Origin of the sequence: Bradyrhizobium sp. CCGB01 (genome assembly GCF_024199795.1) — a bacterium.
Lineage (GTDB): Bacteria > Pseudomonadota > Alphaproteobacteria > Rhizobiales > Xanthobacteraceae > Bradyrhizobium.
This window is the reverse complement of sequence record NZ_JANADK010000001.1, coordinates 5,450,183-5,562,773: the sequence shown is the minus strand read 5'-3', so window position 1 is coordinate 5,562,773 and position 112,591 is coordinate 5,450,183. Positions and strand designations below refer to the sequence as shown.

The window sequence follows — 112,591 nt, the reverse complement described above, 5'->3', positions numbered from 1 at the left end:
AGTCTGCAATTCGCGGGAGTTCGGCCGGCCTCACGCCGCCCGCTCCATCCGCCGCGCGCGATAGGCCTGCGGTGACATCAGGGTGAGCTTGCGGAAGGCCTTGCGGAAGCTGCTCTCGTCCTCGTAGCCGGCCGTGCGTGCGATGGTCTTGATCGGCTGCGTCGTCGTCTCCAGCAGCGTGCGCGCGTGCTCGACGCGGCGGCGCATGATGAAGGCTTGCGGCGGCTCGCGCGTGAGCTCCTGGAACTTCCGGTTCAGCGTGCGCTCGCTGAGGCCGAGCGCACCGGCGAGGCGCTTGACCGTCATCGGGCTCTTGCCGGTGCGGCGAACCAGCAGGTCGGCCCTGGTCAGCAGCGGGTCCTGCGAGAGCAGATAGCCGACGGGCATGAAGATCGATTGGCTGCGCTGCGCCGTGTCGATCACGACGTAGTCGGCGCAGAGTTTTGCGGTCTCCTTGCCCTCGACCGTCTCGATCAACTTGAGGAGGAGGTCGACCCACGACATCGGTCCGGCCGCGCAGACGATGCGGTCCGCCACGGTGATGACGGCGTCGGCGGCGAGGTCGATGCTGGGGTGACGCTGGCGCAGCTCGCTTTGCAGCCACCAGGTGATGGTGGCGCGGCGGTTGTCGAGCAGGCCGGCACCGGCGAGCAGGAACACGCCGCTGCAAAACGCGCCGATCAGCCGGCCGCCTGCGTGCTGTTGCCGGAGCCAGGCGCCGGCGCGAGCATATTGCGGTCGCAGCCGTTCCGCCGTGACGTGATCGACGAGGTTGCCGGGGACGATGATCGCGTCGAAGCGAGCGCGTTTGCCGATCGCACCGTCGACCGCGACCATCTGGCCGCCGCCGGCGCGCACCGCCTTGCCGTCCAGCGACAGCGTCTGCCAGGCGAAGCGCGTTTTCGCGCCGCTCTGCTGCATGACATGATTGGCGAGCGAGAGGATGTCGGCGATCCCCGCGATCGCCGAATGCATGCAACCTTCCAGCGCCAGAATTGCGAGCTTCATGAGACCTCCGGGCAGGGGCGGCCATCCTAGCCGATCGGCGCGCGGGCGCTATGGCGGAAATTGCCCGATCTCTGTCTTATCCGCCACTGCCGTCTCCGGCAGGTCCGGTTCAATCTCCGAACCGTCGTCACCCGACATGATTGGAGAGAGACATGCCTTACGTCACCATTTCCACCGTCCGCGGCATCCTGGATGCCACACAGAAGAAAGCGCTGCTCGAGCGCGTCACCGACCTCCTGGTCGAGGTCGAAGGGCAGGGCAATCCGGACTTCCGCCGCAACGTCTGGGTCAGGATCGAGGAGCAGGAGCCCTCGCACTGGTCGCTCGGCGGCATGCAGCCGACGAGCGAGATCATCGCGAGCACGTTCGGCGCGATCGGCGCGGATGGGGTGCGGGCCCCGCGGCCGTAGCAGCACAGGGGGCGCGGGCGGATCGGCCCAAGCAATGGTCCCAAGGGCATGGTCCGCCACCGCCACGTGCTCGACCGATCTGCGGGGCGATTTCCATTGCGTCGCACAATCGCGACGATGGCCTGCCCGCGCCCACATTGAGGTTCGACAGACGCGCACCATATGCACTGCAAGGGAGCCCTGCCGTGCAGACCATGAAGGCGGCCCTCGTTGCGGCGATTGGCGTCGTGGCTTTGATCTGCTGCCTCCTTCCCAGTTCAGCGGAGGAGAGCGGTCGTATTGCACTGGTTGTTTCGATCGACGGGGCCATTGGCCCTGCGTCGGCCAGCTACGTGAAGGAGGCCCTGGCCAAGGCAAGCGAACGGCGCGCCGAGGTCGTGCTTCTGAGAATGAACACCCCCGGCGGCCTCAATTCCAGCATGCGTGAGATCATCGCGGATGTGCTGGCCTCGCCCATCCCCGTCGTCGGTTACGTCGCGCCCTCCGGCGCCCACGCGGCGAGCGCGGGGACCTATATCCTTTATGCGACCCACATTGCTGCGATGGCGCCAGGCACCAATATCGGTGCCGCGACGCCGGTGCAGATTGGCGGGCCGCTGCCGGGCCTGCCGAGCGGCACACCCGACAAGGATAGCAAAGACAAGAAGGATGAGCCGAAGGACGCGATGACGGCGAAGGTGACGAACGATGCCGTCGCCTTCATCCGCAGCCTCGCCGAGCTGCGCAACCGCAATGCGGACTGGGCGGAGAAGGCGGTCCGTGAAGCTGCCACGCTGTCCGCCAACGGCGCGCTGGAGGCGCATGCCATCGATCTCGTCGCGCGCGACCAGGCTGAATTGCTGAGGCGGCTCGATGGCCGCGAGGTGGAAGTTGCAGGCGGCAGGACCCAGCGCCTCGCGACGAAGGATGCGGTCGTTGAAGCCGCCGACCCCGGAGCGATATCCCGCTTCCTGGCGGTGATCACCGATCCGAACGTGGCGTTCATTCTCCTGATGGTCGGCATCTACGGCCTGATCTTCGAGTTCATGTCGCCCGGTGCCGTCGCCCCGGGAGTCGTCGGCGCGATCTGCCTGCTGATCGGCCTTTATGCCCTCAATCTGCTGCCGATCAACTACGCCGGCCTTGCCCTGATGTTGATCGGTATCGTGCTTCTCACCGTCGAAGCCTTCAATCCGACCGTGGTGATCGGTCTCGGAGGGATCATCGCTTTCGTGCTGGGAGCGCTGATGCTGTTCAGGGTCGAGGCGCCCGGCTACCATTTGTCGTGGTGGGTGATCGGCATCACTGCGGCGGTGTTCATCGGCTTCGCGCTCGTCGTGCTTGGTTCGCTTCGGCGCGCCGCCAAGGCTCCTGAACGGGTTGGCGCGCAGGCCATGCGGGGCTTGCCCGCCGAGGTTCTCGACTGGAACGGGAGCGAAGGTCATGTCTTCGCCCATGGTGAGCGCTGGCAGGCGCGCGGCGCCGAAACGTTCAAGCCCGGAGAGACGGTCGAAATCGCCAACGTCGTCGACCTGACGCTGCTGATCCGGCGCGCACCAACAGGCGATGGAGGTACATCATGATGCTGGAATATCTGACCTATGCGGCGCTTGCGCTGCTTGTCGTCATGTTTCTGTCCCAGGCCATTCGAATCCTGCGCGAATACGAGCGTGGCGTCATCTTCACGCTCGGCCGCTTTACCGGCGTGAAGGGCCCGGGCCTCATCCTCCTCGTTCCGGTCGTGCAGCAACTCGTCAAGGTCGATCTACGGGTGATGGTGCAGGTCGTGCCGCCGCAGGACGTGATTTCGCGGGACAACGTGTCCGTCAAGGTCAACGCCGTTCTGTACTTCCGCATCGTCGACCCCGAACGGGCCATCATCAAGGTCGGCGACTACATGGCGGCCACCAGCCAGCTCGCCCAGACCACGTTGCGCTCGGTGCTCGGCAAGCACGAGCTCGACGAGATGCTGGCCGAACGCGACAGGTTGAACGCCGACATCCAGGAGATCCTCGACAAGCAGACCGACGTCTGGGGCATCAAGGTCACCGGCATAGAGATCAAGGACGTCGATATCAACGAAACCATGGTGCGCGCGATTGCCAAACAGGCCGAGGCCGAGCGCTTGCGGCGCGCCAAGGTGATCAATGCGATGGGCGAGCAGCAGGCCGCCGAAAAGCTCGTCGAAGCCGGCCGGATTCTCGCGCAGGAGCCTCAGGCGATGCAGCTGCGTTATTTCGCGGCTCTGCACGACATCGCCGGCGAGCGGTCGTCGACCGTCGTCTTTCCGCTACCGACGGGCTTGCTCGACCATTTCATGCCGCGGCGTGACAACCCCTAGCCATAAGCAGCGGGCCGACCCATCTTCGGCCTTAATGGGCGTATCGAATGTCGATCCCTACTTGAACGGGAGGACAATTCGATGATGACGCCTACCGCCAGTGCAGCCGGTCGCCGCCAAAGCTGGATTTCAATGCTCTCCATTCCCCTCTTCGTCCTCACAATTTTGACGTGCGGGGGCGCAGCCGCGCAGGCCGCGGAGCCGGGCAAGGACGCGGCGGCCGGCGGCCTGCCGCGCATTCTCGTGCTTGCGACGGGAGGCACTATCGCAGGCCAGGCCGATCCGCGCGCAACGGGGGCGTACAAGTCCGGCCAGATCACGGGCGAGCAGCTGATGCAGTCGGTGCCGGGCCTCGACAAGCTCGCCAAGATCAACGCCGAGCAGATTTCGTCGATCGGGTCGCAGGACATGAACGACAAGGTCTGGTTCGCACTGGCCCGCCGCATCCAGGATGCCTTCGACAAGAACGAGGCCGATGGAATCATCATCACCCATGGCACCGATACGCTCGAGGAGACCGCGTTCTTTCTCGACAATGTGGTCCGCGGCGACAAGCCGGTGGTGATCGTCGGTTCGATGCGTCCGGCCACGGCGGTCAGCGCCGACGGTCCCGGCAATCTCTACGAAGCGGTACAGGTGGCCGCCGATCCGCGCTCGCGCGGGCGGGGCGTCATGGCCGTGCTGAACGACAAGATTCAAGGCGCCCGCTCGGTCACCAAGACCAACACCACGAGCATCGAGACCTTCAGTTCCGCCAATGACGGGCCGGTGGGCTATGTCGACACCGCCGGCGGCATCCGCTTCATGGCGCAGGCTCCCGGCTTCAAGCGCGCGACCTATCGGCTTCCGGCCGGCGAGCAATTGCCGCGCGTCGCGATCGTCTACTCGCACGCCAACATGGACGCCGTTCCGATCGAGGACGCCATTTCCCACGGCGCAAAAGGCATCGTGCTGGCCGGCGTCGGCGACGGCAACACGTCGAAGTCGGCCCTCGATGCGCTCGAAGCGGCGGCCAAGAAGGGCATCATCGTCGTCCGCTCCTCGCGGGTTCGATCCGGCTTCGTGACCCGGAACGTCGAGGTCGACGACGACAAGAACGGCTTCGTCGTGTCCGAGGACCTCAATCCGCAGAAGGCGCGCGTCCTCACGCAATTGCTGATCGCGGGCGGCGTGACGGCGCCGGCCGAGCTGCAGAAGGCTTTTACGGCGACGTGGTGATCGGGCAGCCGGCAGGATGGGGAGAGCGCAGCCGGGTAGGATGGGTAGAGCGAAGCGAAACCCATCATGGTCGCCAAGTGTGAGATGATGGGTTTCGCAAGGGCTCTACCCATCCTACGACTCCCCAAATGAAAAGGCGCTCCCTTCGGAGCGCCTTTTGCCTGTTGCAGTGAGTTCGGGCCGCTTAACCCGAATAGTACATTTCGAACTCGACCGGGTGCGGGGTCATCTCGAAGCGGGCGACTTCGGTCATCTTCAGCTCGATGTAAGCGTCGATGAAGTCGTCGTCGAACACGCCGCCGTTCTTGAGGAAGCCGCGGTCCTTGTCGAGGTTTTCGAGCGCCTCGCGAAGCGAGCCGCACACCGTCGGGATCTGCTTCAGCTCTTCCTTCGGCAGGTCGTAGAGGTCCTTGTCCATCGCCGGACCCGGATCGATCTTGTTCTTGATGCCGTCGAGGCCGGCCATCAGCATCGCGGCGAAGCCGAGATAGGGATTGGCGAGCGGATCGGGGAAGCGCACCTCGACGCGCTTGGCCTTCGGCGAAGCGGTGTAGGGGATGCGGCACGAGGCCGAGCGGTTGCGCGCGGAGTAGGCGAGCAGCACGGGGGCCTCATAGCCCGGGACCAGACGCTTGTAGGAGTTGGTCGACGGGTTGGTGAAGGCGTTGATCGCCTTGGCGTGCTTGATGATGCCGCCGATGTAGTGGAGGCAGGTCTCCGACAGGTCGGCGTACTTGTTGCCGGCGAACACCGGCTTGCCGTCCTTCCAGATCGACTGGTGCACGTGCATGCCCGAGCCGTTGTCGCCATAGACCGGCTTCGGCATGAAGGTGGCGGTCTTGCCGTAGATGTGCGCGACCTGGTGGATGCAGTATTTGTAGATCTGCATGTGGTCGGCCATCAGCGTCAGCGTGTCGAACTTCATGCCGAGCTCGTGCTGGGCGGAAGCGACTTCGTGGTGATGCTTCTCGACCTTGACGCCCATCTTGGCCATGGCGCCGAGCATTTCCGAGCGCATGTCCTGCACGGAATCCTGCGGCGGCACCGGGAAGTAGCCGCCCTTGGTGCGGACGCGGTGGCCGAGATTGCCGCCTTCATATTCGGTGTCGGAGTTGGTCGGCAGCTCCGAGGAGTCGAGACGGAAGCCGGTGCTGTAGGGGTTGGCGGAGAAGCGCACGTCGTCGAACACGAAGAACTCGGCTTCGGGGCCGACGAACACGCTGTCGCCCACGCCCATCGACTTCACCATGGCTTCGGCCTTCTTGGCGATGCCGCGGGGGTCGCGGTTGTAGGGCTCGCCGGTGGTCGGCTCGAGCACGTCGCAGGTGATGACCATGGTGGTCTCGGCGAAGAACGGGTCGATCGTCGCGGTCACCGGATCCGGCATCAGGCACATGTCGGACTCGTTGATCGCCTTCCAGCCGGCAATCGAGGAGCCGTCGAACATCGTCCCTTCGGCGAAAATGTCGTCATCGATCATGCTGACGTCGAACGTGACGTGCTGCCACTTGCCGCGCGGATCGGTGAAGCGCAGGTCGACGTATTTGACGTCGTTGTCCTTGATCGATTTCAGGACGTCTTTGGCGGTCTTCATGCATACCCCTTTTGGCTCTGCGGGTCGGTTTCCAGGTGAGCAAGATTGTTCTCGCTTTTGGCGAGTTCGCGCGCGACCGCACAAACGAAATCAGGCCGCCGAAGCAGCCTTTTTCTTGTCAGAGTGTCGCAAAATGCGGGATAGCACCCGGCTCAGATAGCGTCCAGCCCGGATTCGCCGGTCCGGATGCGGATCGCCTCTTCGATGTTGGAGACGAAAATCTTGCCGTCGCCGATGCGCCCGGTCTGCGCGGCGCGGCGGATCGCGTCGATGGCGCGCTCGACGAGATCGTCGCCGATCACGATCTCGATCTTCACCTTGGGCAGGAAGTCGACGATGTATTCTGCGCCGCGGTAAAGCTCGGCGTGCCCCTTCTGCCGGCCAAAGCCCTTGGCTTCGGTGACGGTGATGCCTTGGAGGCCGACTTCCTGAAGCGCTTCCTTCACCTCGTCGAGCTTGAATGGCTTGATGATGGCTTCGATTTTCTTCACTGCGCGCCTCCCGGCCTTTCGATCAAATAGCAACGTCGTTGTCAGGATGCGCTTTCTTAACGCACGATCTTGTCTTCGCTATGCCGGGATCCCTGACCAGTCCCGGCAACAACGGCCGGCCACACCCTGATAGATTGCCAGTGAGCACGAGCCGAAGCGGCTTCCTCGAAAGCAGGGTCTATGCCAAGTTGCAAATGCCCTGATTATTGGAGCGTTATCAGCCTTTTAACGAGCATCTCTGATAGGTGGAGCCGACCGGCTCAAAATACCGCAGACTACGAAATAGGCAAACAGTTCAATATCTGTGCAGATCGACGTTCCGTTGGCCGGATCGGCACGGAAGATGCCTGTTGAAAAGGCGTTAGGACCAGGGAAGTGGCATGGAAGTACTGACCACCGCCGAAATGCAGCGCGCTGACCAGCTCAGTATTGCGGCAGGCACGCCTGGCTTCAAGCTGATGCTCAGCGCGGGCCAGGCGGTCGCCGAGGCCGCCAATGCGCTGGTGGAGGAGGGGCCGATCCTGATCGTCGCCGGCCCCGGCAACAATGGCGGCGACGGTTTTGTCGCGGCTGCCGAGCTCGCCGCCCAGGGCCGCGACGTCTCGGTGATCCTGATGTGCGAGCGCGACCAGCTCCAGGGCGACGCGGCTTCCGCCGCGCGCGGCTGGAAGCATCCGGTGCTGCCGTTCAATCCGCAGGCGATCGGAAGACCCGCGCTGATCATCGATGCGCTGTTCGGCGCGGGCCTCAGCCGTCCCGTCGACGGCGAGGCGCGGGCGATGATCGAGGCGATCAACGCCAACGGCGCCGTGGTGCTCGCGGTCGATCTGCCGAGCGGCATCAACGGCACCAGCGCAGCCGTGATGGGCGTCGCGGTCAACGCCACCGAGACCGTCACCTTCTTCCGCAAGAAGCCGGCGCATCTGCTTCTGCCGGGGCGGATGCATTGTGGCCGGGTGCGCGTCGCCGACATCGGCATCGAGCCGCAGGTGCTGGACGAGATCACGCCGCAGATCTTCGAGAACGATCCGGATGTCTGGGCCGCCGCCTTTCCGGTGCCGCGGATCGACGGCCACAAATACGCGCGCGGCCATGTGCTGGCGGTCTCCGGCGATATCGCCGCGACCGGCGCGGCGCGGCTCGCCGCGCGCGGGGCGCTGCGCGCCGGCGCGGGCCTCGTGACGCTGGCGACCCCGCGCGATGCGCTCGCGATCAACGCGAGCGCGCTCACCGCCGTGATGGTTCGCGTCTGCGACAGCGCGATCGAGTTCGGCGAGCTGCTGTCCGACAAGCGCTACAACACCTGCATGATCGGCCCCGGCGCGGGCGTCGGCGATCGCACCTGCGATCTCGTCCACACCGCGCTGACGGCGCAGCGGCATCTGGTGCTGGACGCGGATGCGCTGACCAGCTTTGCCGCGAACCCGGAGCGCCTGTTTGAATCGATCAAGTCGTCTGGGGACAATGCGGTCGTGCTGACGCCGCACGAGGGCGAGTTTCCGCGCCTGTTCTCCGACCTCAGCAACAAGAATCCGGGCCGCTCGAAACTGGAGCGCGTGCGCGCCGCGGCCGAACGCGCCGGTGCTGTCGTGCTCTTGAAGGGGCCCGATACCACGATCGCCGCGCCCGACGGCCGCGCCACCATCGCCACCAACGCGCCGCCCTGGCTCGCCACCGCCGGTGCCGGCGACGTGCTCGCCGGCATCATCGCAGGGCTGCTGGCGCAGGGCGTGCCGGCCTTCGAAGCCGCCAGCATCGGTGTCTGGATGCATGGCGAGGCGGGAAGCGAGGCGGGCCCGGGATTGATCGCGGAGGACCTGACCGAGACGCTGCCGGCGGTGTACCGGCGGATCTACAATGCGCTCGGGGTGGAGTACTGAGCTCGACGTCGAAGTGAGTAGGATGGGTAGAGCGTAGCGAAACCCATCATCTCAAATCTCGGTAACGGTGGGTTTCGCTGCGCTCTACCCATCCTACGAAGACTCACTCCACCGCGTACCAGCGCACCAGCCGCGGCGCGGCCCAATCGGTCACGACGGATTCGATCAGCCAGCGGCCGGGTGAGGTCGCGGCGAACGCGATGCGCTGGGTCTGGCCGGGCTCGATCGCGAGCGTGTCGAGCCAGTAGGGCTTCCAGCCATCGTCGAGCTTGTCGAGCAGGCGGAAATGGTGGCCGTGGAGATGGAAGACGCTCGTCGCCGGGCCGGGGTTCTTGAGGGCCAGCACGACGGTGCGGCCGGTCCTGGCGCGGAAGGCGGGGTTGGAGGAGACGGAGAAACTTGCGGGCCGCGTCCAACCGGCCTCGGGTGCGCCGAGCGCGACATCGAACCGCAGGGCGCCTTTCAGGTCGAGCTTCTCGGGAAGGTCGTTCAAGGGCAGGGGCTGAGGGGGCGGCAACGGCGCGCGCGCGAGCTTGCCGGAGATCGTGAGCTTCCCGACCTGACGCGCTTCCTTGCCGTCATGGATCAGGAAAGGGGCCGATGCGGCCGCATCCACAAAGACATCGGCGCGGGCGCCGGGGGCGAGAATCAGGGCGCCGTTGCGCGCCGGGAACGGCTCGGCCGGCTGTCCGTCGAGGGCCACCACCTGGACCTCATGGTTCTCCAATTTGATTGCAAGAACAGACCGTTGCGAGCCGTTGATGAAGCGCAGCCGGAGCCGTTCGCCGGCGGCAGCTGAGAGTTCGAATGTCTTGCCGTTGATTGTATAGAGCGGCGCCGTGTCCTTCGGATCGCGGCCTGGCGGGAGCGCGGTCCCATCCGGCCGCAGGCGCCATTCCTCGATCAGCAGGACCTCGTCGCGATCGACTGCGGCCCGGTTGGCCTCGATGGCGATGACGGGAAGCGGGCGCGCAGGCTGCCTCAGGCCATCCTCGAAGAGACGGAAGTCAGCCAGCAGGGTCCCTGCATTTGCCATTGAAATAATTGAAGTTTCAGTCGCCCCGGGCGCGGTCGGCGCGCGCGCCCGGAGCGGATCGGACGCGGCCGGGCCGTTGAGGCCGTACCAGACTGGCGCAAGCGGCACAGGCAAGTCGTTCCGAAACACCACCTCGCAGCGGTCCCCACGCTTCAGACGGACGTCCCCAATGTGGCTTACGGCGGCCAGCTCCCAGATCGGTGCAGGCGGCTGGTCCGGCCTGAGAGCGAGCGTTGCTGGCCTTGCCTGAAGGGCGAGCTGGGCGGTTACGGCCGGGGCTGCGCCGCCGGCGATCAACCCGGCGGCAGAGGCGCCAAGCCCGACGCCAAGGCCTGCGCCTAGCCCGGCTAAAACCTCACGCCGATTGGGGTCAAAGCTCCGCGTTTTCATGGCTCGATGCGGACCACGCCGCGCTGGATAAGTCCAGCCATCGTGCCTACTTGAAGTGTGCCTCCAACCGGCCATTTTTTTGCTGCGAACAGTCAGGCACATGCTATAAGCCCGGCCGCCCGCGGCATCGCGGCCGGTCTTGATGCAAATTCACGCGGGCGTGGCGGAACTGGTAGACGCGCCGGATTTAGGTTCCGGTGACGAAAGTTGTGGGGGTTCGAGTCCCTCCGCCCGCACCAAGCGCTTTCAGCGTTTGCACGGATTACTTTGGGGCTTCGCTCCGCGCGGATGTTTTTCCGTCCGGAGCCGGGCTCGATGAACCGCCGGCGTTGAGGCGTTTGCCTCGCGCCGGATCGATTAATGACAGCGTCCCGACGCGCAATGTGCCGGGACCGAACGAGAAGAAGATTGGACGCCATGCAGGTCACAGAAACCCTCTCGGAAGGTTTGAAGCACGAGTTCAAGATCAGCGTTCCCGCGTCTGATCTCGACTCCAAGGCCGGCGCCAAGCTCGTCGACCTCAAGGACAAGGTCCGCATCAACGGCTTTCGCCCCGGCAAGGTGCCGGTCGCTCATCTGAAGAAGGTCTACGGCCGCTCGGTGATGGCCGAGACCATCGACCAGACCATTCGCGACACCAACACGCAGCTGTTCACCGAGCGCGGCTTCAAGCTCGCGACCGAGCCGAAGATCACGATGCCGAGCGAGCAGGCCGAGGTCGAGGAGCTGCTCAACGGCAAGACCGATCTGACCTACACGGTCGCGATCGAGGTGGTGCCCGCGATCGCGCTCGCCGACTTCAAGAGCTTCCAGGTCGAGAAGCCCGTCGCCGACGTGTCCGACACCGACGTCGACGAGGCCATCAAGCGCATCGCCGACACCAACCGCGGCTACGCCGCGAAGGCCGAGGGCGCCAAGGCCGAATCCGGCGACCGCGTCACCATCAACTTCAAGGGCACCATCAACGGCGAAGTCTTCGAAGGCGGCACCGGCGAAGGGATCCAGGTCGTGATCGGCTCCAACACCTTCATCCCCGGCTTCGAGGAGCAGCTCACCGGCATCGGCGCGGGCGAGACGCGCACGCTGAAGGTGGCGTTCCCCAAGAACTACATGAACGACAAGCTCGCCGGCCAGCCGGCCGAGTTCGAGACCACCGCGACCTCGATCGAGGCGCCGCAGGACGTCGCGATCGACGACGAGTTCGCCAAGACGCTCGGCCTCGAATCGCTGGACAAGCTGAAGGAAGCCGCGCGCGAGCGTCTGGCTGCCGAGTTCGCCGGCGCGACACGCCAGCGCGTCAAGCGCGCACTGCTCGACCGCCTCGACGAGGCGCATCGTTTCGAAGCGCCGCCGTCGCTCGTCGACGAGGAGTTCAATCTGATGTGGAACTCGGTCAAGGCCGAGATGGACTCCGCCGGCAAGACCTTTGCCGACGAGGACACCACTGAAGATGCCGCCAAGGAAGAGTACCGCAAGATCGCCGACCGCCGCGTGCGGCTCGGCCTCGTGCTCTCCGAGATCGGCGAGAAGAACAAGATCACCGTGACCGACGACGAGGTCGGCCGCGCCGTGATCGAGCGCGCGCGCTCGATGCCCGGCCGCGAGAAGGAAGTGTGGGACTATTATCGCAACAACGCCAACGCGCTGGCTCAGCTTCGTGCACCGATCTATGAGGACAAGGTCGTCGACTTCATCCTCGAGCTCGCCAACGTGACCGAGAAGAAGGTCTCGCGCGAGGATCTCTACAAGGACGACGAGGCGGACAAGACCGCCGCCTGAGAGCTTTGAGAAAGCCTTCTATTAAGGATGATCAGCGAAGGGGCCCGGCTAGCCATGTGGTTGGCTGGGCCTCTTTGCGAGAATCAGCTTCAAGTGCCCCGTGGATTAAGCCTTAATTCGCTCCGCACTTGTCTGGCGCGATTTGGGCTATATCTGTCGGTACGCCCTGTACCCAAGTCGTCTACCGAGCGTTCTACCTCTACCAACTTCCTGCATCACGGGCGTCCATCGGCCTTCCGGCAAATCCAGCCAAACTGGCAGCCAGGACTGGCGATGTCCGCCTCCTAAAACCTTAGGTGACTCATGCGCGATCCGGTTGAAACCTACATGAACCTCGTGCCCATGGTGGTCGAGCAGACCAACCGTGGCGAGCGCGCCTACGACATTTTCTCGCGCCTGTTGAAAGAGCGCATCATCTTCGTGACCGGCCCGGTCGAAGACGGCATGTCGACGCTGATCGTCGCGCAGCTGTTGTTCCTTGAGGCGGAAAATCCGAAGAAGGAAATCTCGATGTACATCAACTCGCCGGGCGGCGTGGTGACGTCGGGCCTCGCGATCTACGACACCATGCAGTTCATCCGTCCGCCGGTCTCGACGCTGTGCACGGGGCAGGCCGCCTCGATGGGCTCGCTGCTGCTTTGCGCCGGCGAGAAGGACATGCGCTTCTCGCTGCCGAACGCGCGCATCATGGTGCATCAGCCCTCCGGCGGATTCCAGGGCCAGGCCACCGACATCATGCTGCACGCCCAGGAAATCCTGAACCTGAAGAAGCGGCTCAACGAGATCTACGTGAAGCACACCGGCCAGACCTACAAGACGATCGAGGACGCGCTGGAACGCGACAAGTTCCTGACCGCGAACGACGCCAAGGAGTTCGGCCTGGTCGACAAGGTCATCGACAAGCGCGCCGAAGAGGCGGCAGCGGCGAAGACCCCGTAGCATTACCGGGATCGCAACAGCGATCCCCGGCATTGCAGGGGATCGTCAGGGCAGCGTTCACGTTAAGGACGCGTTCGTGCGGCGCAAAAAACTGTTTTGCGCCCTGCGACAGGCAGAAAGTTCCGCTTTCGTGCCTGTTTTTCGTGGCAATCCAGCCACGCAATCGCGATTTCGATCACTTCTCCCGTGCCAAGACGTGAAATCACGGTATTGTCACGGGTAGCTGGCGCCGCCTCGATTAGCGAATTCTTGATAGTCGGGTGACAGCATGGTTGGCTACGCATGATCGGCTATGATCGCGGAGAATCGAGTGACCGTGATTCGCACGGGGATGTAGCGCGTAGGGTCTTTTTTGGTACGGAATTTGCTCTATTTGAACTGCATACCGGCCCTCGTGTCGGAATGGAGCGATCGAGCGGAGCGGGATCGAACCGCGGACGGAGACATGAATGAGTAAGGTCGGCACGAGCGACTCCAAGAACACGCTGTATTGCTCGTTCTGCGGCAAGAGCCAGCACGAAGTCCGCAAACTGATCGCGGGTCCCACGGTCTTCATTTGCGACGAGTGCGTTGAGCTCTGCATGGACATCATCCGCGAGGAGAACAAATCCTCGCTCGTGAAGTCGCGCGACGGCATTCCGACGCCGAAGGAAATCTGCAAGGTCCTGGACGATTACGTCATCGGCCAGAGCCATGCGAAGAAGGTCCTGTCGGTCGCGGTGCACAACCACTACAAGCGCCTCAACCACCAGACCAAGCACAACGACGTCGAGCTCGCGAAGTCGAACATCCTGCTGATCGGTCCGACCGGTTCGGGCAAGACGCTGCTCGCGCAGACGCTCGCCCGCATCCTGGACGTTCCGTTCACGATGGCCGATGCGACGACGCTGACCGAAGCCGGCTATGTCGGCGAGGACGTCGAGAACATCATCCTGAAGCTGCTCCAGGCCGCCGACTACAATGTCGAGCGCGCCCAGCGCGGCATCGTCTACATCGACGAAATCGACAAGATCAGCCGCAAGTCCGACAATCCCTCGATCACGCGCGACGTGTCGGGTGAGGGCGTGCAGCAGGCGCTGCTGAAGATCATGGAAGGCACGGTGGCTTCGGTCCCGCCGCAGGGCGGCCGCAAGCATCCGCAGCAGGAATTCCTGCAGGTGGATACCACCAACATCCTGTTCATCTGCGGCGGTGCGTTCGCCGGCCTCGAGAAGATCATCTCGGCGCGCGGCCGGTCGACCTCGATCGGCTTCGCCGCCCAGGTGCTCGCGCCGGAGGATCGCCGTACCGGCGAGATCTTCCGTCATGTCGAGCCTGAGGACCTGCTGAAGTACGGTCTCATCCCCGAATTCGTCGGCCGTCTGCCGGTCGTGGCGACGCTCGAGGATCTGGACGAGACCTCGCTGAAGAAGATCCTCACCGAGCCGAAGAACGCGCTGGTGAAACAGTACCAGCGGCTGTTCGAGATGGAGAACATCGAGCTGACCTTCGCCGACGAGGCGCTTGGCGCGGTTGCCCGCAAGGCGATCGAGCGCAAGACCGGCGCGCGTGGTCTGCGTTCGATCCTCGAGGCGATCCTGCTCGAGACCATGTTCGATCTGCCGGGTCTCGAAGGTGTGGAAGAAGTCGTGATTTCACGCGAAGTCGTGGAAGGTACGGCGCGTCCGCTCTACATCTACGCCGATCGGTCCGATCGCGCCGTCGAGAACGCCAGCGCCTGATTTGCGGCGCTGGAACGCTCCAATCGTCCCATTAGTTTGGGCTGCGGAAAGTACCTCCGCAGCCGGTGTTGCGTCGCTTATACGCGTGCGTAAGCGCCTGATGGCGCGCGTCTTTCAATGACTTGACACCCCCCGGGTCGATAGCCACCTAATGTCGGCGGCGAGCGAGAATTCTGTTCAAGATTCGCCTCAGTTCCGATCCACAAGCCGGTCAAGGTCTATAATGGCCGACCGGTCTGCGGATCACCTCGGCACCTTGTGGCGGTTGCGCATGAGCATGGCGGGCTGCGTGCAGGGGGGCAAAGCAAAAGGAAAAGGCCATGACTAATCCAAAACCCCGGCCAACCATCGTTCATGGCGAAACGCACGCCTATCCCGTGCTGCCGCTGCGCGACATCGTCGTCTTCCCGCACATGATCGTTCCGCTCTTCGTCGGCCGCGAGAAGTCGATCCGCGCGCTCGAAGAGGTGATGAAGAACGACGCGCTGATCATGCTCGCGACGCAGAAGAACGCGTCCGACGATGATCCGGCGCCCGATGCCATTTACGAGACCGGTACGCTTGCCAGCGTGCTCCAGCTCTTGAAGCTTCCCGACGGCACCGTGAAGGTGCTGGTCGAAGGGCTCGAGCGGGCGCGTGTGCAGAAATACACCGATCGCAGCGAGTACTATGAAGCAACCGCGGTTGCGCTCGCCGACACCGATGCGAAATCGGTCGAGGCCGAAGCGCTGTCGCGCTCGGTCGTGTCCGACTTCGAGAGCTATGTGAAGCTCAACAAGAAGATCTCGGCCGAGGTCGTCGGCGTCGTGCAGGCGATCACCGATTTCGCCAAGCTCGCCGACACCGTTGCCTCGCATCTCGCCGTCAAGATCGCGGATCGCCAGGGTATCCTAGAGACGCTGTCCGTCACCACGCGCCTCGAGAAGGTGCTGGGCCTGATGGAGAGCGAGATCTCGGTGCTCCAGGTCGAGAAGCGCATCCGCTCGCGCGTCAAGCGCCAGATGGAGAAGACCCAGCGCGAGTACTATCTCAACGAGCAGATGAAGGCGATCCAGAAGGAGCTCGGCGACGACGACGGTCGCGACGAGCTCGCCGATCTCGAAGAGAAGATCTCCAAGACCAAGCTCTCCAAGGAAGCGCGCGAGAAGGCGCAGCATGAATTGAAGAAGCTGCGCCAGATGTCGCCGATGTCCGCGGAAGCGACCGTCGTGCGCAACTATCTGGATTGGCTGCTGTCGATCCCGTGGAACAAGAAGTCCAAGGTGAAGAAGGATCTGGAATCGGCGCAGGCCATCCTGGACTCCGATCACTACGGCCTCGAGAAGGTCAAGGAACGTATCGTCGAGTATCTCGCGGTGCAGTCGCGCGCCAACAAGCTGACGGGCCCGATCCTGTGTCTCGTCGGGCCTCCCGGCGTCGGCAAGACCTCGCTCGGCAAGTCGATCGCGAAGGCGACGGGGCGCGAGTTCGTGCGCGTCTCGCTCGGCGGCGTGCGCGACGAGGCCGAGATCCGCGGTCACCGCCGCACCTATATCGGCTCGATGCCCGGCAAGATCATCCAGTCGATGCGGAAGGCGAAGTCGTCCAATCCGCTGTTCCTGCTGGACGAGATCGACAAGATGGGCGCCGATTTCCGCGGCGATCCGTCCTCGGCTCTGCTCGAGGTCCTCGACCCCGAGCAGAACGGGACCTTCAACGACCACTATCTCGAGGTCGACTACGATCTGTCCAACGTGATGTTCATCACGACCGCGAATACGCTCAATATTCCGGGCCCGTTGATGGACCGCATGGAGATCATCCGGATCGCGGGCTACACCGAGAACGAGAAGGTCGAGATCGCGCGCAAGCATCTGATTCCGACCGCGGTGTCCAAGCACGGCCTGGACTCCAAGGAGTTCTCGATCGACGACGACGCGTTGCTGCTTCTGATCCGCCGCTACACCCGCGAAGCGGGCGTGCGTAATCTGGAGCGTGAGCTTTCGACACTCGCCCGCAAGGCGGTGAAGGAGCTGATGATCTCCAAAAAGAAGTCGGTCAAGGTCACCGAGAAGACTCTGGAAGAGCTTCTGGGCGTGCCGAAATACCGCTTCGGCGAGATCGAGAGCGAGCCGCAGGTCGGCATCGTCACCGGCCTTGCCTGGACCGATGTCGGCGGCGAGCTCCTGACCATCGAAGGCGTCATGATGCCCGGCAAGGGCAAGATGACGGTCACGGGCAATTTGCGCGACGTGATGAAGGAATCGATCTCGGCGGCGGCGTCCTACGTCCGCTCGCGTGCGATCGTCTACGGCATCGAGCCGCCGCTGTTCGACCGGCGCGACATCCACGTGCACGTGCCGGAAGGCGCGACGCCGAAGGACGGTCCGTCGGCCGGCGTGGCGATGGCCACCGCGATCATCTCGGTGATGACCGGCATCCCGGTCCGCCATGATGTCGCGATGACCGGCGAGATCACGCTGCGTGGCCGCGTGCTGCCGATCGGCGGCCTGAAGGAGAAGCTGCTGGCTGCTGCCCGCGGCGGCATCAAGACGGTGCTGATCCCCGAGGACAACGCCAAGGATCTCACGGAGATTTCCGATGCGATCAAGGGCGGCATGGAGATCATCCCGGTGTCGCGTCTGGACGACGTCGTCGCCAAGGCGCTGGTGAAGAAGCCGGTGCCGATCGTCTGGGAAGAGGACACCAAAGTGACGGTGAAGCCGGACGGGGACGAAGCCGCCGGCGGCCTGACCGCTCACTAAGGTTCAGCGAAACATGATAAAACGGCGCCTTCGGGCGCCGTTTTTGTTTGGGGCGGGGACGAGGGCGATGCAGATCGACGGGCAATGCCATTGCGGGAAGATCACGTTTGAAGCCGAGATCGACCCGGAGGCGGTCTCGGTCTGCCATTGCCGCGACTGCCAGGCACTGACGGGGTCGCCGTTCCGGGTGACCGCGCTGTGTTCCGGCGCCGACGTCAAGCTGACCGGCGGCACTCCCAAGGTCTACGGCAAGCGCGGCGACAACGGCCAGATGCGCTTCCAGCACTTTTGCGCCGACTGCGGCTCCCCGCTGTTCACGAACGGCGAGGGCGACCAGGCCGGCGATTGGGGAATCCGCTGGGGCAGCATCCGCCAGCGCGACAAATTACGGCCCGTCAGGCAGATCTGGTGCCAATCGGCGGCGGTCTGGATCGACGCCGTGCCGCTGCTGCCGGGGAGGCCGGGGGATTGAATTCGGTTTTGTTGGCTGGCCTGCCAAGCCGTAGCCTGCGAAGCAGGCTGGTGGGCGGTCACGGATTCGAACCGCGGACCCTCTCGGTGTAAACGAGATGCTCTAACCAGCTGAGCTAACCGCCCCAAGGCGCCTCTTTAGCCCTCCCGCGGGTGTTCGAGCAAGGCCCGAACGCTCGCAAACAGGGCTCGAGCAAGACCGCCCCTGTGATGATTGTCACAGGCGTCCGCCCGCGAGCCGCCAATGTCCACCCCCGCTGGCGGCTGTCCTGGCTCGTTGCGCTCGGCATCCGACGCCCAAGAGTCACCCTCCAAGGGTCCAAAATTGCCCTTTTTCGGTCATCTTTTTGATCGCCATCCGAACCACCGTTGGGGCTCCCTGTGGCAGCGTGGAGTATCGCCGTGATGAGTGATCTTCGCATCAAGCTGGAAAGGTACGAGTCGAAAGCCGCCCACTGCATGAAAGCGGCTCAAGAGGCTCCTGACGAGGCCGGTCGGGCTTTCTACGAGGAGCTTGCCAACTATTACGATGAGCTGGCAGCCGACTTTCGCCGCGTCCTTGCCAAGCGAACTGGAGTTTCGCTCGCGGCCGAATGATCCGGCGTAGAGCAGGTCGTTGAAACCTCTGCGTCCGTCAACCTCTGACGCCGTGTCGTGCGGCGTGAACGCAAGAACGTCTCGCTGACGGGTGGACCGAACGGGCCGCCGCAGTTGACGGCGTCCTTGCTTTTCGGCATCGGGGTCTTTCGACCAAGCTGCCGGAGGGGATCCATGGAACAGCCCAGCGGACACGCCGAGAATGCCGACCAGATCGCCTATTGGAACGGCCCGAGCGGGCAGCGCTGGGCCGATCGCCATGCGGCGCAGGAGAATTTGCTCGGGCCGATCGCCGATGTCCTGATCGGCCGCGCCAGGCCGAAGCCGGGCGAGCGCGTTATCGATGTCGGCTGCGGCTCCGGTGCGACGACCTTTGCATTCGCGAAGGCGGTGGCGCCGGATGGCTTTGCGCTCGGCCTCGATGTCTCCGACCCGATGCTGTCGCAGGCGCGCGCGTTTGCGCCAAAAGGTCTGCCGCTCGATTTCGTGCTGGCGGATGCAACTGTGCATCCGTTCGAGCCGGCGAGCTTTGACCTGCTGGCGTCGCGCTTCGGCGTGATGTTCTTCGCCGACCCGATCGCGTCCTTCTCCAATCTCCGCCGCGCCTTGAAGCCGACCGGGCGGCTCGCCTTCGCCTGCTGGCGTGAGCCGAAGGAGAATCCGTGGATGATGGCGCCGCTGATGGCGGTCTACAAACACGTGCCAAAAATGCCGCCGGTCGGGCCGGAAGAGCCGGGCCCGTTCGCGTTTGCTTCGGAGGAGCGCGTGATGCGCATCCTCAAGGGGGCCGGCTTCGTGGACGTGGCGATGGAGCCGCACAATCTCGCGATGGATGTTGCGATTGGCGGCGGGCTCGATGCCGCCGTCGACGGCGCGCTCCAGATCGGCCCCGCCAGCCGCGCGCTGCAAGGTCATCCGCCGGAAACGTACGCCGCCGCAAAGGCCTCGATCCGCGAGATGCTCACACCGTTCCTGAAGGGACAGAGCGTGGCGCTTCAGGGCGCGATCTGGATCGTGACGGCGAAGGCGGCGTGAGCCGCCGCTCCATCCGCTGTCATTGCGAGGAGCGAAGCGACGAAGCAATCCAGACTGCCTCCACTGAGGGATTCTGGATTGCTTCGCTGCGCTCGCAATGACAGTGGGGAGGCGACAGCCCCCTCACACCACATCGTCCGGCGCCAGCGCGCAGCCATTGTCGGGATGCGTCTCGACCTGAAGCGTTGTGTGGCCGATGCGGAAGGAGATCTTCAGCAGCTCCGCCGTCTCCATCAGGAATGCGTCGGCGGTGCCCGCGGGCATCACGAGGTGGCAGGTCAGCGCCGTCTCGGTGGTCGAGATCGGCCAGACGTGGAGATCGTGGATCCCTGATACGCCGGGACGCGCCAGCAAAAATGCCTTGATCGCGGCGAGGTCGGTGCCCTTGGGCGCGGCCGCCATCGACATGTCGACGGAGCCGCGCAGCAGGCTGGTCGTGCTCCAGAGGATGGTGGCGCAGATGATGAGGCTGGTGACGGGGTCGAGCCAGAGCCAGCCGGTCCAGATGATCAGGGCCGCCGAGACCACGACACCGAGCGAGACCGCGGCATCGGCCGCCATGTGCAGGTAGGCGCCCTCGATGTTGATGTCGTCCTTGCGTCCGCTTGCGAACAGCATGGCGGTGAAACCGTTGATGAGGATGCCGATGCCGGCGACCACCATCACGGTCACGCCCGCGACCGGCTCCGGCTCGCGCAGGCGCAGGATCGCTTCCCATCCGATCGCGCCGGTCGCGACCAGCAGGAACACTGCGTTCGCCAGCGCCGCCAGGATGGTGGAGGCGCGAAAGCCATAGGTGAAGCGGCCGCTCGGCGCGCGCCGCGCCGCGATCGAGGCGCCCCAAGCCACGACGAGGCCGAGCACGTCGGACAGATTATGGCCGGCATCCGCGAGCAGGGCGGTGGAGTTGCCGATATAGCCGTAGACCGCCTCGGCCACGACCAGCGCGGTGTTGAGCGAAATGCCGATCGCGAACGCCTTGCCGAAACTGGCGGGCGCATGGACATGTGCGTGGCCATGACCATGAGCGTGGCTGTGACCATGATCATGCGCGTGGTCGCCATGATCATGGTGGTGATGACCGTGATGGTCGTGGCTGCCCAACTCTAGCGCTCCCCGGACGCCGCCAAATCAGGCGCCATTGTAGGCGTTTCGCTTGCCGCGTCACGACGGAACAGCGCATAGAGCGCCGGCAGCACCAGCAGCGTCAGCACGGTCGAGGAGATGATGCCGCCGATCACCACGGTCGCCAGCGGCCGCTGCACCTCGGCGCCGGCGCCGGTGGCGAGCGCCATCGGCACGAAGCCGAGGGACGCCACCAGCGCGGTCATCAGCACCGGCCGCAGCCGGGTCAGCGCGCCCTCGCGCACCGCGTCGGCAACGGGGAGCCCCTCGCTGCGCAGCCGCTCGATGAAGGCGATGATGACGAGCCCGTTGAGCACGGCCACGCCCGACAGCGCGATAAAGCCGACACCGGCGCTGATGGATAATGGAATACCGCGCAGGAGCAGTGCCGCGACACCGCCGGTCAATGCCAGCGGCACGCCGGAGAACACCAGCGCCGCATCCGCTGCCGATCCCATGCCCATGAACAGCAGCAGGAACACCAGCAGCAACGCCACCGGCACCACGATCGTCAGCCGCTTGGTCGCGGAGACCAGCTGCTCGAACTGGCCGCCCCAGCCGATCCAGTAACCCGGCGGCAGCTTGACCTTCTCGGCGACGGCCGCCTCGGCCTCGGTGACGAAGGAGCCGAGGTCGCGCGCTCGGACGTTGGCGGTGACGACGATGCGCCGCTTGCCGTTCTCGCGGCTGATCTGGTTCGGGCCGGGCGTCGCATCGACGGTTGCGACCGACGACAGCGGCACGTAGCGCATCTGGGCGAGGGGCGAGGCGGCCAGCGCCGTTCGAATGGCGGCGCCGGATGCTGCTTCCTCGCTCGGCGGCAGCGGGATCGGGATGGCCCGGATCGCCTCGAGATTGCCGCGCAGATGTTCCGGCAGGCGCACGACGATATCGAACCGGCGGTCGCCCTCGAACAGCTTGCCGGCCGACTTGCCGCCGACCGCGATCTCGACGATGCCCTGCACCTCACTGATGCTGAGGCCGTAGCGGGCGAGCGCCTGGCGATCGAGGCGGACGGTGAGGATCGGCAGGCCCGAGACCTGCTCGATCTTGACGTCGCTGGCGCCGCGGATGCCCCTGATCGCGGCCTCGACCTGCTTTGCGGCGCCCTGGAGGATGTCGAGGTCGTCGCCGAACACCTTGATGCCGACGTCGCTGCGCACGCCGGAGATCAGCTCGTTGACACGGAACTGGATCGGCTGGGAGATTTCATAGGCGCTGCCGGGAATGTCGTCGGCGGCCTTGTCGATGGCCTCGATCACCTCCGATTTCGGCTTGTCGGGGTCGGGCCATTCGGCCCGCGGCTTCAGCATGATATAGCCGTCGGTCTGCGCCGGCGACATCGGGTCGGTCGCGATCTCGGCGGTGCCGATGCGGGTGAAGAATTCCTTCACCTCTGGGATCTGCTTGATGCGGTGTTCCAGCGCCTTTTGCAGATCCAGCGACTGCGTGAGGCTGGTGCCGGGAATCCGGATCGAGGCCAGCGCGACGTCGCCTTCGTCCAGGCTCGGAATGAACTCGCCCCCCATGCGCGCGGCGGCAATGCCGCTCGCGACCACGATGATGGCGGCCATGATGGTGACCGCGACGCGGTTGTCGATCGCAAGGCGGAGCAGGGGAAGATAGATGCGCTTTGCCAACCGCATGAACAGGTTTTCGTGCTCGGACACCTTGCCGGTGACAAAGATGGCGACCGCCGCCGGCACGAAGGTGATGGAGAACAGCACCGCGGCGCCCAGCGCCATCAGCACGGTCAATGCCATCGGCGTGAACATCTTGCCCTCGACGCCGGTCAGCGTCAGCACGGGCAAATAGACCACCGCGATGATCAGCGTTCCGAACAGGCTCGGCTTGATGACCTCGCGCGACCCGCGCAGGATCGCGCGTAGCCGTTCGGGTGTGGAGAGCAGGCCGCCTTTCTGGCGCTGGGCCTCGGCCAGCATGCGCAGGCAGTTCTCGACGATGATCACGGCGCCGTCGACGATGATGCCGAAGTCGATCGCGCCCAGGCTCATCAGGTTCGCGCTGACCCTGGTCTCGACCATGCCGGTGATCGTCATGGCCATGGACAGGGGGATGACGCAGGCCACCACCAGCGCGGCGCGGATGTTTCCGAGGATCAGGAACAATACGGCGACGACCAGCGCCGCGCCTTCCAGGAGGTTGTTCTGGACCGTGCGGATGGTCGCTTCGACCAGATGGGTGCGGTCGTAGACGGTTCGCGTCACGACGCCCTCGGGCAGCGATTTGGCGATGTCCTCGAGACGGGCTGCAACGCGGCGCGCCACCGTGCGGCTGTTCTCGCCGATCAGCAGCATCGCGGTGCCGAGCACGGTTTCCTCGCCGTCGCGGGTCGCCGCTCCCGTGCGCAGGTCGCGGCCTTCGGTGACGGTGGCGACATCCCTGATCCTGACGGGATTGCCGCCGCGCGAGCCGATGACGATGTCCTGGATTTCGCTGGTGCTGCCGACCTGCCCCGGGGAGCGGACCAGATATTGCTCGCCGTTGCGTTCGATATAGCCGGCGCCGACATTGGCGTTGTTGGCGGCGAGAGCCGTCATGACGTCGCGAAAGCCGAGCCGGTAGGCCATCAGCTTGCCGGGGTCCGGCAGCACGTGGAACTGCCGCTCGAAGCCGCCGATGGTGTTGATCTCAACCACGCCGGGCACGTTGCGAAGCTGCGGCTTGATGATCCAGTCCTGCACGGTGCGCAAATCGGTCAGCGAATAGTCGTGGCCGCCTTGCGTCTTGGCGCCGGCTTTCGCCTCGACGGTGTACATGAAGATTTCGCCGAGCCCGGTCGAGACCGGCCCCATCGCGACCTCGACGCCCGCCGGGAGCTGGTCCTTCACCTGCTGGATGCGCTCGCCAACGAGCTGGCGGGCAAAATAGATGTCGGTGCCGTCCTTGAACACGACCGTCACCTGGCTGAGGCCGTAGCGCGACAGCGAGCGGGTGTAGTCGAGCTTCGGCAGGCCGCCCATCGCGGTCTCGACGGGGAAGGTGATGCGCTGCTCGGTTTCGAGCGGCGAGTAGCCGGGCGCGCGGGTGTTGATCTGGACCTGGACGTTGGTGATATCAGGGACGGCGTCGATCGGCAGGCGCTGGAAATTCCAGCCTCCGAACGCGACGGCGCCGAGCGCGAGCAGGAGAACCAGCCAGCGCTGCTGCAGCGAGACGGCGATGATGCGCTCAATCATGCTCGGCCTCGCCCTTGCCCATCTCCGCCTTCACGACGAAGCTGTTCTCCGCGACGTAATGCTCGCCGGCCGAAAGGCCCGCCTTGATCTCGACATGGCGGGGATCGGAATCCCCTGTTTCCACCGGGCGCGCCTCGATCTTGTCGCCGTCCTCGCGGACGAACACGATGGTCCGGTTCTCCAGTGTCTGGATCGCGCTGCGGCGCACGGCGACCGCGACGTTGCGCGCGGCGAGGATCAGGCGCGCCGTGACGAACAGTCCGGGACGCAGACGCCCGTCCGGATTTGACAGCACCACGCGCGCCAGCGCTGTCTGGGTCTCGCTGCTGCCGATCGGCGCCATGTAGGAGATCGTGCCCTTGATCTCGCCGCGGCCGTCGTCGGGATCGATCAGCACCTCGTCGTTGAGGCGAACGCGCCGCAGATCCTGCCGGTAGATGGAGAGGTCGACCCAGATGGTGGAGAGGTCGGCGACGACGAAAGCCGGCTTCTGCTCGGAGGCGTATTCGCCCAGCGAGATCTGCCGCTCGATGATGGTGCCGGCGATCGGCGCCTTGAGCTCGTAGACGGTGAGGCTCTGGTTGCTCTCGATCGCGGCGAGCAGATCGTCCTTGCCGACCTTGTCGCCGATGCGCTTCTGGATCGATTTGGCGAGCCCCGGAAAGCGCGGCGTCACCTGCACGACAGCTTCCTGGTTGGCGCGCAGGATGCCGTTGAAGGACAGCGTATCGGTCAGCGTCGCGCTTCCGGCCTCCGCCAGCACCACGCCGGCAGCCGCCAGCTTGACGTCGGAGATGCGGATGCGGTCGGCGCCGTGCTCGTCCTGCTCGACATGGTCGTTCGGCTTCTTCTGCTCGGAATGCTCGGCATGGTCGGCGGGCGCGACCCTGGCCGGCGCGAGCAGGGAATAGCCGTAAGCCCCGAGCGCGGCGGCAACGATCGCGATGAGAATGGTGGAGGATGTCTTCATCGGGCGCTCTCCCGGGCCAGCGCAAAGGGATTGCCGACGAGGCCTTCGATGGTCGCGACGCCGACATGGAAGTTTTGCAGCGCTTCCTGCTCGCGGAGCCGCGCCTGGGTGACGCTTGCCTGGGCGTCGAGCACTTCGAGCAAAGTGAAGCGGCCCTGGCCGTAGCCCTGCGCGATCGCTTCCGACGCTTCCGTGGCTTTCGGGATCGCGGTCTCGCGCAGCACCGCGAGCTCGCGCAGCGAGCCCTGGAGCGAGTCGTAGGCGCGGCCGGCGACCACGATCAGCGTGTTGCGGTTGGCCTCGCGCTCGGCCCTGGTCTTGGCGAGGCTTTCCTGCGCCGAGAGGACGTTGCCCTGGTTCTGGTCGAACACGGGGATCGGCACCGAGACGGTGAGGCGCACCGCGTCGTCATTGGTTTCGTTGAAATGGCGCCAGCCGGCGGCGATCCGCACGTCGGGGTAGGGCCTCAGCCGTGCGATCAGCAGCTCGGCATTGCGCTGGGCGTAGACGGCGGTCCAGCGCACCAGCTGCGGATTGGCATCGATGGCGGCAACGACCGACTGGAACGTGGGCGTCCGTCCCGTCGTGTCGAGCCGGCCGGAGACCTCTCCGAATTTGGCCGTGGGATCCCCCATCAGCACCGCAAGCTCGCGGCGAGCGCTCGCCAGCGTCGCCTTGAAGCGTTCGCGGTCGGCCTTCACCAGCGCCGAGGCGACCTCGGCACGGCCGGTTTCGGCCGGCGAGGAGGCGCCGGCCTCGACGCGGCGGCGCAGGAGAGGCGTCAGCCGGTCGATCGCGGCGATCTGCTCGTCGAGGATCTGGATGCGCCGCTGCGCGCCGAGCACGCTGAGGAAGGCGATCGCGGTCTCCGACAGCACTTCCAGCCTGACGGCCTTGCGCTGAATCGCGGCCACCTCGATGCCGGCGGCGCCTGCGGCGATCCGCGCATCGCGCTTGCCGAACAGCTCGAAGGCCTGGCTGATCTGGAGCGTGGTCTCGGCCGATCTGGTGCCGCGGTAGATGCCCGATCCGAACGAATTGTCCTGCTCATAGGACAGTTCCGGATTGAGCAGCGCGCCCGCCTGGATGCGCTGGCCCGTGGCAATGCCGACGTCGCGCTCCGCTGCGGTGAGCCGCGGGCTCGCGGCCAGCGCGCGCGACAGCGCGCTCCGCATCGTCAAAGTCTGGGCGTGAGACGGCGCAACCGCCAATCCGGCAATGAGACACGCTGCCGCGCACGCCAGGCGCGCGGCCATTCCCCTGCGAAACATGAAACCGACCTGTGAAGGATGAACCTAATGGGCGCGGGGCGCCCGACCAATCCGTTCAGGCAACAGGTTTGGGAGGCGGGGACGTCGTGTCGGGTGCGATGCCGACCAGCGTCGGCTGCCGCTGCCGGACCGGTGCGGCAATGACGCCGACCGCGGCTGCGGAGTGCTGTGGCTGCGCGATCGCGACCGAGAAGCAGCCATGACAGTGATGGCCGGCGAGGGCCTTATGATCGCCATGGCCAGCCGAGCCGTCGTCGACAATCGCGGCGATCTCCGAACCGCCGGAGGGGCTGGTGACATCGATGTCGCACAAACCGTGTGCGGCGCCCGCGAACAGGTAGGTCACTGCAACGAGCACAGCCAGCAGTCCGCGCCAATGGCGCAGGCGGCGAAGCAGGGCAGGCTGGCAGCTCAGGAACACGAATTCGCTCTCGTTGTCGGTCGCGCTGGCCTAGCACGGCGACGGGAACAGTGTCGACCCGCTACAATGTTACGTGTGGGGAACTTGATGTCGCGGGCAAGTCGGCCCCCGCGATTGTCCTGGACGCGCAATCGCCCTATCTTTGGTGGCATGGCCGACGCATGCTGCTCACCTCCGCCGCTCAATCTCGATCGCCATCGTGACAACAAGGCGTATCGCCGAGTGCTATGGGCTGTGCTCGCCATCAACGCCGTCATGTTCCTCGCTGAAATTGGCGCGGGCCTCGCGGCCGGATCAGCGTCGCTCCAGGCGGACGCGCTCGATTTCCTCGGCGATGCCGCGAATTATGCCATCAGCCTCCTCGTGGTCGGGATGGCATTACGCTATCGCGCCTCTGCGGCGCTCGCAAAGGGGCTGACGATGGGCGCCTTCGGCCTATGGGTCGTCGGCACGGTGGTCTGGCACGCTGCGCACGGCACACTGCCGAGCGCATTCACGATGGGGGCGGTCGGTGTGGCAGCCCTTGCCGCCAACGCGGCCTCGTTCGGATTGTTGTGGGCCCATCGCAAGGGCGACGCCAACATGCGCTCCGCCTGGATCTGCACCCGCAACGACGTGCTCGGCAACATTGCCGTTCTGCTGGCCGCCCTCGGCGTGTTCGGCACCGGCACGGGATGGCCCGACGTGATCGTGGCTGCCATCATGGCCGGGCTCGCGCTCCAAGGCGCCTCCGTGGTGGTGCAACAATCGACGATCGAACTGAAGGCCCGTCCTGCCTGACGCGAGAGCGCGGGCTTGCCATGCCTCCTCATGCCGCGGTCTCCGCAATGCGCTTGGGCTCCGCGATCCGCTCGTCCCGTACCGGCGACGTTCGTTCGTTGTCGTGACCCGAGGCCAGCCCAATCCCCTTCACGATCCCGAAGATCGCGGGGATCACGATCAGCGTCAGCAGGGTCGAGGAGATCATGCCGCCGATCATGGGCACCGCGATACGCTGCATGATCTCCGAGCCCGTGCCGGTGCTCCATAGGATCGGCAACAGGCCTGCCATGATCGCGATCACTGTCATCATCTTCGGGCGGACGCGCTCGACGGCGCCTTCCATGATGGCCGCATAGAGGTCCTCGCGTGTCAGCGGGCGGCCCGCCAGCTCGCAGCGCGCTCTGGTCTCCGCCAGCGCGTGATTGAGATAGATCAGCATCACCACGCCGGTCTCGGCCGCGACGCCCGCGAGCGCGATGAAGCCGACGGCGACCGCGACCGACAGGTTGAAGCCGAGCCACCACATCAGCCAGAGGCCGCCGACCAAAGCGAAGGGAAGCGAGAGCATGACGATCATGGTCTCGGTGACCGAGCGGAAGTTGAGGTAGAGCAGCAGGAAGATGATCAGCAGCGTCACCGGCACCACGATCTTGAGCCGCGCGGTGGCGCGTTCGAGATATTCGTACTGCCCGCTCCAGACCACGTAATAGCCTGATGGAAACTGGACGCTCGCCTGCACCGCGCGCTGCGCTTCTGAAACGTAGCCGCCGAGATCGCGGTCGCGGATGTCGACATAGATGTAGGTCGCGAGCTGCCCGTTCTCGGTCCGGATCGAGGTCGGCCCGCGCGCCGGCGTCACGCTTGCGACCTCGCCGAGGGGAACGGCGCCGCCCGACGGCATCGGCACCAGGATGTCGCTGCTGATCGCCTTCGGATTGTCACGCAGGTCGCGCGGATAGCGCATGTTGACGGTGAAGCGCTGGCGTCCTTCCACCGTCGTCGTCACGGTCTGGCCGCCGAGCGCGGTCGCGATCGTGTCCTGCACGTCCTGCACCATGATGCCATAGCGCGCCAGAGCCTCGCGGTTCGGCGTGATCTCAAGGTAGTAGCCGCCGAGGCCGCGCTCGGCGTAGGCCGACGAGGTGCCGGGGACCGCCTTGAGCACCTGCTCGACCTGCCTTGCCAGCTTGTCGATGCCGGCAAGGTCCGTGCCGATGACCTTGACGCCGACAGGTGTGCGGATGCCGGTCGAGAGCATGTCGATGCGGGCCTTGATCGGCATGGTCCAGGCGTTGGAGACGCCGGGAAACTGCAGCGCCTTGTCCATCTCGGCGATCAGGCTGTCGACGGTCACGCCCGCGCGCCACTCGGCCTTGGGCTTCAAGTTGATGATGGTCTCGAACATCTCCGATGGCGCCGGATCGGTCGCAGTCGCCGCACGGCCGGCCTTGCCATAGACCGAAGCAACCTCAGGGAACGAACGGATGATGCGGTCCTGAGTCTGCATCAGCTCGGCGGCCTTGGTCACGGAAATGCCGGGCAGCGTCGTCGGCATGTAGAGCAGGGTGCCTTCGTTGAGGTTTGGCATGAACTCGGTGCCGAGCTGCCGCGCCGGCCAGATCGAGACGGCGAGCACGCCAAGCGCGAGCAGGATCACCGGGACCTTGGCGCGCAGCACGCCCGAGATCACCGGGCGATAGATCCAGATCAGGAAGCGGTTGATCGGATTCTTGTGCTCCGGGATGATCTTGCCGCGCACGAAGATCACCATCAGCGCGGGCACCAGCGTGACCGACAACAGCGCCGCCGCCGCCATCGCAAAGGTCTTGGTGAAGGCGAGCGGGCTGAACAGCCGTCCCTCCTGCGATTCCAGCGTGAAGATCGGCATGAACGACACGGTGATGATGAGGAGGCCAAAGAACAGGGCAGGGCCGACCTCGGCGGCGGCTTCGATCAGGATCTCCACCCGCGAACGGCCGGGCTGGGCACGTTCGAGATGCTTGTGCGCGTTCTCGATCATGACGATCGCGGCGTCGATCATGGCGCCGATCGCGATCGCGATGCCGCCGAGACTCATGATGTTGGAGCCGATCCCGAGCAGCTTCATGGCGCCGAAGGCCATCAGCACGCCGACGGGAAGCATCAGGATCGCGACCAGCGCGCTGCGGACATGCAGCAGGAACACGATACAGACGAGCGCGACGACGATGCTCTCCTCGACCAGCGTGTGCTTTAGCGTGTCGATCGCCGCGTAGATCAGGTTCGAGCGGTCGTAGACCGGGACGATCTCGACCGATTTCGGCAGGCTGGTCGCGATCTCCCTGAACCGCTTCTTGACGTTCTCGATCACGTCGAGCGCGTTCATGCCGAAGCGCTGGAGCACGATGCCGCTCGCCACCTCGCCCTCGCCGTTGAGCTCGGCGATGCCGCGCCGCTCGTCGGGGCCGAGCTCGACGCGGGCGACGTCGCGCAGCTTGACCGGCGTGCCGCTGTCGGTCTTCAGCACGATGTTGCCGATATCGTCGATGCTCTTGAGATAGCCCTTGCCGCGGATCACATATTCGAACTCGGAGAGCTCGACGGTGCGGCCGCCGACATCGGCATTGCTGGCGCGGATCGCCTCGCGCATCTTCTGCATGGTGATGCCGAGGTCGCGCATGCGCTGCGGATCGAGGATGACGTTGTACTGCTTGACGAAGCCGCCGACGCCGGCGACCTCAGCGACGCCTTCCGCCTTGGCCAGCGCGAATTTCAGATTCCAGTCCTGGATCGTCCGGGTCTCCGCGAGGTTCAGCGCCTTCGACATCACGGCATATTGGTAGACCCAGCCGACGCCGGTAGCGTCGGGGCCGATCGTCGGCGTGACGCCGGCGGGCAGCCGCGATGCCGCGCCGTTGAGGAATTCCAGCACCCGTGAGCGGGCCCAGTAGATGTCGGTGCCGTCCTCGAAGATGACGTAGACGAAGGAGACGCCGAAAAAGGAGAAGCCGCGCACCACCTTCGATTTCGGCACCGTCAGCATCGCGGTGGTGAGGGGATAGGTGACCTGATCCTCGATCACCTGCGGCGCCTGTCCGGGATATTCGGTGTAGACGATGACCTGGGTGTCGGAGAGATCGGGGATGGCGTCCAGCGGCAGATGGAGCAGAGCATAGAAGCCTGCGGCGGCCGCAAAGCCGGTGCCGAACAGCACCAGCAGCAGGTTGCGTGCCGACCATGCGATGAGGCGTGCGATCATGGCCTGGCTCCCATCGCCTTGTCGCCGTCGGTAGCGTTGCCGGCTTCGGCAAAGCCCTTGAGCGCCGCTTTCAGATTGCTCTCGGCGTCGATCAGGAAGTTGGCCGACGTGACGACCGTGTCGCCCTCGGCGAGGCCGTCGCGGATCTCGACATAGCCGTCGCCGTGTCGCCCGAGCTTGACCTCGCGCGGCTCGAAGCGGCCCTGGCCCCTGTCGACCAGCACGGCCTGCCGGCTGCCGGTGTCGAGCACCGCGCTCTCGGCGACGCTGAGCACCGGCGACGGCGTGCCGGTGTCGATCCCGGCATCGACATACATATCGGGAAGCAGCGCGAGATCGGCATTTTCCAGCTCGACCCGCATCCGCGCCGTGCGTGTCTCCTTGTTCACCTGCGGATAGATCACGCTGATCCGGCCCTTGAAATCCCGGCCGGGATAGCTGCGGGCTCGCACCGTCACGGGCTGGCCGACAGCGACAGTGCCGAGATCGCGCTCGGCGACATCGACGGTTGCCCACACTTGCGAGATGTCGGCGATGCGGAACAGCACGTCGCCGGGCTGCGCGCGCATGCCTTCGATCGCGTTGCGCTGGAGCACGATGCCGTCGCGCGGCGACGACCATTGGATGGTGGTCGGCGCCGAGTGGCTCTTTTCCATCTCGGAGATGACCGTTTCGGGGACGTCGAGATTGACGAGGCGCTGCCGGGAGCCGCGGCCATAGGGCTCGATGCCTGCCGTCGTCCTCGACGTGATCGTCGCGAGATATTCGGCCGCCGCGGACGAGACCGCGGAGCTGTAGATCTCCATCAGGGGCTGCCCTTTGGTCACGCGGCTGCCGGTGGTGACGTCGGCGACCTTCTGCACAAAGCTCTCGGCGCGCATCGCAACCACCGAAACGCGGCGTTCGTCGAGCTGTATCGTGCCGGGCGCGCGCACCAGCGTCCTGATCCGGCGCAGCTCGACCGGCTCGGATTTGACGCCGCTGCGCTGGATCTTGCCGGGCGACAGCTTTATCGAACCGTCGTCGCTGTCCTCGCCCTCGTAGACGGCGATGTAATCCATCCCCATCGAGTCCTTCTTCGGCACCGGCGAGGTGTCAGGCAGGCCCATCGGGTTGCGGTAATACTTGACCTTGCGATCACCCTTCGTGTCGGCCGTCATCGGTTCGGGTGACGGGTCGGGGTCGTCGAAGCTGACATCCTCGCTCGCCCGCACGGGGCGATAGTCGCGACCGTCGGAAGTTTTCTTCGGCATCAGCGAGTAGAGGGGCTTGCCATCGGGATCCCTGAAATAGATCGCCGAGCCTGCATCCGCCGCAGGTGCGGCGGATGCGAGGAAGCTCGAGGCTGACTGCGGTCGGAGGTCGTGGCCAGCGAACAGCGCGGCTCCTGCCGCTGAAAGGATCGCAGCGGCAGTGCCGATGGGGGCGAGGCGGGTCATTTGTCGGCCGTGACGACGAGCTTGTTCTCGACCGTGCCGGTCTCGCCCTGCACCTTGGCGCCGAGCGAGAGCTGCCAGCGCCCGGCCATGCTGAAATTGGCCTTGAAGCGGTAGGTCCCGGGCTCGGTGCCCGGCATCGGCGTGACCTTGGTGACCATCTCCTGCATGCCGTCAGGGGCCATGTCGAGCCGGCTGGCAAAGATCACCGCGTTGGGTATCGCCTTGCCGCTGGTCTTGTCGACCAGCCGTACGGTCACGATGCGATCGGCGCCGGCCTTGACGGTCGGCTGAACGAGCTGGAACTCGTAGTTTCTGATCTCGGCATGGGCGGCACCCGTGAGCGCAGCACCGATCAACGCGGCCATGGCGGCGCGCGTGAGGTTGGTAGTCGTCATGATTTTTAGTTCCTCGATAAGGTCTGATGGAATCGCCCGCGTCGCGCCCGGCAAGCCGGGGTGCAGCGAGGCGGCAGGCAATGGCGCGCACGCCGATGCGGCGCGCACGATCATCAGGCGCGTCAGCGCCAATCAGACCTGGCTTCGAGGGGGATGGTCGGGAGGCTTGGCCGCGAGCCCGTCGCGCAGGCGGTCATTGTTCGGCGCGAGCGCGCTTCGCTGCGGCTGCCGCTCGATCACCGAGTTCGCCCCGGACGGAGCAGGGAGCGACAGGCTCAGCATGCACAGCGCGATGAACGGACAGGAATCGCAGGTCTTGCTCTTGGTCTGGTCCGGACAGCAGGGCATGTCTTCGGACATCGCCTGCATGTCGTCTGACATGGCCGGCACGACGCTGCCGGCACTCGCTACCGGCATGGCAGACGCCGCCGTGGCCAGCGGCGCGAGCAGGAGCCCGGCCGCAACCAGCAGCATCACCACAGCGTTGGCGAACCGTCTCAGCAGCATACGCCATTGTCGCACGGCATCGCGGAACCCGCAAACCGGTCCGCTTCACGATTTAGCCATGCAGGCGAGTGGGGCGGAAGACGAACTCCCGAACTTGGAGGGTCTCGTCGGCCTCCACGGTAATGGCGGCATGGAAGCTCGCTTCCATCGCCTGCTCCAGCCATTTGATGGCTTCGTCGATCCACTCGTCGTGGTGCTCGGGATCGGCGATGGCCTTCTCCCGGAATGCATCCGCCTGATGCAGGCACGCGGTTCTGCGATCCACACGGCGCTCCCGATCTGGAGGTTCTGCCCGATTGCATCTTTGATGATCGCGGCGCCCGTGTCGTTAACATACGACAGGAAAGGGGCAGCCAGAGCTGCCGCCGATCAGGGCTGCCACAGATGAGGAAAGGCCCCAGCCGGGGCTGACCGGCTGAGGCCTTTTGTGCTCACGTCTTCATCCTTGGGACTTGAATGTACAAGTCGCGTCCCCCGGGTTCGTTCCGCCCGACCGGCGAAATTAGGAACGTTCCTCGTCTCTCCTCATTAGCAGGAACATCTGAGGAGGACGGACTATGAACGGACTGATCTATCTCGTCGGCCTGATCGTGGTGATCATGGCGATCTTGTCATTGTTCGGCCTGCGTTGAGAGAGCTGATATGGCCATCGAAGCTCTCGTGCAGGACGAAGTCATCGAAAATCGTCTACCGGTCGCCGCAGACCGCTGGCGCATCCATTGGAGTTCTATCGTTGCAGGCGCATTCGCGGCCGCCGCGTTGTCCTTTATCCTGGTGAGCTTTGGCGTCGCTGTCGGGCTCGGCATCAGCTCGACGTCGCCCACATGGCGCGATGCATCAGCCGCGCTGGCGCTTCTTTCGGGGTTGTATTTGATCCTTCAAGCAGTCGCCAGTTTCGGCTTTGGCGGCTATGTCGCCGGCCGTACCACGCGTCAGGCGAACGCAGTTTCGGCCATCGATGACGATGGCGAGCGATGGGATGGGCTCCATGGCCTGATGTCATGGGCGCTTGCCGTGCTGATCGGTGGCGTTTTCCTCGCGTTTCTCGGCACGGCTGCCATTGACCGCTCTCCCGCACGGACTTCGACAGGCAACGCGACCGCAGCCGAGCCGCTTTTGAGCTACGAACTGGACAAGCTGTTCCGCGCGCCAAGGCGGCCTCCCGCCGATCTCCGGGAAACCCGCGCGGAGGCCGGACGCATCCTCATGACGTCGTCGAGCCATGGCGGCGTCAGCAGCGACGATCGAACTTATCTCGTACAGCAGGTTACGGCGTTGACGGGATTGACTGGCCCAGACTCCGAGCGCCGGGTCGATGCTGCGATTGCGGACTCCCGGACGGCGATCAACCGCGCGCGACGTAGCTCGATCATCCTCGCATTCTCGGTTGCAGCCGCAACTCTGATCGGGGCCGTGGTAGCCTGGGCGGCTGCTGTTGCCGGCGGACGGCATCGCGATGGCGAGCCGCTGCCGAACTGGATCGTGAGCTCGAACCGCTTCCATCGCACGCCACGCGCGATGCCGGTGCCGTAAGCTTATCGGGGTGTGGGCGCGACCTGCACCCCAGCACGCCGGCTGGCGAAGTCGGCGATGAGAGCGGTGATATCAGCCGGGCGCTCCAGGCTGGGAAGATGGGCCACGCCAAGCATTTCATAGCCCTCTGCGCCCGGGACCGCCATGACGATATGGCGACAGCGTTCCTGTACGTAGGGGAAATCGAGGTCGCCCCAGATGACGAGGGTTGGCACCGCGACCTCACCGAGCCGATGGAAGAAGGGGCGAATATCAACGTCCGATCCGAATGGCGGGGACCGGAGCGCGATGCCGTTCATGTCAAGCAGCAGATCGCGCGCAGGCCCGGCGACGCGGCCTTCGGGAGCCAGCGGTCCGTCGAGCCAGAGGCGCGCCTTCATTGCGTTCCACCGATCGAGATCGCCAGATGCCTCGATCGCCTTCGATTGCATCATCAGCGTCTCGATGTCGGGGGTGTAGACCGGATCGGGCGCACCCGCGGCATTGGGGGCAATCAGAACGAGAGCGCCAACACGCGAGGGATGCCGCACGGCGGCATCAAGCGCGATCCGGCCGCCGACGGAGCAGCCAACGAGGATAGCAGGCTTGCCGCCTGCGGTCGTCTCCAGCACCGCCACGAGATCTGCGAGGGCAGAAAAGTCTTCAGCCTCGGCGCGCGTTTCGCCAAATCCGCGCCGGTCATAAGCGACCACCTTGTGGGTGGCACTCATCCCATCGAATTGGGCGCGCCACATGCGACGGTCGCACACGTTGGCATGAAGAAAGACGACAGCGGTGCCGTCGCCAGCGATTTCGGCCGCAAGCCCGGCGCGACCAGATGCAATGTGCCGCATGATCGCGCTACGCCTTCTCCTCCCAGATCATGGCGAGGTGGACGATGGTCTGCACCGCCTTTTCCATGTCCTGCCGGCTGACCCATTCGAGCCGTGAATGAAAAGCGTGCTCGCCGGCGAAGATGTTGGGGCAGGGCAGGCCCATGAAGGACAGGCGCGAGCCGTCGGTGCCGCCGCGGATCGCGGTGCGCATCGGGCGCAGGCCGGCACGGCGGATCGCCTCGATGGCGTATTCGAGGATATGCGGGTGACCGTCGATCACCTGCTTCATGTTGCGGTACTGCTCCCTGACCTCGAAATTGTAGGTCGAGCGCGGATAGTCCTTCATCACGTCCTTGACGATGTTCTCGAGCAGCAGCTCTTTCTCCTTCAGCCCTTCCTCGGTGAAGTCGCGCACGATGAAGGAAAGCGTCGCCTGCTCCAGCGCGCCGTCGATGCCGATCGGATGCAGGAAGCCCTGCTTGCCCGAGGTCGTCTCGGGCGAGCAGCCTTCCTTCGGCAGGCGCTCGACGATGGCGGCCGCGATCTTGATCGCGTGCTCCATCTTGCCCCTGGCATAGCCGGGATGGGCGCTGACGCCGTTGATGGTGATGGTGGCACCGTCAGCCGAGAAGGTCTCGTCCTCGACGCTGCCGGCGCTCTCGCCGTCCATGGTGTAAGCGAAATCGGCCCCGAGCTTCCTAAGATCGACATTGTCGACGCCGCGGCCGATCTCCTCGTCCGGCGTGAACAGGATCTTGATGGTGCCGTGCTTCACATCGGGGTTGTTGATGAAGAAATACGCGGCATCCATGATCTCGGCGACGCCGGCCTTGTTGTCGGCCCCGAGCAGCGTGGTGCCGTCGGTGGTGATGATGTCGTTGCCGATCTGGTTCTTCAGCGCGGGATGCTCGGTGAAGCGGATCACCTGGCTGGTGTCGCGGGGCAGCGTGATATCGCCGCCGCGATAGTTCTTCACTACCTGCGGCTTGACGTCCTTGCCGGTCACGTCGGGCGAGGTGTCCATGTGCGAGCAGAAGCAGATCACCGGCACCTTCTTGTCGGTATTGGCCGGGATCGTTCCGTAGACGTAGCCGTAATCGTCGAGATGCGCATCCGCGACGCCCATGGCCTTCAGCTCGGCGGCGAGCACGCGGCCGAGATCCTTCTGCTTCTCGGTCGAGGGCGAGCTGGGGGATTCCGGATCGGACTGGGTGTCGATGGTGACGTAGCGCAGGAAGCGCTCGGTCACGGTATGCGTGAAGGTGAGGGAGGACATTTCTGGTCAAACCACCGGGTCTTTTGAGGAAGCAAGGCTTGTCAGGAAGCAAGGCTTGTCAGGAAGCAAGGCTTGGGGAAGCTGGCGGTATACCAGAAAAGCGGGCCGCGTTGCGGCCGGACGACGCTGAATCGGGCTTAACGAAAGGTAAGCCGCTAGATCGCCTCTTTCAGCTCCTTGACCGGGCGGAACGCGACCTTCTTGCTGGCCTTGATGTGGATCGCCTCACCGGTCGCGGGATTGCGGCCGGTGCGGGCGGCCCGCTTGCGGACCTGGAGGATGCCCAGCCCCACGATGCGGACGCGGTCGCCCTTCTTGAGGTGCCTGGTGATCAAATCGACCATATCGGTCAGGACGGCCTCGGCGTGCTTCTTCGAAAGGTCCTGGCTCTCCGCAATGTCGGCGGCGAGGTGCTTGAGCGTGATGGTGGCGGGGGCGGCGGCCTTCTTTGTTGGATCCTTCTTAGCCATATCTGGCCTCCTCGATTGTTCAATCGCAGGGAACCCCCGGAAAAGGTGGGAGAATGTAGGGATTCTCTAGGTTCGGGAAGGCGTAGACGATTCGGGCGTGGCCTGACTACGCTGCGGCTTGGGTCCGGCGACCGCTGGAGATCGCCCGCGCAGATGGGAAGGGCGTCGAGAAGTTCGGGCTAAGACTATGAAGGGATTGCCATTAAATGGCGCGAGAGACGGGGCTCGAACCCGCGACCTCCGGCGTGACAGGCCGGCGCTCTAACCAACTGAGCTACTCCCGCGTGGTTCGCTCGAAGCGCGCGGAACGAGGGGGGACTTAAAGGCGGGGCTTGGTGAAGTCAAGGACGTTGCGCTAGGCCAAGGCGCCTCAGCTAAGTATAGCGCTGGAAAACGAAAAGGCCGCCCTGAGGCGGCCCCTGGTCTGCCCGGAACATCGCCGGTCAGCGAATCTCCGACGTCCCCGCGCTGGTGACCACGACCGGCTTGCCGGCCTTGATCACGTGGGTCGATTGGGCGGTCTGGCTGTAATCGGCATTGGTGCGGGCTGCGATCCCGAAGCCGGCGACCAGGATACCAGCGACCAGCGCCACCACCACGATCTTCAGGTGGGTCGCACGATCAGCAGAGTGAATTGAGTGGTTCATCTGAGCCTCCCGACGGGCTTTGCCGTCGTCTATGGCTCATCTTCTAGGGACCATCTGTTTCCGGATGGTTTCGCGGGTTCCGCAAAATGGTTTCATTTCTACGCTTGGCTGGTTTCGCGGGGCTTGCCCCGCGACGAGGGGCTCAGGCAGCCCGGCCGATATCGTTCCGGATCGTGCGGGCAGCCAGGACGAACAGGAGCGCGCCGAGCGTGGTCGTGATCGCCGCCGAGAGCAGGGAATAGCGCACGGCGTCCGCGCCATAGGTGCCCTTCAGGGCGTCGTTGACCATGCCCACGGCAAGCGGGCCGACGCCCTGGCCGAAGCAGGTGGCGGTGAGCGCGATGAGCGCGGAGGCCAGCGCCCGCATACTGGGCTTGGCCACCGTCTGCGCGATCGCGAAGATCGGCCCGAGATGAAAGCCGACCAGGAACGAGGTCAGCGCCAGCATGGCGACCATCATCGCGAAATCCTGCGTCAGCATGCACAGCGCGAACACCGGGCCGGCGAGCCCCGAGGTGATCGCGGGCGCCCACAGCTTCCAGCGGTCGTCGCGGCGGCTCACTTGCGCCACCACGAAGCCGCCGAGCAGGGTGCCCGCCATGCCGGCGAGCCCCTTGAAGGTGCCGGCATAGGTGCCGATCTCGGCGCTCGACAGATGGTGCACGCGGGCCAGGAACGGCGGGATCCAGGCTGCTGTGGCGTAGTTCGTGTAGGTGGTGAGGCAAAAGCCGATCAGGACGATGATGAAGCTCCGCTGCGAGGCCAGGAAGCCCAGCGTCGGCCCCAGCGGCTCGGGCACAAAGCTCTCCTGCATCGCGCCGCGCTTCGGCTCGGAGATCGTCAGCCACAGGATGATGGCGAGCAGGATGCCGGGTAGGCCGGCGACATAGAACGCCATCCGCCAGCCATAGTGCTGGTTGACGTAGCCGCCGACGAAATAGCCGAGGAAGACGCCGAGATAGGTGCCGATGGCGTAGATGCCGAGCGCGCGCGGGCGCTCGTTCTTGGCAAAGAGGTCGGCGACGATGGATTGCGAGGCCGGCGAGCCCGCGGATTCGCCGATGCCGACGCCGATTCTGGCAAGTGCCAATGAGGTTACACTCGAGGCCGCTCCGCACAGCGCCGTCATCGCGCTCCAGAACGCGAAGGCGACCGCGACGATGTTGCGCCGGTTGAGCCGGTCGGCGACCCGCGCGATGGGAATGCCGAGCAGGGAATAGAACAACGCGAAGCCGAAGCCTGCGAGCAGGCCCATCATGGTGTCGCTGAGCTGAAACTCCTTCTTGATCGGCTCGATCAGGACGTTGAAGATCGTGCGGTCGAGGAAGTTCAGCGCATAGATGATGGTGAGCAGGCCCAGGACGTAATAGCGCCGCGCCGGGGGCTTTGCCGCGGCGGTCGTCTGCACCGACATCTGTGACGTCACATCGACCATCGCATCCCCCCAATTTGTCTTTGTTATCTTTGTCGGTCCAGCTTTTTTGAAGCTGGCTACGTCACGCGTCGCGGATGTAATTCCCCGCTTCGAATTCGACCGGTGCGGCATTCGGGTCGAACGAGACGCCGATCGGATCGCGCTCTGCTTCCATCGCTTCAAGCTGCTCGCCCAGCATGCGGCGGATCATCAGGATGCCGCGGTCGCTCTGGCCGAAATGCTCTTCGGAGTGGATGGTCTGCGGACCCTGGCCGACCTGGGCCTCGTAATCGCCCGGGAATTGCTGGTGCTCTTGCTCCGTCATGTCCCACCAGAATTTGCCGTTGAATTTCGAACGCATGCGGCCGATGTCGCCGGACGCCTTGACGCGGCCGGCGACGTAGATGCGGAAGGACGTGTCGTCGATCGGCAGCGTCCAGCCGATCGACTCGACGCGCGCGAATTGGGCCACGCGCGGGTTCGGCACGACGCGCAAGGTGGGGAGGGCGGCCTCGGTGACGCGATAGAACACCTTGCCGTCGTCCTGCTTGCGGATCGAGCGCACGGCGATGCCGCGCGGTGTCTTGTCGAACTTCACCTCCGGCATCGAGGCCATCATGTTGGTGAATTGCGGACCCGAGAACGAGCCGTGCAGCACCGGCACGTGATAGGGATCGACCACGTTCTCGAAATGCTGGAGCCAGTTGCAGGGGATGACCGCAGGCCCGCCGCCGCCGATCGAGGAATCGTCGGCCTCGACGAACTCGCCGTCGTCCATGTTTTCGAGGCACTCGTAAGCCGGCAGCACCGGGCGTTTCTCGGCCGGGCCCATATAGGCGAAAATCAGCCCGTAGCGCTCTTCGACCGGGTACCAGGGCTGGCGCACCTTGTCCTTGAACTGTCCGCCATCGGGCTCGCAGGGCTGCTCCAGGCAATGGCCTTCGGTGTCGAACTTCCAGCCATGATAGCAGCAGCGGATGCCGTCTTCCTCGACCTTGCCGTAATAGAGCGTGGTGCCGCGATGGCAGCAGCGGGCGTGCAAGAGGCCGACGCGGCCGTGCTTGTCGCGGAACAGGATCAAATCCTCGCCGAGCGCGCGCAGCTTTTTCGGCGTGTCGGTGGCGTCGCTGACAAGGCCGACCGGGTGCCAGTAGCGGCGCAGCAGCTCACCCATCGGTGTGCCGCGCGTAACCGAGGTGAGCTCGGTGCGCGTGTGCGCCGGCTTCATTGCATAGCCGGTGCCGAGATCGCGATCCCGCTGGGTCATGGTCATACGCTTCCTCCCGCGCCGCCGGGCCTTGGTGACCCGGTCATCTTCGCGTGTTGGCACAGTCAAAGGCAGATCGATGACAATGTCAACGATATTTCAAAATGCCTCTTAATCGCATTCGGAAGTGGTTGGGGAGGTTGCGCTACCAAGACTTGGCACGCCCTGGCTTTCTTGGCAGAGGTGGATCATGAGCCAGACATCGAGCAGGGACGGGCACGCGTCGCCCGATGCGGACGAAAGTCACTCGCCGGCGCCGATCACCGTGATGCTGTCGTCGCGGCTGATGGTGCTTGCCAACCTGCTTAAGCGCGGCGCGATCCTGCGCTACAAGCGCCTCGCCGGACTGTCCTCGGTCGAGTTCGGTCTCGTCGCCTCGCTCGGCCGCCGTCCGCCGATGAGCGTGGCGCGGCTCGCCGAAGCCGTCGGCCAGGACAAGGGCCAGATCAGCCGCGCGCTCGCGGAACTCGTCTCGCGCAAGCTGATCGCGAAATCGGCGAACCCGAGGGACAGCCGCGAGGTGCTGGTCTCACTGACCGCGGCGGGGCTCGCCGCGCATGATGCGATCGTCGAAGGCGCGCAGGAGCGCAATCGGCAATTGCTGGAACAGTTGAGCAAGGACGAGTTCGAGACGCTGCTGGCGCAGATCGACCGTCTCACGGCGACGGCCGAAAAGATGCTCGAGGCCGAGAAAGTTCCGCGCTGATCTCTTGGAAATCTCCGGAAATACTGGATCGATTCTAAGAGTCTTTCTAAGAACCTTTCAATTAGGGAATTCGCGCGCGCTCACCTAAGCGTTGCAAGCGCTTGCCGTTGGGGGAACGACGGCATGACGCTGCAAAACAGACATCTTGGGGTGCGCGGTGAACAGTCTTCGTATGCTGCGGTCAGCCGTCCTGGCGACCGCGTCCGCTTTCGTATTGGTGCCGCAGGCATCGCTTGCGCAATCGTCGACGCAAAGCGGCGCGCAAAATCTGCCGGCGGTGACCGTGAACGCGCCGGAAGCACGCCGCCGTGCGCCCACCGCCGCCGTGCGCACTGCGCCGCGGCGGTCTGTGCAGACCGCCAATCGAAACAGACCGCAGCCGCAGCGCAATGTCGGCTTCGTCGAGACGCCGCTCGGTCCGGTGAACGGATATGTCGCGGGCCGCAGTTCGTCCGGCACCAAGACCAACACGCCGATCATGGAGACGCCGCAATCGGTGTCGGTGATCGGCGCCGAACAGATCCGCGACCAGAAGGCGATGAAGCTCGACGAAACCCTGCGCTATACCGCAGGCGTGCGTGCCGGCACCTTCGGCGCCGACACGCGAAACGACTGGTGGCTGATCCGCGGCTTCAAGTCCGACGACATCGGTCTGTTCCTCGACGGCATGCAGCTGTTCTACACGGCCTATGCGAGCTGGCGGATTCCGCCGTTCAACATGGAGCGGGTCGAGGTGCTGCGCGGTCCGTCGGCGGTGCTCTATGGCGGATCGAGCCCGAGCGGCATCGTCAACGTCATCAGCAAGATGCCGCCGACCGAGCCGATCCGCTACATCGAGACCGGCGTCAACAATTTCGGCAACGCCTATGTCGGCTTCGATGTCGGTGGTCCCGTCGCAACGCAGCCCCAAGACGGCAAGCTGTTCTACCGTGTCGTCGGCGAGATCAGGAACGGCGGCACGCAGGTCGACTTCACGCCGGACAACAATTACTTCATCGCGCCGTCCTTCACCTGGAAGCCGGATGCCGACACCTCCTTCACGGTGCTCGCCTCGGCGTCGAAGACCGACACCCGCGGCATCAACTTCCTGCCGTACCAGGGCACGGTGACCAACGCGCCGTTCGGCAAGATCCCGACCAGCTTCTTCGTCGGCGATCCCAGTGTCGACAAGTTCACGCGCGAGCAGGAGATGCTCGGCTACCTGTTCGAACGCAATCTCACCGACGATCTGACGTTCCGGCAAAATGCCCGCTTCGCCCATATCGATCTGACTTACCGGGGCTACATCGGCAACGGCTGGGACAACATCAATACGGCCACGTTGGGCCGCTACAATTGGTATGCGAAGGACACCGCCAACCAGGCCAATCTCGACAACCAGCTCGAGTACCGCTTCAACACCGGTCCCGTCAGGCATACGATGCTGTTCGGCGTCGACCTGAAGGGCTACCAGATCGACGACTATCAGGCCTTCAACTTCGGCACCGTTCCGCCGATCAACGTCTTCAATCCCGTTTACGGCATCAATGTCCCGCTCACGGGCCCCCCGTTCCGCAACTTCCTGATCACGCAGAAGCAGGCTGGCACCTATCTCCAGGACCAGATGAAGCTCGGTAATTTCACGCTGGTGCTGAGCGGGCGCAATGATTGGGTCGAGACGACGCAGGCCGCTCGCGACACGGGCGCGACGATCGCCAGCAATAACGACAGCCAGTTCAGCGGCCGCGCAGGCCTGATCTACAATTTCGACAACGGCATCGCGCCCTACATCTCCTACGCGACGAGCTACAATCCGATCATCGGTCTCAACGCGCAGAACCAGCTGTTCGTGCCGGAGACCGGCAAGCAGGCCGAGATCGGCGTGAAGGTCGCACCCAGGGGATTCGACGGCTATTTCACCGCCTCGGTGTTCGACCTGAAGCGCCAGAACGTGCCGACCACCGATCCGGTCATCACCACGCTGCAGAACCAGACCGGCGAGGTGACCTCGCGCGGCATCGAGCTCGAAGCGGTGGCCAATGCCACGAAGGAGCTGAAGTTCATCGGCGCCTTCACGGCCTACCATCTCTTCACCAGCAGGGACCTCAATCCGGCACTGGTCGGCAAGACGCCGACCAACACGCCCGAGATGCTGGTCTCTGGCTGGGCGGACTACACCTTCAAGGACGGTCCGCTTGCGGGATTTGGTTTCGGCGGCGGCGTGCGCTATGTCGGCTCCTCCTGGGCCGACCCCGCCAACACCCTAGAGGTTCCCGCGGTGGTGCTCGGCGACCTCGCGGTCCACTACGAATGGCAGAACTGGCGCACGGCCATCAACGTGATCAATTTGACCGACAAGATCTACGTCGCGAGCTGCGCGGGGACCACGTCCTGCTTCTACGGCGACCGCCGGCGCGTCACCGCCAGCGTCTCCTACAAGTGGTAAGCGCAGGCGAGGGGAGGGCTTCGTGAAGGCGCGTACGGTCAGGCTCTGGTCCGTGGTCCACACCTGGACCAGCCTGGTCTCGACCGTCTTCCTGCTCCTGCTATGCCTGACCGGCCTGCCGCTGATCTTCCATCACGAGATCGATGAGCTCCTGGGCTATGCCCCCCAGCCCGAAGCTCATGCGGGCGCGGCGCGTGCGACGACCCAGGCGGTCGCCGACGCCGCGCTCGCCGCCGATCCCGGCCGCGTGCTGCAATATATCTCCTGGGACAAGGACGAGCCCGGGATCGTCACCGCGTTCACCAACAGCGCCGTCGACGGGCTGCCTGACAACACGACCGTGCGTGCCTTCGATGCGGTGTCGACCAAGCTGCTCGGACCGGTCGGCATCGGGCCGATGCTGATCATGCTCAAGCTGCATACCGACATGTTTGCCGGCCAGCCCGGGAAATTGTTCCTGGGCGGAATGGGCCTGTTGTTCGCAATCGCCATCATCTCCGGCGTGGTGCTGTATTGGCCGTTCACCCGCCGTCTGCGCTTTGCCACCATTCGCGATCGCGCCTCTCGGCGCGTGCGCTGGCTCGACTGGCACAATCTGATCGGTGTCGTGACGGTGGCCTGGGCGCTGGTGGTTGGGCTGACCGGCGTCGTCAACACCTGGGCCGAGCTGATGCTCAACCAGTGGAAGGCGACCGAGCTCGCCAGCATGGTCGCGCCCTATGCCGGCAAGCCGCCGCCCGCGCATCTGGCTTCGCTCGACGACGTCGTCGCGCGTGCCAGGCAGACGGCTCCCGGCATGGAGGTCGCCTTCATCGCGTTCCCGGGCACGCCCTTCACCTCCTCGCACCACTTTGCCGCCTTCATGCGCGGCGACACGGCGCTGACGGCGCGGCTCCTCAAGCCGGTCCTGCTCGACGGCGAAACAGGGGAGGTCGCCGACAGCCGGGCGCTGCCGGTCTATCTGCAGGCGCTCCTGATCTCGCAGCCGCTGCATTTCGGCGATTATGGCGGGATCCCGCTCAAGGTGATCTGGGCCGTGCTCGACATTCTCACGATCGTTGTGATCGGCAGCGGCCTCTATCTCTGGCTGGCGCGGCGGCGCAAGCGTGCGCCGGCCAGAGCCAACGCATTCGCCAGACGGACCCCGGTCCCGTCGTGATGCATGGCTCCTCTGACCGTTCGCGCCTGTGGATACGTGTCTTTGCGGCACCCATCCTGCTCGCGGCCGCGACCATCACCGGCCTGCTGGCCGCGCTGCTCTGGGGAACGATTGGCCAGTATGTCGCCTGGGTGACGGTCGGCGCCCCGGTGCTGGTCATTGTCTGGGTTTGGGTGCGCTGCCGGACCCAAAAAACCGGGCAATTTTCGCGGACGATGCGCGGCAAATAGCGGCCTCGGCCCCTGCGCCGCAATCTGCGAACGGCTGCCCTGCAAAACTGTGGCCGCCCTTGTCGGATTCTGCGATCTGCTCCATACCAGCCGCGGGGTGATTCCGGGATTTTCACCGCTGTGGGGACGGCAAAGGGCCTAAAAAGAGCGTGTCTTGCGCCCATTGGTGCACTGCGCTAAGGCTCAGAACAATTCCAAACTGGACGAATCCGTGGCTGTCCCGAGGCTGCGGGAAAAAGGGCTCGTCAATGAGCGGCATTCTGCAGAACTATCTTCCACTCGTCGTCTTTATAGGGGTAGCGGGCCTCATCGGCCTCGTGCTGCTGATCGCGCCCTTCATCGTGGCGTTCCAGCAGCCGGACCCGGAAAAACTGTCGGCGTATGAGTGCGGCTTCAACGCCTTCGACGACGCCCGCATGAAGTTCGACGTCCGCTTCTATCTGGTCGCCATCCTCTTCATCATCTTCGACCTCGAGGTGGCGTTCCTGTTTCCCTGGGCGGTGGCGTTCGGCAAGCTTGGCGCGACCGGCTTCTGGTCCATGGTGGTGTTCCTCGCCGTGCTGACGGTCGGGTTCGCCTATGAATGGAAGAAAGGGGCACTGGAATGGGATTGAACCCTGCAACGTCCACCGGTCCGGTTGTTGCGCCGGCCGCCAAGGGCATCCTCGATCCGTCGACCGGCCGTCCGGTCGGCGCCAATGATCCGTTCTTTCTCGAGGTCAACTCCGAGCTGTCCGACAAGGGCTTCTTCGTGGCCGCGACGGACGACCTCATCACCTGGGCCCGCACCGGCTCGCTGATGTGGATGACCTTCGGCCTCGCCTGCTGCGCGGTCGAGATGATGCAGGTGTCGATGCCGCGCTACGACGTCGAGCGCTTCGGCTTCGCCCCGCGTGCCTCGCCGCGCCAGTCGGACGTGATGATCGTCGCGGGCACGCTGACCAACAAGATGGCGCCGGCGCTGCGCAAGGTCTACGACCAGATGCCCGAGCCGCGCTACGTCATCTCGATGGGTTCCTGCGCCAATGGCGGCGGCTACTATCACTATTCCTACTCGGTCGTGCGCGGCTGCGACCGCATCGTGCCGATCGACATCTACGTGCCGGGCTGCCCGCCCACGGCGGAAGCGCTGCTGTACGGCGTGCTGCTGCTGCAGAAGAAGATCCGCCGCACCGGCACCATCGAACGCTAAGGTTTTACGTCATGGACGACGCCAAGCTCGACGCCCTGGGGCAGACGATCGTTAGCGCGCTTCCGGGCGCCGCCACCGGTCACACGGTTGCCTTCAACCAGCTCACGGTCGACGTCGAGGTCAGCAAGATCGTCGAGGTGGTCAAGTACCTCCGCGACGATCCGAAGTGCCGCTTCATCAACTTCACGGACATCACGGCCGCGGACTATCCGTCGCGAGAGAAGCGCTTCGACGTGATCTATCACTTCCTGTCACCGACCCTGAACACGCGGATCCGGCTCAAGGCCCAGGCCGACGAGACCACACAGGTTCCGTCGCTGATCGACGTGTTCCCGGGCGCGGACTGGTTCGAGCGCGAGGCCTACGATCTCTACGGCGTGTTCTTCGTCGGCCACCCCGACATGCGCCGCATCCTCACCGATTACGGTTTCGAGGGGCATCCGCTGCGCAAGGATTTCCCGACCACCGGTTTCGTCGAGGTCCGCTACGACGACCAGGAGAAGCGGGTGGTGTACGAGCCGGTCCGGCTCAACCAGGAATTCCGCAAGTTCGATTTCCTCTCGCCATGGGAAGGGGCGGACTATCCGCTTCCCGGTGACGAGAAGGCGGGACCGAAGGCCTGATCATGAACGAGCAACCTGAACAGCTTCGCAATTTCACCATCAACTTTGGACCGCAGCATCCTGCGGCCCACGGCGTTTTGCGCCTCGTGCTCGAATTGGACGGCGAAGTCGTCGCGCGCGTCGATCCCCATATCGGCCTGCTTCACCGCGGCACCGAAAAACTGATCGAGCAGAAGACCTATCTTCAGGCGATCCCTTATTTCGACCGCCTCGACTACGTCGCGCCGATGAACCAGGAGCATGCCTTCTGTCTCGCGGCCGAAAAGCTGCTGGGCATCGAGGTGCCGCGCCGCGGCCAGCTCATCCGCATCCTCTATTGCGAGATCGGCCGCATTCTCTCTCACCTTCTGAACGTCACCACGCAGGCGATGGACGTCGGCGCGCTGACCCCGCCGCTGTGGGGTTTCGAAGAGCGCGAGAAGCTGATGGTGTTCTACGAGCGCGCCTCGGGCAGCCGCATGCACGCAGCCTTCTTCCGCGTCGGCGGCGTGCATCAGGACCTGCCGCAGAAGCTGGTCGACGACATCGAGGCCTGGTGCGATCCGTTCCTGAAGGTCGTGGACGACCTCGACCGCCTGCTCACGGCCAACCGCATCTTCAAGCAGCGCAACGTCGACATCGGCGTGGTGCCGCTGAAGGAAGCCTGGGAGTGGGGCTTTTCGGGCGTGATGGTGCGCGGCTCGGGCGCAGCCTGGGATCTGCGCAAGTCGCAGCCCTATGAGTGCTACGCCGAGATGGATTTCGACATTCCGATCGGCAAGAACGGCGACTGCTACGATCGCTACCTGATCCGCATGGAAGAGATGCGCCAGTCCGTGCGCATCATGAAGCAGTGCATCCAGAAGCTGAACGCGCCTGACGGCAAGGGTCCCGTCGTCGTCGAGGACAACAAGGTCGCGCCGCCGCGCCGTGGCGAGATGAAGCGCTCGATGGAAGCGCTGATCCACCACTTCAAGCTCTACACCGAAGGCGTCCACGTGCCGGCCGGCGAAGTCTACGCCGCGGTCGAGGCGCCGAAGGGCGAGTTCGGCGTCTATCTGATCTCCGACGGCACCAACAAGCCGTACAAGTGCAAGATCCGCGCGCCGGGCTTTGCGCATCTTCAGGCCATGGACCACATCTGCCGCGGCCATCTGCTCGCAGACGTCTCGGCGATCCTCGGTTCGCTCGACATCGTGTTCGGAGAGGTCGATCGGTGAGAGCCATGGCACCCATCGCGATACTCGCCGGGGCGGGTTGTTGGGCCGGAAGCGCGCAGGCGCAGCTTCCGGCTGCCTTCTCGTCAGAGTGCCCGCAACGAACAACCGTCGCGAGTTGGTGTCCGGATCAGTTGTCCAAAGAAGGTTGGAAACTGAAATATGAAAGCGTAAGTCCGCGCGAGCTGATGGATGCGTATTGGCGTTACGAAGTGTGGATTCGTGACCGAGCCGCAGTCCTTTGCCAACTGAGCGGAGGTCTTGGTGGCATCAAGGCGAACTCTTGTCGGGAATTGAGCGAGGTCGATCGGTGATGGCGCAGGCGCCAATCCAGTTTGACCGTGCCTCGGGGGCCCTTGAAGGGGCCAACCTGTGGGAGCGGACGGCTGCCTTGGCGCTGGTGACGGGATCGAAGATCTCCTCGCACTTCTCGCACATGGGCTACATCGCCTGCGCCAATCTGCTGGCGAAGACGCTGCCCAAGCGCAATATCGCGATCAAGCTCAACCCCGACGCTGTGTTCGAGTTTCCTTACGGCGACGGCTACTGGAGCAAGCTGCTCAACCGCTCCTACAATTACGAGGACGAGCTGGAGCTGCTGTTTGCCGACTCCATCGACGTCGACTACACGCTGCTCGATTGCGGCGCCAATTACGGCTACTGGTCGGTGCTGGTGTCGAGCAAGCCGTTCGGTTCGCACAAGGCGATCGCGATCGAGCCGTCGGGACAGAACTACCCGAAGCTCGCCAACAATGCGCGCGTCAACGGCAACCGCTTCGAGGCCATGAAATGCGCGATCGGCGCCAGCCGCGGCACCGCGCGGCTGTCCGGCACCAAGCACGAGGCCTTCAGCATCGCCGGCGATGCGTCGGCGGGCGGCGAGGAGGTGCCGGTGATTGCGCTCGACAACCTCATCGACGACGGCAAGGTCGCTGCCAGCGGCAAGTACCTGATCAAGCTCGACGTCGAGGGCGTCGAGATCGAGGCGATCAAGGGCGGCGCCCGGCTGCTCCAGGCCGACAGCGTCATCATGTGCGAGGAGCACGGCAGCGACCGCAGCCACGCCGTGTCGCGCTACATCCTCGAACAGACCCCGCTGAAGCTGATCGTGTTCGATCCGCGCAGCAACCGGATGGAGACCGTGACCGAGCTGTCGATCCTCGACCGCATCAAGGTCTCGACCCACGTCGGCTACAACGTTTTCGGCACCGCAAGCGCGTTCTGGCAGGACAGGATCGAAGCCCTGAATGCGAAAACCGCGCGCCGTATGCAGTGAGAGATAAGAGATGTCCGTTCGCCGATTAGCACCGAAGGAAGTCCAGCCCGCGAGCTTTGCGTTCACGGAGGAGAACCTCGCGTTCGCCAAGCAGCAGATCGCGAAATATCCGGCCGGCCGGCAAGCCTCCGCCGTCATCGCCATCCTCTGGCGCGTCCAGGAACAGCACGACGGCTGGGTGTCGGAAGCCGCGATCCGCGTCGTCGCCGACATGCTGGACATGCCCTATATCCGCGTGCTCGAGGTCGCGACCTTCTACACGATGTTCCAGCTCGCACCCGTCGGCAAGAAAGCCCACGTCCAGGTCTGCGGCACCACGCCGTGCCGCCTGCGCGGCGCCGAGGATCTGATCCACGTCTGCGAGCACCGCATCCATCACGAGCCCTTCCATCTCTCCAAGGACGGCAATTTCAGCTGGGAAGAGGTGGAGTGCCTCGGTGCCTGCGTGAACGCGCCGATGGTGCTGATCGGCAAGGACACCTATGAGGATCTGACCAAGGAAAGCTTCGGCAAGGTGCTCGACGGCTTTGCTTCGGGCAATCCGCCCAAGCCCGGTCCGCAGAACGGCCGCCAGTTCTCGGCGCCGACGGGTGGGCCGACCACGCTGAAGGAGATCACCTGATGCGTGATCTCCCCGCAATTGGAGGGAACGAGGCCGTGAAGAAATGGGGCTTCGTCGCCATGCACGCCGCGGTCGCGGCCGCCTTCATGTTCCTGCTGCAGCGTTTCATGATGAACGCGTCGCTGGAGACCAGTCTGCTCTGGGCGCTGACCTTCGCCGTCTGCGCCGCCGGACTTGCCTACAAGCAGTCCATTCGTTGATCGGAAAGCACTGATATGCTCGAGGACAAGGACCGCATCTTCAAGAACCTGTACGGCCTCCACGATTGGGGGCTTGAGGGCGCGCGGCGCCGCGGCGCCTGGGATGGTACGAAGAACATCATCGACAAGGGCCGCGACTGGATCATCAACGAGATGAAGGCGTCGGGCCTGCGCGGCCGCGGCGGCGCCGGCTTCCCGACCGGCCTGAAGTGGTCCTTCATGCCGAAGGAATCGACCGACGGCCGGCCGAGCTATCTCGTGGTCAACGCCGACGAGTCCGAGCCCGGCACCTGCAAGGACCGCGAGATCATGCGGCATGATCCGCATCTGCTGATCGAGGGCTGCCTGATCGCGAGCTGCGCGATGAACGCGCATGCCTGCTACATCTATGTCCGCGGCGAGTTCATCCGCGAGCGCGAGCACCTCCAGGCCGCGATCGACCAGGCCTATGAGGCCAAGCTGGTCGGCAAGGACAACGTCAACGGCTGGCCGTTCGACATCTACGTCGCGCACGGCGCCGGCGCCTACATCTGCGGCGAGGAAACCGCGCTGCTCGAAAGCCTCGAAGGCAAGAAGGGCCAGCCGCGGCTGAAGCCGCCGTTCCCGGCCAATGTCGGCCTGTTCGGCTGCCCGACCACCGTCAATAACGTCGAGTCCATCGCGGTTGCGCCGGACATCCTGCGCCGGGGCGCGGCGTGGTTCGCCGGCATCGGCCGTCCGAACAATGTCGGCACCAAGCTGTTCTGCATCTCCGGCCATGTCGAGCGGCCCTGCAACGTCGAAGAAGCCATGGGCATTCCGTTCCGTGAGCTGATCGACAAGCATTGCGGCGGCATCCGCGGCGGCTGGGACAATCTCAAGGCCGTGGTTCCCGGCGGCTCGTCGGTGCGCATGGTGCCGGCCGAGCAGATCATCGACACGCCGATGGATTTCGACAGCCTGAGCAAGCTGCGCTCGGGCCTCGGCACCGCGGCCGTGATCGTGATGGACAAGTCGACCGATCTGATCCGCTCCATCGCGCGCATCTCCTATTTCTACAAGCATGAGAGCTGCGGCCAGTGCACGCCGTGCCGCGAGGGCACCGGCTGGATGTGGCGCGTCCTGACCCGCATGGCCGATGGCCGCGCCCACAAGCGCGAAATCGACATGCTGCTCGAAGTCACCAAGCAGGTCGAAGGCCACACCATCTGCGCGCTCGGCGACGCAGCCGCGTGGCCGATCCAGGGCCTGATCGCGCATTTCCGTCACGAGATCGAAGCGCGCATCGACCAGTATTCGCACAAGGCCGACATCGACGATATCGGCGTCCGCGATCCCGTGAACATGGTCGCGGCGGAGTAGGAAGAATGACCAAGCTCATCATCGACGGCAAAGAGATCGATGTCCCCGCCGAATACACGCTGCTTCAGGCGTGCGAGGCGGCCGGCGCCGAGATTCCGCGCTTCTGCTATCACGAGCGGCTGTCGATCGCCGGCAATTGCCGGATGTGCCTCGTTGAAGTGAAGGGCGGCCCGAAGCCGGTCGCGAGCTGCGCCTGGGGCGTGCGTGACTGCCGTCCGGGCCCCAAGGGCGAGCCGCCGGAAATCTCGACGCGTTCGCCGATGGTGAAGAAGGCACGCGAAGGCGTGATGGAGTTCCTTCTCATCAACCATCCGCTGGATTGCCCGATCTGCGACCAGGGCGGCGAGTGCGACCTCCAGGACCAGGCGATGGGCTACGGTGTCGACACCAGCCGCTTCGCCGAGAACAAGCGCGCGGTCGAGGACAAATATCTCGGCGCGCTGGTCAAGACCTCGATGAACCGCTGCATCCAGTGCACGCGCTGCGTCCGCTTCTCGGCGGAAGTCGCCGGCGCGCCCGAGATGGGCGCCACCGGCCGCGGCGAGGACATGGAGATCACGACCTATCTCGAGCACGCGTTGACGTCCGAATTGCAGGGCAATCTCGTCGACATCTGCCCGGTCGGCGCGCTGACCTCGAAGCCCTACGCCTTCGCCGCGCGCCCGTGGGAGCTCGGCAAGACCCAGTCGATCGACGTCATGGACGGCCTCGGCTCGGCGATCCGCGTCGACACCCGCGGCCGTGAGGTGATGCGCGTGCTGCCGCGCATCAACGAGGCCGTGAACGAGGAGTGGATCTCCGACAAGACCCGCCACATCGTCGACGGCCTGCGCACCCAGCGCCTCGACCGGCCCTATATCCGCGAGGCCGGCAAGCTGCGTGCCGCGAGCTGGCCCGAGGCCTTCGCCGCGATCGCCGCCAAGGCGGGTCGGACCGACGGCAAGCGCATCGGCGCGATCGCCGGCGACCTTGCCGGTGTCGAGGAGATGTTCGCGCTGAAGGATCTCCTGGCCAAGTACGGCTCGGGCAATCTGGCGGTGCAGGGCGGCGACGCCTTCGATCCCGCGCTCGGCCGCGGCTCCTACATCTTCAATCCGACGCTGGTGGGTGTCGAGCAGGCTGATGCGTTGCTCATCATTGGTGCCAATCCGCGCAAGGAAGCGGCCGTGTTCAACGCCCGCATCCGCAAGCGCTGGCGCGCCGGCGGCTTCAAGGTCGGCGTGATTGGCGCCAAGGCCGATCTGACCTACGACTACGACCATCTCGGCGCAGGCACCGACACGCTCGGCGAGCTCGCGGCCGGCAAGCACTCCTTCATGGACGTGCTGAAGAACGCCAAGAACCCGATCATCCTGGTCGGCGCGGGCGCGGCCTCGCGTCACGATGGCGCCGCCATCCTCGCCGCCGCCGCCAAGCTCGCGCTCGATGTCGGCGCTGTGAAGGACGGCTGGAACGGCTTTGGCGTGCTGCACGAGACCGCCTCGCGCGTCGGTGCGCTCGATATCGGCTTCTCCGCAACGAGCGGGGGCCTGAACGCCGCGCAGATGACGACGTTCGGCACGCTGGACCTGCTGTTCCTGCTCGGCGCCGACGAGATCAAGCCGTCGGACGGCACCTTCGTCGTCTATATCGGCACCCATGGTGACCGCGGTGCGCATCGTGCCGACGTGATCCTGCCGGCGGCAGCCTACACCGAGAAGTCCGCGATCTACGTCAACACCGAAGGCCGCGTGCAGATGACCGGCCGTGCCGCGTTCCCGCCGGGCGAAGCCCGCGAGGACTGGGCGATCGTCCGCGCGCTCTCGGAAGCGCTCGGCAAGAAGCTCGGCTATGACTCGCTTGCTGCGCTGCGCCAGGCGATCTTCAAGGCCGTGCCGCATCTGATCCGGCTCGACCAGATCGAGGCCGGCTCCGCCGACCAGATCAGGAAGCTGGCGGGGAAGGGCGGCTCGCCCGAGAAGGCGCCGTTCAGGGCACTCGTCGAGGACTTCTATTTGACCAACCCAATCGCGCGTGCGTCCGCCGTGATGGCGGAATGCTCGCGGCTTGCCTCCGGGCAGATGCTGACCGCAGCGGAGTGAGCCGATGGAATTCTTCGAAAGCGCATTCTGGACCGGGTTCCTTTGGCCGCTGATCATCATGGTCGCGCAGAGCGTCCTGGTGCTCGTCGTCCTGCTGGTCGCGATCGCCTACATCCTGCTCGCCGACCGCAAGATCTGGGCGGCGGTGCAGATCCGCCGCGGCCCGAACGTGGTCGGCCCGTGGGGGCTGCTGCAGTCCTTCGCCGACCTGCTCAAGTTCGTGCTGAAGGAGCCGATCATCCCGGCCGGCGCCAACAAGGGTGTGTTTCTCCTTGCCCCCTTGGTCTCGTGCGTGCTCGCGCTCGCGGCTTGGGCGGTGATCCCGACCAATCTCGGCTGGGTGATCTCCGACATCAATGTCGGCATCCTCTTCATCTTCGCGATCTCGTCGCTATCGATCTACGGCATCATCATGGCCGGCTGGTCGTCGAACTCGAAGTACCCGTTCCTGGCGGCGCTGCGCTCGGCGGCGCAGATGGTGTCGTATGAAGTCTCGATCGGCTTCGTCATCATCACGGTGCTGCTCTGCGCCGGCACGCTGAACCTGTCGGCGGTGGTCGAGGCCCAGCACGCGCGCGGCCTTGCCAGCCTGATCGGGCTGCCGCAGCTCACCATCCTGAACTGGTATGTGTGGCCGCTGTTCCCGATGTTCGTGATCTTCTACGTCTCGGCGCTGGCGGAAACCAACCGTCCGCCGTTCGACCTCGTCGAAGCGGAATCCGAGCTCGTCGCCGGCTTCATGGTCGAGTACGGCTCGACGCCGTACCTGCTGTTCATGCTCGGCGAGTACGTCGCGATCGTCACGATGTGCGCGATGGCCACGATCCTGTTCCTCGGAGGCTGGCTGCCGCCGGTGGACCTGCCGCCCTTCAACTGGGTGCCGGGGATCATCTGGTTCTCGCTCAAAGTGTTCTTCATGTTCTTCCTGTTCGCGATGGCAAAGGCGATCGTGCCGCGCTACCGCTACGACCAATTGATGCGCCTCGGCTGGAAGGTGTTCCTGCCGCTGTCGCTGGCGATGGTGATCGTGGTGGCCGGCGTGCTGCATTTCGCCGGCATCGCGCCGAAGTGAGGCCGTCATGGGTATCAATGTCAACGCCACTGCACGTTCGCTCCTGCTGTCGGAATTCGTCTCGGCGTTCTTCCTCGCCATGCGCTATTTCTTCCAGCCGAAGCCCACGCTGAACTATCCCTTCGAGAAGGGCCCGATCTCGCCGCGCTTCCGCGGCGAGCATGCGCTGCGCCGCTATCCGAACGGCGAAGAGCGCTGCATCGCCTGCAAGCTGTGCGAAGCGATTTGCCCGGCGCAGGCCATCACCATCGAGGCCGGCCCGCGCCGCAACGACGGCACCCGCCGCACCGTGCGCTACGACATCGACATGGTGAAGTGCATCTATTGCGGCCTCTGCCAGGAGGCCTGCCCGGTCGACGCCATCGTCGAAGGTCCGAACTTCGAGTTCGCGACCGAGACCCGCGAGGAACTGTTCTATGACAAGGCCAAGCTGCTCGCCAATGGCGACCGCTGGGAACGCGAGATCGCGAAAGCGATCGAGCTCGACGCGCCGTACCGGTGAGATGAGAGCATGATCCTTCCCGCGCTGTTCTTCTATCTCTTCGCCGGCATCTGCGTCGCCTCGGCGGTGATGGTGATTGTCTCGCGCAATCCCGTGCACTCCGTGCTGTACCTGATCCTGGCCTTCGTCAACGCCTCCGGCCTGTTCGTGCTGATGGGCGCCGAATTCCTGGCGATGATCCTGATCGTCGTCTATGTCGGCGCCGTCGCGGTGCTGTTCCTGTTCGTGATCATGATGCTCGACGTCGACTTCGTCGAGCTGCGCGAGGGCTTCATTCAGTATCTGCCGGTTGGTCTCGTGATTGGCGGCATCTTCCTGTTCGAGCTGCTGCTGACCGTCGGCGCCTGGATCATCAACCCGACCGTGAGCAAGACGATCACGGCGCCGATCCCGACCAACGTCTCGAACACCGAGGCGCTCGGGCTCGTGCTCTATACGAAGTACATCCACTACTTCCAGCTCTCGGGCATGGTGCTGCTGGTCGCCATGATCGGCGCCATCGTGCTGACGCTGCGCCACAAGGCGAGCGTGAAGCGGCAGGACATCAACGTTCAGAACGCACGCACGCCTGAGATGGCGATGGCGATGCGCAAGGTGGCGCCGGGGCAGGGGCTCTCGGATGCCGACGCGGCGGAGTGGGTGAAATGACGATCGGGCTCGGACATTATCTGGCGGTCGGCGCGATCCTGTTCACGCTCGGGATCCTCGGCATCTTCCTGAACCGCAAGAACATCATCGTCATCCTGATGTCGATCGAGCTGATCCTGCTCTCGGTCAATATCAACCTCGTGGCGTTCTCGACCTTCCTCGGCGACATCGTCGGCCAGGTCTTCGCGTTGCTGGTGCTGACGGTTGCGGCTGCGGAAGCCGCGATCGGTCTCGCCATCCTGGTGGTCTATTTCCGCAACCGCGGCTCGATCGCGGTTGAGGACGTCAATCTGATGAAGGGCTGAGCTCGGTCATGGTTCAGGCAATTGTCTTTCTGCCTCTGCTGGGCGCCATTCTGGCCGGCCTGATCGCGCTCGTCGGCGCACATGGCCGCAACCCCTCGGGCGACGAGGTCGAGCATCACGGCGATCACGGCCACGGCGACGCTCACGCGTCGGCGGCCCATGACGACCATGGCCACGACGATCACGCGCATGACGATCACGGCCACGGTCCGGTCGAGCCGGCAGCGGCCGGCTCGCGCGGCGCCGAGCTGATCACGACCGGGTTGCTGTTCGTGGCAGCGGCGCTGTCCTGGATGACGCTGGTCGATGTCGGCTTCATGCATCACGACGCTCGCATCCAGCTGCTGCCCTTTATCTTCTCCGGCGACCTCCAGGTCTGGTGGACGCTGCGGGTCGACACGCTCACCGCCGTCATGCTCGTGGTGGTCACGACCGTGTCCTCGCTCGTGCACCTCTATTCCATCGGCTATATGGACGAGGATCCGTACCGGCCGCGCTTCTTCGGCTATCTCTCGCTGTTCACCTTCGCCATGCTGATGCTGGTGACCGCGGACAACCTCGTCCAGCTGTTCTTCGGCTGGGAAGGCGTGGGTCTGGCGAGCTATCTGCTGATCGGCTTCTGGTACCAGAAGCCGTCGGCGAATGCGGCGGCGATCAAGGCCTTCGTGGTCAACCGCGTCGGCGATTTCGGCTTCGCGCTCGGCATCTTCGCGATCTTCATGCTGGCCGGCTCGACCGACTTCGAGACCATCTTCCATGCCGCGCCCGGCCTCACCGGCAAGACCATCAACTTCCTCGGCTGGCACGCTGACGCGCTGACCCTGACCTGCCTCCTGCTGTTCATGGGCGCGATGGGCAAGTCGGCGCAGTTCCTGCTGCACACCTGGTTGCCGGACGCGATGGAAGGCCCGACGCCGGTCTCCGCGCTGATCCACGCCGCGACCATGGTCACCGCCGGCGTCTTCATGGTGGCGCGCCTGTCGCCGCTGTTCGAACTCGCGCCGAACGCGCAGGCCGTCGTGATGTTCTTCGGCGCCACCACCGCGTTCTTCGCCGCGACCATCGGCCTCGTCCAGAACGACATCAAGCGCATCGTCGCCTACTCGACCTGTTCGCAACTCGGCTACATGTTCGTGGCGATGGGAGCAGGGGCCTATTCGGTCGGCATGTTCCACCTGTTCACGCATGCCTTCTTCAAGGCGCTGCTGTTCTTGGGCTCCGGCTCGGTGATCTACGCGATGCACCACGAGCAGGACATCCGCAACATGGGCGGCCTCTGGAAGAAGATCCCCTACACCTATGCGGTGATGGTGGTCGGCACGCTCGCGCTCACCGGATTCCCGCTTACCGCCGGCTACTTCTCCAAGGACGCGATCATCGAGTCCGCCTATGCCTCGCACAATCCGTTCGCGATGTACGGCTTCCTGATGACGGTCGTCGCCGCCGGCCTGACCTCGTTCTACTCCTGGCGCCTGATCTTCAAGACCTTCCACGGTGAGCCGCACGACGAGCACCATTACGAAGCCGCGCATGAGGCTCCGCTCTGGATCCTGATCCCGATCGGCGTGCTCGCGGTTGGCTCCTTCGTCGCGGGTCTGCCGTTCAAGGAGCTGTTCGCCGGTCACGGCGTCGAGGAGTTCTTCCGCGAGTCCGTGAAGATGAACCCGCACATCATCGAGGAGATGCACCACATCCCCGAGACCATCGCCTTCCTGCCGACGGTGATGATGGTGCTGGGCTTCCTCGTCTCGTACCTGTTCTACATCCGCCGGCCCTACATCCCCGTTCGGCTCGCCGCAGAGCATCCGATGCTGTACCAGTTCCTGCTCAACAAATGGTACTTCGACGAGCTCTACGACCTCATCTTCGTCCGTCCGGCGAAGTGGATCGGCTATCAGCTCTGGAAGAAGGGCGACGGCTTCATCATCGACGGCTTCGGCCCCGACGGTGTCTCGGCCCGCGTGCTGGACGTCACCCGCAACGTCGTGAAGATCCAGACCGGCTATCTCTATCACTACGCATTCGCCATGCTGATCGGCGCCGCCGGCCTGATCACCTGGTTCATGTTCGGCTTTGGAGGCCAGTAAATGACAACCTGGCCCATCCTATCGGTCACGACCTTCCTGCCGCTGGTCGGCGCGCTGATCGTCTATCTCAGCCGCGGCGATGACGAGGCGGCCCGGCGCAACGCGCGCTGGATCGCGCTGTGGACCACGCTGATCACCTTCGCGGTGTCGGTAATCCTGGTGATGCGCTTCGACCCGTCGAGCGCAGACTTCCAGTTCGTCGAGAAGGCGAACTGGCTCGCCACCGGCATCACCTACCACATGGGCGTCGACGGCATCTCGCTGCCGCTGGTGATCCTGACCACCGCGATCATGCCGTTCTGCATCATCGCGAGCTGGAAGGCGATCACGAGCCGCGTCCGCGAATACATGATGGCGTTCCTGATCCTGGAAACGCTGATGGTCGGCACCTTCTCGGCGCTCGATCTCGTGCTGTTCTACCTGTTCTTCGAAGGCGGCCTGATCCCGATGTTCCTGATCATCGGCGTCTGGGGCGGTCCGCGCCGGGTCTACGCGTCGTTCAAGTTCTTTCTCTACACGCTGCTCGGCTCGGTGCTGATGCTGCTCGCCATCATGGCGCTGTACTGGAACGGCGGCACCACCGACATCCCGATCCTCATGCACACCGCCGTGCCGCGGTCGTTGCAGACCTGGGCGTGGCTCGCCTTCTTCGCCTCGTTCGCGGTGAAGATGCCGATGTGGCCGGTGCACACCTGGCTGCCCGACGCGCACGTCGAGGCGCCGACCGCGGGCTCGGTGGTTCTCGCCGCGATCCTCCTGAAGATGGGTGGCTACGGCTTCCTGCGCTTCTCGCTGCCGATGTTCCCGCTGGCCTCGCACGACTTCGCGCCGCTGGTCTTCACGCTCTCCGCCATCGCGATCATCTACACCTCGCTGGTCGCCCTGATGCAGGAGGACATGAAGAAGCTGATTGCGTACTCGTCAGTGGCGCATATGGGCTTCGTCACCATGGGCATCTTCGCCGGCACCATGCAGGGCGTCGCCGGCGGCGTGTTCCAGATGATCTCGCACGGCATCGTCTCCGGCGCGCTGTTCCTCTGCGTCGGCATCGTCTACGACCGCATGCACACCCGCGAGATCGCGGCCTATGGCGGCCTCGTCAACCGGATGCCGCTCTACGCGCTGACCTTCATGGTCTTCACCATGGCCAATGTCGGTCTGCCGGGAACGAGCGGCTTCGTCGGCGAGTTCATGACGCTGCTCGGCACCTTCAAGGTCTCGATCCCGACCGCGTTCTTCGCCACCTTCGGCGTGATCCTTTCGGCGGGCTATGCGCTGTGGCTCTACCGCAAGGTCGTGTTCGGGGCGCTGGTCAAGCCGTCGCTGATGAGCATGAAGGATCTCACCTTGCGCGAGTGCGTGACGCTGTTCCCGCTGATCGCGCTGACGATCCTGTTCGGCGTCTATCCGAAGCCGGTGCTCGACATGTCGGCCGCCTCGGTCCAGCAACTCGTCAACAACTACAACACCGCTGTGACGGCCGTGAAGGCCGCCGCACTGCTCCAGTGATCGGGCAGGTCAGGATATCGCCATGAGCTTTGAGACTGCAGGTTATCAACTGGCGCCGGTGCTGCCCGAGATCGTGCTCGCGGTCGGCGCGATGGCGCTTCTGATGCTGGGAGCCTATCGCGGGCAGGAGACGACCAAGGCGGTGACCTCGCTGGCGGTCCTGCTCCTGGTCGTGGTCGGCGTGCTCGAATACATGGTGCCTGCGGGTAAGCAGGTGACCTTCGGCGGCAGCTTCATCGTCGACGATTTCGCCCGCTTCATGAAGATCCTGGCCCTGATCGGCTCGGCGGTGACGCTGGTGCTGTCGACCGAGTTCCTCTCCGATCCGTCGCGCCGGATCTTCGAATACGCGATCCTGGTGCTGCTCTCGACGCTCGGCATGATGGTGCTGATCTCGGCCGGCGACCTGATCTCGCTCTATCTCGGCCTCGAGCTGATGTCGCTCGCGCTCTACGTCGTGGCGGCCTCGAACCGCGACAACGCCAAGTCGACCGAAGCCGGCCTGAAGTACTTCGTGCTCGGCGCGCTGTCGTCGGGCATGCTGCTGTACGGCTCCTCGCTGGTCTACGGCTTCACCGGCACGGTGAGCTTCGCCGGCATTGCGGCAGCCGCGACGGTGTCGAACGTCGGTCTGGTGTTCGGCCTGGTCTTCCTGCTCGCCGGCCTCTGCTTCAAGGTCTCGGCCGTGCCGTTCCACATGTGGACGCCTGACGTCTACGAGGGCGCGCCCACCCCGGTGACGGCCTTCTTCGCCTCGGCGCCGAAGGTGGCCGCGCTCGCCGTCTTCACCCGCGTCACGCTGACCGCATTCCCGGGCATCGTCTCGCAGTGGCAGCAGATCCTGGTGTTCGTGGCGATCGCCTCGATGGCGCTGGGCTCCTTCGCCGCGATCGGCCAGAGCAACATCAAGCGCCTGATGGCGTATTCCTCGATCGGCCACATGGGCTTTGCGCTGGTCGGCCTTGCCTCCGGCACGGTCGAGGGCGCGCAGGGCGTCCTGATGTACATCGTGATCTATGTCGCGATGACGCTTGGCTCGTTCTCGGTCATCCTCGCCATGAAGCGCAACGGCCAGCCGGTCGAGCAGATCAGGGATTTCGCGGGTCTCTCGCGGACCAACCCGCTGCTCGCCTTCATGTTCGCGATGCTGCTGTTCTCGCTCGCGGGCATCCCGCCGCTCGCCGGCTTCTTCGCCAAATGGTACGTCTTCGTCGCCGCCATCAAGGCGAACCTGTTCACGCTCGCCGTGGTCGGCGTGCTCTCCAGCGTCGTGGGCGCCTACTACTACCTCGCCATCGTCAAGACGATGTATTTCGACGAGCCGGCCGGCCAGGTCGATCCGATGCGCGTCGAGGTGAAGACGGTGCTGGCGGTTGCGGGCCTGTTCACCATCCTGTTCGCGCTGTTCGCAGGTCCCGTGGTGAGCGTCGCCTCCGCGGCGGCCAAGTCGCTGTTCTAGGATGGGATTCGCGCTCGGTCCTCGCGCACAGTCGGCGGGCTACAAGCTCGCCGCCTTCGAACGGACCGGCTCGACCAATACCGAGGCGATCGAGCACGCGAGGCGCGGCGAACGCGGCCCGATGTGGTTCGTCACGATAGAGCAGACCGCCGGCCGCGGCCGGCGTCAGCGCGCCTGGATCGCGCCAAAGGGCAATCTCGCAGCCAGCGTTCTCGAGATCCTGGACATAGCGCCTGCGGTCGCCGCCACAATCGGTTTTGCGGCGGGGCTGGCCGAGGAGGCCGCCCTGGAGAAGGTCAGCCTGGAGGCCGCGCTGCGCCTCGGCGAGGGCCGGCCCCGCTATGCCCTGAAATGGCCGAACGACGTGCTCGCCGGCGGCAAGAAGCTGGTCGGCATCGGCCTCGAGGCCGAAGCCATCGGCGACCGCCTGGCCGTGGTCGTCGGCATGGGCACCAACGTCGTAGCGGCGCCCGAGGGCACGCCGACGCCCGCGGTGTCGCTGGCCGCCCTCGGCGTCCAGATCAGCGCGGAGGAGCTGTTCTCGGCGCTGTCAGACGCCTGGGTGGAATTCCGCGGCATCTGGGACAATGGCCGCGGCTTTGCCGAGATCCGCAAGCTGTGGCTGGAGCGCGCCGCCGGCCTCGGCGAGCGGGTCGCGATCAACACGGGAACGATGACGCTGGAAGGCATTTTCGACACTATCGACGACACCGGCTGCCTGATCGTCCGCACCGCGGAGGGCCGGCGCGTGCCGGTTGCGGCCGGCGAGGTGTTCTTTGGTCCTGTCGCCTCCGTGGGAGCTGCGTGATGGCGAAGCCTGACGAACTGGTCTTTGCGCCGCTCGGCGGCGTCGGCGAGATCGGCATGAACCTGTCGATCTACGGCCTCGGCAACCGCCAGCAGCGCGCCTGGCTCGCGGTCGATCTCGGCGTCTCCTTCGGCGACGAGGAGCATCTGCCGGGCATCGACCTGATCATGCCCGACATCAGCTTCCTGGAGAAGGAACGCAAGAACCTGATGGGCCTGGTGCTCACCCACGCCCATGAGGACCATTTCGGCGCCATCATCGACCTCTGGCCGACGCTGAAATGCCCGATCTATGCCACGCAGTTCAGCGCGGCGCTGTTCGAGGCCAAATGCGCCGCCGAGCGCAATGCGCCGAAGATCCCGGTGACGGTGGTGCCGTCAGGCGGGCGCGTCGATATCGGCCCGTTCAACGTCGAGTTCATTCCCGTCGCGCATTCGATTCCGGAAGCGCACGCGCTGGCGATCCACACCGCGGCCGGCATCGTGCTGCACACCGGCGACTGGAAGATCGACCCGACCCCGACGCTGGGGCAGCCGACCGACGAGAAGCGGCTGCGCGAACTCGGCGAGGAGGGCGTGCTCGCCCTGATCGGCGATTCCACCAACGCCGTGCGTGACGGCCGCTCGCCGTCCGAGGCCGAGGTCGCGCGGACCATCATCGATCTGGTGAAGGCCGCCAAGGGCCGCGTCGCGGTGACGACCTTCGCTTCCAACGTCGCCCGCATCAAGGCCGTCGCCGACGCCGCGAAAGCCGCCGACCGCGAGGTCGTCGTGGTCGGCCGCGCCATGGAGCGCGTCGTGCAGGTCGCACGCGAGACCGGTTATCTCGACTTTGTGCAGAATTTCCGCTCGCCCGAGGTCTACGGCCATCTTCCGCAGGACAAGGTGCTGGCGCTGTGCACCGGCAGCCAGGGCGAGCCGCGCGCGGCGCTGGCGCGCATCGCCAATGACGACCATCCCGAGATCACGCTCAACCGCGGCGACAGCGTGATCTTCTCCTCGCGCACCATTCCGGGCAATGAGAAGGCCGTCGGCTCGATCATCAACAATCTGGTACTTCAGGGCGTCGAAATCATCACCGACCGCGACCATCTGGTCCACGTCTCCGGTCATCCCCGCCGCGACGAGCTGCGCGACCTGATCTCCTGGGTGAAGCCGCAGCTCCTGATCCCCGTTCATGGCGAGGCCCTGCACCTCAACGAGCACGCCAAGCTCGCCCGCGCCGCCGGCGTGCCGCGCGTCCTGGTCGTTCGCAATGGCGACCTGATCAAGCTCGGCCCGGGCGATCCCGGCATCATCGGCGAAGTGCCCTCCGGCCGTCTCTACAAGGACGGCACGATTTTGGAGGACTCCAAATCCCGCGCCGTGGTCGAGCGCCGCCGCATGGCCTACTCAGGCTGCGCCTTCGTCGCGGTTGCGATGACGGAGCAGGGCGAGCTTGCCGACGATCCCGAGGTCGATCTGGTCGGCATCCCCGAGAAGAACAGGGCCGGCGAGCCCTTCGACGACCTCGTCTTCGACGCCGTGGTCTCCACCATCGAGGGCCTGCCGAAAGCGCGCCGCCGCGATCCGGATGCACTGGGCGAGTCGGTGCGACGCGCTGTCCGTGCCGTGATCAACGAACATTGGGGTAAAAAGCCCCCCTGTCTGGTACATGTGCTGACAGTGTAAGGGGAGAGAAACATGCTGGGCCGGCTCAACCACGTCGCGATCGCGACCAAGGACGCCGTCAAGGCCGCAAAGATCTACGGTGCGGCGTTTGGGGCTGAAATTTCTGATGCCGTGGCGCTGCCCGAGCATGGCGTCACCACCGTGTTCGCGACGCTGCCCAACACCAAGATCGAGTTCATCGAGCCGCTCGGCGAGGCCTCGCCGATCGCAAAGTTCCTCGAGCGCAATGCCGACGGCGGCATCCACCATGTCTGCTACGAGGTCGTCGACATCATCGCCTCGCGCGACACGCTGGTGAAGGAGGGCGCCCGGGTGCTCGGCGACGGCGTGCCGAAGATCGGCGCCCACGGCAAGCCGGTACTGTTCCTGCATCCGAAGGATTTTTCCGGCGCGCTGGTCGAAATCGAGCAGGCGTAAGGCCCGGCCATGGCGATCCAGATATCGACCGCGATCGCGATCTACTTCGTCATCTGGTGGATCGCGCTGTTCCTGACGCTGCCGTTCGGCGTGCGCAGCCAGCATGAGGACGGCGTGGGCGCGCCCGGCACTGATCCCGGCGCGCCGATCCTGACGCGGATGGGACGCAAGCTGATCTGGACCACGATCATCTCGGCGATCATCTACGGCCTCGGCCTCGCCGCCTACCACGCCGGCTATCTCTCGATCGAGCGCCTGTCGAAGATGATGGGAATGCCTTTTTAGGTCGATCTTCGTGGGGCCCATCCTTCGAGACGCCCGCCTTCGGCGGGCTCCTCAGGATGAGGACAGAGCGCGCGGCAGCAGTTTTAACGGGCACCGTTGTCCGTTAGCCTCATCCTGAGGAGACCGCGAAGCGGTCGTCTCGAAGGACGAGGCGCTTGCTTCATCTCATCACGTGCTTACGATTTGCGCTTGCTTCATTGTTTTTGGGGGGACGAATGACTTTTCAGAGGATCGTGATCGCGCTTCTGGTGCTGATCGTCGCCGGTCTCGGCGCCATCGGCTATTTCGAGTGGAAGATGGCGGTGCAGGTGCGAACGCTGAAGGCGTTCGTCGAGGGCTACGTCTTCAACGAGGCCGTCGCGGCCTGCGAGCAGGCCAAGAGCTCGACGCCGTTCAAATGGAACGGCGGCAAGAGCACTTCTGTGATCGGGCTCAACTCGGTCAAGCTGGACAAATACACCGTCAGCGCCAGCTACACGCTGGTGGCGGATCTCGTTTATTGTGATTACGATCCCATCAAAAGAAAGGCCGAGATCGGCTCGAGCTTCCTGGAGCGGGAGTAACGATCCGGCCATGCCAAGCATGGGATGGGATCGTCATGTCGCAGCAGGCGGGGGACTACCGGATTCTGCATGAGGGCGCCTTGCGGGATCATCTCGCAGGCATTCCTGACCTTCTGGCGCTGCTCGGCGGCGAGCCGGCCGCCTGGGAGATCACCGAGGTCGGCGACGGCAATCTGAACCTCGTCTTCATCGTCAAGGGCGCGCGCGGCGGCGTCGCCGTGAAGCAGGCGCTGCCTTACGTCCGCCTCGTCGGCGAGAGCTGGCCGCTGCCGCTGTCGCGGGCGCATTACGAGTATCTGGCATTGTCTCGGCAGGCCCAGCTTGCGCCCGGCCTCGTGCCGGCCCTGCTGCACCACAACGAGACATTGGCGCTGACGGTGATGGAGTTGCTCGAGCCCCACATCATCATGCGCAAAGGGATGGTCGCCGCAACGCAATATCCGCGCTTTGTGGACGACATCACGACCTTCATGGCGCGGACCCTGTTCTTCACCTCCGACCTCGCGCTCTCCGCCGCCGAGAAAAAGGAGGGCATCGCCGCCTTCGCCGGCAACCATGCGCTCTGCAAGATCACCGAGGATCTGATCTTCACCGATCCCTACCGCATCGCCGAACAGAACCGCTGGACCGCGCCGTATCTCGACGGTTTGGCCGTAGCCTTGCGCGAGGACATGGAGCTGCACGTCGCCATCTCCCGGCTGAAGCTGAAATTCATGGCAAGCCCGGAGGCGCTGCTCCACGGCGATCTCCACACCGGCTCGATCATGGTCACCGACAGCCAGACGCGGGTGATCGACCCCGAATTCGCGTTCTACGGCCCGATGGGGTTCGACGTCGGCGCCGTGCTTGCCAACCTGTTGATGGCCTATTTCGCTTCCGCCGGCCACGAGCGCACGCCGGGCGGGCGGCAGGCGTTCGAGGGCTGGGTGCTGGAGGCGGTTGACAAGGTCTGGAGCGAGTTCGCCCGAAAATTCCTCGACCTCTGGCGCGCCGGCGCGGCGGGGGATGCCTATCCGGTCTCGCTCTTCGCCGGCGACAAGGGCGCCCTGCGCCTCGAGGCAGAGCGGCAAGCCTATATGCAGCGCTTGTTCACCGACACCGTCGGCTTCGCCGCCGCCAAGACCATCCGCCGCATCTTCGGTCTCGCCCACAATATCGACTTCGAGCTGATCGAGGACCCGAAGAAGCGCGCGATCAGCGAAGCCCGCGCCGTACGGCTCGCGCGGGCGATGATGGTGGAGGCGGCGGCGTTTCGGACGATCGCCGACGTCACAGGCGCCGCGCGAAAACTGCGGGACTGGATGCCGGAATTGTCAGGCTAACAGAGCCTCATGATGAGGAGCGCGCCTCCGCGCTCCGTCATTGCGAGGAGCTCTTGCGACGAAGCAATCCAGTCTGTCTCTGCGGCGACAGTCTGGATTGCTTCGCTGCGCTCGCAATGACGAGGAGAGAGATCGTCGTGAGGCTTCATCAATACAGCCGCATCGGAAGCGGCGCGCCATCCGGGCCGACCAGCAGACCCCAGGTCTCGTTGGCCGCGATCTCGAGCTCCCGCCTCTCGGCCGCGCCGCCCCCGACCTTGAGGGTGACCCTGTACTTGCCCGGCGGCAAGTCGATCTTCTGCCTATCAGGTAACTCGCCTGCGACGTGGTCCGAGTAGGCCAGCTTTTCGCCGGCGTGCGCCGGCAGGTTGATGGTCAGTTCGTCGACGGTGATATCGGCCGCATCATCCGTCTGATTGCCGAGCAACAGTCGCGATTGCCCCGGCTTCGGCAGGAGGCCGGCCGTCGCCACCATCCGCTTGCGCAGCGAAAGGTCGGCGATTGTCTTGTTGTCCTGACGGGTGAGCCGGAGCGACGCTGGTCCGTCGGCCGTGGTGAAGCCGATCACGGCCCGATCGGGCTCGACTGCCGCACCGTCAATCTCGGTCCAGCCACGGTCGTCGAGTGCGGCGCGATAGAAGCCGAGCACGTCCCTGAGATCGCGCGGCGTCTCGACGTGGGCGGACCGGATGAAGGGCGAGTTCTTGGCGGTCATCAGGCTCCACCCGTCGGGGAGCGGCAAACCCTCGTCGACGGACATTTTGCCTTCGAAAGTCCGGCTTGTGGCCCGTGCCAGCACCGCAACGGCATCGCACAGCAGGCGCTCGCCGAGAGTGTCTGCGGAGCAACGGTCTCTGACCGCCCACCAGGTTTGGTCGACATAGGTCGTTCCTGAAGTGCGTTGCCAGCCGAGACGGATGCTGTCCGCGGAGCTGATCCGGGCAGGGTCCGGCGTCACGGGGATCGCCATCGCAGCCGTCGCGACGAGCAGACTGCCGGCGAGCAGGGCACATAGCGTTCGGCGCTGCATTTTTTACGCGATCCTTGGCGCTCAGATAACGATCCTGAGCTTGGTCGCGCCGATCACGAAAAATGTTCACTGTTCCCTGTCGCTCGATGACGCACCGCGTCAATCGATGGCTTGCATCGTTTGGGGATGCAACCTGGCGCCGGAGGTCCTCATCGAAGGCCGGCTTCCGGAACCGACATTGGTCTCCATCAAAAACGAAGCTTGCTTTCGACAGGCGACGAATGATCAAATCTCTTGTCGGAATACGCCTGCGTTGTTGGGGGACACATGATGTTCAGGATGATTGCGATCGTTGCGGGTTTGGGACTTGCGCTCGCCGCCACGGCGGAGGCCCAGACCCCGCGCAAGGGCGGAACCATCCGCATGACCGCGCCCTATGGCTCGAGTTTCACCAGCCTGGACATTCACACCACGCAGCGCGCCCAGGACGAGATCTACGCCAAGGCCCTGCATCGCTCGCTCTACATCTGGAATTCGGCGGAGGGTAAGCCGGTTCTGGAGCTTGCCAAGGAGGACGTCGTTTCGGGCGGAGGCCTCGTTCACACCTTCAAGCTGCGCGACGATGCCTATTTCCACAACGGCCGCAAGATGACGGCCGACGACGTCATCTGGTCCTACAACCGCATTATGGACGGCACCAAGGCCTATCCCGGCGCGCGCTTTGTCCGCGTGATCGAGGGCGCGGCCGCGGTCGAGAAAGGCCAGGCCAAGGAGATCTCCGGGCTGAAGAAGATCGACGATTTCACCGTCGAGATGAAGCTGACCGAGAAGGTCGATCCGGGCTTCTACTTCTTCACTGCGCTGACCTCGATTTATCCCGCCGACGAGGCCGCCAAGGAAAGCTTCATCCAGAAGCCAATCGGTCTCGGGCCATTCAAATTCGTCGAGCACGTGCCGGGATCGCGCATCGTGCTGGAGCGCTGGGACAGGTTCTACAAGCCGGGCAAGCCCTACGCCGACAAGGTCATCGTGTCGATCATGGCCGAGGCCGCAGCACGCGATGTCGCCTTCCGTAACAAGGAAATCGACACATCGGTGCTCGGCCCTGCGCAATATGTCGCCTATCAGTCCGACGCCGGCCTCAAGGGCACCATCGTCGAAGTCGCCGAGGTCTTCACGCGCTACATGGGGATGAATCCCTCGTTCAAGCCGTTCACCGACAAGCGCGTCCGGCAGGCGATCAACTACGCGATCGATACCGATCTGATCATCAGCAAGCTGGTCAAGGGCAAGGCCTATCGCGCCACCAGCTGGCTGCCGCTGACCTCGCCGGCCTACGACAAGGCCATGAAGCCGTACCCTTACGATCCGGCCAAGGCCAAGCAACTGCTTAGCGAGGCCGGCTATCCCCAAGGCTTCGAGTTCGAATGGACCACCAGCCAGAATGAAAGCTGGGGCCTGCCGATCGTCTCGGCCGTCATCCCGATGCTGGACAAGGTCGGCATCAAGGCCAAGGTCAAGCAGGTCGAGACCGCGGTGCTGGCGGAGGTGGTGCGCAGCGGCGACTACCAGGCCTTCATCTATTCCCAGGCGACCGGCCCGGATCCCCAGGCCGCGCTCAAATGCTTCCACTCGTCGACGCCGCAGCCGGCCTGCAACTACATGAACTACAAGAATCCCGACTTCGACAAGCTGATCGATGCGGCAGGGCAGGCCGACGACGCCGCCAAGCGCACCGAGCTGCTGCAAAAGGCCAATGCGCTGCTCTATGAGGAGGCGCCGGTCTGGTTCTTCAACTACAACAAGGCGGTCATGGCCGTGCAGCCGTGGCTCAAGGGCGTTCAGCTGAACGCGACCGAGCTGACCCATCAGAACGTCGAAGACCTCTGGGTCGAAGAGACCTCGCCCGCGAAGTGACATGCGCTCTCGCGCTCCCTCCATCGCGACCTGCGATGGAGGGAGAGAGGAAAAGTGCCGATGCTCTCGTTCCTGTTCCGTCGCCTGCTGCAGACCATCCCGACCGTGCTCGCCGTCGTGCTGCTGGTGTTCGTGCTGTTCAGCGTCGTTCCCGGCAGCATCGTCTCCTCCATGAGCGACGACAGCGATCCGCAGGTCGAGCTGCGCATGAAGAAGCAGCTCGGCCTCGACGATCCCGTCTATGTGCGTTTCGGCGCGTACATCGCCAAGCTCGTCACAGGTGATTTCGGAACGTCGTTCCGGACCCGCGAGCCCGTCACGACCATGATCGCCAAACGGGCTTGGCCGACGCTGCAGCTCATCTTCGCAGCCATGGCATTCGCCATCGTGATCGGCGTGCCGCTTGGCTTCATCGCAGCGCTGCGACCCGGCGGCATCGTCGACACGCTCGCAATGGTGGTGGCGGTGTCGGGCCTTTCGATTGCCAAATTCTGGCTTGGCCTCGTGCTGATGTATCTGTTTGCCTTGAAGCTCGGCTGGCTGCCGAGCTTCGGTTATGGCGATGGCGGACTGAAATATCTGCTCCTGCCGGCCGTGACACTCGGCGTCTCGCCGATGGCGCTATTTGCCCGCACGACGCGCGCCGCCGTCCTCGAGATCATGACGGCTGACTTCGTCCGCACTGCGCGCTCCAAGGGCATGAGCGAGACCCGGGTCGTGAAGTGGCACGTGATGCGCAACGCGCTCGTCATCATTCTCACCACCGTCGGCCTGCAGTTCGGCGGGCTGATGGGGCAGGCGGTCGTGGTCGAGAAACTGTTCTCCTGGCCGGGGATCGGCTCGCTGCTCGTCGACAGCGTCCTGCAACGCGACATTCCCGCCGTCCAGGGCTCCATTCTCGTCGTGGTGCTGGCCTTTCTCGCGATCAATCTGCTGATCGACGTGCTCTACGGCGTGATCGATCCCAGGATCAGATACGCATGAAGCTCCGCGCCAATCTCATCATCGGTGGCGCGCTGTTCGCGCTCGCGATCCTGGTCGGTCTGCTCGCTCCCTGGCTGGCGCATACCGATCCCGTCCTTGACGCCAACCTCATGAACGCGGAGGAGCCGCCGAGCTGGACCTGGTGGTTCGGCACCGACGACCAGGGCCGCGACATCTATTCCCGCGTCGTCTATGGCGCGCGCGTCTCGCTGACCGTCGGCATCGTCTCGCAGCTCATCAACAGCGTCATCGGCGTGGCACTGGGCCTGAGCGCCGGCTATTGGGGCGGCTGGTGGGACGATGTCGTCAACGGCCTGACCAATCTGATGCTTGCGATCCCCTCGCTGATCTTCGCGCTGGCCATCATGGCGGTGCTCGGCCCCGGCCTGACCAGCCTCTTGATCGCCCTCGGCCTGACCAACTGGTCCTTCACGTGCCGGATCGCGCGGGCCTCGGCGCTGTCGCTGAGGAGCCAGGGCTATGTGCAGGCGGCGACCGTGCTCGGCTACGGCGATCTCAGGATCATGATCACGCAGCTCCTGCCGAACATGCTCGGTCCCATCGTCGTCATCGGCACGCTCGGCATGGGCAGCGCGGTCCTCTCTGAAGCCGCATTGTCGTTCCTCGGCCTCGGCGTCCGCCCGCCCTTTCCGAGCTGGGGCAGCATGCTGTCGGACGCCCGCGAGCAGATCACGACGGCGCCGTGGCTCTCGGTGTTTCCGGGCCTTGCCATTTTCCTGACGGTGCTCGGCCTCAATCTGCTCGGCGATGGCCTGCGCGACATTCTCGATCCGCAATCGCGGAGCCGGCGGACATGACCGGCACGCCGCTGATCGAAGTCGAGGATCTGCGCATCGATCTCGATGACGGGGCGAGACGCGTTGCGGCGGCCGAGGGCATTTCGTTCCGCATCGATCGCGGCGAGACCTTCGGCCTTGTCGGCGAATCCGGCTGCGGCAAGAGCATCACGGCGCTCGCCCTGATCGGCCTGTTGCGGCCGCCCTTGTCGATCGGCGGCGGCGTCATCCGGTTCGAGGGACGGGAGATCCAGCACCTTTCCGCCGCCCGGCAGCGGGAGCTGCGCGGCAACCGCATCGCCATGATCTTCCAGGAGCCGATGACGGCGCTGAACCCGGTCTCGCCCGTGGGCCGTCAGATCGCCGAGATGTTCGTGCTGCACAAGGGCAAGAGCTGGCGGGAGGCCAACCGGCTGGCGGTCGAGGCCTTGGCGAGCGTTCGTGTCCCTGCGCCGGAGCGGCGCGTGAACGATTATCCGCACCAGCTGTCCGGCGGCATGCGCCAGCGCGTCATGATCGCCATTGCGCTGGCCTGCGGTCCGGACCTCCTGATCGCGGACGAGCCGACCACGGCGCTCGACGTCACGGTGCAGGCCGAGATCATCGAGCTGATGCGGAATTTGTGTGCCGAGCGGGGGACGGCGATCCTGATGATCTCCCACGATCTTGGCCTCGTCGCCAATGTCTGCCGCCGCGTGGCCGTCATGTATGCCGGCCGCATCGTCGAGGAGCGCGGCTCGGCCGATATTTTCCGCACCCCCTCGCACCCCTATACGCAAGGGCTGGTCGCCTCGCTGCCGCGGCTCGGCGGCCGCGCCGCGCTGGGCCGCGTCAGGCTCAAGGAGATCGCGGGCGTCGTCCCGGCGATCACGCATTTCCCTGATGGCTGCCGGTTCAATCCGCGCTGCGCGCAGGCGACCGAGATCTGCCGGACAGTCGTGCCGGAGACGGATTTGCTGGGGGCAGGCGGCCTGGTGAGGTGTCATCACCATGCATGAGCCACTGGGGGGAGCGGACGATCTCATCCTCAGCGTCGAGGATCTGGCGGTTCATTTTCCGATGGGCGGCGGCCTGCTGGGCCGCGGCCGGCGGGTGCTCCGTGCCGTCGATGGTGTCGATCTCAAGCTGAAGCGCGGCGAATGCCTCGGCCTCGTCGGCGAGTCCGGCTCGGGCAAGTCGACGGTCGCCTTGTCGATCCTTGGCCTGCTGACGCCGACGCGCGGCCGCATCGTGCTGGACGGGCAGGTCGTGACCAACAGGCAATCCGGCGACCGGAAGTCGCTGGCCCGCACCGTGCAGATCGTGTTCCAGGATCCCTACGCCTCGCTCAATCCGCGCCAGACCGTTCGCCGCACGCTGGAAGATCCGCTGCGTGTGCATGGCGTCACCGCCACGAGCGAGATCGAGGACCGCGTCGCCACGATGCTGCGGCATGTCGGCCTGCGGCCCGAGCAGTCGGGCCGCTACCCCCATGAATTCTCCGGCGGCCAGCGCCAGCGCATCGGTATTGCACGCGCGCTGATCCTCAATCCAAAGATCGTCATCTGCGACGAGCCGGTCTCGGCGCTCGACGTCTCGATCCGCGCCCAGATCATCAATCTGCTGCTGGAATTGAAGGACACGCTCGGTCTCTCCTACATCATGATCAGCCACGACCTCGGCGTCGTCGAGCACATGAGCGACCGCGTCGCCGTCATGTATCTCGGCCGCATCGTGGAGAACGGCGACTGGCGCGAGATCTTCGAACGGCCGGCGCACCCCTATACGCAGGCCCTGATCGCCGCGATCCCTGATCCGCTGCGCCATGCACCGCTGGCGACGACAGGCGGCGATCTTCCCAACCCGCTCAATCCCCCGAATGGATGCGCGTTCAGCCCGCGCTGTCGTTATGCCGAGGACGTGTGTCGGAGCGAGCCCGGTCCGTCGCTTGAAATGCGTCCCGACGGCCACGCGGTAAGGTGTTGGCGAGCTGACGAGATTGCGGGGCGGGCGGCGTTGGCCTTGACCGGAGGGCATCCCTAGGATCGAGGGCGACCGTGCCCGCTAGTCATTTCCGGTCTGCCCCGACAGGCGAACGATTCTGGAGCCCGCCCATGGAACAATCGCGTGGGCTTGATCCCAGGGGCGGCCCAATCAACGTACCGCCCCATTTTCATATGTGCTACCTAGTTGGGTAGCGAAACGGTAGCAGGAAAGGCAGATCATGACTGACGATCAGGTCAATCTCGTCGTTCGGCACCTTTGCGAGCAATTGCACTTGGCGTTCCGATTGAAGGGCAGCGAGGCACATCCCCCAAACGCCAAGGATATTGGCTTCGATCCGGTCTCTGTAAGAACAGTATTGCTGACCGGCTTGCGTTCGGCGCATGTCACGATCAACCACGAGGCAGCCGGGACGAGCGAAGAGCCGCCGTGGTCGTAAACGCAAAACGCGGGGCACAAGCCTCGCGCCAATGTCTCTGTTGGGTCAGCGGCCGACAAGTCCGCTACAACGTCCATAGGTCCGTTAAGGGCCAGGAGCGGCCCTGGTGCCTAGGGCACGCCCGCCGGCAGTTTCTGTTCTGCAATGACCCGCACGGGTGGAAAAACGACGCAGTCCGCAACGTCGAACAACACCGAGATGCTCCGGTTGAACGAGCCCGCGAAGGCGATGGCGTCATCGCGCCTTGCATCAATGATGCGAGTGCCAAGCGTACAATGAGGTGTCCATTGTCCCGGCCGATAATGGAGCCGGCAATAGGCTGGGTCGATCGCTGCGCTGATCGAAGCGTGCCACCTCCTGAGGACTGCATCGTCCATAGGCTCCATCCAAAGGACAAGGGGCGGCCCTACAAACCATCGAACGCGCCTGAATTCGATGCGGAGTTGCGCTTCGCCCGTTGCTGCCCGCAACATCGCTTGCCGTGCAGTCTCTTCCTCAATTGCAGGCGCGTCATAGATTGCGAACGTAAAATGTGGCCGGTAGCCGAGAGTGCGCATCGAGGGTTCGTCCTCGAATGCCGCAACCTGATCCCATAGTTGTTCGACCTCGCTTGAGGAGTCTCCATCGGCTCGTACGTTGATCGCTATTGCCATCGATCGCTCTGACTGTGGGAGTTCTTGGAATTTTAGCTGCGCCTCTGAAGTCCGCAATGGGTCATGACCAATCCGCTCGGTGGCAGGCTGGGTTGAGCCTGACCGCCGACGAAACGAATGTGGGCCAAGAGGTGTGCGTGCGGGCGGTCGCAGGCTGTTCTATCTCGAGCGTTCGGCCGCCGCAGTTAGCACAGGATAGCGAGCATAGAGCGTGTCGACGCGGTCCCGCCACATCGCGACGAACGCAGCCGAGGTGAGACTATCGACGGACTTCCATTCGCGTTTGACCGCAGGCAGCGTGTTGCCCCAGATAGCACGCTTGCACCATCGCTCGCCCTTCGCCGTGCCTTCCCGGGTTGCGCACATCGACCTCCAGGCAATCCGCTGCGGACGGCTGAGGTGTTGGGCGGCTCCTTCCCAGCCCTGCTGGTGGATCAGGTAGAGGTCGGAAAAGGTCGGCTTCTTCTGCGCCATTGTTTCGAATAGCGCAGCCTCGCTGAGAAATTTGTAGGCAGCCCCCATAGCGTTGTCGCGAGGATTGAGGATGTCGCCCGATCCGTATTTGCTGAACTCAAACTTGCTCAGCTGGAACAGGCCGATATAGGAGCCGGTGCGTTGCTTGGGATTGAAATCGGATTCGATTTTGGCGACCGCCTTCATGAAATTGACATCGACACCGAACGCTTCGGCTGCACGTTCGATCTCCTGGACGGGCGTTCCGAGCGGAACGTCCCTCAACGCCGACAAGGCGATCTTCGCGGGTTTCTTCGGTGGCGGAATTTCCGAGTAGACGTAGTATTTGAGATACGACGGTTTGCCTTCGCCCGGATTGGGCGAAGCAACGGACGGACGGTCCTGCTGTAGCGTTGCCGAGTTCTCGGGCAACGCTGCCTCAAGGCTGGCGACCTGCAACATTGGCCCTTGCGAAGTCGTTGCATCGGACGGCGGCACCGAGTCCGGCGCCGCGGCGCTGAATCCCGCCGCAACGACCGCATTAGCCGATAATCCTGCGTCGAATCTCGTCTCGATGGCCGGGGCCGGAAACGCGGCGCCGGCATTTGTCAGGACCGTCGTCAAATTCAGCGGAATGCCGCTGAATGCATCAGCCACTCTTGCATTCGGCGTTGCGATGCTTGGGCGCGGTACCGCGATCTGACCAATCGCGGCAAGCGAAGCCGCGGTCAGCGCGCCGGCAATACTGCTTGCTTGCCAAATCTTCAAGGTCGCCAGCCGCGCGGCCGCGGTCCCCCCCAATTCATGTCCCCGACTTGGCACGAAGATTAAGGAGGCGAGGGGATGACAATGGGGCGCACTTGTGGCGCAGATGCGGCCAGTCTCGGCCGCGTCGCCAAGATCGCCTAAATTGGAAGTTGCGGTTGTGATGCGCCTCCTGCCGAGGAACAGGACGGGCGCCATATCGCGCAACTATCGCTAAACGAGGCGCCCGTGTACTGGGATCAGGACATCAAGAATTTCGCGGGCTGGGTAGCATGCGTTCCGGTCTGCGTATGAACGGTGAGGATTGAGCCGATCAGGTCACGCAACGGCCGGGCTGCAGAAGCCTTGCGACTTCCGTGAGCGCGCTGACCACAGGCTCGCAGGCAAGTGTCGGCTTACGGCTCTGATTCCGCAGCAGCGTCGGCGGCTTCGTGGCGCGGGCCGGCTCAGACGGAATACGCAGCAAGACCGAGGTATCGGCGAGATGGTTCAAGCGCAGAGAAACCGTTTTCGTCGGAACTGCGAAAGGCTTGCGGGCGGCAAGATGATCTGCCTTGCCGGCGCGATTGACGATGTGGCTCTCCTGTTCGGAGACCGCCTGCCAGCGGCTTACGAGGTCGTGACCTGAAGCGTACTGCACCGCACCGAGCGTCAATCCGGTCGCGATGGCACCTAAAAGAGCTTTGCGAATCTGTGACATGGCGTCGCCCCTCGCCCCATGGCGATTGTCGTTACTTGTGCAGCGCCCCCCGGCCCATCGCTTCCGATGGTCGCTTTCTAATGGCCGGCGGTTTCACTAAGCCTTCGTGAATGCCGGAAAATGGTTTCATCCCGGCAGATTTTGTTTCGTCGCATTGAAGGAGGTCTTGGTTCCCGCCTGCGCACAGCGGTTACGTCCGCGTTGGGTCAAGGCCCGAAAAGCTCAGCGTGAACAAATCTAGTCCGCTCCGACCCATTAAGCTGACCTCAAAGCGAAGGCTAGCCACAGTCTTGCATGGAAAAAGTCAGCTTCATTGAAGTTGGCTCCGCGGAGCTGCCTAGCGATCCGTGATCGCGGCGGTGATCTGGTCGCGTGGCACAACGCACACGATCCGGGCATCATTCGGCAGGGAGAATGTCAGCGAATAGGTTTCGTCATCGTGTGCGGCGATCACTACGACGGCTTCGACGTAAGCCGCCTTGCGGTTGTCGGCGACGGTAAAACCTGCATCCATCAGCGCTGTGCGTTCGTGCTCGTCAAACTTCACGGCGTCATCTCGTTTCTGGAGGACACCCCCGGCACGCGCGGTTTATTCGCGCCGCGCTCAAAAGCCTTGTTAAATCGCGTCAACGTTGTGAAATAATGGTAACGTCTGGCAACGACGAGCGCCCCGCACACTCAGCGTCATGTTTGCGGGAACGAGAACCCAAGTCATTGAATGATCTTCTTTGTCCGCGTCGCGCCTCCCAATATTCAGCAGGTCGTCCATCCGTGCGCCGCTACCACCCTACGCGGGGCGCGTCCAGATGCCGCGCCTGGCGTCCGTCTCAGGATGACCGGCATTGGCTTCGGATGGATCGGTTGTTACCGCGATTTAACTGGCTGATCTCTCCGGATCGGGCGAGGGCTGCGCGCGACCACACCGTCCGCGAGAGCCACCAAGAATGCCGGATATTGAAATCACCGACGAGTGCCGCGCTCTGATTGCGGCCGAGTTCCCGTCCGACAATACCGGACAGCGCCTAGCAAGCGGCAAATGGCAGATACCGATCGATGAGGAAACGTGGCGACGGCTGCACAAGGTGCGGCGGCCCGGCGAGTCAATATCGGACTGCATCATCCGCGTTATCATCATCACCCAGCACAAGCGCGGCTTGCTGTAGCTGCCGACGGGAGGACTGCTTGCAGACGTTGGCCCGAGCGCCCCTGGAGGGCAGCTTTGGGCCAAAAGCGTCGTTCAAACGTGAAAGCAGGGAGCGGCGCGCGCACCACATAGAACAGGGCTAGCTGCTGGGAGAAAATGCAATGCGTTTTGTCTTGGGATTATGCCTTGTGATCGCGTCGTGTGCCTCTGCGAACGCCGCCCCACGGTGGCATCACAACTCGCGACAAGCCATCACGCGTCCTGGCCAGGCTGTCACCCCGAGCTATGTCACTCCGGGAGGCGTGCGCATCTATCGCGACGATTCCGTTCCGGGAGGTCTGCGGACCGATCACGACGATCCTCCTGCCTACGATGATCCATCCAAGTTTGGCGGCGGCTGATGATGTTCTGATCCTGTTTTGCCGGACGTGTCCAACGTCGCCGCGGCGAGGAATGTCGGTCGAGCCTATCGTCTGATGCCGACCAGACGAGGGCGGTGGCTTGCAAGCGAGTTCTCGGCCGGCAGGGTGCGCAGCCATTCGCGGAAGCTGACGATTTCGGGGCAATCCGCGGTGCCTTCAGGCGCAATCAGCCAATCACCCGGACCTGATCCCTCATCGACCCGGTCGCAGCGATAACCCGGATGGTGGCCAACGCCGCGGGCGATCAGCAGGTCGACCTTGCCCTCGACCAGCTCGTGCAGGCCGGCGGGCTGCAGCACCCGTAAACCGATGTCCGCGTGTGCGCCGCGAAACTCCGCCAATTCGAGGCGGCGCAGGTCGATGCCGCCATGGACTCCCAGTTGCAGCAGCACCGCACCTTCCGGCTTCAATTGCGAGGTCGCGTCCGCAATCTGGCGAAAGCCTTCGGAGATCCCGGGCAGATAGGCCTGACCGGCCGCGGTCAGGATGAGCTGCTTGTGCAGCCGTTCGAACAGTTGCACGCCGAGACGCGCCTCCAGCGCTTTCACCTGCTGCCCCACGGCGGCGGGCGTCACGTGCAGCTCGTGCGCGGCCAGCTTGAAGCTGAGATGCCGCGCGGCGGCCTCGAATGCGCGGAGCGCGTTGAGTGGCGGAAGGGTGTAGGTCATCGCGCCGCAGTTTGACACCGATGGGCCAGGGCCTTGCAATAGATTTTCTTGCGCTGACCCGCAGGAACAATGCTTTGCGCCACGGCGATGTCGCCGGATACGGTCGGCTCGCAATCCGGAGAAACCCCATGCCGCGCCGAATCGATCATCTCGTCATTTGCGTCCAGAATCTGGAACAGGCTGCGCTGGATTGGCAGACGTTGGGCTTCAACCTCACGCCGACCGGCGTGCACCCGTTCGGAACGAGCAACCGCCTTGCGCAGTTCGCCGACAATTTTGTGGAGTTGCTGGCCGTCACCGACAATGCGTTGGTGCCGCCAGCCACGCCGGGTCATTTCAGCTTCGCGGCCCACAACCGCGATTTTCTTGAGACCGCCGAAGGGATGTCGATGCTGGTCTTGCACAGCACCGACGCCCATGCCGATGCCGCGCGTTTCAGGGCCGACCGCATCGGCGATTATGCTCCGTTCGATTTCGGCCGCGACGCGGTGCTCCCGGGCGGAGGCACGGCGCGCGTCGCGTTTTCGCTGGCCTTTGCCACGGACCCCGCCATGCCCGGGATCGCGTTCTTCACCTGCCAGCAGCGTCACCCGCCGGAACTGTTCTGGAAGGCGCAGTATCAGCGTCATCCCAACGGCGCCGTCCGGGTGGTCGAGGTGGTGATGTCGGCGGCGGAGCCGGCGGCGCATCGCGATTTCCTCGAGCGCCTCACGGAAGGCACGGCCGAGCTTGCGCCCGGGCGGCTGACGATTGGCGAGCCCGGCAATCATATCACCTTGCTTGGCCCGTCCGAGTTGGCGCGCCGGTTACCGGGCCTCGCGAACAGCGCTTCGCCGCGCTTTTGCGCGGCGCGTCTGGCGGTCACTGATCTGGATGCGACAAGGCGAACGCTGAAACACAATGGCGTCGGCTTCGCGATGACCGATGCCGTGCTGTCGGTGCCACCCGCCACCGCGCATGGTCTGGCGCTCGAATTCGTCGAACAGGAGGCAAACTGACATGGCTCACACCGTAAGCCACAATCCCGCAACGGTCCACGCTCCCGCCGCCGGCTACTGCATGGGACTTGAATTGACGCAGCATCGCCGCCTGTTGTTCATCAGCGGCCAGGTGCCTGAGAGACCCGACGGCACCGTGCCCGAAGGTTTCGAGGCGCAATGCGAGCAGGCCTGGCGCAACGTCATCGAGGTGCTCGCCGCCGCCGGCCTCGGCGTCGAGCATCTGGTCAAGGTCACCACGTTCCTGACCGACCGCAGTCAACTCGTGACGAACCGTACCATTCGTTGTGCGAAGCTCGGCGAGCATCAGCCCGCGCTGACGGTCGTGGTCGCCGAGACCGTTGATGGCAAATGGTTACTCGAAATCGAGGCGATCGCCGCGGATTGAAATCAGGCTTCGCCGACCTTTCAATAAGCCAATGATGCGGGTGTCCAATGGCTGAGTCCGTCCATCCCTTCTACGAGCAGCACCGCGGCGCCATGGAGGCCGCCATGTGCCATCGGCTCGACCTTGCCGCGGCGATGCTCCGCGAGCGTGCGCATCTCTCCGATATTGACCGGATCAGGGGGGAGGTGATGGACGAATTCGAGATCGTGCTCACCCAGATGCCCTATGTCGGAGGCGCGGCGAGCCGCATGAGCGATTTCTTCATGCGTCTCATGGGCTTCATGGCCATCAGCCGTGTGCTCCACCGACACGGCGTGCCGCTGTCCGTCATCGACGAGATCGAGCGGGAAACCTACAAGGCGCAATTGCTCACGGTGCGAGAGGCGGAACGTCTGGCCGCAGGGCGTCAGTTCATGTCGCTTGAGAACCAGGCCTTGCTGCGCGAGCAGGCTGCGAAAAGCGTGACAGAAAGCCATCAGCAGCAGTTTCCTGAGGATTTCGTCTACGACTTCGTCGAGCCTGGTCCCCGTGACAGTTTTGAGTTCGGCATCAACTACAAGGCTTGCGGCTTCTGCAAATTCGCGGCTCGCCATGGAGACAAGGACATCCTGCCGAACATTTGCGGGCTGGATTTCGATGCCTATGCAACGCGAGGCATCCGCCTGGAAAGGACACAGACGCTGGCCGGCGGCGCGAGCCACTGCAATTTCCGGTTCTCGCGGATTCCTTCGGAATAGGCCGTGAACCCATAGACCGGTCGCGCTGACGGCTCGCGAAAGTCCGCTATGCCCCGGTAGCGATCAAATTGCGCATCGCAGTGAAATGACGCGATGGGCCATGTGTGGACGGCTCCCGGTTGGCAAGGAGAATTTTCACTTTGCGGCGTTGGTCGGAGCGGCCATGTGTTCGGCCTGTTTGCGCGGTTCACCTGACCGCTGGCCATAATGCCCTCCGCTTCGGGGCAAAGCGGACACGATCTGCTCTGCCCTCGCGGACGGCTTCGGGCCAATTTCTGCATTAAACAGGTGCGGCAAAACATGCCAGCGCATGCTCCGGCGAATGCTGTCGGTCCACGCCTGGGCGGGGTCAACGCTGCGCCGGTGAACCAGAAAGTCCTTGACGCGACAGAACATCATGGATTTGGAAGACTTTTGATTGGTAGATGGACGGAGCCAACCCGTGAAATTTTTGCTGAGAATTATGCTTGCAACCGCCCTCGTGAACCTTGCTCCAGCCGTCGCCGCGGCGCCGAAGAACGCCGTCGCTTCTCCTGCCTTGCAGAAGGAATTCGATGGCTTCATCGAGAAGTTTCGCGCGGCGCTGAAAGCAAACGACCCCGCCGCCGTCGCCGGTATGACACGATTGCCGTTCATGAACGACAGCGCAATTCGCGACGCCGCGCAATTTCGCGCCAAGACCTATCGGACCTCGTTCACGGCGAAAGATCGCGCGTGTATCCAGCGCGGCAAGGCCGTCTACGATCGCGATCAAGACAAAAATGACTATTACTCCATTTTCTGCGGCGAGACCATTTACGTCTTTACCAAGACGCCAACGGGGTTCCTCTTTACGGACATCGGCGTGAATGACTGATCAGGCCACAATGCCATCCACTGCCGCCTGACGTATGATCGGTCGCCTCGCTCAGCGACGTATTGGATATATCCAGGCGATGGGCCGCACTCGTCAACCGAAAGACTCGCCGCGAGTAACGGTTCGGCTCAGCCCCCGATTAACGGACATGCATACGGACAGCGGCGACTTCGCCTTCGGGTCAAATGCTGACGGTCGGCGGACGGCCAACAAGGTCAGCGAAGGCCAAAAGCGGCTGTCGCATACCGTCTCTTGAACTGGAAGGAGAGGCCGCCTTGCAAACGGCATCTCCTTCGTGCGGGAAGGGATGATGGATGAGAGATGTCGTCAAGATCTGATGAACGAGAGCAGGTCGGGGTTGAGGACATCCGCATGCGTGGTTAGCATGCCATGGGGGTAGCCGGGATAGGTCTTCAGCGACCCGTTCCTGAGCAAGTCGACCGCACGCGGCACGGAACTTGCGAACGGGACGACTTGATCAGCCTCGCCATGCATCACCAGCACCGGCACGGTGATCTTCTTGAGGTCTTCAGTATAATCTTCGAGCCAAGAGTCGACAGTCGCGTAGTGAGCGAGAGCACCGCCGGCCATGCCTTGGCGCCACCAGTTCGCAATGATTGCCTCCGAAGGCTTGGCCCCATCGAGGTTGTACCCGTAGAACGGATTCTCAGGGACGAAACGGTAAAATTCCGACCGGTTGCCCAGCACGCCTGCCCGGATCGCTTCGAACCACTCCGGCGGTTGACCGGACGCGTTGTTCTCGCTCCGGTACATGTTCGGCGTCAGTGAAGCGACCAGAACCGCCTTCGCGACGCGCTCCTGGTGGCGAGCGACATAGCGAGCCACCTCACCGCCACCTGTCGAGTGCCCGATGTGGATCGCGTCGCGCAGGTTGAGGTGTTCAGTCAGGGCCGCGAGGTCGTCAACCCAATGGTCCATGTCGTTGCCGGTGCTGGGCTGGTCGGACCGGCCGTGGCCGCGCCGGTCGTGGGCGATCACCCGATACCCGTGATGAAGGAAGAACGTCATCTGGGCATCCCAGTCGTCCGCCGTCAGCGGCCAACCGTGGCTGAAGACGATCGGCTGACCTGATCCCCAATCCTTGTAGAAGATGTTTACACCGTCGTTAGTAGTGATCGTGGACATCGAGTCGCTCCATCTGCGCTGTCAGACATTTATTGAAAGGACAGCGATTAATTGATCTATTGAGCCACGCGTTACTCAATTTCGCGGGCAGAGTTTTAGAATTGCGGCCCCGTAGAGCCATTGCCTTGGCAACACCCGACCGCCGACCCAACGTGTGCTTCACGGTCTCGATGTCGTCCGCGTAGCTGTTGAGTCCGTATTGAACGGCGATCACTTCAGGGCCATCGGCTTGCAAGGTCGGGATCACCTTGCCGAAGCACGGTCGCGACTACAAACTTCATCATGATGATGGAAGGACACAGCTACGTCTTTCGAAAAAACCCGAAGGCGGCGTCGACATTGTTCCTTGTCCCTTTTTGGTTGCAGACTGCGAGACGGTAAATCTCTCTTTGGCCGATGACCAAGACCTTGTAGGCTTCGAGCTATGCCTGGAAGATATACGAGGGGGTCATGGAGCTCCGGCACCTGCGCTATTTCGTTGCCGTCGCTGAAGAAGGCAGCCTGCTGACGGCCGCCCAACGGCGACTGAACACTTCTCAGCCATCGCTGAGCCGGCAGATCCGCGATCTGGAAGACGAGGTCGGCGTTCAGTTATTGGATCGCCAGGCGCGCGGCGTGACGCTGACCGCCGCCGGAAGAGTGTTTCTTGATCACGCGCGGCTGGCGCTGCTGCAGGTTGAGGCGGCAACGGAGGGGGCCCGGCAGACGGCGCTACCGCAAAGGCCCGTCCTCTCGATGGGTTTTCTCGTCGGGTTGGAGGTGATGTGGCTCCCCCAGCTTCTGCGCATCCTCCGCGAGGAAGCGCCCGATGTTGAAGTCACGCTTAGCACACAGTCTTCACCAGAACTCGCGTTCGCATTGATGCGGGGAAAGTTGGACATAGCTTTCCTTCGCCCCGAGAAAGACAACGAGGGCGTCGTCTTCAAGATGTTGGCGAAGGAGCCCTTGATCGCCGTGCTGCCGGCCGAACATCATCTGGCGTCCCGCAAGAAGATTCGTCCCCAAGATCTCGCCCGCGAGATCTATGTCAGCTCGGCAAGAACGTCTCCGGTCTTGCAAGAGGTCATACAAAACTACGCATCCAGGGTCGGTATTACTCTGAAGGCGAAGTACGAAGGCGAAAACATCTCATCGGCCATGTCACTTGTGACTTCCACGGGCGGAATTAGTCTCGTACCCCTCTATGCGCAGAACATGCTGGCACCGAACGTCGTCGCTAGAGCGCTCGAGGGCGACACTCCAACGGTCGATCTGGCACTGGGATACAATCGAGAAAATCCGTCGCCCTTACTTCGTCGGCTTTTGTCCCGCGCGGATGAATTGGTCGCAAGCGTTCAGAACCAGAGCATTATACGCTATGTTGAAGCTCAATAGCCGGCAGCGTCAGACGTCCGCTTCGGGTCATTCGCGATCGGGTCGAGCCAACAGCAAGCCCGGCCAAGTCCGCTATGTCGCCGAAAGCGGAAGCAAATTCGGGGGGCTCGCAATGACGGAGTTGGGATCGCGGTCCGGAGCCCATCGGCCTTAAGGGCACGGCGGCATGATGACATCATGCTCCTGTTTTGCCCGACGAGTCAAAACGCCGGCGCGGTCGGGCTCACGCAATTGCCGGCTTGGTAAGCGGCTGAACTTCCTTGCAGTTTCTACTGTGCATGGGGTTGTTTTCGCATCTTTTTGTTTTGAGGGCGATTTACTCCGCCGCTTTTTCCCTTAGCCGCTGCGCGTAAACGTTGATCACCAGCGCCGCCAGCAGGATCAGGCCGCGGATCAGGATCTTCAGGAAGCTGTCGATGTTGACGTGGTCGAGGCCGTTGTTGAGGACACCGAGCACGAACAGGCCGACGATGGTGTTACCGATGCCGCCGCGGCCGCCGAACAGGCTGGTGCCGCCGACGACGACGGCGGCGATGGAGTCGAGCAGGTAGGTGTCGAACTCGTTCTGCTGCGCACTGCCGAAATGGGCGACGCCGAGCATGCCGCCGATGCCCGAGCACACCGCCGAGATCACCATCACCGCGCCGAGGATGAGCTTGACGTTGAGGCCGGAATATTCGGCGGCCTCGCGGTTGCCGCCGACCATGTAGACGTAGCGGCCGAAGCGCGTGTAGGTCAGCACCAGATGGCCGCCGAGCAGCATGATGGCGGCGACAATCACGATCCATGGAATGCCGCCGATCGAGCCCGAGCCCAGCGTCGTGATCAGGCTGGGCACCTTGTAGGCGATCTGGCCGCGCACCAGCAGCGCCGAGATGCCGGCCGCGATCTGCATCATCGCCAGCGTCATGATGAAGGAGGGGATGCCGATCACGGTCAGCCCCAGCGCATTGACCATGCCGAGCAGGGCGCAGAGCAGGATCGACAGGATGATCGCGACCGCGCCGGGCAGCGGGATGTTGGCGATGTTGACGTAGGATTCCTGCAGTGTGAAGTAGGCGACTGCGATGCCGGTGACGTTGGCGATGCTGGCGATCGAGAGGTCGATCTCGGCACAGAGGATCACGAAGGTGAGGCCGACGGCGATGATACCCGTCACCGACACCTGGGTCAGGATGTTGCCGAGATTGTCCAGCGTCGCGAAGGAGGGGCTGGCAAACGCGAAGAAGGCGGACAGGAAGATCAGCGTCAGGAACGGCGCGATGTTGCGCATCTGCGAGCGCAGGAAGGGCGCAAGGCCCCGCGCCCGCGCACCCGCCGCTGGAACCGTCTCACTGCTCGCCATGGTGCTTCTCCGTCACGCCGCTTCCAGCAGGCGGTCCTTGCTGACCGGCTCGCTCCTGAATTCCCGGACCAACGCACCGCGCTTGAGCACGAGGATGCGGTCGGCCAGCGACAGCACCGTTTCCGGTTCGGTCGACAACACGATGATCGCGAGCCCCCTGGCGCGGAGGTCGCGGACGATGTTGATGACGTCGTTCTTGGCGCCGACATCCATGCCGCGGGTCGGCTCGCACAGCACCAGGAGCTTCGGCGGATAGGTCAGCCATTTCGCCAGCGCCACCTTCTGCTGGTTGCCGCCGGAGAGCATGCCGAGGTCGAGGCCGACCACCGGCGGCCTGATCTGCAACTGCTCGACCTGGCGCTTGGCGATGTCGCGCTCCTGCGCCGGCTTGAGCAGCAGCGACGAGATGCGGTCGAGAATGCTGATCGAGATGTTCTTGTAGACCGGCTCCTGGTGAAACAGCATGTCGCGCCGGCTCTCCGGCACCAGCGCCACGCCGGCACGCCGCGCCGCCGCCGTGCTGGCGAAGGTTTTGGGCCTGCCCTCGACGGCGAGCGTGCCGCTATCAGGCTTCAGCTTGCCAAACAGGATGCGCGACAGCTCCTGCTGGCCGCAGCCCATGAACCCGTAGATGCCGAGCACCTCGCCGGCGCGGGCCTCGAAGGAGATGTCCTTCAGGCTGCGGGCGAGCGAGAGCTGGTCGACCTTCAGGACCACGGAGCTGTCGCTCGGCCGTGGCAGCATGAGGTCATCGGTGTAGCTGTGCTCGAGCGCTTCGCCGCCGCGGCCGATCATGGCCTCGATCAGCGCGCCCTTGCTGGTCGCGGCGCTTGCAGTCTCGGCGACCTTCCGCCCGTTGCGGAACACCGTCACCGTGTCGGACACGCGAAGAATGTCCTCGATGAAATGCGAGATGAAGACGATGGCAGTGCCTTCCTCGCGTAAGCGCCGCAGCGTCGCGAACAGGCGCTCGACCTCGGGCGGGGAGAGGGCGGAGGTCGGCTCGTCGAGGATGACGATGCGGGCGCCGGAGAACAGCACGCGCGCGATCTCGATCAGCTGCTGCAGCCCGATGGGTAAGTCACCCAGCCGCGACATCGGGTCGACGTCGATGCCGAAGCGGGCGAGCTGCTCGCCGGCCTCGCGCGCCATCCGCCGCCATTGCACGAGGCCGAGGGCGTTGGTCGGCTGGTTGCCCAGGAACACGTTCTCGGCGACCGTGAGGTCGGGCGCGACGCTGAGCTCCTGATGCACCATGGCGATGCCGGCCGCGTGCGCATCGCGGGCCGAGCGGAAATGCGTCTCCTTCCCGTCGATCAGGAAGCAGCCGGAGAATTCGCTGTGCACGCCGGCGATGATCTTCATCAGCGTGCTTTTTCCGGCGCCGTTCTCGCCGACGAGACCGTGGATCTCGCCGGGTGAGAGCGCGAAATCGACACCACGAAGTGCTTCGACGCCGCCGAAGCTCTTCGTGATGCCTTGCAGTTCCAGGATGGGCGAACGATCCTCTCGCATGGAGGCTCAGATCAGGAAGTGATCCTGCATCCACTGCATTCCGGCGGCATTGGCCTTGGTGACGACCGGGCCGTCGGTGACGACGTTCTTGGGAATGCCCTGTCCGCTCTTCTCGCCGCCGACCACGGCGGATACGCCCGCGATGATCGCGCCGCCATGGATGCGGCAGGACGGATTGCGCACGGTCGCGAACATGCGGCCTTCGCTCACCGCCTGGATCGCCGGCGGCATCGCATCCACACCGCCGATCAGGATGTTGGTGCGGTTACGTGCCTTCATGATGTTGGCGGCGGCGAGCGCCATGTCGTCATTGTGGAAGAACGCCGCGTCGATCTGCGGATACTTCGTCAGATAGGTTTCCCAGAGCCGCGCGGTCTTGGAGACGTCCCAGTCGGCCGGCTGGGTGTCGAGCACCTCGATGTTGGGGAATTGCTTGACGACCGTGTTGAAGCCTTTCGCCCGGCCTTGCGCCCCGGTATGGCCGAGCGCGCCTTGCGTCATGATGATCTTGCCCTTGCCGCCCATGGCGTTGCACAGCGCCTGCGTCACCGAGGCGCCCATGAACTCGTTGTCGGGCGCGAGGAAAGAGTGGACGTTGATCTGGTCGAGCGGCGCAATCAGCGTGTCCATGTCGATCACGGGCGTGCCGGCGTCGATCATCTTCTGCACCGGCTGGGTGAGGGTGCCGATGCCGAAGGCCTGGATCGCGACGAAGTCCCACTTTTGCGAGGCCATGTTGTCGATCGCGGCGCGCTGCTTCACCGCGTCGAGCTGGCCATCGAACCAGGTGACCTCGACGTTGAACAGCTTGCCCCAGAATTCGGCGGCCTGCTTGCCCTGCGCGCACCAGGTGGCCTGGAGGCCCGCGTTGGAGAATGCCGCCTTCAGCGGCTTCTCGGATCGTCCGACTTCGGCTGCCAATGCGGGGCTTATGCCCATGCTGCCGAAGAGGGCAGTCGCGGCGCCGGCGGTCGCTGCCGCCTGAAGAAGATCGCGCCTCGTCGTCGAGAAATCTTTCGTCCCGGACATCGCTCGCTCCCATATATTTTTCGTCGGCGCGTCATTGCTTGCGCAACCGATGTCCGAAAGTCTCTCACAAGAGTTGTTGCCACTCAATCTGCAATCAGTCGCGGGATCGCCGCAGCCCGCGTTGGTGCAGCGCAAAGCGTCAGGCCGGGATGGCGGCGAAGGCGCCGATCTCGACCAGCAGTTGATCCCAGGCCTGCGCAATGTCCGGCGACCAGTCATCGCCGAGCAGGTCGCGCAGCGTATCCCGGATCACGGAGAAGAAGGCGATGAACAGCTCGCGCGGCGTGCCGTAGCCATCGTGCGAGGCGACCTCGCAGGCGATCAGCCTGAAATGCCCACGACGCTCCCCGGCGAAGTCGAGGATTGCCTCGATCGTCAGCGCAAGCATCGATCCCTTCACGAGCTCGCTGCCCTGCGACCGGAACATCGTCTGCGCTTCCGGATGCTGCTCGAACAGGCGTTGATAGACGAGCGGCGTGAGATCAGCGCAGCGCGCGGCCGCAAGTTCGAAGCTGTTTTCGATCGGATTGGAGGAAGCATTCATCGGCGCTTCAGCCATGCGGGCAAAAAAAGAGCGGGGCCCTGGCCCCGCTCGAAAATTGTGTCGACCCTATTATCCCCGATTCTAAGATTTGCTCTTGATTGACGGGGCGACGCTGCGTTTTGCGCGCCAGGGGCTCCTCCCGAGACTTGGACCACCAGACTTCGACCTCGCGGTCAGGCCTGAGCAAGAGGGATGCTAGATCAACTTTTCTCACTTGTCATCATTTTCGGCAACGAATGTTCAAAATTCGAGCAATTGACGAAATGTTCGGGCTCCCGACCTTGTAAGCATATGACAAATATAAGAAATCTGTGGATGGGGCAGGGTTGCCAAGCTGCCTCAAATGCCGGACTTCACCCACGGCGCGGCGGCCGGACCACAGATTTCGAGAAATTTGCGCTGGACCAAGAAGGCGGCGGAACTGACCTCGACTCAGGTCCCGGCGAGGTGTTTAGTTGGCGCACGAACGAACGGTTCGGTGAATGCGCGCACGGCTGCAAAAATTCTTACCTCTGGTCCTGCTCGCCCTGGCGATGCAGGTGCTGGCGCCGATCGCCGCCTGTCTGGCGGCCGGCCAGGCCGTGGCCGATCCGTTGTCGGCCGGCGTCATCTGCCACAGCGCGAGCGAGCAGGGCGGCCTGAACGACCGGACCGGCACGCCGACGGCGCATGGTGGCGCCTGCGCACTCTGCTGTCTGGCGCAGGCGGGGGCATCGCTCGATTCGCCGCCGCACGTTGCGCTCGCCGTTCCCTTCCGCCACGCCGAGCGCGTGGTCTGGCACGCGGCGGACGTATCCGCCGTCGCGATCCATAAGGGCACAAGCGCCCAGGCACGCGCACCGCCTCAAATTTCCTGACGACCCTCAGTGTCGCCGCGGTCCGCCCGCTGGCGATTGATGATGTCGAATGGCCGGAGAGAAAGCCGGCGTCAGGAATGCCTCATGTTACGTTGTCATGCCCGCCGTGGCGTGAGCGTCGTTGCCGTTCAGGCCGCGCTGCTTGCGTCGTCGAGCGGAGCCTTTGCCCAAGCCAGCAATACCGAGCTTCCCGCGGTGACCGTCGAGGCGCCGCAGGCCGCCCGTGCCAAACCTGTGACCCGGTCTCTGCGCCAGCGATCCGCTTCGGCGGGCCGCGCGGCAAGGCCCGTTACGCCGGGCACAAGTGTCGGTGCGCCGACCCAGAACACGACCGAGACGGCGAGTGCAGCGCGAGCCGGCTTGAATCAGGCGCCTGCCGGCCAGACCGAGACGACGATCAATCGCAGCCAGTTCGATAATCGTCCCGCGTTCTCGGTCAGCGACGTCCTGCGAGACAGTCCGGGCATCTCAGTCAAGCAGGGGAACGGCCCGCGCGATTTCGGCATCTCGATTCGCGGATCCAACGCGAGGAACGGCTTCGGCATCCGCAACCTCGTGATCTTCGACGACGGTTTTCCGGTGACGCAGCCGGACGGCCTGTCGCGGAGCGACCTGATCGATCCCCGCGCTTACGGCGCCATCGACGTGGTCCGAGGACCGTCGTCGGCGCTCTACGGCAACTACGCGACCGGCGGCGCGCTCAATTTCCGGACACGGCCGGGCGGCACGATCGATGGCGTCGAATATGGCGTCGACGGTGGCAGCTATGGCTACCTCAACAACTACCTCGCCGCCGGCAAGAAGGTCGGCAATTTCGAAGGCTCGCTGTTTGCAAGCGATGCGCGGGGCGACGGCTATATCGGCAATAGCTGGTTCAATACGCAGACCGTCAACTTCCTGGGCACACTCAAGGCGACGCCGGACGACCGCTTCACGGTCAAGATCATCAACAACGATCTCAGCACGCGGCTGCCGATCCGGCAGTCGCTGAACCAGTACTATCAGAACCCGTTCCAGCAGGGCTGTGCGACCGGCGTCTCGGCCGCGGCCGGATGCGGCACGGTCACGCTGTTCAACAACGGCTTCAATGCAACCGCCGGAACCGACAAGGAGACGGCCGTGCAGGCCGGGCTTGGTCGCAACGACCGCCGCACCATCGTCGGCGGCCGGTGGGAGCACGATTTCGACAACACCACCACCTGGCGCAACCAGTTCGTGTTCGACGACCGGAATATCAGCCAGCCGACCGGCACGACCAGCGCGATCGGAGATTTTCCTTCGTACAATTTCATGAGCGACGTCACCAGGCGCGGCGAGATTCTCGGGCTGGAGTCGACGACGTTTTTCGGCGCGTTCTACAATACCCTGACGGCCTCGAGCGATACGCGGAACGTGATGCCGGGAGGCAACGCGACGCTCGGCAGGCTCACGAACAACCTCTATAGCGAGACGTCCAACTACGGCGTCCGCGCGCGGGAGGAACTGAGGCTGACACCATCGTTGCTCGGCGTTGTCGGCATCGGCTGGGAGCAGACCGTCCTGAAGGGACTAAACACGGCCTATAGCTACTCCGGTCCGACGGGCGTCCTGGATCCCTTGAAGATCACGGCCGCGGACAGGCAATTCCAGAATACGGCGCCCGAGCTGGCCTTGCTTTATACGGTCAACAGCGAATGGTTGCTCCGGGGCAGGGTTGCCACGGGGTACGGTACGCCGCAGGTTTCAAATCTATTCGTGTTGGCGAACGGGCAGTCGGGCAACAATACACAGCTCCAGGCGCAGAAAAATCTGGGCTACGATCTCGGCTTCGACTGGACACCGAACAACACACTCAAGGTCAGCGCGACCGGCTTCTACGAGTTCTTCCGCGACGAACTCGTATCGCAGGCAACGCCTGCCAATTCACCCAACACGAGCTATACGTTCAATGCGCCGCGCTCGGAGCACCGAGGTGTCGAGCTTGCGGCCGACTGGAAGTTCTATCCGGGCTGGCGGTTCATGGCGGCGTACACCTATCTCGACGAGGTCTACACCGAATATGTCGAGAACATCACCAATGGCGCGGTGTTCAGCTTCAACCGGGCCGGCAACAAGATCCCCGGCATCTCACCCAACGAGCTGACGGCCCGCATCGGCTACGACGAGTTCGCCGGGCCGCTGGCGGGCCTCGGAGGCTTTGTCGAGGTTCAGTGGAAGGACTCCTTCTACATGGACAACGCAAACCTGCTGAAAGCGCCGGGCTATGAGCTGGTCAATGTGAACGTCCACTACGCGACCGATCTGGTGTCCGACACGTTCAGATCCCTGAATCTGTTCCTCGAAGTCAGGAACGTGTTCGATCGTACCTACGTTGCGTCAGCCAACAACATCGCCAACACAGTGACGGCGGCAGGCCTTCAAAATCCTGCGAGCGTCCTCGCAAACACGACCGGCTCGATCTATGCGGGCTCGCCGCGCTTGTTCGTTGCGGGTATGAAAGTGGCGTTCAGATGATCCGGGCTCGCGAAGGGAACAGGGCTATGGTCCGAAGCGGCTTGCTCGGGATCGTCGCTCTTGCGTTCTTGCAAGGTGCGGCGCTTGCGCAGATGCACGGTCAGCATGCGTCGGAGGCGGCCTGTGACGAGCCGAAGCTGCGCTGCGCGACCAAGGTGACGCCCGCATTCGGCCCGGACGGAACGCTGTGGCTGGTCTGGATGGCGGGAGGGCAGGTCTCCGTTGCGAGTTCGCCAGATGCAGGGCGTAGTTTCTCGGCCCCCACCCAGGTTACGACGAAGCGGCTGAACCTTGATTGGGGGCCGGATGCCCGGCCGAAGATCGTGGTCGATCGCAAAGGAGACATCGCGCTCGCATTCTCGATCTTCAGGGACGAGGCCTTCAACGGCCAGGTGCTGTACACGCGATCCGACGACGGCGGAAAGAGTTTTGCGGAGCTGAAACCGATGACCGCAAACAACGAGAGCCAGCGTTTCGAGGCGCTGGCGCTCGATCAGGACGGAACGGTCTTCGCGGCCTGGCTGGACAAGCGCAATCGCGTCCCCGCGAAGGAGGCGGGGCGGAAGTACGAAGGGGCAGGGCTATTCTTTGCCTCGTCACGCGATGGCGGTGCCACCTACGCCGAGGCCGGTCTCGCGCGCGACAATACCTGCGAATGCTGCCGGCTGGGGTTGACCTTCGCGGCACCCGGGCGGCCGGCCGTGATCTTCAGGAACATTTTTGACGGCGGTGTGCGCGATCATGCGGTGATGACGTTTACCGACGTCGCGACGCCCGGCGAGCTCCATCGGGTCAGCAATGACGACTGGCAGATCAATGCCTGCCCGCATCACGGGCCGAGCCTCACCGTTGCGCCGAACGGGACCTATCACGTCGCCTGGTATACGAACGGGAAGGCGCGGAAGGGATTGTTCTATGCCCATTCGCGCGACGAAGGCCGCACGTTCTCCGCGCCCATGCCGCTTGGAGCGCCGGGGCGCAACCCGACGCGTCCTTACGTGCTTGCAGGCCTTTCCGGAACTGTGATGGTCTGGAAGGAGTTCGACGGCGAGAAGACCTCGGTCCAGATGACGATCTCCCGCGACGACGGCGAGACCTGGTCGCCGCCGAAGACGATATCGAGCACGACCGACACCTCCGACCACCCGTTGCTGGTCTCCAACGGCCGACAGACCTATCTGTCATGGATGACGAAAGCGGATGGCTATCGGCTCACGGTAATCGAGGACCAGCCATGAAACGTCGATTTGCAGGCATTCTGGGCCTGACCATCCTGATCGCGTCGGCATCTGTGCTTGAGGCGGGGCCGGCGCTGAAGCCATTCGAACGCGGCACCTGGCAGAGCGTGCTTAAGGGCCACGCCGGTCGCCCGACGCTCGTGCACTTCTGGGGCGTGACCTGCGGGCCGTGCAAGGTCGAGCTGCCGGAGCTCGGGCAGTTTGCAAAGGATCATCCCGGGATCGACGTCGTCACGATCAGCGCCGATCTCGTGCCGAACCTGCCGGCCGCGACGCAATCGATGCTCGACAAGGCGGGACTATCGTCGACCGAGAACTTCATCTTCAGCGACGGCTTTGTCGAGCGTCTGCGGTTCGAGATCGATCCTGCCTGGCAGGGTGACATTCCCCGGACCATGCTCATCTCCCGGGATGGGACCATCACCACGATCGAAGGTTCGGCCGAAATGGCTGACCTTGAAAAGTGGTCGGGCCAACAGCTCGCCACACACTAAAATTCAATCTGCAAACGGGAAGACCGATATGAAGACGATGTTGAAAGATGTGATGTTCGCGGCGTTCGCTCTGGCGCTTTGCGCAGCGCCAGCGGTGGCCGACGATGTCAAGGCCGGCGATCTCGTCATCTCGCAGGCGTGGAGCCGGGCAACGCCGGGCGGCGCCAAGGTCGCGGGCGGTTATCTCACCATCGAGAACAAGGGGACGACGGCCGACAGGCTGGTCAGCGTGTCCGCCGATATCGCCGGGAAGGCCGAGGTACACGAGATGGCGATGGACAACGGCGTGATGAAGATGCGCCCGCTCGACAAGGGGCTCATCATCGATCCCGGCAAGACGGTGAAGCTCGCACCTGGCGGCAATCACCTGATGCTGCAGGAGCTGAAGGGCCCGTTCAAGCAGGGCGACAAGGTGCCGGTGACGCTTCAGTTCGAGAAGGCCGGCAAGGTCGCGGTCTCCCTCGACGTGCAGGGCGTCGGCGCGCAGGCGCCCGGCGACGGCGGACACATGATGAAGAAAATGCCTGATCATTCGGGAATGAAGATGTGATGAAACAGATCAAGTCTCCCATGACCTCGCGTCGAAATTTTGCGAGCCTTGCGTTCGCGATGACTGCGTTGCTGTCGGTTGCCGCCACACCGCTTGCGGCGGCGACGGACGACGACAGCTTCTTCACCCACCTGCACACCGAGAAGGCGATGGCCAATGTCACGGTCTCGCCGGGGCGCGCCGGCCCGGTCGAGATCGCCATCCAGCTCGAAACGACGGACGAGACGCCGCTCACGGCCAAAGCCGTATCGGTGACGCTCGTGGATACGCAGTCCGGCAGGAAGCTTGCGCCGGTCGAGGCTTCGCGCGACGGCGAGGACGGCTGGCATGTTAAGGTCGCACAATTGACGCCCGGCCGCTGGATGCTGGGTCTCGGCATTTCGATCTCCGAGGCCGATCATGTCAGCATTGAATCGCCGATCCTGATCAAATGACGATGTCGAAGGGGCCGAACATGTTGACGCGATCCTGCCTGATCCTGACGGCCGCACTCGCCGCATCGCCCGCGGCGGCGCATATCACGCTCGAGACCAAGCAGGCGGCGGTCGGTTCCTCCTACAAGGCCGTCTTCGCCGTGCCGCACGGTTGCAAGGGCTCGCCCACGGTGAAGATCCGCGTGCAGATTCCGGAAGGCGTGATCGCGGTGAAGCCGATGCCTAAGGCGGGCTGGAGCGTCGATGTGGTCGAAGGCAAATATGCCAATGAGTATGATTACCACGGCAACAAGCTCACCTCCGGCGTCAAGGAGGTGGCCTGGTCCGGCGGCAAGCTGCCGGATCACAATTACGACGAGTTCGTCATCAGCAGCTTTCTCACGGGTGGCCTGAAGCCGAACACGACCCTGTATTTCCCGGTCGTCCAGGAATGCGAGACCGGCGTCAGCCGCTGGATCGAGATTCCGGCGGAGGGGGCAGGGCATTCGCACGAAGGCAACTCGCCGGCGCCGGGCGTGAAGCTGCTGCCAAAGCCCTGATGCGCCTGCTGGCCGCGCTCGCGACGCTGCTTTTTGTGGTCGGCTTCGCGACCGGCGCTTCGGCGCACGCGGCGCTCGTCTCGGTCGAGCCGGCCAGCGGCAGCATGCTTGCGGCGGCGCCGAAGGCGGTGGAGCTGCGCTTCAACGAGGCGGTGACGCCGGGCGCGATCCGGCTGATCGACGGCACGGGCAGGGCGCGGGACGATGCGCGCGTCAGCGCATCCGGTGAGACCATTTCGGTCGCGATGCCTGCGGACCTGCCGCAAGGCACTGCGGTCGTCAGCTATCGCGTGATCTCGCAGGACGGCCATCCGGTCGCGGGATCGGTGATCTTCTCGATCGGCATGCCGACGGGAACGCAACCTCCCGCCAATGCGAACGGCGGATTGAATGCGCTGATCTGGCTGGCTCGGATCGGCCTCTATCTCGGGCTGTTTGTCGGCGTCGGCGGCGTGTTCTTTGCGCGCTGGGTTGCGTGGTCGATGGCCGGCATGACTGTGCCGCGCGTGGCGCTCGCGATCGGCCTTCCGAGCGCGGTTGCCTCGCTTGGTGCGCTGGGCCTCGACCTTCTGGGATTGCCAATGGCGGCCCTCATGACGGCCGCTCCCTGGAAGGTCGCATTCGCGACCAGTGCCGGTCCTGCGCTGCTGGTTGCCGTCGCTGCGATGCTGCTCGCGGTGATGGCGCTGCACAGCGCATGGTATGCGCGCGCTCTTGCGATCTTGGCCTTCGTCGGCGTCGGACTGTCGCTCGCCATGACAGGGCACGCCGCCACCGCACCGCCCGAGGCCCTGACGCGGCCTGCGATTTTTCTCCACGGCCTCGGCGTTGCCTTCTGGATCGGAGCCCTGGCGCCGCTCGTGGCGCTGGTGTCGAAGCCGACGGCAGCGACACTACCGGTCGTGAACCGCTTTTCCCGTATTGCCGCGCTGGCGGTCGGTGTGCTGGCCTTGACGGGTCTTGGCCTCGCCATCGTCCAACTCGAAAAGCCGTCCGCGCTGGTCGAGACGCGTTATGGCCTCATCCTCTCGGTCAAGCTTGGATTGGTGACTGTGCTGCTGGCGCTTGCCGCGCTCAATCGGTTCCGGCTGACGCCAAGCTTGGCGCGGGACAAGAACGCAGCGTCCGCGCTCAAGCCCTCGATCCTGTTCGAATGCGCTATCGCGATCGCCATTTTCGCCGTCGTGGCCGGCTGGCGCTTCACGCCGCCGCCGCGGACCATCGTTCCGGAGACGCCCTTGGCGATTCACATCCACTCCGACAAGGCGATGTTCCAGGTTCTGGTGTCCCCCGGGAAGGCGGGCGTCGACGATTTCGTGCTCCAGCTCATGACCGGCGATGCGACTCCGCTGGTGGCCAAGGAAGTGACGCTGACCCTGAGCCTGCCCGAGCGCGGCATCGAGCCGATGGAGCGAGGCGCCTCGCTCGGGCCGGACGGTTACTGGCATGTGCGCAAGGTCGAGCTTCCGTTTGCGGGACGGTGGCATGTGCGGATCGAGGCGCTGGTGACCGATTTCGAGAAGGTGACGCTGGAGGACGAGCTGGAAGTGGCGCCGCCTTAAAGCGCGCCACTTGCCGCTCAAGCTGAACCTGAAGTCGACGGAAAAATGACAGGAATTCCGCTGCGTTAGCGGCTTTTCCTCATTCCCGGTCTTGTGTTTTCGCTCTCAATCCGCTTTCACTGCAGGCAATCACTGATTCCCAGAGTATTGCCATGCGGTTGTCACGGTTCTTTCTGCCCATCCTGAAGGAAAATCCGAAAGAGGCGGAGATCGTCTCGCATCGGCTGATGCTGCGCGCCGGCATGATCCGGCAGGAGGCGGCCGGCATCTATGCCTGGCTGCCGCTCGGCTTCCGCGTGCTGAAGAAGATCGAGCAGATCGTGCGCGAGGAGCAGGACCGCTCCGGCGCGCTGGAACTCCTGATGCCGACGCTCCAGCTTGCCGACCTCTGGCGCGAAAGCGGCCGCTACGACGCCTACGGCCCGGAAATGCTGCGTATCGCCGACCGTCACAAGCGCGAACTGCTGTACGGGCCGACCAACGAGGAAATGATCACCGAGATCTTCCGCGCCTACGTCAAGTCCTACAAGAACCTGCCGCTGAATCTCTATCATATTCAATGGAAATTCCGCGACGAGCAGCGTCCGCGTTTCGGCGTGATGCGCGGCCGCGAGTTCCTGATGAAGGACGCCTATTCCTTCGATCTCAACGAGGCCGCCGCGCGCGTTGCCTACAACAAGATGTTCGTGGCGTATTTGCGCACCTTCGCGCGGATGGGGCTGAAGGCGATCCCGATGCGCGCCGAGACCGGCCCGATCGGCGGCGATCTCAGCCACGAGTTCATCGTGCTGGCGGAGACCGGCGAATCCGGCGTGTTCATCAATCGCGACGTGCTCGACCTGCCGGTGCCGGGCGAGGACGTCGACTATGACGGCGACCTGACCCCGATCATCAAGCAGTGGACCTCGGTCTACGCGGCGACTGAAGACGTACACGATGCCGCGCGCTTCGAGCAGGAAGTGCCCGCGGACAAGCGGGTCAACACCCGCGGCATCGAGGTCGGGCAGATCTTCTATTTCGGCACGAAATATTCCGACGCGATGAAGGCCCTCGTGGCCGGTCCCGACGGCGTCGACGTGCCGATCCACGGCGGCTCCTACGGCGTCGGCGTCTCGCGCCTTCTCGGTGCGATCATCGAGGCCTGCCATGACGATGCCGGCATCAAATGGCCCGAAGCGGTGGCCCCGTTCCGCGTCTCGATCCTCAACCTCAAGCAGGGCGATGCCGCGGTCGATGCAGCCTGCGAGAAGCTCTATGCGGAGCTCACGGCCAAGGGCGTCGACGTGCTCTACGACGACACCGACCAGCGCGCCGGCGCCAAGTTCGCCGCCGCCGACCTGATCGGCATCCCCTGGCAGATCATGATCGGGCCGAAGGGGCTGGCCGACGGCAAGGTCGAGATCAAGCGCCGAAGTGACGGCTCCCGCGAGACCATGTCGCCTGCCGACGCGGTCGCCCGGCTGGTCGGCTGAATATTGTTCATCGCCCGATATCGCGGCCGCCAATCCGGCCACAATTGACCCCGAATCATGGGATTATCGAGCGATGGATGAGACCATGACCGAAACCGTTCCAACCCGGCCTTTTGCACCATTCGAGTGGATGTTGTCGGCGCGCTACCTGCGGGCGCGCCGCAAGGAAGGATTCATCTCGGTCATCGCCGGGTTCTCCTTTCTCGGCATCATGCTGGGCGTGGCGACGCTGATCATCGTCATGGCCGTCATGAACGGCTTCCGGAAAGAGCTGCTCGACAAGATTTTGGGCCTCAACGGCCACATCCTGGTGCAGCCGCTGGAATCGCCGCTGACCGACTGGAAGGACGTCGCCGACCGTCTCAGCCAGGTCCAGGGCATCCGGCTCGCCGCGCCCGTCGTGGATGGCCAGGCGCTGGCGTCCTCGCCGTGGAACGCCTCGGGCGTGCTGGTCCGCGGCATCCGCTCCGACGACCTCAACAACCTCACCTCGATCGCCAAGAACATCAAGCAGGGCTCGCTGGAGGGCTTTGACGACGGGCAGGGCGTCGCGATCGGCCGGCGTCTCGCCGACCAGCTCTCGCTGCATGCCGGCGACAGCGTGACGCTGGTGGCGCCGAAGGGCGCGGTCACGCCGATGGGCACCACGCCGCGCATCAAGCCTTACAAGATCGTGGCGGTGTTCGAGATCGGCATGTCCGAATACGATCTCGGCTTCGTGTTCATGCCGCTGGCGGAGGCGCAGGCCTATTTCAACCGCAGCAACGACGTCACCTCGATCGAGGTGTTCACCACCAATCCCGACAAGATCGACGCCTTCCGCAAGGCGGTGACGGAGGCGGCGGGGCGGCCGGTGTTCCTGGTCGACTGGCGGCAGCGCAACTCGACCTTCTTCAACGCGCTCCAGGTCGAGCGCAACGTGATGTTCCTGATCCTGACCATGATCGTGCTGGTCGCCGCGCTCAACATCGTCTCCGGCCTGATCATGCTGGTGAAGGACAAGGGCAGCGACATCGCGATCCTGCGCACGATGGGCGCCTCGCAGGGCTCGATCATGCGGGTCTTCCTGATCACGGGCGCCTCGATCGGCGTGGTCGGCACGCTGGTCGGCTTCTTCGTCGGCCTCGTGATCTGCCTCAACATCGAGTCCATCCGGCAGTTCCTGTCGTGGCTGACCAGCACCGAGCTGTTCTCGCCGGAGCTCTACTTCCTGTCGAAACTGCCCGCCGAGATCGACGTCGGCGAGACCACGGCGGTCGTCATCATGGCGCTGACGCTGTCGTTCCTTGCGACGCTGTACCCGTCGTGGCGCGCCGCGCGGCTCGATCCCGTCGAAGCGCTGCGGTACGAGTGAGGGGCTGATGGAGCAGCAGCAGGGGGCGGAAGATGTACCGGTCATTTATCTCCACGAGATAAAGCGGCAGTACTTGCAGGGCGAGGTGCCGCTGACGATCCTCGATAACGCCAAGCTCGCGCTGTGGGCGGGCCAGTCGGTCGCGCTGGTGGCGCCGTCGGGCTCGGGCAAGTCGACGCTGCTACACATCGCGGGGCTTCTGGAAGCGCCCGATTCCGGCGAGGTCTACGTCAATGGCGCGCCCACCTCGCAGCTGCCGGATATCGAGCGCACCCAGCTCCGCCGCACCGATATCGGCTTCGTCTACCAGTCGCACCGGCTGCTGCCGGAGTTCACTGCGCTCGAGAACGTCATGATGCCGCAGATGATCCGCGGCCTGAAGAAATCCGAGAGCGTCAAGCGCGCCAAGGAGATCCTCGGCTATCTCGGCCTCGGCGACCGCATCACCCATCGCCCGGCCGAGCTGTCGGGCGGCGAGCAGCAGCGCGTCGCCATCGCCCGGGCCGTGGCCAACGCGCCGCGCGTGCTGTTCGCGGACGAGCCGACCGGCAACCTCGATCCGCACACCGCCGATCACGTGTTCCAGGCCCTGATGCAGCTGGTCAAGGCGACCAAGGTCTCCATGCTGATCGCGACCCACAACATGGAGCTCGCCGGCCGCATGGACCGGCGCGTGTCGCTGTCGAACGGCCAGGTCGTCGAGCTCGAATAACAAAACTGCGAAAACAACCCCATGCACAGTAGACGGCGCTGGCCGGCTGCGATCGGGGTGACGTCTCCCAGCGCTTTGATATCCGGGGCAAAGCCGCCGCGACGGCGCATCGCCGCGGCGGGCTGGCCGATTACGGCCTGATCACCGTCAATTTGAACGGTCCGCCATTGGCCGCGGCGTGGTCCACCGCCGCGTTGGCGTGATCGAGGTCGAAGGCCGTCGTCTCGTACTCGTCGAGCCGCAACAGCCCGGATCGCACCAGGGCGATCAGGCGGCTGGCCGCATCCGGCGGATACATCCAGACGCCGTGGATGCTGATGCAGTTGCGCATGATCCAGGGGTAGGGCAATTCGAGGTCCGCGCCGCCTGCCATGCCGACGCCGCCCATCAGCACCACGCGGCCGTAGGCGCGCACCGTCATGATCGCCGCGCGCACCACGTTCGTGCTCACCGAGGGCGGCATGATGTCGAACACGCAGTCGATCGGCCCCGGTGCAGCGCGCTTCATGCGTTCGCAGTCGTCGCTCTCGTTGCCGGTGAGTTTTACGGGCTTTACCCGATTGCCGAAGCGGCGGACGAGGTCGGCCAGGATTTTCTCGTTGCGGCCGGGCGCGACCACGCAGGCCGCGCCCATCGCGAGCGCCACTGACACGGCTGCGCTGCCAAAATTGCCGGTGGCTCCGCTCACCAGCACGGTCTCACCCGGTTGCAGGTTGGCGGCGAGGAAGCCGCCATAGGGCACCAGCAGCGTCCCCAGCGCGCACCATTGCGTGGCTTCCTCGGACGTGATCGCACCGAGGCGCTTGACGTTCTCCGTCGGCACCCGCATCTGCTCGGCGAACGAGCCGCCGCGAAAATGCTTTTGCAGGCGCATGCCGCCAGGACCGGCGGCGGTCAGTCCTTGCAGGGCGATGTCGGGCGCAACGGCATCGTCGCGCGACCGCACCGTCGGATCGCAGAACACCCAGTCCCCGACCGCGAGCCTGGTTGCGTCCGGACCGATGGCGCGCACCCGGCCGATGCCGCCCGGGCCCGGGATGATCGGCAGGTCGAGCGCATAGTTGCGCATCCCGCTGAAGACCTCGTTCATGTAGGAGAGGACGCGCGTGGCGACGACGTCGACGACGACCTCGCCGGTGCCGAGCACCGGGTCCGGGGCATTCTCGATCACAAGCGGCGATCCAAAGGATTTGAGTACGGCAGCTTTCATGGCTTCGTCTTTCTTCTTGCACCTCAAAGTCGGGTGAAGGGCATATGCGCCGCCTTGGAAGGGCCAGGAAGGCCTGGTATTATCCTAGTATTCCGGAAGCCCTCCATGCGGGAGCGAGATCATGGCCGACCCACGCCGCGTCGAATTCGGCGACTTCCTCCGTTCCCGCCGCGAAAAGCTGACGCCGAAGACGGTCGGGCTTCCCGCAGGCAGCCGGCGCCGCACCGCAGGGCTCCGCCGCGAGGAGGTCGCGCAGCTCGCCGGCATCGGCGTCGACTGGTACATCCGCCTCGAGCAGGGCCGCACCGTCAGCCCGTCGGTCACCACCGTCGATGCGCTGGCCCGCGCGCTGCGGCTCAGCAAGACCGAGCACGCGCATCTCAAGGCGCTGGCGCGCGACGGCGACAAGCGCACGTTCACGCGCGAGATCGTGCCGCCGCCGATCCTGCGGCTGATCGAGAGCCTGCCGCATCCGGCCTACATCACGGGGCGGCGCTGGGACGTGCTGGCCTGGAACGAAGCCGCCGAGCAGGTTTTTGCGTTCGGGCGGCTGCCGGAGGCGGATCGCAACACGATGCTGCTGATGATGACCAACAAGCAGACGCGAAAGGCCTATGGCGCGGGCTGGGCGGACGTCGCCAAGCGCATGGTCGCGATGTTCCGTGCCACCCACGACGTCTGGGCCGGCGACCCCGCCTTCGCGGAGTTGCTGGCGCGGCTGCGGCAGGGCAGTCCGGAATTCGTCAAATGGTGGGAGGCCCACGAGATCCGGGGCACTTGGTCAGGCCTGAAGACCATGTCGCATCCGACCCTCGGCGTGCTGCATTTCGAGCACACGAGCTTCCAGGCTAATGACGACCCCGCGCTGAAGCTGGTGATTTATACGCCGGTGTAGGGTGACCAAGCTCACAGAGTGATCGCCTGCCTTTCAGCAGGCTCTCCCTACGCTGCGACCTCAAGGGACTGCAGCGAAGAACCCGTCCTCAAGGCTGCATTCCCTGGCCGTTGGCGGCCTTCACCGCGTCCTGCGTCGTCCGCTCGCGCGGGCAAATGCGGAAACCCTTCAACACCATCCGCAACGCGTGCCAATGGATGCCCGCGATGACTTTCAACGTCAGCAACGGATGGCCCGCAAAGGCCTTGAGCAAGGCTCTATCGGTTAATTCGTGACGCGTTCCCGACAGCGATGCCGCGATGACGGTTCTGTCGTTCTGTTTGCCGTGAATGGAAACCCCGACCTGTAGGCCCGGGGGCCGGACGCGAAATCCATATGACATGTCCATGCCGAGAAACGGCGAGACGTAAAACTCCTTGGGGCAATGTTGCTCGATGAACTCCGTCGCAGCACCATGGACCGGCATCACATAGCTGTGTCGCTCGCCGAAGGTGTTGTGAACCTCATAGATGATGGCTTCCAGCGAGCCGTCGATCCTCAAGCAAAAATAGACGCTCAATGGATTGAAGCCGTAGCCGAGGATGCGTGGCATGCAGAGCAGCTTGATCGCGATCTGATCTGTTTGGCATCCGGCTCGCCGCAGCAGAGTCTGAGCCTGAGTCAGAAGCGGAACGCCGCTGCCGTCGCCATGGTCAGCGTCGAAAAAGCTGGCGAGGTTGAATCGGTTGCGTGAAAAGAACTTGAAGCGTTTCGAGAGGTCGTCGACGTCGTTCAGATCGAGTAACATCCAGAATACCCGGTAGCGCAGTTGATGCGTCCGGGGCGCGAAGCGGCGGTGAACCACCCGGCCAGTGTAGAGACACGAAGAGAGCGTCATGCGGCAAGTCGTCCGGTCTGATGACGGATCGTATCGTCGATGTAGATGCGGCCGGACTCGTTTTCCACCTGCCATGGCCGCCTGAGACCTCCGAGCGTCTCGGCGACGGCGAGCCCCGACTGCAGGCCGTCTTCATGAAAGCCGGCTCCGAAATACGAGCCGCAGAACCACGTGCGATCCTGGCCTTGCAGCGACCACAAGCGGCGCTGTGCGCTCATGGCCGCGGCGTCGAAGATCGGGTGGTCGTAATATTCCTCGTGCAGGACCTGTTTTGGCTCGGCCGAGGGATTGAGCGTCACGAACAAATTCTGCGTCGTCGGGAGGTGCTGAAGGGCATTCATCCAGTAGCTCACGGTCGGGTTTTCAGCGGCGCCTCTGCCTCCGATGTAGTTCCAGCTCGCCCATGCCGCCTTGCGCTGCGGCATCAGCATGGGGTCGCTGTGGAGAACGGCGCGGTTTTGGCTGTAGCGGAATGCCCCAAGCAGACTTCGCTCGTGTGCGGTGGGGGCTTCCAGCAACGCAAGCGCCTGGTCGGCATGCGCCGCGATCACCACGTCGTCGAAATGGTCCGAATGGCCGCCGCAATCCCTGACCTCGACGCCATCCTGCACGCGCCGGATGGCCGTGACACCGCAGGCAACACGGACGGTGTCCCTGAAACGATGAGTCAGTGCTTTGACGTAAGTCCGGCTGCCGCCGATGACCGTCCGCCATTGCGGTCGGTTGCGCAGGCGCAGCAGCCCGTGATTGTCGTGAAAGCGAATGAACGAGGCTGCCGGATATTGCAGCATCAGGCTGGGCGAGGCCGACCAGATCGCTGCGGCCATCGGCAGCAGATGGTCACTGCGAAAGACCTCGCCGTAATAGCCGGCGTCGAGATATTGCTCGAGGGAGGAGAGATCGTCGAGGGACGACAGGTCCCGCGGCGCTTCGCGATAGAAACGCCAGAGATCGCCGAGCATCGACCAGAAGCGTGGGCGGAAAACATTGCTGCGCTGGGCAAACAACCCGTTCAGGCTGCTCCCTGAATATTCCAGCTCGCCTTCTTCGAGGGAAACCGCGAACGACATGTCGGAGGCGTGCGTCGGGATACCGAGACGGGCGAACAGCGCGGTGAGATTGGGATAGGTTTTCTCGTTGTAGACGATGAACCCGGTGTCGACCGGAACGACCCCATCGGGGGTCCTGACCTCGACGGTATTGGAATGGCCGCCGAGCCGCCGGTGGCGTTCATAGACCGTTACGTCGTGTCGCTGGCTCAGGAGCCATGCCGCAGACATCCCGGAGATACCGGTTCCAATGACGGCAATCCGCTTCCGTGGCCCGTTCTCGCCCTGCATCCGTCCCCGTCCTCGTGGCTATGGTCGATCCACTTTGCGTTCCAGGGCAGATACGGACGAGAAATGGATTTGGATCACGTCCGGGGCGCGGTGATCCAAAGCCGAGGCGGGAGCGTATCGTTGTGTATGCAAATCACCGGTACAGCAGCTAGGCTAGGGTACGGCAGGTGTCGGCCGGGACCAGGAGAGAGACGGCGACGATGGGACAGTCGGCCGGAAGTCATCATGCGTCACGAGGCTGAGTCCATTACGCCGCAAAAAGCCGCCAACCTCGTTCGCGCAATTGCGACGCGCCGTGACCGCGAGGCATTCAAGGACCTGTTCAGCTTCTACGCGCCCCGTATCAAGTCTATGCTGATGAGGGGCGGGGCGGCGGACGAGATCGCCGAGGATCTGGCGCAGGAGACGCTGATCGCTGTCTGGCGGAAGGCCGACAGCTACGACCCGGGCCGGGCGACCGTGTCCGCCTGGATCTTCACCATCGCCCGAAACCTTCGCATCGACCGGTTTCGGAAGGATCAACGCGCGCGGCTGCATCAGGTGTACGAGCTGATGCTCCCGGCCGAGGCTGATCCGCCCGACATGCCGCTTGAGACCGTCGAACGCGAAAGCCGGGTGCGGGCGGCGCTGGAGGGCCTGCCGGAAGAGCAGGTCCGGGTGGTGGAGCTGTCCTTTTTTGAAGGCATCGCTCATGGCGATATCGCCAGCAAGCTCGGCATTCCTCTTGGCACGGTGAAATCCCGGCTGCGGCTGGCCATGGCGCGCTTGCGCGACTTCCTAGGTGAGAACTCATGACGATTACGCATCACCCCGGAGAGGAGACGCTGGCTGCCTTCGCGGCGGGCACCCTTGACGAGCCGCGCAGCGTCGTGGTGGCCGCCCATGTCGCCCTGTGCCCCCGTTGCCGGGCGACAGTCGCAGCGTTCGAGCAGTTCGGTGGCTCGTTGGTCGAGCGAGCGGCGCCGGCGCCCTCGCGCGTCGGCGCGCTGGACGAGGCTCTTGCGCGGCTGGACGAGGCCACACCGCCGGCGCCGGTCCTCCGCGACGCGGCACCGGATTGTCCGGACGTGCTTGCTCCTTACGAGGTCGGGCGCTGGCGATGGATCGGCCCAGGTGTCCACTGGAGAAAGGTCGAGGTTCCCGAGAGCGAGGGCACGCGCGTCTTCATGTTGAAAGCTGCGCCAGGATCCTCACTGCCCCACCACGGCCATTCCGGGGTCGAGTGGACCTGCGTGCTCCAGGGCGCGTTCCGCCACGATCTCGGACGCTATGGCCCCGGCGATTTCGACGAGGCCGACAGCACCGTCGATCACACGCCGTCTGTCGAAGAAGGAGATGTTTGCATCTGCCTGGTGGCCATGCAGGGCAATCTCGAGCTGCGCGGCTGGCTCGGAAAGCTGCTGCAGCCTTTCGTTCGGTTGTGACGCAATGACTGTTTCGGCATTCATTCTCGGCCTCGCATGCCTTTCGGCGGCGCTCTCCGTCATCATGGCCATCGCCTGGCTGGTGTGGCGCGCCTCGAGGAATTCGGGGTGGGTCGATACGATATGGACATTCGGGCTTGGCTTCGTCGGCCTCGCTGGTGCGGTGACGACAAGGCCGATGGATTTCCAAGGTGCCCTCATTGCGGCGATGGCAGCGATCTGGTCGCTTCGGCTGGGGCTGCACATTGCGAGCCGCACCCGCGGCATCACTGATGATCCGCGCTATGCCAGGTTGGTCCGGGACTGGGGAGAGGATGCAACACGCCAGATGTTCTGGTTGTTGCAGAAGCAGGCCATCGTGAGTATTCCGCTGGCCCTTTCGATGTGGCTGGCGGCGAACGGTTCGGCACCGCCAGTGCAAACCGTGACCGCAATCCTGATCTTTGGCGTGGCTGTTGTTGGTGAGGGGATCGCAGACGAGCAGCTCCGGCGGTTTCGTCATGATCCGGCCAACAAGGGCAAGATCTGCGACGTCGGGCTGTGGAGGGCGTCGCGTCATCCCAATTATTTCTTCGAGTGGCTCGGCTGGCTCGCCTATCCCGTCCTGGCCATCGACCTCGGAGGACACGACCTCTGGGGTTGGTTCGCGCTCCTTGCGCCGCTCTGCATGTATTGGCTGCTCGTCCATGTCTCCGGCGTTCCGCCGCTGGAGGAGCACATGCTGGCTGATCGCGGCGACGCGTTTCGCAGATATCAGATGAAGACGAACGTCTTCTTTCCCGGTCCGCCGAAGACGTCCGCGGGAGGCTAGCGTGACATTGACGGAGGCGGCCATCCGGCTTGGCGAAGCGTTGCCTTGGCCCGACAGCGTCAGCGCGGCGGTCATCAGCCATTTGGTCGAACGCACCCGGCGCAGTCTGGCGCAGTCTTCAAATGGTTCGGATGCAAGCTTCTCGCGCGCGATTGCGGCGCTGCCGGTCGCGATCAACACCACTGAGGCCAACAACCAGCATTACGAGATCCCGGCGCGGTTCTTCGAGATGATCCTCGGCCCGCAGCGCAAATACTCCTGCTGCTACTACGGCGACGCTCGCGATACGCTGGCGCAGGCGGAAGAACGCGCGCTGGAAATGACTGCCGAGCATGCAAGACTGGCGGATGGGCAGCAAGTTCTCGAACTGGGTTGCGGCTGGGGTTCATTGTCGTTGTGGATGGCCCGGCGCTACCCCAATTCGCGCATCATCTCGGTTTCCAATTCGGCGTCGCAGCAGGAGTTCATCCTTCGTCAGGCCGCTGCGGCTGACATCCCCAACCTCGCAGTCGTCACCGCCGACATGAACGCGTTCGTGCCGCAGGGAGATTTCGACCGTATCGTCTCCGTGGAGATGTTCGAGCATATGGTCAATTGGCGGCCACTGCTGAATCGCATGCGCGCCGCGCTGCGTCCCGATGGCCTGCTGTTTCTGCACGTCTTCACGCACAAGTCCGGCTCATACCGGTTCTCGCCTGAGAATCGCGCGGACTGGATCGCGCAGCATTTCTTCACCGGCGGCATCATGCCGAGCCATGGACTGATCCGGCAGTATCAGGATATCTTCAGCCTCGATGCCGAGTGGCAATGGAACGGCCGTCATTACGAGAAAACAGCCCGGGATTGGCTGGCCAATTACGACCGACATCGGACCGAGATTTTCGAGGTGCTGAGACAAATCTACGGCAAGGATGCGCGTCTTTGGCAGCGGCGGTGGCGGCTGTTCTTTCTCGCCACGATGGGCCTGTTCGGCCATGCCGGCGGCGACGAGTGGGGCGTCAGCCATTATCTGCTGTCGCCATCACGTTCGGCTTGAGCTGTCAGGCGTTCGAAACGGCGCGAACGGCCAGAAAGCTGACGAAGGCCGCAAAGGCCGAGGCTGCCGCGCCATAGACGATGTCGAGCACGGTCAGCTGGAGCGTCCAGTTGCGCAACGTCGCGAAATTGGTGAGGTCGTAGGTCGCGTAGGCGATGGCTCCGAACAGCGCGGCCGATCCGATAACATTGGCTGCGGAACCGGACTTCAGTCCGGGCAGGACGGCGAAGACGAGCAGTCCCACGGGATAGATCACATAGAACGCGAGCGCGGGCGCGACACGGAGATCGGTCAGCAAAATGTCTCCGAGCGTTGGGCGATAGAGCGCAGGTCCCATGAAACGAAGCCAAACGACGTCAATTGCGCCGAAGGCCATCAGCGCGGTGATATAGCCGGTCACATAGGCCATCGAGCTCTCCGGAATTCATGTCTTACCGTATACGCTCGCGAAGGCCCCGTGGATCAGTCCCCAACGTCCGCCCGTCCCCTCACGGTCGAAGCACCGAGCGAAATCCCCAGACACCGTAAGCCGAAACCGCGCGCGGTTGCCCGCAGGGCCGTGCCGCGCCGGGGATCGCCAAGCGCCAGCACTACGGCGAGGGCGCCGCCGGAGGCGGCCCCGAGCTGACGTTCGGGAAGGGGACTGCCGGCAAGGGGCTCTTCGGCTTGGCCGCCACCGACGCGCACGCCGTCGCAAGCTGCGCCCGTATCGCCGGCAGTCCCGCCAGGTCGATGTCGAATTTCGTGACGTCCACCTTGTCGTCCGGCATCGGGGTGGTCTGCCGGACATGCAGGGAGCGGGACGACATGATCGCCTTGACCATGTCGGGGTCGATGCTGCCGCTCCACATCTCGTACTTCGCGGCTCGCACCGGAAACCCTCCGGCCTCCCGGTCGGTGTCGGCGTCGGCCGTCATCATGATCGTACTTTTTCCGACGCTCGCCTCGTCGATCTCGCCCGCGAACAGCAGCGGCACGCGATTCCTGATTTCGCAGAACATGCGCCACTCCATCGTCCGGAACGAGGCGCCGTTCTGCTTCTTCATCACCGCGATCTTGCTGATGAACGGCCGCGTTCCCGTCTCCAGCCTCCACATCCCTTCGGCAAACGGTCGGGTGTCGACACCAAAACGATAGAGCTCGGCCCGCGTGAGCACATGCAGGTTCTCGAACTTCACCGTCCGGATGAGATCGTCGAGCTCGCGGCTGATCCCCATCGCCGCGATGAACGCAGTGCGATCGCGTTCGGCGTTCGCGATCCGGCGCTGTCTGTATTCCGCGACCGCCCCCGGGGCCGGATGCCCGTGAAAGACGAGGACCAGCCGGGAGTTATGGACCGCCAGTGCGGCGTCGGGGGCGACCTCGCGCGATGTCGCCCCGATAAACAGGTAACCGCAGGCTGAATTGCACATCGCATGATAGGTCGTGAGCTCGGCTTCGACCTCGCCACCTGCATTTTTGATCTTCAGGCATGCGGCGTCCACCTGCGTTCCGGCGGCGCACGCCGTCGCGATCGTCCGGCCGACCCGCGCGACCGCCTTGCGGCTGCGCAGCAGCCGGCCGATGACGTAGGACTGCTCCACGTTTCCGCCGGGTGAATGAAGGTAGATCGGGCGTTGCGTGTCCTTGACGCCGGCGAGGAAGCGGCGAATGCGCTGGCCGGCGTCCGGATCGATCTCGCCCTCGATGGCAATCCAGCGGTCGCAGCCCGGCCCGCATGCGTCGGGAGGCCCCTTCGCCAGATAGATCGTCAGCCTGCGGGCGAACCCGGCTTTTTCGGCCGGCGTTTCTTCGGCATGCAATGCGCCGGGAAGCAACAGCGAGGCCGCCAGAAACAGGATACGGACGAGCATGAAATGATGGGGCACGCGAGGGGACGACTGATATCGAGGTTACATGATGATCGGTGCGATCACAACTTTTGGTAGCGCGTCGGGGCGCCGATTGTTCAGGACGCGCGGGCTCGAGCCTTGTTTTTCATGCGTGGCGGCCGATGATCTGATACAGCCTCTCGCACGACGCCTCGATCCTCTTCTGCGGGGATGTGGCGACGCCCAGCAACAGTCCCGGCCGCGCCGAGGCCTTCGACGCGCACCAGAGCGATAGCGGCGTAGGGGCCAGTCCGAACGATGCCGCCTCTCGCGCGATGGCAAGATCAGGTGCGCCGTCCGGCAATCGCAGGACCGCGGCCAGTCCGGCAATCGCGACGTTCGCGCTGCGCGAGCGAAGCTGTTTCAGCAATGCATCGCCTTGCGCGGCGTAGACCCGCTTCGTGCGTCTGAGATGCCGCAGATAATGGCCCTCGCGCATGAAATCGGCAGTGGCGAGCTGTACCGCAGGCCCGGGCGCCGGTGCGAGGCAAGCCGCGGCTTCGGCAAACCGCGACGCCAGAGCGGCCGGCGCAACGACGAAGCCGAGCCGCAAGGACGGGGTCACGGTCTTGCTGAAAGAGCCGATGTGGATGACGCGGCCGGCGCGATCGAGCGAGGCGAGTGCCGGCGTGGCCCGGCCCTTGAGCTGAAGCTCGCTGAGATAGTCATCCTCGATCACCCACGCCTTGGTCCGGGTGGCCCAGTCGAGCAGGCGCGAACGTCTCGCCAGCGACAATGTCGATCCGAGCGGCGCCTGCTGTCCGGGCGTCACGACAACAAGCGCCGCGTCGGGAGCATGTTTCAGGCCGTAATCGACATCGATGCCGTCAGCGTCGACCGGGATCGGCGCGATCGACAATCTTGCAAGCGCGAGACCGTGCCGGGTGAAGGGAAAGCCCGGATTCTCCATCCAGACCTTCTTCTGCTCGAGGCCGAGGACGCGGAGCGCCAATCCGAGCCCGCCACTGAAACCGCTGGTGATGATGATCTGCGACGGCGCGCATTCAATCCCGCGCGCCAGCGCAAGGTAGGCCGCGATCTCGCGTCGCAAGTCGAGCTCGCCGCGCGGATCCGGATAGATCGCCGGGGCGCTCGCCTCGATGCGGACCGCCTGCGCGCGCATCCTTGCGAACAGCGTGGCAGGAAAAGTTTCCTGCGCAGGTACGCCCATCTGGAAGATCGCCGGCCCTGCCGTGAGCTCCTGGTACATCTCCATGAACGAGCCGGGGGCCGGGGCCTTGTCCTTGCGAACGGGGAAGGACGGCCGGTCCGCGACATGCGTTCCGGTTGCGCGTGACGCGACGATCAGTTGGGCAGACGACAACTTCTCATACGCCGATCGCACGGTGCCGCGTGCGACGCCCAGCTGGGCTGCCAGATCCTGCCAGGAGGGCAGCCGCGCTCCCGGGGCGAGCACGCCGCTCTCGATGGCGGCCCTGATCCCCTTGCCGATCTGATCCGCCAGCGGCGTTTTCGCGGATCGGTCCAGCTCCAGCCGCAGCGGTTTGGTCATGGCCCATGGTACACGATTTTCGTGCGTTCTTGGTGCTTTTTTGTGGACCACGGCGATAGCAATTATGGGGGCAGAGAAGGGCTCCGGCAGCCACACCCGGCGAAGGGACCGATCATCAAGGAGCAAGGACATGAGTGAACGCCTCAATTACAACCACGTCGCACCGGCTGGCGCGAAGGCTTTGGGTGGCGTCTACGGCTACGTCGCGCAGAGCGGGCTTCCCGCGACGCTCGTCAACCTCATCTATCTGCGCGTGTCGCAGATCAACAACTGCGCCTATTGCCTCGACATGCACACGCGCGATCTGCTCAAGAGCGGGCAGAAGACCGAAAAGCTCGCGCTGCTGCAGGCGTGGGCGGAAGCCGGCCCTCTCTTCGACGCGCGTGAACGCGCTGCCCTCGCCTGGGCCGAGACGGTGACCCGCGTTGCCGAGACCGGTGTGCCGGATGAAGCCTATCAAGCCGCCCGCAAGGTCTTCAGTGAGCGCGAGCTCGTCGATCTCACGATCGCAATCAGCCTGATGAATGCGTACAATCGCATGGCGATCAGCTTCCGGAATACGCCGCAGGCCGCCATCGAGAAGGCCGCCTGACACGCCGCGAACGGCGTCAACCGTAATGGATGCAAGGCAGGAGCCTGACAATGACGAGCGTGATCTCCGGCGTGAATATTCCCGACAGCAAGCTGGCGCGCGAGGCGGCCGAGCTGGTGCGCAGTTACGAAGACGAGATGCTGTTCAACCATTCCGTCCGCGTCTATGTGTTCGGCGCGATGAAGGGGCTGCGGCAGAATCTGAAATTCGATTCAGAGCTGCTCTATGTCGCGGCGCTGTTTCACGACCTCGGCCTTGTCGATCACTACCATACGGAGACAAAGCGATTTGAGGTCGACGGCGCCGACGCCGCGCGCGACTTTCTCCGCGGGCACGGCATCGCCGAACCGCAAGCCGATCTGGTTTGGGAGGCAATTGCGCTGCATACCACGCCCGGCATTCCGCAATATATGCGGCCGGAAATCGCCCTCACCAATGCGGGCGTTCTCGTGGATGTCGTGGGAGTTGGATTTGACGACTACACGGCCGAGCAACGTGAGCAGGTGATATCAGCGTTTCCGCGCGGTGATTTCAAGAACGAGTTCCTGAAGGTGCAGACCTGCTCGGCCCTGAAGAAGCCGCAGACGACGTTCGGGACGGTCAATTTCGACTACATCGAGGATCACGATCCCAGCTTCCGCAGGCCGAACGCGTGTGCGCGCATCCGCAACACGCCCTGGCAAAGCTGAGCCGTCGCTAGGCCACGGGATCGCCGACCGCATCCGAGCGGCTCCGGTCGTCCGGGGCCAGCGGTGGCGCCGGTTTCGCCGGAGCGTTCTTCAGCGAAGCTCGCTCGCTTGCTGAAGCGATGTCGAGTTGCGCGGTGCTGGCGTCGCGCCAGGCGACGATCCAGATCAGGAAGCCGAGAAGCGCGAGCGCGGCGCCGACGGGACCGGTGGAGGTCCAGCCCAGCCCCTCGCGAATGGCGATGCCGCCCAGGAACGGGCCGAGGGCGTTGGCGGTGTTGAACGCCGAATGATTGAGGGCGGCAGCGAGCGCCTGCGCGTCTCCCGCGACGTCCATTAGCCGCGTCTGGAGGATGGCGCCGAGCGAGACGCTGGCACCGATGGCGAAGACGTCCGCCGCCAGGAGCCAGGGATTGCCGGCGGCAAGTGGAAACAGCAGCAGCGCGACCGCAGCAAACAGCAGGATGACGCCCGCCGTCGGCATCAGGGCACGGTCGGCAAAGCGCGGCACGAACAGATTGCCGAGCGTGGCGCCGACGCCGAACACGGCGAGAAAGAACGGGATGACGGCGGGGCTGACCCTGGTGACCTCGATCAAGGTCGTCGCCAGATAAGTGTAGACGGCGAACATGCCGCCGAAGCCGATGGCGCCGATCGCCAGCGTGATCCAGACGCGACCGCTTCGGAGCGCACCGAGCTCCCGCAGCGGATCCGACCGGCCTG

108 protein-coding genes and 3 tRNA genes (1 of these 111 only partly in view) are annotated in these 112,591 nt (G+C 64.3%); 71 read left to right on the top strand and 40 right to left on the bottom strand.

What is annotated here, in order from left to right:
• Positions 1-30 precede the first annotated feature (30 nt).
• Complete coding sequence (locus tag NLM25_RS25710) at positions 31-1,008, bottom strand: GlxA family transcriptional regulator (protein ID WP_254120146.1); 978 nt, start codon at positions 1,006-1,008, stop codon at positions 31-33.
• 152 nt (positions 1,009-1,160) lie between these two features.
• Between NLM25_RS25710 and NLM25_RS25705 the strand changes: the two genes are divergently transcribed.
• The 4 genes from NLM25_RS25705 (at position 1,161) to NLM25_RS25690 (ending at position 4,956) form a co-directional block, all read left to right on the top strand.
• Positions 1,161-1,418, top strand: a complete 258-nt coding sequence (locus tag NLM25_RS25705) for a tautomerase family protein (protein WP_254138854.1) — start codon at positions 1,161-1,163, stop codon at positions 1,416-1,418.
• A gap of 185 nt (positions 1,419-1,603) precedes the next feature.
• Positions 1,604-2,980, top strand: a complete 1,377-nt coding sequence (locus NLM25_RS25700) for a nodulation protein NfeD (RefSeq protein ID WP_254138853.1) — start codon at positions 1,604-1,606, stop codon at positions 2,978-2,980.
• On the top strand, positions 2,977-3,738 hold the full coding sequence (locus NLM25_RS25695) for a slipin family protein (RefSeq protein ID WP_254120143.1): 762 nt from the start codon (positions 2,977-2,979) through the stop codon (positions 3,736-3,738). The genes NLM25_RS25700 and NLM25_RS25695 overlap by 4 nt, the downstream gene beginning before the upstream one ends.
• Positions 3,739-3,819: 81 nt before the next feature.
• Positions 3,820-4,956 (top strand): asparaginase, encoded by a 1,137-nt coding sequence (locus tag NLM25_RS25690; protein WP_254138852.1) that lies wholly within the window; start codon positions 3,820-3,822, stop codon positions 4,954-4,956.
• 184 nt (positions 4,957-5,140) lie between these two features.
• On the opposite strand, the gene glnA is transcribed toward NLM25_RS25690, so the two are convergent.
• Together glnA and NLM25_RS25680 are read right to left on the bottom strand one after the other, a co-directional pair.
• Positions 5,141-6,550 (bottom strand): type I glutamate--ammonia ligase, encoded by a 1,410-nt coding sequence (glnA, locus tag NLM25_RS25685; RefSeq protein WP_254120141.1) that lies wholly within the window; start codon positions 6,548-6,550, stop codon positions 5,141-5,143.
• Positions 6,551-6,702: 152 nt separating this feature from the next.
• The gene (locus NLM25_RS25680; RefSeq protein WP_007603495.1) at positions 6,703-7,041 is read right to left on the bottom strand and encodes a P-II family nitrogen regulator; all 339 of its coding nucleotides are present in this window, start codon (positions 7,039-7,041) and stop codon (positions 6,703-6,705) included.
• A 380-nt stretch (positions 7,042-7,421) separates the two neighbouring features.
• Between NLM25_RS25680 and NLM25_RS25675 the strand changes: the two genes are divergently transcribed.
• Positions 7,422-8,921, top strand: coding sequence for an NAD(P)H-hydrate dehydratase (locus tag NLM25_RS25675; RefSeq protein WP_254138851.1), 1,500 nt, complete (start codon positions 7,422-7,424; stop codon positions 8,919-8,921).
• 103 nt (positions 8,922-9,024) lie between these two features.
• Here NLM25_RS25675 and NLM25_RS25670 read toward each other — a convergent pair whose 3' ends face one another.
• Positions 9,025-10,347, bottom strand: a complete 1,323-nt coding sequence (locus NLM25_RS25670; protein ID WP_254138850.1) for a multicopper oxidase family protein — start codon at positions 10,345-10,347, stop codon at positions 9,025-9,027.
• Positions 10,348-10,501: 154 nt separating this feature from the next.
• Between NLM25_RS25670 and NLM25_RS25665 the strand changes: the two genes are divergently transcribed.
• The 6 genes from NLM25_RS25665 (at position 10,502) to NLM25_RS25640 (ending at position 18,002) form a co-directional block, all read left to right on the top strand.
• Positions 10,502-10,586, top strand: a tRNA-Leu gene (locus tag NLM25_RS25665).
• 178 nt (positions 10,587-10,764) lie between these two features.
• The gene (gene tig, locus NLM25_RS25660; protein WP_254138849.1) at positions 10,765-12,126 is read left to right on the top strand and encodes a trigger factor; all 1,362 of its coding nucleotides are present in this window, start codon (positions 10,765-10,767) and stop codon (positions 12,124-12,126) included.
• 303 nt (positions 12,127-12,429) lie between these two features.
• Positions 12,430-13,065, top strand: a complete 636-nt coding sequence (locus tag NLM25_RS25655; RefSeq protein WP_254120080.1) for an ATP-dependent Clp protease proteolytic subunit — start codon at positions 12,430-12,432, stop codon at positions 13,063-13,065.
• A gap of 449 nt (positions 13,066-13,514) precedes the next feature.
• Positions 13,515-14,786, top strand: a complete 1,272-nt coding sequence (gene clpX, locus NLM25_RS25650; protein WP_014494834.1) for an ATP-dependent Clp protease ATP-binding subunit ClpX — start codon at positions 13,515-13,517, stop codon at positions 14,784-14,786.
• A gap of 320 nt (positions 14,787-15,106) precedes the next feature.
• The gene (lon, locus tag NLM25_RS25645) at positions 15,107-17,530 is read left to right on the top strand and encodes an endopeptidase La (RefSeq protein WP_254120079.1); all 2,424 of its coding nucleotides are present in this window, start codon (positions 15,107-15,109) and stop codon (positions 17,528-17,530) included.
• Between the two features lie 67 nt (positions 17,531-17,597).
• On the top strand, positions 17,598-18,002 hold the full coding sequence (locus NLM25_RS25640) for a GFA family protein (RefSeq protein ID WP_254120078.1): 405 nt from the start codon (positions 17,598-17,600) through the stop codon (positions 18,000-18,002).
• A 48-nt stretch (positions 18,003-18,050) separates the two neighbouring features.
• On the opposite strand, the gene NLM25_RS25635 is transcribed toward NLM25_RS25640, so the two are convergent.
• A tRNA-Val gene (locus tag NLM25_RS25635) sits at positions 18,051-18,127 on the bottom strand.
• A 279-nt stretch (positions 18,128-18,406) separates the two neighbouring features.
• Here NLM25_RS25635 and NLM25_RS25630 point away from each other — a divergent pair.
• Complete coding sequence (locus NLM25_RS25630) at positions 18,407-18,598, top strand: hypothetical protein (RefSeq protein WP_014494837.1); 192 nt, start codon at positions 18,407-18,409, stop codon at positions 18,596-18,598.
• Positions 18,599-18,772: 174 nt separating this feature from the next.
• The gene (locus tag NLM25_RS25625) at positions 18,773-19,633 is read left to right on the top strand and encodes a class I SAM-dependent methyltransferase (RefSeq protein ID WP_254138848.1); all 861 of its coding nucleotides are present in this window, start codon (positions 18,773-18,775) and stop codon (positions 19,631-19,633) included.
• Between the two features lie 123 nt (positions 19,634-19,756).
• Here NLM25_RS25625 and NLM25_RS25620 read toward each other — a convergent pair whose 3' ends face one another.
• The 5 genes from NLM25_RS25620 to NLM25_RS25600 are packed head-to-tail and all read right to left on the bottom strand — an operon-like array spanning position 19,757 to position 26,620.
• The gene (locus NLM25_RS25620; protein WP_254138847.1) at positions 19,757-20,737 is read right to left on the bottom strand and encodes a cation diffusion facilitator family transporter; all 981 of its coding nucleotides are present in this window, start codon (positions 20,735-20,737) and stop codon (positions 19,757-19,759) included.
• 2 nt (positions 20,738-20,739) lie between these two features.
• On the bottom strand, positions 20,740-23,958 hold the full coding sequence (locus NLM25_RS25615; RefSeq protein WP_254138846.1) for an efflux RND transporter permease subunit: 3,219 nt from the start codon (positions 23,956-23,958) through the stop codon (positions 20,740-20,742).
• Complete coding sequence (ihpB, locus tag NLM25_RS25610; RefSeq protein ID WP_254138845.1) at positions 23,951-24,928, bottom strand: divalent metal ion exporter adaptor subunit IhpB; 978 nt, start codon at positions 24,926-24,928, stop codon at positions 23,951-23,953. The genes NLM25_RS25615 and ihpB overlap by 8 nt, the downstream gene beginning before the upstream one ends.
• Entirely contained in the window at positions 24,925-26,199 is a 1,275-nt protein-coding gene (gene ihpA, locus NLM25_RS25605; protein WP_254138844.1) for a divalent metal ion exporter subunit IhpA, read from the bottom strand. The genes ihpB and ihpA overlap by 4 nt, the downstream gene beginning before the upstream one ends.
• A gap of 55 nt (positions 26,200-26,254) precedes the next feature.
• Complete coding sequence (locus NLM25_RS25600; RefSeq protein ID WP_254138843.1) at positions 26,255-26,620, bottom strand: hypothetical protein; 366 nt, start codon at positions 26,618-26,620, stop codon at positions 26,255-26,257.
• 150 nt (positions 26,621-26,770) lie between these two features.
• On the opposite strand from NLM25_RS25600, the gene NLM25_RS25595 reads away from it, so the two are divergent.
• Positions 26,771-27,400: a cation transporter gene (locus NLM25_RS25595; RefSeq protein WP_254120071.1), complete on the top strand. Its 630-nt coding sequence runs from the start codon at positions 26,771-26,773 to the stop codon at positions 27,398-27,400.
• A gap of 28 nt (positions 27,401-27,428) precedes the next feature.
• Here the strand turns inward: NLM25_RS25595 and NLM25_RS25590 are convergent, their stop codons facing one another.
• The 5 genes from NLM25_RS25590 to NLM25_RS25570 form a co-directional block, all read right to left on the bottom strand.
• Complete coding sequence (locus NLM25_RS25590; RefSeq protein ID WP_254138842.1) at positions 27,429-30,620, bottom strand: efflux RND transporter permease subunit; 3,192 nt, start codon at positions 30,618-30,620, stop codon at positions 27,429-27,431.
• The gene (locus NLM25_RS25585) at positions 30,617-32,059 is read right to left on the bottom strand and encodes an efflux RND transporter periplasmic adaptor subunit (protein WP_254138841.1); all 1,443 of its coding nucleotides are present in this window, start codon (positions 32,057-32,059) and stop codon (positions 30,617-30,619) included. The genes NLM25_RS25590 and NLM25_RS25585 overlap by 4 nt, the downstream gene beginning before the upstream one ends.
• On the bottom strand, positions 32,056-32,454 hold the full coding sequence (locus tag NLM25_RS25580) for a FixH family protein (protein WP_254120068.1): 399 nt from the start codon (positions 32,452-32,454) through the stop codon (positions 32,056-32,058). The genes NLM25_RS25585 and NLM25_RS25580 overlap by 4 nt, the downstream gene beginning before the upstream one ends.
• Positions 32,455-32,586: 132 nt before the next feature.
• Positions 32,587-32,961: a hypothetical protein gene (locus NLM25_RS25575; protein WP_254120067.1), complete on the bottom strand. Its 375-nt coding sequence runs from the start codon at positions 32,959-32,961 to the stop codon at positions 32,587-32,589.
• Positions 32,962-33,013: 52 nt separating this feature from the next.
• Positions 33,014-33,226, bottom strand: coding sequence for a hypothetical protein (locus NLM25_RS25570; RefSeq protein WP_254120066.1), 213 nt, complete (start codon positions 33,224-33,226; stop codon positions 33,014-33,016).
• A gap of 377 nt (positions 33,227-33,603) precedes the next feature.
• Between NLM25_RS25570 and NLM25_RS25565 the strand changes: the two genes are divergently transcribed.
• Positions 33,604-34,494 carry a hypothetical protein gene (locus NLM25_RS25565; RefSeq protein WP_254138840.1) on the top strand — a complete coding sequence of 297 codons (891 nt, stop codon included), beginning with the start codon at positions 33,604-33,606 and terminating at the stop codon, positions 34,492-34,494.
• Positions 34,495-34,496: 2 nt separating this feature from the next.
• Here NLM25_RS25565 and NLM25_RS25560 read toward each other — a convergent pair whose 3' ends face one another.
• The 7 genes from NLM25_RS25560 to NLM25_RS25530 form a co-directional block, all read right to left on the bottom strand.
• Positions 34,497-35,327, bottom strand: coding sequence for an alpha/beta fold hydrolase (locus NLM25_RS25560; RefSeq protein WP_254138839.1), 831 nt, complete (start codon positions 35,325-35,327; stop codon positions 34,497-34,499).
• Between the two features lie 7 nt (positions 35,328-35,334).
• The gene (pepT, locus tag NLM25_RS25555) at positions 35,335-36,585 is read right to left on the bottom strand and encodes a peptidase T (protein WP_254138838.1); all 1,251 of its coding nucleotides are present in this window, start codon (positions 36,583-36,585) and stop codon (positions 35,335-35,337) included.
• A gap of 155 nt (positions 36,586-36,740) precedes the next feature.
• A complete protein-coding gene (locus NLM25_RS25550; RefSeq protein WP_254138837.1) occupies positions 36,741-37,055 on the bottom strand; it encodes an HU family DNA-binding protein in 315 nt (104 codons plus the stop codon).
• A 207-nt stretch (positions 37,056-37,262) separates the two neighbouring features.
• Positions 37,263-37,339 (bottom strand) — tRNA-Asp (locus NLM25_RS25545).
• A 159-nt stretch (positions 37,340-37,498) separates the two neighbouring features.
• Entirely contained in the window at positions 37,499-37,702 is a 204-nt protein-coding gene (locus tag NLM25_RS25540) for a hypothetical protein (RefSeq protein WP_254120059.1), read from the bottom strand.
• Positions 37,703-37,844: 142 nt separating this feature from the next.
• Entirely contained in the window at positions 37,845-39,137 is a 1,293-nt protein-coding gene (locus tag NLM25_RS25535) for an MFS transporter (RefSeq protein WP_254138836.1), read from the bottom strand.
• A 61-nt stretch (positions 39,138-39,198) separates the two neighbouring features.
• Positions 39,199-40,389 carry an aromatic ring-hydroxylating dioxygenase subunit alpha gene (locus NLM25_RS25530; protein ID WP_254138835.1) on the bottom strand — a complete coding sequence of 397 codons (1,191 nt, stop codon included), beginning with the start codon at positions 40,387-40,389 and terminating at the stop codon, positions 39,199-39,201.
• Positions 40,390-40,573: 184 nt separating this feature from the next.
• On the opposite strand from NLM25_RS25530, the gene NLM25_RS25525 reads away from it, so the two are divergent.
• The 26 genes from NLM25_RS25525 (at position 40,574) to mtnK (ending at position 66,081) form a co-directional block, all read left to right on the top strand.
• Positions 40,574-41,089, top strand: coding sequence for a MarR family winged helix-turn-helix transcriptional regulator (locus tag NLM25_RS25525; RefSeq protein WP_254138834.1), 516 nt, complete (start codon positions 40,574-40,576; stop codon positions 41,087-41,089).
• A 172-nt stretch (positions 41,090-41,261) separates the two neighbouring features.
• Positions 41,262-43,514, top strand: coding sequence for a TonB-dependent siderophore receptor (locus NLM25_RS25520; RefSeq protein ID WP_254138833.1), 2,253 nt, complete (start codon positions 41,262-41,264; stop codon positions 43,512-43,514).
• 22 nt (positions 43,515-43,536) lie between these two features.
• On the top strand, positions 43,537-44,673 hold the full coding sequence (locus tag NLM25_RS25515) for a PepSY domain-containing protein (RefSeq protein WP_254138832.1): 1,137 nt from the start codon (positions 43,537-43,539) through the stop codon (positions 44,671-44,673).
• The gene (locus tag NLM25_RS25510; protein ID WP_254138831.1) at positions 44,670-44,903 is read left to right on the top strand and encodes a hypothetical protein; all 234 of its coding nucleotides are present in this window, start codon (positions 44,670-44,672) and stop codon (positions 44,901-44,903) included. Before NLM25_RS25515 ends, NLM25_RS25510 begins: the two co-directional genes overlap by 4 nt.
• A 248-nt stretch (positions 44,904-45,151) precedes the next feature.
• Complete coding sequence (locus tag NLM25_RS25505) at positions 45,152-45,517, top strand: NADH-quinone oxidoreductase subunit A (RefSeq protein WP_008136158.1); 366 nt, start codon at positions 45,152-45,154, stop codon at positions 45,515-45,517.
• A complete protein-coding gene (locus NLM25_RS25500) occupies positions 45,508-46,095 on the top strand; it encodes an NADH-quinone oxidoreductase subunit B family protein (protein ID WP_254120053.1) in 588 nt (195 codons plus the stop codon). Before NLM25_RS25505 ends, NLM25_RS25500 begins: the two co-directional genes overlap by 10 nt.
• Positions 46,096-46,106: 11 nt before the next feature.
• A complete protein-coding gene (locus tag NLM25_RS25495) occupies positions 46,107-46,718 on the top strand; it encodes an NADH-quinone oxidoreductase subunit C (protein ID WP_254138830.1) in 612 nt (203 codons plus the stop codon).
• Between the two features lie 2 nt (positions 46,719-46,720).
• On the top strand, positions 46,721-47,917 hold the full coding sequence (locus NLM25_RS25490; RefSeq protein ID WP_254138829.1) for an NADH-quinone oxidoreductase subunit D: 1,197 nt from the start codon (positions 46,721-46,723) through the stop codon (positions 47,915-47,917).
• Positions 47,918-48,227: 310 nt separating this feature from the next.
• Entirely contained in the window at positions 48,228-49,190 is a 963-nt protein-coding gene (locus NLM25_RS25485; RefSeq protein WP_254138828.1) for an FkbM family methyltransferase, read from the top strand.
• A gap of 10 nt (positions 49,191-49,200) precedes the next feature.
• The gene (gene nuoE, locus NLM25_RS25480; protein WP_254120049.1) at positions 49,201-49,812 is read left to right on the top strand and encodes an NADH-quinone oxidoreductase subunit NuoE; all 612 of its coding nucleotides are present in this window, start codon (positions 49,201-49,203) and stop codon (positions 49,810-49,812) included.
• Positions 49,812-50,012 (top strand): hypothetical protein, encoded by a 201-nt coding sequence (locus NLM25_RS25475; protein ID WP_254120048.1) that lies wholly within the window; start codon positions 49,812-49,814, stop codon positions 50,010-50,012. Before nuoE ends, NLM25_RS25475 begins: the two co-directional genes overlap by 1 nt.
• Before the next feature lie 15 nt (positions 50,013-50,027).
• Positions 50,028-51,353: an NADH-quinone oxidoreductase subunit NuoF gene (gene nuoF, locus NLM25_RS25470; RefSeq protein ID WP_254138827.1), complete on the top strand. Its 1,326-nt coding sequence runs from the start codon at positions 50,028-50,030 to the stop codon at positions 51,351-51,353.
• Positions 51,354-51,358: 5 nt separating this feature from the next.
• Entirely contained in the window at positions 51,359-53,434 is a 2,076-nt protein-coding gene (nuoG, locus tag NLM25_RS25465) for an NADH-quinone oxidoreductase subunit NuoG (protein ID WP_254138826.1), read from the top strand.
• A 4-nt stretch (positions 53,435-53,438) separates the two neighbouring features.
• On the top strand, positions 53,439-54,506 hold the full coding sequence (gene nuoH, locus NLM25_RS25460) for an NADH-quinone oxidoreductase subunit NuoH (RefSeq protein ID WP_254120045.1): 1,068 nt from the start codon (positions 53,439-53,441) through the stop codon (positions 54,504-54,506).
• A gap of 7 nt (positions 54,507-54,513) precedes the next feature.
• Entirely contained in the window at positions 54,514-55,008 is a 495-nt protein-coding gene (nuoI, locus tag NLM25_RS25455; protein WP_014494864.1) for an NADH-quinone oxidoreductase subunit NuoI, read from the top strand.
• Positions 55,009-55,017: 9 nt separating this feature from the next.
• Positions 55,018-55,656 carry an NADH-quinone oxidoreductase subunit J gene (locus NLM25_RS25450; protein WP_254120044.1) on the top strand — a complete coding sequence of 213 codons (639 nt, stop codon included), beginning with the start codon at positions 55,018-55,020 and terminating at the stop codon, positions 55,654-55,656.
• Entirely contained in the window at positions 55,653-55,961 is a 309-nt protein-coding gene (gene nuoK / locus NLM25_RS25445) for an NADH-quinone oxidoreductase subunit NuoK (protein ID WP_008547737.1), read from the top strand. Before NLM25_RS25450 ends, nuoK begins: the two co-directional genes overlap by 4 nt.
• Positions 55,962-55,969: 8 nt before the next feature.
• A complete protein-coding gene (nuoL, locus tag NLM25_RS25440) occupies positions 55,970-58,048 on the top strand; it encodes an NADH-quinone oxidoreductase subunit L (RefSeq protein WP_254138825.1) in 2,079 nt (692 codons plus the stop codon).
• Positions 58,049-59,557: an NADH-quinone oxidoreductase subunit M gene (locus NLM25_RS25435; RefSeq protein WP_254138824.1), complete on the top strand. Its 1,509-nt coding sequence runs from the start codon at positions 58,049-58,051 to the stop codon at positions 59,555-59,557. It abuts the gene before it with no gap.
• A 22-nt stretch (positions 59,558-59,579) separates the two neighbouring features.
• On the top strand, positions 59,580-61,016 hold the full coding sequence (gene nuoN, locus NLM25_RS25430; protein WP_254120041.1) for an NADH-quinone oxidoreductase subunit NuoN: 1,437 nt from the start codon (positions 59,580-59,582) through the stop codon (positions 61,014-61,016).
• 1 nt (position 61,017) lies between these two features.
• Complete coding sequence (locus tag NLM25_RS25425) at positions 61,018-61,824, top strand: biotin--[acetyl-CoA-carboxylase] ligase (RefSeq protein WP_254138823.1); 807 nt, start codon at positions 61,018-61,020, stop codon at positions 61,822-61,824.
• Entirely contained in the window at positions 61,824-63,494 is a 1,671-nt protein-coding gene (locus tag NLM25_RS25420; RefSeq protein WP_254138822.1) for a ribonuclease J, read from the top strand. The genes NLM25_RS25425 and NLM25_RS25420 overlap by 1 nt, the downstream gene beginning before the upstream one ends.
• 12 nt (positions 63,495-63,506) lie before the next feature.
• Positions 63,507-63,911, top strand: coding sequence for a methylmalonyl-CoA epimerase (gene mce / locus NLM25_RS25415; protein WP_254138821.1), 405 nt, complete (start codon positions 63,507-63,509; stop codon positions 63,909-63,911).
• 9 nt (positions 63,912-63,920) lie between these two features.
• Positions 63,921-64,196: a DUF1467 family protein gene (locus NLM25_RS25410; protein ID WP_254120037.1), complete on the top strand. Its 276-nt coding sequence runs from the start codon at positions 63,921-63,923 to the stop codon at positions 64,194-64,196.
• A 215-nt stretch (positions 64,197-64,411) separates the two neighbouring features.
• Positions 64,412-64,759: a hypothetical protein gene (locus tag NLM25_RS25405; protein ID WP_254120036.1), complete on the top strand. Its 348-nt coding sequence runs from the start codon at positions 64,412-64,414 to the stop codon at positions 64,757-64,759.
• Positions 64,760-64,794: 35 nt separating this feature from the next.
• Positions 64,795-66,081 (top strand): S-methyl-5-thioribose kinase, encoded by a 1,287-nt coding sequence (mtnK, locus tag NLM25_RS25400; RefSeq protein ID WP_254138820.1) that lies wholly within the window; start codon positions 64,795-64,797, stop codon positions 66,079-66,081.
• Between the two features lie 148 nt (positions 66,082-66,229).
• On the opposite strand, the gene NLM25_RS25395 is transcribed toward mtnK, so the two are convergent.
• Complete coding sequence (locus NLM25_RS25395; protein WP_254138819.1) at positions 66,230-67,051, bottom strand: hypothetical protein; 822 nt, start codon at positions 67,049-67,051, stop codon at positions 66,230-66,232.
• A gap of 327 nt (positions 67,052-67,378) precedes the next feature.
• On the opposite strand from NLM25_RS25395, the gene NLM25_RS25390 reads away from it, so the two are divergent.
• The 6 genes from NLM25_RS25390 (at position 67,379) to NLM25_RS25365 (ending at position 73,171) form a co-directional block, all read left to right on the top strand.
• Positions 67,379-68,968, top strand: a complete 1,590-nt coding sequence (locus NLM25_RS25390) for an ABC transporter substrate-binding protein (protein WP_375167844.1) — start codon at positions 67,379-67,381, stop codon at positions 68,966-68,968.
• A gap of 60 nt (positions 68,969-69,028) precedes the next feature.
• Positions 69,029-69,952 (top strand): ABC transporter permease, encoded by a 924-nt coding sequence (locus NLM25_RS25385; protein WP_254141263.1) that lies wholly within the window; start codon positions 69,029-69,031, stop codon positions 69,950-69,952.
• Positions 69,949-70,770, top strand: a complete 822-nt coding sequence (locus NLM25_RS25380; RefSeq protein ID WP_254120032.1) for an ABC transporter permease — start codon at positions 69,949-69,951, stop codon at positions 70,768-70,770. Before NLM25_RS25385 ends, NLM25_RS25380 begins: the two co-directional genes overlap by 4 nt.
• A complete protein-coding gene (locus NLM25_RS25375; RefSeq protein ID WP_254138818.1) occupies positions 70,767-71,747 on the top strand; it encodes an ABC transporter ATP-binding protein in 981 nt (326 codons plus the stop codon). Before NLM25_RS25380 ends, NLM25_RS25375 begins: the two co-directional genes overlap by 4 nt.
• Positions 71,740-72,771 (top strand): ABC transporter ATP-binding protein, encoded by a 1,032-nt coding sequence (locus NLM25_RS25370; RefSeq protein WP_254138817.1) that lies wholly within the window; start codon positions 71,740-71,742, stop codon positions 72,769-72,771. The genes NLM25_RS25375 and NLM25_RS25370 overlap by 8 nt, the downstream gene beginning before the upstream one ends.
• Positions 72,772-72,952: 181 nt before the next feature.
• Positions 72,953-73,171, top strand: a complete 219-nt coding sequence (locus tag NLM25_RS25365; RefSeq protein WP_254120029.1) for a hypothetical protein — start codon at positions 72,953-72,955, stop codon at positions 73,169-73,171.
• A gap of 110 nt (positions 73,172-73,281) precedes the next feature.
• Here the strand turns inward: NLM25_RS25365 and NLM25_RS25360 are convergent, their stop codons facing one another.
• The 4 genes from NLM25_RS25360 to NLM25_RS25345 all read right to left on the bottom strand — a co-directional run bounded on the left by NLM25_RS25360 (position 73,282) and on the right by NLM25_RS25345 (position 76,289).
• Positions 73,282-73,824 (bottom strand): 2'-5' RNA ligase family protein, encoded by a 543-nt coding sequence (locus NLM25_RS25360; protein ID WP_254138816.1) that lies wholly within the window; start codon positions 73,822-73,824, stop codon positions 73,282-73,284.
• A gap of 159 nt (positions 73,825-73,983) precedes the next feature.
• Complete coding sequence (locus tag NLM25_RS25355; RefSeq protein ID WP_254138815.1) at positions 73,984-75,240, bottom strand: transglycosylase SLT domain-containing protein; 1,257 nt, start codon at positions 75,238-75,240, stop codon at positions 73,984-73,986.
• 115 nt (positions 75,241-75,355) lie between these two features.
• Positions 75,356-75,742, bottom strand: coding sequence for a hypothetical protein (locus NLM25_RS25350; RefSeq protein WP_254138814.1), 387 nt, complete (start codon positions 75,740-75,742; stop codon positions 75,356-75,358).
• Positions 75,743-76,079: 337 nt separating this feature from the next.
• Positions 76,080-76,289 (bottom strand): hypothetical protein, encoded by a 210-nt coding sequence (locus NLM25_RS25345; protein WP_254138813.1) that lies wholly within the window; start codon positions 76,287-76,289, stop codon positions 76,080-76,082.
• A gap of 397 nt (positions 76,290-76,686) precedes the next feature.
• Between NLM25_RS25345 and NLM25_RS25340 the strand changes: the two genes are divergently transcribed.
• Positions 76,687-76,905 carry an antitoxin VapB family protein gene (locus NLM25_RS25340; RefSeq protein ID WP_254120024.1) on the top strand — a complete coding sequence of 73 codons (219 nt, stop codon included), beginning with the start codon at positions 76,687-76,689 and terminating at the stop codon, positions 76,903-76,905.
• A 447-nt stretch (positions 76,906-77,352) separates the two neighbouring features.
• Here the strand turns inward: NLM25_RS25340 and NLM25_RS25335 are convergent, their stop codons facing one another.
• A complete protein-coding gene (locus tag NLM25_RS25335; protein ID WP_254138812.1) occupies positions 77,353-77,976 on the bottom strand; it encodes a LysR family transcriptional regulator in 624 nt (207 codons plus the stop codon).
• A gap of 20 nt (positions 77,977-77,996) precedes the next feature.
• Between NLM25_RS25335 and NLM25_RS25330 the strand changes: the two genes are divergently transcribed.
• The 4 genes from NLM25_RS25330 (at position 77,997) to NLM25_RS25315 (ending at position 80,955) form a co-directional block, all read left to right on the top strand.
• Positions 77,997-78,974, top strand: a complete 978-nt coding sequence (locus NLM25_RS25330) for a VOC family protein (protein ID WP_254138811.1) — start codon at positions 77,997-77,999, stop codon at positions 78,972-78,974.
• 1 nt (position 78,975) lies between these two features.
• On the top strand, positions 78,976-79,362 hold the full coding sequence (locus NLM25_RS25325; RefSeq protein WP_254138810.1) for a RidA family protein: 387 nt from the start codon (positions 78,976-78,978) through the stop codon (positions 79,360-79,362).
• 47 nt (positions 79,363-79,409) lie between these two features.
• Positions 79,410-80,099 (top strand): L-2-amino-thiazoline-4-carboxylic acid hydrolase, encoded by a 690-nt coding sequence (locus tag NLM25_RS25320; protein ID WP_254138809.1) that lies wholly within the window; start codon positions 79,410-79,412, stop codon positions 80,097-80,099.
• A 442-nt stretch (positions 80,100-80,541) separates the two neighbouring features.
• Positions 80,542-80,955, top strand: coding sequence for a hypothetical protein (locus NLM25_RS25315; RefSeq protein WP_254138808.1), 414 nt, complete (start codon positions 80,542-80,544; stop codon positions 80,953-80,955).
• Positions 80,956-81,282: 327 nt separating this feature from the next.
• On the opposite strand, the gene NLM25_RS25310 is transcribed toward NLM25_RS25315, so the two are convergent.
• Positions 81,283-82,101, bottom strand: coding sequence for an alpha/beta fold hydrolase (locus NLM25_RS25310; protein WP_247327519.1), 819 nt, complete (start codon positions 82,099-82,101; stop codon positions 81,283-81,285).
• A 450-nt stretch (positions 82,102-82,551) separates the two neighbouring features.
• Here NLM25_RS25310 and NLM25_RS25300 point away from each other — a divergent pair, with 450 nt between their 5' ends.
• Positions 82,552-83,475 (top strand): LysR substrate-binding domain-containing protein, encoded by a 924-nt coding sequence (locus NLM25_RS25300; protein ID WP_254138807.1) that lies wholly within the window; start codon positions 82,552-82,554, stop codon positions 83,473-83,475.
• 316 nt (positions 83,476-83,791) lie between these two features.
• Here the strand turns inward: NLM25_RS25300 and NLM25_RS25295 are convergent, their stop codons facing one another.
• The 4 genes from NLM25_RS25295 to NLM25_RS25280 form a co-directional block, all read right to left on the bottom strand.
• On the bottom strand, positions 83,792-84,820 hold the full coding sequence (locus NLM25_RS25295; RefSeq protein ID WP_254120017.1) for an ABC transporter permease: 1,029 nt from the start codon (positions 84,818-84,820) through the stop codon (positions 83,792-83,794).
• Positions 84,821-84,832: 12 nt separating this feature from the next.
• A complete protein-coding gene (locus NLM25_RS25290; RefSeq protein WP_254138806.1) occupies positions 84,833-86,335 on the bottom strand; it encodes a sugar ABC transporter ATP-binding protein in 1,503 nt (500 codons plus the stop codon).
• A 6-nt stretch (positions 86,336-86,341) separates the two neighbouring features.
• Positions 86,342-87,364, bottom strand: coding sequence for a sugar ABC transporter substrate-binding protein (locus tag NLM25_RS25285; RefSeq protein ID WP_254138805.1), 1,023 nt, complete (start codon positions 87,362-87,364; stop codon positions 86,342-86,344).
• A gap of 139 nt (positions 87,365-87,503) precedes the next feature.
• Positions 87,504-87,908 (bottom strand): globin, encoded by a 405-nt coding sequence (locus tag NLM25_RS25280; protein WP_254138804.1) that lies wholly within the window; start codon positions 87,906-87,908, stop codon positions 87,504-87,506.
• A gap of 482 nt (positions 87,909-88,390) precedes the next feature.
• Between NLM25_RS25280 and NLM25_RS25275 the strand changes: the two genes are divergently transcribed.
• The 11 genes from NLM25_RS25275 to NLM25_RS25225 all read left to right on the top strand — a co-directional run bounded on the left by NLM25_RS25275 (position 88,391) and on the right by NLM25_RS25225 (position 99,613).
• Entirely contained in the window at positions 88,391-88,765 is a 375-nt protein-coding gene (locus NLM25_RS25275) for a DUF2946 domain-containing protein (RefSeq protein WP_254138803.1), read from the top strand.
• An 84-nt stretch (positions 88,766-88,849) separates the two neighbouring features.
• Positions 88,850-91,258 carry a TonB-dependent receptor gene (locus NLM25_RS25270; protein ID WP_254138802.1) on the top strand — a complete coding sequence of 803 codons (2,409 nt, stop codon included), beginning with the start codon at positions 88,850-88,852 and terminating at the stop codon, positions 91,256-91,258.
• Positions 91,259-91,284: 26 nt separating this feature from the next.
• Entirely contained in the window at positions 91,285-92,496 is a 1,212-nt protein-coding gene (locus NLM25_RS25265; protein ID WP_254138801.1) for a sialidase family protein, read from the top strand.
• The gene (locus NLM25_RS25260; protein WP_254138800.1) at positions 92,493-92,990 is read left to right on the top strand and encodes a TlpA disulfide reductase family protein; all 498 of its coding nucleotides are present in this window, start codon (positions 92,493-92,495) and stop codon (positions 92,988-92,990) included. The genes NLM25_RS25265 and NLM25_RS25260 overlap by 4 nt, the downstream gene beginning before the upstream one ends.
• 28 nt (positions 92,991-93,018) lie before the next feature.
• On the top strand, positions 93,019-93,540 hold the full coding sequence (locus NLM25_RS25255) for a copper chaperone PCu(A)C (protein ID WP_254138799.1): 522 nt from the start codon (positions 93,019-93,021) through the stop codon (positions 93,538-93,540).
• Positions 93,541-93,560: 20 nt separating this feature from the next.
• Complete coding sequence (locus NLM25_RS25250) at positions 93,561-93,974, top strand: hypothetical protein (RefSeq protein WP_254138798.1); 414 nt, start codon at positions 93,561-93,563, stop codon at positions 93,972-93,974.
• 20 nt (positions 93,975-93,994) lie between these two features.
• The gene (locus NLM25_RS25245; protein ID WP_254138797.1) at positions 93,995-94,513 is read left to right on the top strand and encodes a YcnI family protein; all 519 of its coding nucleotides are present in this window, start codon (positions 93,995-93,997) and stop codon (positions 94,511-94,513) included.
• Entirely contained in the window at positions 94,513-96,075 is a 1,563-nt protein-coding gene (locus NLM25_RS25240; RefSeq protein ID WP_254138796.1) for a CopD family protein, read from the top strand. Before NLM25_RS25245 ends, NLM25_RS25240 begins: the two co-directional genes overlap by 1 nt.
• A 152-nt stretch (positions 96,076-96,227) precedes the next feature.
• Positions 96,228-97,547, top strand: a complete 1,320-nt coding sequence (gene proS / locus NLM25_RS25235; protein WP_254138795.1) for a proline--tRNA ligase — start codon at positions 96,228-96,230, stop codon at positions 97,545-97,547.
• A 73-nt stretch (positions 97,548-97,620) separates the two neighbouring features.
• A complete protein-coding gene (locus NLM25_RS25230) occupies positions 97,621-98,901 on the top strand; it encodes a lipoprotein-releasing ABC transporter permease subunit (RefSeq protein ID WP_254120005.1) in 1,281 nt (426 codons plus the stop codon).
• A gap of 7 nt (positions 98,902-98,908) precedes the next feature.
• Positions 98,909-99,613: an ABC transporter ATP-binding protein gene (locus NLM25_RS25225; RefSeq protein ID WP_254120004.1), complete on the top strand. Its 705-nt coding sequence runs from the start codon at positions 98,909-98,911 to the stop codon at positions 99,611-99,613.
• Positions 99,614-99,743: 130 nt separating this feature from the next.
• Here the strand turns inward: NLM25_RS25225 and NLM25_RS25220 are convergent, their stop codons facing one another.
• Positions 99,744-100,823: a zinc-binding alcohol dehydrogenase family protein gene (locus NLM25_RS25220; RefSeq protein WP_254138794.1), complete on the bottom strand. Its 1,080-nt coding sequence runs from the start codon at positions 100,821-100,823 to the stop codon at positions 99,744-99,746.
• Positions 100,824-100,944: 121 nt separating this feature from the next.
• On the opposite strand from NLM25_RS25220, the gene NLM25_RS25215 reads away from it, so the two are divergent.
• Positions 100,945-101,718, top strand: coding sequence for a helix-turn-helix transcriptional regulator (locus tag NLM25_RS25215; protein ID WP_254138793.1), 774 nt, complete (start codon positions 100,945-100,947; stop codon positions 101,716-101,718).
• Positions 101,719-101,806: 88 nt separating this feature from the next.
• Here the strand turns inward: NLM25_RS25215 and NLM25_RS25210 are convergent, their stop codons facing one another.
• Positions 101,807-102,595 (bottom strand): DUF1365 domain-containing protein, encoded by a 789-nt coding sequence (locus tag NLM25_RS25210; RefSeq protein WP_254138792.1) that lies wholly within the window; start codon positions 102,593-102,595, stop codon positions 101,807-101,809.
• A complete protein-coding gene (locus NLM25_RS25205; protein ID WP_254138791.1) occupies positions 102,592-103,935 on the bottom strand; it encodes an NAD(P)/FAD-dependent oxidoreductase in 1,344 nt (447 codons plus the stop codon). Before NLM25_RS25205 ends, NLM25_RS25210 begins: the two co-directional genes overlap by 4 nt.
• Positions 103,936-104,160: 225 nt before the next feature.
• On the opposite strand from NLM25_RS25205, the gene NLM25_RS25200 reads away from it, so the two are divergent.
• The 4 genes from NLM25_RS25200 to NLM25_RS25185 are packed head-to-tail and all read left to right on the top strand — an operon-like array spanning position 104,161 to position 107,206.
• A complete protein-coding gene (locus tag NLM25_RS25200) occupies positions 104,161-104,730 on the top strand; it encodes a sigma-70 family RNA polymerase sigma factor (RefSeq protein ID WP_254138790.1) in 570 nt (189 codons plus the stop codon).
• Complete coding sequence (locus tag NLM25_RS25195; protein WP_254138789.1) at positions 104,727-105,359, top strand: ChrR family anti-sigma-E factor; 633 nt, start codon at positions 104,727-104,729, stop codon at positions 105,357-105,359. The genes NLM25_RS25200 and NLM25_RS25195 overlap by 4 nt, the downstream gene beginning before the upstream one ends.
• Positions 105,360-105,363: 4 nt before the next feature.
• Complete coding sequence (locus NLM25_RS25190) at positions 105,364-106,170, top strand: DUF1295 domain-containing protein (protein ID WP_254138788.1); 807 nt, start codon at positions 105,364-105,366, stop codon at positions 106,168-106,170.
• Between the two features lies 1 nt (position 106,171).
• Positions 106,172-107,206, top strand: coding sequence for a cyclopropane-fatty-acyl-phospholipid synthase family protein (locus tag NLM25_RS25185; protein WP_254138787.1), 1,035 nt, complete (start codon positions 106,172-106,174; stop codon positions 107,204-107,206).
• A gap of 4 nt (positions 107,207-107,210) precedes the next feature.
• Here NLM25_RS25185 and NLM25_RS25180 read toward each other — a convergent pair whose 3' ends face one another.
• The 3 genes from NLM25_RS25180 to NLM25_RS25170 form a co-directional block, all read right to left on the bottom strand.
• Positions 107,211-107,615, bottom strand: coding sequence for a DUF2177 family protein (locus NLM25_RS25180; protein ID WP_254138786.1), 405 nt, complete (start codon positions 107,613-107,615; stop codon positions 107,211-107,213).
• A 181-nt stretch (positions 107,616-107,796) separates the two neighbouring features.
• Positions 107,797-109,059: a hypothetical protein gene (locus NLM25_RS25175; RefSeq protein ID WP_254138785.1), complete on the bottom strand. Its 1,263-nt coding sequence runs from the start codon at positions 109,057-109,059 to the stop codon at positions 107,797-107,799.
• Positions 109,060-109,183: 124 nt separating this feature from the next.
• On the bottom strand, positions 109,184-110,590 hold the full coding sequence (locus NLM25_RS25170) for a PLP-dependent aminotransferase family protein (protein WP_254138784.1): 1,407 nt from the start codon (positions 110,588-110,590) through the stop codon (positions 109,184-109,186).
• Between the two features lie 130 nt (positions 110,591-110,720).
• Between NLM25_RS25170 and NLM25_RS25165 the strand changes: the two genes are divergently transcribed.
• Positions 110,721-111,182, top strand: coding sequence for a carboxymuconolactone decarboxylase family protein (locus NLM25_RS25165; protein WP_254138783.1), 462 nt, complete (start codon positions 110,721-110,723; stop codon positions 111,180-111,182).
• 50 nt (positions 111,183-111,232) lie between these two features.
• Positions 111,233-111,871 (top strand): HD domain-containing protein, encoded by a 639-nt coding sequence (locus tag NLM25_RS25160; protein WP_254138782.1) that lies wholly within the window; start codon positions 111,233-111,235, stop codon positions 111,869-111,871.
• Between the two features lie 7 nt (positions 111,872-111,878).
• Here NLM25_RS25160 and NLM25_RS25155 read toward each other — a convergent pair whose 3' ends face one another.
• On the bottom strand, positions 111,879-112,591 hold the 3' portion of the coding sequence (locus NLM25_RS25155; protein WP_254138781.1) for an MFS transporter. It continues 607 nt past the right edge of the window; 713 of the gene's 1,320 nt are visible here — the last part of the coding sequence; its start codon lies beyond the right edge, outside the window; its stop codon occupies positions 111,879-111,881.

Excerpts from the sequence above, each read along its gene's own strand:
- NLM25_RS25710 (WP_254120146.1), bottom strand. The coding sequence starts at position 1,008 with ATGAAGCTCGCAATTCTGGCGCTGGAAGGTTGCATGCATTCGGCGATC.
- NLM25_RS25705 (WP_254138854.1), top strand. The coding sequence starts at position 1,161 with ATGCCTTACGTCACCATTTCCACCGTCCGCGGCATCCTGGATGCCACA.
- NLM25_RS25695 (WP_254120143.1), top strand. The coding sequence starts at position 2,977 with ATGATGCTGGAATATCTGACCTATGCGGCGCTTGCGCTGCTTGTCGTC.
- NLM25_RS25690 (WP_254138852.1), top strand. The coding sequence starts at position 3,820 with ATGATGACGCCTACCGCCAGTGCAGCCGGTCGCCGCCAAAGCTGGATT.
- glnA (WP_254120141.1), bottom strand. The coding sequence starts at position 6,550 with ATGAAGACCGCCAAAGACGTCCTGAAATCGATCAAGGACAACGACGTC.
- NLM25_RS25675 (WP_254138851.1), top strand. The coding sequence starts at position 7,422 with ATGGAAGTACTGACCACCGCCGAAATGCAGCGCGCTGACCAGCTCAGT.
- NLM25_RS25670 (WP_254138850.1), bottom strand. The coding sequence starts at position 10,347 with ATGAAAACGCGGAGCTTTGACCCCAATCGGCGTGAGGTTTTAGCCGGG.
- tig (WP_254138849.1), top strand. The coding sequence starts at position 10,765 with ATGCAGGTCACAGAAACCCTCTCGGAAGGTTTGAAGCACGAGTTCAAG.
- NLM25_RS25655 (WP_254120080.1), top strand. The coding sequence starts at position 12,430 with ATGCGCGATCCGGTTGAAACCTACATGAACCTCGTGCCCATGGTGGTC.
- clpX (WP_014494834.1), top strand. The coding sequence starts at position 13,515 with ATGAGTAAGGTCGGCACGAGCGACTCCAAGAACACGCTGTATTGCTCG.
- lon (WP_254120079.1), top strand. The coding sequence starts at position 15,107 with ATGACTAATCCAAAACCCCGGCCAACCATCGTTCATGGCGAAACGCAC.
- NLM25_RS25640 (WP_254120078.1), top strand. The coding sequence starts at position 17,598 with ATGCAGATCGACGGGCAATGCCATTGCGGGAAGATCACGTTTGAAGCC.
- NLM25_RS25630 (WP_014494837.1), top strand. The coding sequence starts at position 18,407 with ATGAGTGATCTTCGCATCAAGCTGGAAAGGTACGAGTCGAAAGCCGCC.
- NLM25_RS25625 (WP_254138848.1), top strand. The coding sequence starts at position 18,773 with ATGGAACAGCCCAGCGGACACGCCGAGAATGCCGACCAGATCGCCTAT.
- NLM25_RS25615 (WP_254138846.1), bottom strand. The coding sequence starts at position 23,958 with ATGATTGAGCGCATCATCGCCGTCTCGCTGCAGCAGCGCTGGCTGGTT.
- ihpB (WP_254138845.1), bottom strand. The coding sequence starts at position 24,928 with ATGAAGACATCCTCCACCATTCTCATCGCGATCGTTGCCGCCGCGCTC.
- ihpA (WP_254138844.1), bottom strand. The coding sequence starts at position 26,199 with ATGTTTCGCAGGGGAATGGCCGCGCGCCTGGCGTGCGCGGCAGCGTGT.
- NLM25_RS25595 (WP_254120071.1), top strand. The coding sequence starts at position 26,771 with ATGGCCGACGCATGCTGCTCACCTCCGCCGCTCAATCTCGATCGCCAT.
- NLM25_RS25590 (WP_254138842.1), bottom strand. The coding sequence starts at position 30,620 with ATGATCGCACGCCTCATCGCATGGTCGGCACGCAACCTGCTGCTGGTG.
- NLM25_RS25585 (WP_254138841.1), bottom strand. The coding sequence starts at position 32,059 with ATGACCCGCCTCGCCCCCATCGGCACTGCCGCTGCGATCCTTTCAGCG.
- NLM25_RS25580 (WP_254120068.1), bottom strand. The coding sequence starts at position 32,454 with ATGACGACTACCAACCTCACGCGCGCCGCCATGGCCGCGTTGATCGGT.
- NLM25_RS25575 (WP_254120067.1), bottom strand. The coding sequence starts at position 32,961 with ATGCTGCTGAGACGGTTCGCCAACGCTGTGGTGATGCTGCTGGTTGCG.
- NLM25_RS25565 (WP_254138840.1), top strand. The coding sequence starts at position 33,604 with ATGGCCATCGAAGCTCTCGTGCAGGACGAAGTCATCGAAAATCGTCTA.
- NLM25_RS25560 (WP_254138839.1), bottom strand. The coding sequence starts at position 35,327 with ATGCGGCACATTGCATCTGGTCGCGCCGGGCTTGCGGCCGAAATCGCT.
- pepT (WP_254138838.1), bottom strand. The coding sequence starts at position 36,585 with ATGTCCTCCCTCACCTTCACGCATACCGTGACCGAGCGCTTCCTGCGC.
- NLM25_RS25550 (WP_254138837.1), bottom strand. The coding sequence starts at position 37,055 with ATGGCTAAGAAGGATCCAACAAAGAAGGCCGCCGCCCCCGCCACCATC.
- NLM25_RS25540 (WP_254120059.1), bottom strand. The coding sequence starts at position 37,702 with ATGAACCACTCAATTCACTCTGCTGATCGTGCGACCCACCTGAAGATC.
- NLM25_RS25535 (WP_254138836.1), bottom strand. The coding sequence starts at position 39,137 with ATGGTCGATGTGACGTCACAGATGTCGGTGCAGACGACCGCCGCGGCA.
- NLM25_RS25530 (WP_254138835.1), bottom strand. The coding sequence starts at position 40,389 with ATGACCATGACCCAGCGGGATCGCGATCTCGGCACCGGCTATGCAATG.
- NLM25_RS25525 (WP_254138834.1), top strand. The coding sequence starts at position 40,574 with ATGAGCCAGACATCGAGCAGGGACGGGCACGCGTCGCCCGATGCGGAC.
- NLM25_RS25520 (WP_254138833.1), top strand. The coding sequence starts at position 41,262 with ATGCTGCGGTCAGCCGTCCTGGCGACCGCGTCCGCTTTCGTATTGGTG.
- NLM25_RS25505 (WP_008136158.1), top strand. The coding sequence starts at position 45,152 with ATGAGCGGCATTCTGCAGAACTATCTTCCACTCGTCGTCTTTATAGGG.
- NLM25_RS25500 (WP_254120053.1), top strand. The coding sequence starts at position 45,508 with ATGGGATTGAACCCTGCAACGTCCACCGGTCCGGTTGTTGCGCCGGCC.
- NLM25_RS25495 (WP_254138830.1), top strand. The coding sequence starts at position 46,107 with ATGGACGACGCCAAGCTCGACGCCCTGGGGCAGACGATCGTTAGCGCG.
- NLM25_RS25490 (WP_254138829.1), top strand. The coding sequence starts at position 46,721 with ATGAACGAGCAACCTGAACAGCTTCGCAATTTCACCATCAACTTTGGA.
- NLM25_RS25485 (WP_254138828.1), top strand. The coding sequence starts at position 48,228 with ATGGCGCAGGCGCCAATCCAGTTTGACCGTGCCTCGGGGGCCCTTGAA.
- nuoE (WP_254120049.1), top strand. The coding sequence starts at position 49,201 with ATGTCCGTTCGCCGATTAGCACCGAAGGAAGTCCAGCCCGCGAGCTTT.
- NLM25_RS25475 (WP_254120048.1), top strand. The coding sequence starts at position 49,812 with ATGCGTGATCTCCCCGCAATTGGAGGGAACGAGGCCGTGAAGAAATGG.
- nuoF (WP_254138827.1), top strand. The coding sequence starts at position 50,028 with ATGCTCGAGGACAAGGACCGCATCTTCAAGAACCTGTACGGCCTCCAC.
- nuoG (WP_254138826.1), top strand. The coding sequence starts at position 51,359 with ATGACCAAGCTCATCATCGACGGCAAAGAGATCGATGTCCCCGCCGAA.
- nuoH (WP_254120045.1), top strand. The coding sequence starts at position 53,439 with ATGGAATTCTTCGAAAGCGCATTCTGGACCGGGTTCCTTTGGCCGCTG.
- nuoI (WP_014494864.1), top strand. The coding sequence starts at position 54,514 with ATGGGTATCAATGTCAACGCCACTGCACGTTCGCTCCTGCTGTCGGAA.
- NLM25_RS25450 (WP_254120044.1), top strand. The coding sequence starts at position 55,018 with ATGATCCTTCCCGCGCTGTTCTTCTATCTCTTCGCCGGCATCTGCGTC.
- nuoK (WP_008547737.1), top strand. The coding sequence starts at position 55,653 with ATGACGATCGGGCTCGGACATTATCTGGCGGTCGGCGCGATCCTGTTC.
- nuoL (WP_254138825.1), top strand. The coding sequence starts at position 55,970 with ATGGTTCAGGCAATTGTCTTTCTGCCTCTGCTGGGCGCCATTCTGGCC.
- NLM25_RS25435 (WP_254138824.1), top strand. The coding sequence starts at position 58,049 with ATGACAACCTGGCCCATCCTATCGGTCACGACCTTCCTGCCGCTGGTC.
- nuoN (WP_254120041.1), top strand. The coding sequence starts at position 59,580 with ATGAGCTTTGAGACTGCAGGTTATCAACTGGCGCCGGTGCTGCCCGAG.
- NLM25_RS25425 (WP_254138823.1), top strand. The coding sequence starts at position 61,018 with ATGGGATTCGCGCTCGGTCCTCGCGCACAGTCGGCGGGCTACAAGCTC.
- NLM25_RS25420 (WP_254138822.1), top strand. The coding sequence starts at position 61,824 with ATGGCGAAGCCTGACGAACTGGTCTTTGCGCCGCTCGGCGGCGTCGGC.
- mce (WP_254138821.1), top strand. The coding sequence starts at position 63,507 with ATGCTGGGCCGGCTCAACCACGTCGCGATCGCGACCAAGGACGCCGTC.
- NLM25_RS25410 (WP_254120037.1), top strand. The coding sequence starts at position 63,921 with ATGGCGATCCAGATATCGACCGCGATCGCGATCTACTTCGTCATCTGG.
- NLM25_RS25405 (WP_254120036.1), top strand. The coding sequence starts at position 64,412 with ATGACTTTTCAGAGGATCGTGATCGCGCTTCTGGTGCTGATCGTCGCC.
- mtnK (WP_254138820.1), top strand. The coding sequence starts at position 64,795 with ATGTCGCAGCAGGCGGGGGACTACCGGATTCTGCATGAGGGCGCCTTG.
- NLM25_RS25395 (WP_254138819.1), bottom strand. The coding sequence starts at position 67,051 with ATGGCGATCCCCGTGACGCCGGACCCTGCCCGGATCAGCTCCGCGGAC.
- NLM25_RS25390 (WP_375167844.1), top strand. The coding sequence starts at position 67,379 with ATGATGTTCAGGATGATTGCGATCGTTGCGGGTTTGGGACTTGCGCTC.
- NLM25_RS25385 (WP_254141263.1), top strand. The coding sequence starts at position 69,029 with ATGCTCTCGTTCCTGTTCCGTCGCCTGCTGCAGACCATCCCGACCGTG.
- NLM25_RS25380 (WP_254120032.1), top strand. The coding sequence starts at position 69,949 with ATGAAGCTCCGCGCCAATCTCATCATCGGTGGCGCGCTGTTCGCGCTC.
- NLM25_RS25375 (WP_254138818.1), top strand. The coding sequence starts at position 70,767 with ATGACCGGCACGCCGCTGATCGAAGTCGAGGATCTGCGCATCGATCTC.
- NLM25_RS25370 (WP_254138817.1), top strand. The coding sequence starts at position 71,740 with ATGCATGAGCCACTGGGGGGAGCGGACGATCTCATCCTCAGCGTCGAG.
- NLM25_RS25365 (WP_254120029.1), top strand. The coding sequence starts at position 72,953 with ATGACTGACGATCAGGTCAATCTCGTCGTTCGGCACCTTTGCGAGCAA.
- NLM25_RS25360 (WP_254138816.1), bottom strand. The coding sequence starts at position 73,824 with ATGGCAATAGCGATCAACGTACGAGCCGATGGAGACTCCTCAAGCGAG.
- NLM25_RS25355 (WP_254138815.1), bottom strand. The coding sequence starts at position 75,240 with ATGGCGCCCGTCCTGTTCCTCGGCAGGAGGCGCATCACAACCGCAACT.
- NLM25_RS25350 (WP_254138814.1), bottom strand. The coding sequence starts at position 75,742 with ATGTCACAGATTCGCAAAGCTCTTTTAGGTGCCATCGCGACCGGATTG.
- NLM25_RS25340 (WP_254120024.1), top strand. The coding sequence starts at position 76,687 with ATGCCGGATATTGAAATCACCGACGAGTGCCGCGCTCTGATTGCGGCC.
- NLM25_RS25335 (WP_254138812.1), bottom strand. The coding sequence starts at position 77,976 with ATGACCTACACCCTTCCGCCACTCAACGCGCTCCGCGCATTCGAGGCC.
- NLM25_RS25330 (WP_254138811.1), top strand. The coding sequence starts at position 77,997 with ATGGGCCAGGGCCTTGCAATAGATTTTCTTGCGCTGACCCGCAGGAAC.
- NLM25_RS25325 (WP_254138810.1), top strand. The coding sequence starts at position 78,976 with ATGGCTCACACCGTAAGCCACAATCCCGCAACGGTCCACGCTCCCGCC.
- NLM25_RS25320 (WP_254138809.1), top strand. The coding sequence starts at position 79,410 with ATGGCTGAGTCCGTCCATCCCTTCTACGAGCAGCACCGCGGCGCCATG.
- NLM25_RS25310 (WP_247327519.1), bottom strand. The coding sequence starts at position 82,101 with ATGTCCACGATCACTACTAACGACGGTGTAAACATCTTCTACAAGGAT.
- NLM25_RS25300 (WP_254138807.1), top strand. The coding sequence starts at position 82,552 with ATGGAGCTCCGGCACCTGCGCTATTTCGTTGCCGTCGCTGAAGAAGGC.
- NLM25_RS25295 (WP_254120017.1), bottom strand. The coding sequence starts at position 84,820 with ATGGCGAGCAGTGAGACGGTTCCAGCGGCGGGTGCGCGGGCGCGGGGC.
- NLM25_RS25290 (WP_254138806.1), bottom strand. The coding sequence starts at position 86,335 with ATGCGAGAGGATCGTTCGCCCATCCTGGAACTGCAAGGCATCACGAAG.
- NLM25_RS25285 (WP_254138805.1), bottom strand. The coding sequence starts at position 87,364 with ATGTCCGGGACGAAAGATTTCTCGACGACGAGGCGCGATCTTCTTCAG.
- NLM25_RS25280 (WP_254138804.1), bottom strand. The coding sequence starts at position 87,908 with ATGAATGCTTCCTCCAATCCGATCGAAAACAGCTTCGAACTTGCGGCC.
- NLM25_RS25275 (WP_254138803.1), top strand. The coding sequence starts at position 88,391 with ATGCGCGCACGGCTGCAAAAATTCTTACCTCTGGTCCTGCTCGCCCTG.
- NLM25_RS25270 (WP_254138802.1), top strand. The coding sequence starts at position 88,850 with ATGTTACGTTGTCATGCCCGCCGTGGCGTGAGCGTCGTTGCCGTTCAG.
- NLM25_RS25265 (WP_254138801.1), top strand. The coding sequence starts at position 91,285 with ATGGTCCGAAGCGGCTTGCTCGGGATCGTCGCTCTTGCGTTCTTGCAA.
- NLM25_RS25260 (WP_254138800.1), top strand. The coding sequence starts at position 92,493 with ATGAAACGTCGATTTGCAGGCATTCTGGGCCTGACCATCCTGATCGCG.
- NLM25_RS25255 (WP_254138799.1), top strand. The coding sequence starts at position 93,019 with ATGAAGACGATGTTGAAAGATGTGATGTTCGCGGCGTTCGCTCTGGCG.
- NLM25_RS25250 (WP_254138798.1), top strand. The coding sequence starts at position 93,561 with ATGACCTCGCGTCGAAATTTTGCGAGCCTTGCGTTCGCGATGACTGCG.
- NLM25_RS25245 (WP_254138797.1), top strand. The coding sequence starts at position 93,995 with ATGTTGACGCGATCCTGCCTGATCCTGACGGCCGCACTCGCCGCATCG.
- NLM25_RS25240 (WP_254138796.1), top strand. The coding sequence starts at position 94,513 with ATGCGCCTGCTGGCCGCGCTCGCGACGCTGCTTTTTGTGGTCGGCTTC.
- proS (WP_254138795.1), top strand. The coding sequence starts at position 96,228 with ATGCGGTTGTCACGGTTCTTTCTGCCCATCCTGAAGGAAAATCCGAAA.
- NLM25_RS25230 (WP_254120005.1), top strand. The coding sequence starts at position 97,621 with ATGGATGAGACCATGACCGAAACCGTTCCAACCCGGCCTTTTGCACCA.
- NLM25_RS25225 (WP_254120004.1), top strand. The coding sequence starts at position 98,909 with ATGGAGCAGCAGCAGGGGGCGGAAGATGTACCGGTCATTTATCTCCAC.
- NLM25_RS25220 (WP_254138794.1), bottom strand. The coding sequence starts at position 100,823 with ATGAAAGCTGCCGTACTCAAATCCTTTGGATCGCCGCTTGTGATCGAG.
- NLM25_RS25215 (WP_254138793.1), top strand. The coding sequence starts at position 100,945 with ATGGCCGACCCACGCCGCGTCGAATTCGGCGACTTCCTCCGTTCCCGC.
- NLM25_RS25210 (WP_254138792.1), bottom strand. The coding sequence starts at position 102,595 with ATGACGCTCTCTTCGTGTCTCTACACTGGCCGGGTGGTTCACCGCCGC.
- NLM25_RS25205 (WP_254138791.1), bottom strand. The coding sequence starts at position 103,935 with ATGCAGGGCGAGAACGGGCCACGGAAGCGGATTGCCGTCATTGGAACC.
- NLM25_RS25200 (WP_254138790.1), top strand. The coding sequence starts at position 104,161 with ATGCGTCACGAGGCTGAGTCCATTACGCCGCAAAAAGCCGCCAACCTC.
- NLM25_RS25195 (WP_254138789.1), top strand. The coding sequence starts at position 104,727 with ATGACGATTACGCATCACCCCGGAGAGGAGACGCTGGCTGCCTTCGCG.
- NLM25_RS25190 (WP_254138788.1), top strand. The coding sequence starts at position 105,364 with ATGACTGTTTCGGCATTCATTCTCGGCCTCGCATGCCTTTCGGCGGCG.
- NLM25_RS25180 (WP_254138786.1), bottom strand. The coding sequence starts at position 107,615 with ATGGCCTATGTGACCGGCTATATCACCGCGCTGATGGCCTTCGGCGCA.
- NLM25_RS25175 (WP_254138785.1), bottom strand. The coding sequence starts at position 109,059 with ATGCTCGTCCGTATCCTGTTTCTGGCGGCCTCGCTGTTGCTTCCCGGC.
- NLM25_RS25170 (WP_254138784.1), bottom strand. The coding sequence starts at position 110,590 with ATGACCAAACCGCTGCGGCTGGAGCTGGACCGATCCGCGAAAACGCCG.
- NLM25_RS25165 (WP_254138783.1), top strand. The coding sequence starts at position 110,721 with ATGAGTGAACGCCTCAATTACAACCACGTCGCACCGGCTGGCGCGAAG.
- NLM25_RS25160 (WP_254138782.1), top strand. The coding sequence starts at position 111,233 with ATGACGAGCGTGATCTCCGGCGTGAATATTCCCGACAGCAAGCTGGCG.